The sequence below is a fragment of the Streptomyces sp. NPDC051214 genome (genome assembly GCF_040682375.1).
Classification (GTDB): domain Bacteria; phylum Actinomycetota; class Actinomycetes; order Streptomycetales; family Streptomycetaceae; genus Streptomyces.
In genome coordinates, this window is sequence record NZ_JBFBAT010000017.1 from 1 (window position 1) to 101,633 (window position 101,633).

93 protein-coding genes, 3 tRNA genes and 1 riboswitch are annotated in these 101,633 nt (G+C 69.6%); of the genes, 48 read left to right on the forward strand and 48 right to left on the reverse strand.

Going from position 1 to position 101,633, the window contains the following annotated elements; all coding sequences use genetic code 11:
* Positions 1 to 169: 169 nt before the first annotated feature.
* Genes AB0M70_RS35105 through AB0M70_RS35130 form a run of 6 tightly spaced genes read right to left on the reverse strand, consistent with a single transcriptional unit; the run spans position 170 to position 4,560 of the window.
* Entirely contained in the window at positions 170 to 460 is a 291-nt protein-coding gene (locus tag AB0M70_RS35105; RefSeq protein ID WP_365826660.1) for a hypothetical protein, read from the reverse strand.
* Position 461: 1 nt separating this feature from the next.
* Positions 462 to 1,346 carry a DUF2797 domain-containing protein gene (locus tag AB0M70_RS35110; RefSeq protein ID WP_365826662.1) on the reverse strand — a complete coding sequence of 295 codons (885 nt, stop codon included), beginning with the start codon at positions 1,344 to 1,346 and terminating at the stop codon, positions 462 to 464.
* A gap of 28 nt (positions 1,347 to 1,374) precedes the next feature.
* Positions 1,375 to 1,989, reverse strand: coding sequence for a hypothetical protein (locus AB0M70_RS35115; RefSeq protein WP_365826664.1), 615 nt, complete (start codon positions 1,987 to 1,989; stop codon positions 1,375 to 1,377).
* Complete coding sequence (locus AB0M70_RS35120; RefSeq protein WP_365826666.1) at positions 1,986 to 3,284, reverse strand: hypothetical protein; 1,299 nt, start codon at positions 3,282 to 3,284, stop codon at positions 1,986 to 1,988. Before AB0M70_RS35120 ends, AB0M70_RS35115 begins: the two co-directional genes overlap by 4 nt.
* Complete coding sequence (locus AB0M70_RS35125; RefSeq protein WP_365826668.1) at positions 3,284 to 4,105, reverse strand: ATP-binding cassette domain-containing protein; 822 nt, start codon at positions 4,103 to 4,105, stop codon at positions 3,284 to 3,286. Before AB0M70_RS35125 ends, AB0M70_RS35120 begins: the two co-directional genes overlap by 1 nt.
* A gap of 32 nt (positions 4,106 to 4,137) precedes the next feature.
* Entirely contained in the window at positions 4,138 to 4,560 is a 423-nt protein-coding gene (locus AB0M70_RS35130; RefSeq protein WP_363210220.1) for a hypothetical protein, read from the reverse strand.
* A gap of 140 nt (positions 4,561 to 4,700) precedes the next feature.
* On the opposite strand from AB0M70_RS35130, the gene sigJ reads away from it, so the two are divergent.
* Complete coding sequence (sigJ, locus tag AB0M70_RS35135) at positions 4,701 to 5,648, forward strand: RNA polymerase sigma factor SigJ (protein ID WP_365826671.1); 948 nt, start codon at positions 4,701 to 4,703, stop codon at positions 5,646 to 5,648.
* 110 nt (positions 5,649 to 5,758) lie between these two features.
* Positions 5,759 to 6,973: an FAD-dependent oxidoreductase gene (locus AB0M70_RS35140; protein WP_365826673.1), complete on the forward strand. Its 1,215-nt coding sequence runs from the start codon at positions 5,759 to 5,761 to the stop codon at positions 6,971 to 6,973.
* Positions 6,974 to 7,379: 406 nt separating this feature from the next.
* Here AB0M70_RS35140 and AB0M70_RS35145 read toward each other — a convergent pair whose 3' ends face one another.
* From AB0M70_RS35145 to AB0M70_RS35155, 3 genes are all read right to left on the reverse strand, one after another.
* Positions 7,380 to 10,481, reverse strand: a complete 3,102-nt coding sequence (locus tag AB0M70_RS35145; protein WP_365826675.1) for an NACHT domain-containing protein — start codon at positions 10,479 to 10,481, stop codon at positions 7,380 to 7,382.
* Between the two features lie 330 nt (positions 10,482 to 10,811).
* Positions 10,812 to 11,282 (reverse strand): NUDIX domain-containing protein, encoded by a 471-nt coding sequence (locus tag AB0M70_RS35150; RefSeq protein ID WP_365826677.1) that lies wholly within the window; start codon positions 11,280 to 11,282, stop codon positions 10,812 to 10,814.
* 2 nt (positions 11,283 to 11,284) lie between these two features.
* Complete coding sequence (locus tag AB0M70_RS35155; RefSeq protein ID WP_365826679.1) at positions 11,285 to 12,031, reverse strand: helix-turn-helix transcriptional regulator; 747 nt, start codon at positions 12,029 to 12,031, stop codon at positions 11,285 to 11,287.
* 245 nt (positions 12,032 to 12,276) lie between these two features.
* Between AB0M70_RS35155 and AB0M70_RS35160 the strand changes: the two genes are divergently transcribed.
* Positions 12,277 to 12,459, forward strand: coding sequence for a hypothetical protein (locus AB0M70_RS35160; protein ID WP_365826968.1), 183 nt, complete (start codon positions 12,277 to 12,279; stop codon positions 12,457 to 12,459).
* Positions 12,447 to 12,692, forward strand: a complete 246-nt coding sequence (locus tag AB0M70_RS35165; RefSeq protein WP_365826681.1) for a hypothetical protein — start codon at positions 12,447 to 12,449, stop codon at positions 12,690 to 12,692. Before AB0M70_RS35160 ends, AB0M70_RS35165 begins: the two co-directional genes overlap by 13 nt.
* Before the next feature lie 1,217 nt (positions 12,693 to 13,909).
* On the opposite strand, the gene AB0M70_RS35170 is transcribed toward AB0M70_RS35165, so the two are convergent.
* Positions 13,910 to 14,053, reverse strand: coding sequence for a hypothetical protein (locus tag AB0M70_RS35170; protein ID WP_365826986.1), 144 nt, complete (start codon positions 14,051 to 14,053; stop codon positions 13,910 to 13,912).
* Positions 14,040 to 14,477 (reverse strand): GntR family transcriptional regulator, encoded by a 438-nt coding sequence (locus tag AB0M70_RS35175; protein WP_365826683.1) that lies wholly within the window; start codon positions 14,475 to 14,477, stop codon positions 14,040 to 14,042. The genes AB0M70_RS35170 and AB0M70_RS35175 overlap by 14 nt, the downstream gene beginning before the upstream one ends.
* A 158-nt stretch (positions 14,478 to 14,635) precedes the next feature.
* Here AB0M70_RS35175 and AB0M70_RS35180 point away from each other — a divergent pair, with 158 nt between their 5' ends.
* From AB0M70_RS35180 to AB0M70_RS35205, 6 genes are all read left to right on the forward strand, one after another.
* Positions 14,636 to 15,016 (forward strand): hypothetical protein, encoded by a 381-nt coding sequence (locus tag AB0M70_RS35180; protein WP_365826685.1) that lies wholly within the window; start codon positions 14,636 to 14,638, stop codon positions 15,014 to 15,016.
* A gap of 25 nt (positions 15,017 to 15,041) precedes the next feature.
* Positions 15,042 to 16,517 carry a cell division protein FtsK gene (locus AB0M70_RS35185; protein ID WP_365826687.1) on the forward strand — a complete coding sequence of 492 codons (1,476 nt, stop codon included), beginning with the start codon at positions 15,042 to 15,044 and terminating at the stop codon, positions 16,515 to 16,517.
* Positions 16,518 to 16,557: 40 nt separating this feature from the next.
* Positions 16,558 to 17,271: a DUF2637 domain-containing protein gene (locus AB0M70_RS35190; protein ID WP_365826689.1), complete on the forward strand. Its 714-nt coding sequence runs from the start codon at positions 16,558 to 16,560 to the stop codon at positions 17,269 to 17,271.
* 133 nt (positions 17,272 to 17,404) lie between these two features.
* Entirely contained in the window at positions 17,405 to 18,868 is a 1,464-nt protein-coding gene (locus AB0M70_RS35195; protein ID WP_365826691.1) for a replication initiator, read from the forward strand.
* The gene (locus tag AB0M70_RS35200; protein ID WP_266741402.1) at positions 18,865 to 19,047 is read left to right on the forward strand and encodes a helix-turn-helix domain-containing protein; all 183 of its coding nucleotides are present in this window, start codon (positions 18,865 to 18,867) and stop codon (positions 19,045 to 19,047) included. Before AB0M70_RS35195 ends, AB0M70_RS35200 begins: the two co-directional genes overlap by 4 nt.
* Complete coding sequence (locus AB0M70_RS35205) at positions 19,047 to 20,330, forward strand: tyrosine-type recombinase/integrase (protein ID WP_365826694.1); 1,284 nt, start codon at positions 19,047 to 19,049, stop codon at positions 20,328 to 20,330. Before AB0M70_RS35200 ends, AB0M70_RS35205 begins: the two co-directional genes overlap by 1 nt.
* A 91-nt stretch (positions 20,331 to 20,421) precedes the next feature.
* Here AB0M70_RS35205 and AB0M70_RS35210 read toward each other — a convergent pair.
* Together AB0M70_RS35210 and AB0M70_RS35215 are read right to left on the reverse strand one after the other, a co-directional pair.
* A tRNA-Arg gene (locus tag AB0M70_RS35210) sits at positions 20,422 to 20,494 on the reverse strand.
* A 191-nt stretch (positions 20,495 to 20,685) separates the two neighbouring features.
* Positions 20,686 to 20,776: transfer RNA gene (locus AB0M70_RS35215), tRNA-Ser, on the reverse strand.
* A gap of 185 nt (positions 20,777 to 20,961) precedes the next feature.
* Between AB0M70_RS35215 and AB0M70_RS35220 the strand changes: the two genes are divergently transcribed.
* Both AB0M70_RS35220 and AB0M70_RS35225 read left to right on the forward strand, forming a co-directional pair.
* Positions 20,962 to 21,447 (forward strand): SSI family serine proteinase inhibitor, encoded by a 486-nt coding sequence (locus AB0M70_RS35220; protein WP_365826696.1) that lies wholly within the window; start codon positions 20,962 to 20,964, stop codon positions 21,445 to 21,447.
* Positions 21,448 to 21,713: 266 nt separating this feature from the next.
* The gene (locus AB0M70_RS35225; protein WP_365826698.1) at positions 21,714 to 26,030 is read left to right on the forward strand and encodes a PAS domain-containing protein; all 4,317 of its coding nucleotides are present in this window, start codon (positions 21,714 to 21,716) and stop codon (positions 26,028 to 26,030) included.
* 38 nt (positions 26,031 to 26,068) lie between these two features.
* On the opposite strand, the gene AB0M70_RS35230 is transcribed toward AB0M70_RS35225, so the two are convergent.
* The 9 genes from AB0M70_RS35230 to AB0M70_RS35270 form a co-directional block, all read right to left on the reverse strand.
* Positions 26,069 to 27,718 (reverse strand): long-chain fatty acid--CoA ligase, encoded by a 1,650-nt coding sequence (locus AB0M70_RS35230; protein WP_365826700.1) that lies wholly within the window; start codon positions 27,716 to 27,718, stop codon positions 26,069 to 26,071.
* Between the two features lie 168 nt (positions 27,719 to 27,886).
* Positions 27,887 to 28,450 carry a SigE family RNA polymerase sigma factor gene (locus AB0M70_RS35235; RefSeq protein ID WP_365826702.1) on the reverse strand — a complete coding sequence of 188 codons (564 nt, stop codon included), beginning with the start codon at positions 28,448 to 28,450 and terminating at the stop codon, positions 27,887 to 27,889.
* A 194-nt stretch (positions 28,451 to 28,644) separates the two neighbouring features.
* Complete coding sequence (locus tag AB0M70_RS35240; protein ID WP_365826704.1) at positions 28,645 to 29,361, reverse strand: DUF1906 domain-containing protein; 717 nt, start codon at positions 29,359 to 29,361, stop codon at positions 28,645 to 28,647.
* A 244-nt stretch (positions 29,362 to 29,605) separates the two neighbouring features.
* Positions 29,606 to 30,772 carry a lipid-transfer protein gene (locus AB0M70_RS35245; protein ID WP_365826706.1) on the reverse strand — a complete coding sequence of 389 codons (1,167 nt, stop codon included), beginning with the start codon at positions 30,770 to 30,772 and terminating at the stop codon, positions 29,606 to 29,608.
* The gene (locus tag AB0M70_RS35250; RefSeq protein WP_365826708.1) at positions 30,769 to 31,206 is read right to left on the reverse strand and encodes a MaoC family dehydratase; all 438 of its coding nucleotides are present in this window, start codon (positions 31,204 to 31,206) and stop codon (positions 30,769 to 30,771) included. Before AB0M70_RS35250 ends, AB0M70_RS35245 begins: the two co-directional genes overlap by 4 nt.
* Before the next feature lie 131 nt (positions 31,207 to 31,337).
* Complete coding sequence (locus tag AB0M70_RS35255) at positions 31,338 to 32,417, reverse strand: acyl-CoA dehydrogenase family protein (RefSeq protein WP_365826710.1); 1,080 nt, start codon at positions 32,415 to 32,417, stop codon at positions 31,338 to 31,340.
* A gap of 1 nt (position 32,418) precedes the next feature.
* Positions 32,419 to 33,327 (reverse strand): OB-fold domain-containing protein, encoded by a 909-nt coding sequence (locus AB0M70_RS35260; RefSeq protein WP_365826712.1) that lies wholly within the window; start codon positions 33,325 to 33,327, stop codon positions 32,419 to 32,421.
* Entirely contained in the window at positions 33,324 to 34,526 is a 1,203-nt protein-coding gene (locus AB0M70_RS35265; RefSeq protein ID WP_365826714.1) for an acyl-CoA dehydrogenase family protein, read from the reverse strand. Before AB0M70_RS35265 ends, AB0M70_RS35260 begins: the two co-directional genes overlap by 4 nt.
* Positions 34,527 to 34,805: 279 nt before the next feature.
* A complete protein-coding gene (locus tag AB0M70_RS35270) occupies positions 34,806 to 35,117 on the reverse strand; it encodes a hypothetical protein (RefSeq protein WP_363210232.1) in 312 nt (103 codons plus the stop codon).
* Between the two features lie 372 nt (positions 35,118 to 35,489).
* On the opposite strand from AB0M70_RS35270, the gene AB0M70_RS35275 reads away from it, so the two are divergent.
* Positions 35,490 to 36,362 (forward strand): bifunctional DNA primase/polymerase, encoded by an 873-nt coding sequence (locus AB0M70_RS35275; RefSeq protein WP_365826716.1) that lies wholly within the window; start codon positions 35,490 to 35,492, stop codon positions 36,360 to 36,362.
* 68 nt (positions 36,363 to 36,430) lie between these two features.
* Here the strand turns inward: AB0M70_RS35275 and AB0M70_RS35280 are convergent, their stop codons facing one another.
* The 4 genes from AB0M70_RS35280 to AB0M70_RS35295 all read right to left on the reverse strand — a co-directional run bounded on the left by AB0M70_RS35280 (position 36,431) and on the right by AB0M70_RS35295 (position 39,433).
* Positions 36,431 to 37,171 carry a sensor domain-containing protein gene (locus tag AB0M70_RS35280; RefSeq protein WP_365826718.1) on the reverse strand — a complete coding sequence of 247 codons (741 nt, stop codon included), beginning with the start codon at positions 37,169 to 37,171 and terminating at the stop codon, positions 36,431 to 36,433.
* Between the two features lie 236 nt (positions 37,172 to 37,407).
* Positions 37,408 to 37,641, reverse strand: coding sequence for a hypothetical protein (locus AB0M70_RS35285; protein ID WP_365826720.1), 234 nt, complete (start codon positions 37,639 to 37,641; stop codon positions 37,408 to 37,410).
* Positions 37,642 to 37,848: 207 nt separating this feature from the next.
* Positions 37,849 to 37,933, reverse strand: a tRNA-Ser gene (locus tag AB0M70_RS35290).
* Positions 37,934 to 37,975: 42 nt separating this feature from the next.
* The gene (locus AB0M70_RS35295; RefSeq protein ID WP_365826722.1) at positions 37,976 to 39,433 is read right to left on the reverse strand and encodes a trypsin-like peptidase domain-containing protein; all 1,458 of its coding nucleotides are present in this window, start codon (positions 39,431 to 39,433) and stop codon (positions 37,976 to 37,978) included.
* A gap of 184 nt (positions 39,434 to 39,617) precedes the next feature.
* Here AB0M70_RS35295 and AB0M70_RS35300 point away from each other — a divergent pair, with 184 nt between their 5' ends.
* The 3 genes from AB0M70_RS35300 to AB0M70_RS35310 all read left to right on the forward strand — a co-directional run bounded on the left by AB0M70_RS35300 (position 39,618) and on the right by AB0M70_RS35310 (position 42,235).
* Positions 39,618 to 40,430: a glycerophosphodiester phosphodiesterase gene (locus AB0M70_RS35300; RefSeq protein ID WP_363210254.1), complete on the forward strand. Its 813-nt coding sequence runs from the start codon at positions 39,618 to 39,620 to the stop codon at positions 40,428 to 40,430.
* Positions 40,431 to 40,492: 62 nt separating this feature from the next.
* Complete coding sequence (locus AB0M70_RS35305) at positions 40,493 to 41,113, forward strand: ATP-binding protein (protein WP_363210255.1); 621 nt, start codon at positions 40,493 to 40,495, stop codon at positions 41,111 to 41,113.
* Positions 41,114 to 41,269: 156 nt separating this feature from the next.
* Positions 41,270 to 42,235 (forward strand): DUF5926 family protein, encoded by a 966-nt coding sequence (locus tag AB0M70_RS35310; RefSeq protein ID WP_365826725.1) that lies wholly within the window; start codon positions 41,270 to 41,272, stop codon positions 42,233 to 42,235.
* A gap of 205 nt (positions 42,236 to 42,440) precedes the next feature.
* On the opposite strand, the gene AB0M70_RS35315 is transcribed toward AB0M70_RS35310, so the two are convergent.
* Together AB0M70_RS35315 and AB0M70_RS35320 are read right to left on the reverse strand one after the other, a co-directional pair.
* Positions 42,441 to 43,055: a hypothetical protein gene (locus AB0M70_RS35315; RefSeq protein ID WP_365826727.1), complete on the reverse strand. Its 615-nt coding sequence runs from the start codon at positions 43,053 to 43,055 to the stop codon at positions 42,441 to 42,443.
* A gap of 57 nt (positions 43,056 to 43,112) precedes the next feature.
* Positions 43,113 to 43,790, reverse strand: a complete 678-nt coding sequence (locus AB0M70_RS35320; RefSeq protein WP_365826729.1) for a bifunctional DNA primase/polymerase — start codon at positions 43,788 to 43,790, stop codon at positions 43,113 to 43,115.
* A gap of 538 nt (positions 43,791 to 44,328) precedes the next feature.
* On the opposite strand from AB0M70_RS35320, the gene AB0M70_RS35325 reads away from it, so the two are divergent.
* Both AB0M70_RS35325 and AB0M70_RS35330 read left to right on the forward strand, forming a co-directional pair.
* Positions 44,329 to 45,762, forward strand: coding sequence for a PP2C family protein-serine/threonine phosphatase (locus AB0M70_RS35325; protein ID WP_365826731.1), 1,434 nt, complete (start codon positions 44,329 to 44,331; stop codon positions 45,760 to 45,762).
* A 99-nt stretch (positions 45,763 to 45,861) separates the two neighbouring features.
* Complete coding sequence (locus tag AB0M70_RS35330) at positions 45,862 to 47,358, forward strand: aminopeptidase P family protein (protein ID WP_365826733.1); 1,497 nt, start codon at positions 45,862 to 45,864, stop codon at positions 47,356 to 47,358.
* A gap of 100 nt (positions 47,359 to 47,458) precedes the next feature.
* Here AB0M70_RS35330 and AB0M70_RS35335 read toward each other — a convergent pair whose 3' ends face one another.
* Complete coding sequence (locus tag AB0M70_RS35335) at positions 47,459 to 47,974, reverse strand: carboxymuconolactone decarboxylase family protein (RefSeq protein ID WP_365826735.1); 516 nt, start codon at positions 47,972 to 47,974, stop codon at positions 47,459 to 47,461.
* A gap of 41 nt (positions 47,975 to 48,015) precedes the next feature.
* On the opposite strand from AB0M70_RS35335, the gene AB0M70_RS35340 reads away from it, so the two are divergent.
* Positions 48,016 to 49,452, forward strand: a complete 1,437-nt coding sequence (locus AB0M70_RS35340) for a PLP-dependent aminotransferase family protein (protein ID WP_365826737.1) — start codon at positions 48,016 to 48,018, stop codon at positions 49,450 to 49,452.
* Positions 49,453 to 49,488: 36 nt separating this feature from the next.
* On the opposite strand, the gene AB0M70_RS35345 is transcribed toward AB0M70_RS35340, so the two are convergent.
* Positions 49,489 to 49,935: an ATP-binding protein gene (locus AB0M70_RS35345; RefSeq protein WP_365826739.1), complete on the reverse strand. Its 447-nt coding sequence runs from the start codon at positions 49,933 to 49,935 to the stop codon at positions 49,489 to 49,491.
* A 269-nt stretch (positions 49,936 to 50,204) separates the two neighbouring features.
* Between AB0M70_RS35345 and AB0M70_RS35350 the strand changes: the two genes are divergently transcribed.
* From AB0M70_RS35350 to AB0M70_RS35390, 9 genes are all read left to right on the forward strand, one after another.
* Positions 50,205 to 51,026, forward strand: a complete 822-nt coding sequence (locus tag AB0M70_RS35350) for a hypothetical protein (RefSeq protein ID WP_365826741.1) — start codon at positions 50,205 to 50,207, stop codon at positions 51,024 to 51,026.
* Between the two features lie 193 nt (positions 51,027 to 51,219).
* On the forward strand, positions 51,220 to 51,951 hold the full coding sequence (locus tag AB0M70_RS35355; RefSeq protein ID WP_365826970.1) for a YcnI family protein: 732 nt from the start codon (positions 51,220 to 51,222) through the stop codon (positions 51,949 to 51,951).
* Positions 51,952 to 52,031: 80 nt separating this feature from the next.
* Positions 52,032 to 52,682 carry an SCO family protein gene (locus AB0M70_RS35360; protein WP_365826743.1) on the forward strand — a complete coding sequence of 217 codons (651 nt, stop codon included), beginning with the start codon at positions 52,032 to 52,034 and terminating at the stop codon, positions 52,680 to 52,682.
* Positions 52,679 to 53,167, forward strand: a complete 489-nt coding sequence (locus tag AB0M70_RS35365) for a copper chaperone PCu(A)C (RefSeq protein WP_365826745.1) — start codon at positions 52,679 to 52,681, stop codon at positions 53,165 to 53,167. The genes AB0M70_RS35360 and AB0M70_RS35365 overlap by 4 nt, the downstream gene beginning before the upstream one ends.
* A gap of 14 nt (positions 53,168 to 53,181) precedes the next feature.
* Positions 53,182 to 55,224: a copper resistance protein CopC gene (locus AB0M70_RS35370; RefSeq protein ID WP_365826747.1), complete on the forward strand. Its 2,043-nt coding sequence runs from the start codon at positions 53,182 to 53,184 to the stop codon at positions 55,222 to 55,224.
* A gap of 11 nt (positions 55,225 to 55,235) precedes the next feature.
* Positions 55,236 to 56,468, forward strand: coding sequence for an iron uptake transporter deferrochelatase/peroxidase subunit (gene efeB, locus AB0M70_RS35375; protein ID WP_365826749.1), 1,233 nt, complete (start codon positions 55,236 to 55,238; stop codon positions 56,466 to 56,468).
* Between the two features lie 175 nt (positions 56,469 to 56,643).
* Positions 56,644 to 57,579 carry a prephenate dehydratase gene (pheA, locus tag AB0M70_RS35380; protein WP_365826751.1) on the forward strand — a complete coding sequence of 312 codons (936 nt, stop codon included), beginning with the start codon at positions 56,644 to 56,646 and terminating at the stop codon, positions 57,577 to 57,579.
* Positions 57,580 to 58,172: 593 nt separating this feature from the next.
* Positions 58,173 to 59,462 carry a serine--tRNA ligase gene (serS, locus tag AB0M70_RS35385; RefSeq protein ID WP_365826753.1) on the forward strand — a complete coding sequence of 430 codons (1,290 nt, stop codon included), beginning with the start codon at positions 58,173 to 58,175 and terminating at the stop codon, positions 59,460 to 59,462.
* A complete protein-coding gene (locus AB0M70_RS35390; protein ID WP_365826755.1) occupies positions 59,459 to 60,286 on the forward strand; it encodes an HAD family hydrolase in 828 nt (275 codons plus the stop codon). Before serS ends, AB0M70_RS35390 begins: the two co-directional genes overlap by 4 nt.
* A gap of 314 nt (positions 60,287 to 60,600) precedes the next feature.
* On the opposite strand, the gene AB0M70_RS35395 is transcribed toward AB0M70_RS35390, so the two are convergent.
* From AB0M70_RS35395 to AB0M70_RS35410, 4 genes are read right to left on the reverse strand one after another with little or no spacing between them, the layout of a single operon-like run.
* The gene (locus tag AB0M70_RS35395) at positions 60,601 to 61,320 is read right to left on the reverse strand and encodes an ABC transporter permease (RefSeq protein WP_365826757.1); all 720 of its coding nucleotides are present in this window, start codon (positions 61,318 to 61,320) and stop codon (positions 60,601 to 60,603) included.
* A gap of 11 nt (positions 61,321 to 61,331) precedes the next feature.
* Positions 61,332 to 62,243: an ABC transporter ATP-binding protein gene (locus AB0M70_RS35400; RefSeq protein ID WP_363210273.1), complete on the reverse strand. Its 912-nt coding sequence runs from the start codon at positions 62,241 to 62,243 to the stop codon at positions 61,332 to 61,334.
* Complete coding sequence (locus AB0M70_RS35405) at positions 62,240 to 63,145, reverse strand: ABC transporter permease (protein WP_365826760.1); 906 nt, start codon at positions 63,143 to 63,145, stop codon at positions 62,240 to 62,242. The genes AB0M70_RS35400 and AB0M70_RS35405 overlap by 4 nt, the downstream gene beginning before the upstream one ends.
* Positions 63,135 to 64,127: an ABC transporter ATP-binding protein gene (locus AB0M70_RS35410; RefSeq protein ID WP_365826972.1), complete on the reverse strand. Its 993-nt coding sequence runs from the start codon at positions 64,125 to 64,127 to the stop codon at positions 63,135 to 63,137. Before AB0M70_RS35410 ends, AB0M70_RS35405 begins: the two co-directional genes overlap by 11 nt.
* Before the next feature lie 253 nt (positions 64,128 to 64,380).
* Here AB0M70_RS35410 and AB0M70_RS35415 point away from each other — a divergent pair, with 253 nt between their 5' ends.
* The 7 genes from AB0M70_RS35415 (at position 64,381) to AB0M70_RS35445 (ending at position 71,621) form a co-directional block, all read left to right on the forward strand.
* Positions 64,381 to 65,232, forward strand: coding sequence for a M24 family metallopeptidase (locus tag AB0M70_RS35415; RefSeq protein WP_365826762.1), 852 nt, complete (start codon positions 64,381 to 64,383; stop codon positions 65,230 to 65,232).
* On the forward strand, positions 65,229 to 67,010 hold the full coding sequence (locus AB0M70_RS35420) for an SDR family oxidoreductase (RefSeq protein WP_365826764.1): 1,782 nt from the start codon (positions 65,229 to 65,231) through the stop codon (positions 67,008 to 67,010). The genes AB0M70_RS35415 and AB0M70_RS35420 overlap by 4 nt, the downstream gene beginning before the upstream one ends.
* Positions 67,007 to 67,939, forward strand: coding sequence for a metal-dependent hydrolase (locus AB0M70_RS35425; protein WP_365826766.1), 933 nt, complete (start codon positions 67,007 to 67,009; stop codon positions 67,937 to 67,939). The genes AB0M70_RS35420 and AB0M70_RS35425 overlap by 4 nt, the downstream gene beginning before the upstream one ends.
* 59 nt (positions 67,940 to 67,998) lie before the next feature.
* Complete coding sequence (locus AB0M70_RS35430; RefSeq protein ID WP_365826974.1) at positions 67,999 to 68,949, forward strand: MerR family transcriptional regulator; 951 nt, start codon at positions 67,999 to 68,001, stop codon at positions 68,947 to 68,949.
* A 150-nt stretch (positions 68,950 to 69,099) separates the two neighbouring features.
* Positions 69,100 to 69,678: an RNA 2'-phosphotransferase gene (locus AB0M70_RS35435; protein WP_365826768.1), complete on the forward strand. Its 579-nt coding sequence runs from the start codon at positions 69,100 to 69,102 to the stop codon at positions 69,676 to 69,678.
* Positions 69,679 to 69,748: 70 nt separating this feature from the next.
* Entirely contained in the window at positions 69,749 to 70,672 is a 924-nt protein-coding gene (locus tag AB0M70_RS35440) for an LLM class flavin-dependent oxidoreductase (RefSeq protein ID WP_365826770.1), read from the forward strand.
* Positions 70,673 to 70,733: 61 nt separating this feature from the next.
* A complete protein-coding gene (locus AB0M70_RS35445; protein WP_365826772.1) occupies positions 70,734 to 71,621 on the forward strand; it encodes a Cof-type HAD-IIB family hydrolase in 888 nt (295 codons plus the stop codon).
* 84 nt (positions 71,622 to 71,705) lie between these two features.
* On the opposite strand, the gene AB0M70_RS35450 is transcribed toward AB0M70_RS35445, so the two are convergent.
* The 5 genes from AB0M70_RS35450 to hisC all read right to left on the reverse strand — a co-directional run bounded on the left by AB0M70_RS35450 (position 71,706) and on the right by hisC (position 81,008).
* On the reverse strand, positions 71,706 to 73,442 hold the full coding sequence (locus AB0M70_RS35450; RefSeq protein WP_365826774.1) for a GAF domain-containing protein: 1,737 nt from the start codon (positions 73,440 to 73,442) through the stop codon (positions 71,706 to 71,708).
* A 70-nt stretch (positions 73,443 to 73,512) separates the two neighbouring features.
* The gene (gene cydD, locus AB0M70_RS35455) at positions 73,513 to 77,022 is read right to left on the reverse strand and encodes a thiol reductant ABC exporter subunit CydD (RefSeq protein WP_365826776.1); all 3,510 of its coding nucleotides are present in this window, start codon (positions 77,020 to 77,022) and stop codon (positions 73,513 to 73,515) included.
* Positions 77,023 to 77,107: 85 nt separating this feature from the next.
* Entirely contained in the window at positions 77,108 to 78,112 is a 1,005-nt protein-coding gene (cydB, locus tag AB0M70_RS35460) for a cytochrome d ubiquinol oxidase subunit II (protein WP_365826778.1), read from the reverse strand.
* Positions 78,113 to 78,126: 14 nt separating this feature from the next.
* Entirely contained in the window at positions 78,127 to 79,665 is a 1,539-nt protein-coding gene (locus AB0M70_RS35465; RefSeq protein WP_365826780.1) for a cytochrome ubiquinol oxidase subunit I, read from the reverse strand.
* Between the two features lie 263 nt (positions 79,666 to 79,928).
* On the reverse strand, positions 79,929 to 81,008 hold the full coding sequence (hisC, locus tag AB0M70_RS35470; RefSeq protein WP_365826782.1) for a histidinol-phosphate transaminase: 1,080 nt from the start codon (positions 81,006 to 81,008) through the stop codon (positions 79,929 to 79,931).
* A 376-nt stretch (positions 81,009 to 81,384) separates the two neighbouring features.
* On the opposite strand from hisC, the gene AB0M70_RS35475 reads away from it, so the two are divergent.
* From AB0M70_RS35475 to AB0M70_RS35485, 3 genes are all read left to right on the forward strand, one after another.
* Positions 81,385 to 82,506 (forward strand): LacI family DNA-binding transcriptional regulator, encoded by a 1,122-nt coding sequence (locus AB0M70_RS35475; protein WP_190082941.1) that lies wholly within the window; start codon positions 81,385 to 81,387, stop codon positions 82,504 to 82,506.
* 273 nt (positions 82,507 to 82,779) lie between these two features.
* Positions 82,780 to 83,865 carry a metallophosphoesterase gene (locus tag AB0M70_RS35480; RefSeq protein ID WP_365826784.1) on the forward strand — a complete coding sequence of 362 codons (1,086 nt, stop codon included), beginning with the start codon at positions 82,780 to 82,782 and terminating at the stop codon, positions 83,863 to 83,865.
* Between the two features lie 181 nt (positions 83,866 to 84,046).
* On the forward strand, positions 84,047 to 84,922 hold the full coding sequence (locus AB0M70_RS35485) for a hypothetical protein (protein ID WP_365826786.1): 876 nt from the start codon (positions 84,047 to 84,049) through the stop codon (positions 84,920 to 84,922).
* Between the two features lie 79 nt (positions 84,923 to 85,001).
* On the opposite strand, the gene thiC is transcribed toward AB0M70_RS35485, so the two are convergent.
* Positions 85,002 to 86,783 carry a phosphomethylpyrimidine synthase ThiC gene (gene thiC / locus AB0M70_RS35490; RefSeq protein ID WP_365826788.1) on the reverse strand — a complete coding sequence of 594 codons (1,782 nt, stop codon included), beginning with the start codon at positions 86,781 to 86,783 and terminating at the stop codon, positions 85,002 to 85,004.
* Positions 86,776 to 86,929, reverse strand: a riboswitch (TPP riboswitch). (Overlaps the previous gene by 8 nt.)
* 71 nt (positions 86,930 to 87,000) lie before the next feature.
* Here thiC and AB0M70_RS35495 point away from each other — a divergent pair.
* Positions 87,001 to 88,395, forward strand: coding sequence for a YibE/F family protein (locus tag AB0M70_RS35495; RefSeq protein ID WP_365826790.1), 1,395 nt, complete (start codon positions 87,001 to 87,003; stop codon positions 88,393 to 88,395).
* Positions 88,396 to 88,477: 82 nt separating this feature from the next.
* Here the strand turns inward: AB0M70_RS35495 and AB0M70_RS35500 are convergent, their stop codons facing one another.
* The 4 genes from AB0M70_RS35500 to AB0M70_RS35515 all read right to left on the reverse strand — a co-directional run bounded on the left by AB0M70_RS35500 (position 88,478) and on the right by AB0M70_RS35515 (position 90,764).
* The gene (locus AB0M70_RS35500; RefSeq protein ID WP_365826792.1) at positions 88,478 to 88,915 is read right to left on the reverse strand and encodes an SsgA family sporulation/cell division regulator; all 438 of its coding nucleotides are present in this window, start codon (positions 88,913 to 88,915) and stop codon (positions 88,478 to 88,480) included.
* 103 nt (positions 88,916 to 89,018) lie between these two features.
* Positions 89,019 to 89,753 (reverse strand): IclR family transcriptional regulator C-terminal domain-containing protein, encoded by a 735-nt coding sequence (locus AB0M70_RS35505; protein ID WP_365826976.1) that lies wholly within the window; start codon positions 89,751 to 89,753, stop codon positions 89,019 to 89,021.
* 280 nt (positions 89,754 to 90,033) lie between these two features.
* The gene (locus AB0M70_RS35510; protein WP_365826978.1) at positions 90,034 to 90,255 is read right to left on the reverse strand and encodes a DUF5326 family protein; all 222 of its coding nucleotides are present in this window, start codon (positions 90,253 to 90,255) and stop codon (positions 90,034 to 90,036) included.
* 191 nt (positions 90,256 to 90,446) lie between these two features.
* Positions 90,447 to 90,764: a cupin domain-containing protein gene (locus tag AB0M70_RS35515; protein WP_160506069.1), complete on the reverse strand. Its 318-nt coding sequence runs from the start codon at positions 90,762 to 90,764 to the stop codon at positions 90,447 to 90,449.
* Positions 90,765 to 90,835: 71 nt separating this feature from the next.
* On the opposite strand from AB0M70_RS35515, the gene AB0M70_RS35520 reads away from it, so the two are divergent.
* The 5 genes from AB0M70_RS35520 to AB0M70_RS35540 all read left to right on the forward strand — a co-directional run bounded on the left by AB0M70_RS35520 (position 90,836) and on the right by AB0M70_RS35540 (position 94,588).
* The gene (locus AB0M70_RS35520; protein WP_365826794.1) at positions 90,836 to 91,216 is read left to right on the forward strand and encodes a phage holin family protein; all 381 of its coding nucleotides are present in this window, start codon (positions 90,836 to 90,838) and stop codon (positions 91,214 to 91,216) included.
* Positions 91,217 to 91,225: 9 nt separating this feature from the next.
* A complete protein-coding gene (locus AB0M70_RS35525; protein WP_365826796.1) occupies positions 91,226 to 91,723 on the forward strand; it encodes a low molecular weight protein-tyrosine-phosphatase in 498 nt (165 codons plus the stop codon).
* The gene (locus AB0M70_RS35530; RefSeq protein ID WP_365826798.1) at positions 91,720 to 92,913 is read left to right on the forward strand and encodes a cystathionine gamma-lyase; all 1,194 of its coding nucleotides are present in this window, start codon (positions 91,720 to 91,722) and stop codon (positions 92,911 to 92,913) included. The genes AB0M70_RS35525 and AB0M70_RS35530 overlap by 4 nt, the downstream gene beginning before the upstream one ends.
* Before the next feature lie 227 nt (positions 92,914 to 93,140).
* Positions 93,141 to 94,046 (forward strand): LysR family transcriptional regulator, encoded by a 906-nt coding sequence (locus tag AB0M70_RS35535; RefSeq protein WP_365826800.1) that lies wholly within the window; start codon positions 93,141 to 93,143, stop codon positions 94,044 to 94,046.
* A 59-nt stretch (positions 94,047 to 94,105) separates the two neighbouring features.
* Entirely contained in the window at positions 94,106 to 94,588 is a 483-nt protein-coding gene (locus AB0M70_RS35540) for an NUDIX hydrolase (protein ID WP_365826802.1), read from the forward strand.
* Here AB0M70_RS35540 and AB0M70_RS35545 read toward each other — a convergent pair.
* Complete coding sequence (locus AB0M70_RS35545; RefSeq protein ID WP_365826804.1) at positions 94,585 to 96,147, reverse strand: globin domain-containing protein; 1,563 nt, start codon at positions 96,145 to 96,147, stop codon at positions 94,585 to 94,587. The genes AB0M70_RS35540 and AB0M70_RS35545 overlap by 4 nt on opposite strands.
* 394 nt (positions 96,148 to 96,541) lie before the next feature.
* Positions 96,542 to 97,174 (reverse strand): HAD-IB family phosphatase, encoded by a 633-nt coding sequence (locus tag AB0M70_RS35550; protein WP_365826806.1) that lies wholly within the window; start codon positions 97,172 to 97,174, stop codon positions 96,542 to 96,544.
* Positions 97,175 to 97,250: 76 nt separating this feature from the next.
* On the opposite strand from AB0M70_RS35550, the gene AB0M70_RS35555 reads away from it, so the two are divergent.
* The gene (locus AB0M70_RS35555) at positions 97,251 to 97,802 is read left to right on the forward strand and encodes a DUF2269 domain-containing protein (RefSeq protein ID WP_365826808.1); all 552 of its coding nucleotides are present in this window, start codon (positions 97,251 to 97,253) and stop codon (positions 97,800 to 97,802) included.
* A gap of 5 nt (positions 97,803 to 97,807) precedes the next feature.
* The gene (locus AB0M70_RS35560; RefSeq protein ID WP_365826810.1) at positions 97,808 to 98,677 is read left to right on the forward strand and encodes a GNAT family N-acetyltransferase; all 870 of its coding nucleotides are present in this window, start codon (positions 97,808 to 97,810) and stop codon (positions 98,675 to 98,677) included.
* Between the two features lie 77 nt (positions 98,678 to 98,754).
* Here AB0M70_RS35560 and AB0M70_RS35565 read toward each other — a convergent pair whose 3' ends face one another.
* Together AB0M70_RS35565 and AB0M70_RS35570 are read right to left on the reverse strand one after the other, a co-directional pair.
* Positions 98,755 to 99,180: a heme-binding protein gene (locus AB0M70_RS35565; protein ID WP_365826812.1), complete on the reverse strand. Its 426-nt coding sequence runs from the start codon at positions 99,178 to 99,180 to the stop codon at positions 98,755 to 98,757.
* A gap of 44 nt (positions 99,181 to 99,224) precedes the next feature.
* Complete coding sequence (locus tag AB0M70_RS35570) at positions 99,225 to 100,433, reverse strand: MFS transporter (RefSeq protein ID WP_365826814.1); 1,209 nt, start codon at positions 100,431 to 100,433, stop codon at positions 99,225 to 99,227.
* A gap of 140 nt (positions 100,434 to 100,573) precedes the next feature.
* Between AB0M70_RS35570 and AB0M70_RS35575 the strand changes: the two genes are divergently transcribed.
* On the forward strand, positions 100,574 to 101,032 hold the full coding sequence (locus AB0M70_RS35575; protein WP_365826816.1) for a MarR family transcriptional regulator: 459 nt from the start codon (positions 100,574 to 100,576) through the stop codon (positions 101,030 to 101,032).
* 46 nt (positions 101,033 to 101,078) lie between these two features.
* Complete coding sequence (locus AB0M70_RS35580; RefSeq protein ID WP_365826818.1) at positions 101,079 to 101,531, forward strand: GNAT family N-acetyltransferase; 453 nt, start codon at positions 101,079 to 101,081, stop codon at positions 101,529 to 101,531.
* Positions 101,532 to 101,633: the final 102 nt, after the last annotated feature.

A 101,633-nucleotide genomic window follows, 5' to 3' on the forward strand; every position in this document is an offset into this window, starting at 1 on the left:
CGCATCAACGTGCTGTTCGCGATGCTCCGCGACGGCACCTTCTACGAACCCAGAACCCCACGCCTCGCTTGAAGAAAGACATAGAGGCACCCCCCAGCCGATCCGCGCCCCCAGCTTCAGCCACGCGCGGCAGCCTTGGGCGCCGGGACGCGGCAAGCGTGGCCCCGGCCTACCGCGTGAGGCGGCCGGAAGGGCAGGCAAGCGTGGCGGCGGCCCGCGCCCCCGTCGGCAGCGAGGTCAGCTCGGCGTGGCGGCGCCCCGCGGCCCCCGTCCACGGCGAGGTCAGCTCGGCATGGCGGCGCCCCGCGGCCCCCGTCCACGGCGAGGTCAGGTCGGCATGGCAGCGCCCCGCGGCCCCCGTCCACGGCGAGGTCAGGTCGGCATGGCAGCGCCCCGCGGCCCCCGTCCACGGCGAGGTCAGGTCGCCGGGAGCGTGCCCGTGGCCTCCCCCGGCGGCCAAGTCAGAAAAGCCCGCCCTGCACCGCCGGAATCTCCCGCACCGGCACACTCGTACGCGTACCCGCCGCTCCCCCCGCCCCCTCCAGTCGCCACCCCCGCAGCAGTCGGGTGTCGAGGACGATCAGCCTTCCGCCGTCGTCGAGGTAGACGTCGGGGCCCGCCACCGCGACGACATTGCCGTGTACCACCCCACCGTCCACGAGTTCCGTCACCGCGTGACCCGCTGCGCCCGCGAGGCGGTCCAGTCCGAATGGCTCGCCGTGGTCCACCACGGCGACCCGCAGCCGCTCCAGTGACTCCGGCCAGCCTTCGAGGGCGAGGGCGAAGCCGTGTAGGGCCTCGAGTTCGCGGCGGCGCTCCTCCGTGCCCGGCAAGGTCGCCCTCACGGCGCGCTTCCTGGCGTACGAGATCCGGTCCGGTACCCCCAGTGCCACCCGCAGCAGCTCCTCCGCCCGGCGCGCGGCCATCAGGGGGCCGCGCCCCAGCCAGGCGAACGCCACCGCTCCCTGTTCGAGGAGTCGGGCGGGGCCTCGTTCCTCCCGGGTGATCCCCACCTTCAGCAGCCCCGCACCGAACCACGCCAAGTACACGCGGTACGTACGCGGGTCGTCGGCGATCGTGTCGGCGGCCACCGAGTGCGCCCGGTCGAGGCGCGCGCACTCCGCGCACCGCGCCTGCGTCCCGCGCGCCGGGACGGTGGCGGCCACGGGGCAGGGGTTCCCCCGGGCCCCCACACACCCCCGGTGGCCCAGCGCGCGAAAGCCCACGTTCCGCCCCACGACCAGCGGACTGCCGACGTTCCCCCGCTCCCACACCAGCACAGGCCGTGCACCGTCCGCACCGTCCGCACCGTCCGCCCAGCTCAGCCCCGCACTGCGCCACTCCATGCCCACAGTCTCGCGCAGCCCGGCACCCCTACTGCTCCGCCCGCTCCGTCTGCCGAGGTCGCCCCGTAGCCGCGGCCACCACCCCCGTCAGCCACAACAGCACCGCCACCACAGCAGCCGACGTACTGGACGACGCGTGCAGCGACCAGGCCCACGGCTCCGGAGTGTTGTCGCTGTCCACGCCGAGCAGCAGCGTCGGGCCGAACATGCCGAGCGGCAGCAGCCAGGCCAGCCCGCTGCCGAAGAGGCGGGCGCTGATCATGCCGAGGCCGAGGTAGCCGACGACGTTGCGGGCCGCCGACGCGAACACCTCGGCGGTCGCGCCGGTGAGCAGCGGCAGCGCGGTCAGACCGAGGGCGAGCACGAGCAGCAGCACCAGATATCCGCCCCGCAGGCGGCTCATCGGCTGGGCCGCGGTCTGCTCCAGGTCCGCCATCGGCGAGAACAGCGTGGTGGCGAGGACCACCGCGTGGGCCAGCGGCACGATCTCCGCCACCGGCACGCTAAAGTCGACCAGATAGCGGAACTCGGGCACCGCCACCCGCTGCCCCGCGAACGCGGTCGCCGCCAGGGCGATCAGCAGCGCGACACCGGCGGCCCGGGGCAGGCCACGACACCGTACGAAGGCGGTCGCAGCGCTCACCGCGGCGGCTCCGGGACGGCGCGGCAGGCGCGGATGTCCCCGGCCGCCTCCTCGATCCACGCGTCCTGCTTCGCTGCCGGTGCCTCGGTGACCCGGGCGAGGACGCGGCCGAACTTCTCGCCGTAGTACTCGCTGGGCGCCCCGGCACGGCCGCGGACGACCGCCTCGAAGAGGAACGTGTCGGGGTAGCCGCCGGTCTCCTTCAGCAAGTGGGGCTCGCAGGAGGAGGACTTGGGCTGGGGAAGCGCCGCCGCGAAGAGCGCGTCGGTCAGGTCGGCCTCGGTCTCCGCGGGCGTCATCAGGGACAGTTCGGCGGCGCCCGAGGGCCGCTTCAGGCCGCTCGCGTAGAAGGCGCGGTTGAGCCCCTTCAGGGAGCCGAGCCGCGCGTCGACCGTCTTCACCGCGGCGCGCGCCTTCGGCAGCAGATGCCGGTCCTCCGGCCAGAGGCACACCTTCGTGCCGCCACTGGTGGCGCAGAGCGGCTGCGCCGGCTGGGCCTTGCGCACCGCCCAGTACGAGTCGGGCGTCGGCGTACGGAAGGCCACGAGCGCACCGCCCGCGACGACGGCCGCCACGACGAGCGCCCCGAGGGCGAGGGGCCGCGGGGTGAGCGACGCGCGGCGCCGCAGCGCTGGAAGTGCGGTCAGGAGCAGGCCGAGGGCCAGGCACCAGGCGAAGGCGATCAGCATGCGCGTGGTGTTGGGCTCGAACTCCGAGCTCCAGAACTCGTCTATCGCCGGGAAGAGCTTGTCGAGGGGGGTGTCGGGGACGAACGCGACGAAGACGAAGAGTCCGTACCAGAAAATTCCCGCGAAGGGCGCGACCACGCGGGACGGCAGTGCCGATCCGATCGCGACCCCCACGGCGATCTCCAGGCCCATCATCCCGGCCCCGAGCAGCAGCGGCGTCCAGGCGGGCTCGCTGACGTCACTGACCCCCGCGGTCCGCGAGAACGCGACGGCCACGAGCACGGCGTACGCGAGCAGCGCCCACAGCCACACCGCGAGCCACAGCAGCAGCGCCTGCGCCCAGCCGCCGCGCGCCGCGGTGTCCGCCCAGACCCTGGTCCGGTGCCGAAAGGCGCGGCCCGCTCCCCAGGCGGCCGCCGCGCTCATCACCGAGCCCATCACGATCACCGAGTAGAGCTGGACCTGAAGGCTGGTCTGGGTCCACCAGCCGATCCAGTCGCTCTCGTCGGGGCTGTCGGCGGTGAAGTAGTAGACGCCGATCGCGCCCATGAGCGCGGCGGCCCACTTGGCCTCGCCGCGCCGCATCTCGGTCAGCAGCACACGCATCAGGTCGCCACCGCTTCCGTACCGGCCAGGTGCAGATAACCGGCTTCCACGGCGCCCCCGTCGACTTCGGCTTCGGCTTCCTTGCCGTCCGCGCCGCTCGCGCCCCCACCCGGCAGCGCGCACAGCTCGGCGACCGTCCCCGTGAAGCGGACCGAGCCTTCGAGGAGCACCGCCACCCGGTCGCACACGTGGGCGACGTCCTCGGCGAGGTGGGTGCTCATCACGACGGCCGAGCGCTCCCCCAACTCCTGGATCAGCGAACGGAATCCGACGCGCTGGGCCGGGTCGAGGCCCACGGTCGGTTCGTCGAGGAGCACCAGGGCCGGTTCGTTGACCATGGCCTGGGCGATGCCGACGCGACGCAGCATGCCGCCGGACAGGGCGCCCATCTTCCGGTCCGCGTGCTTCTCCATCTGTACGAGGCGCAGCGCGGCGCGGGCCCGCTCGCGCCGCTCGCCCGCGGGCACCTTGCGCAGCCAGGCCGCGTACTCGGTGAACTCCAGGACGGTGAAACGGGGATAGAACCCGAAGGACTGCGGGAGCACCCCGATCCGCTGCCGGATCCGCTGCACCCGCGCCCGCCCCGGCGCCTCGTCACCGAGGAGGGTGACCGAACCGGACTTGGGTCTGCGGGCCGTGCTCAGCAGCGACAACAGAGTGCTCTTCCCTGCCCCGTTGGGGCCGAGCAGTCCGGTGACGCCGGAGGGAAATTCGAGGGACACGTCGTCGAGGGCGACCGTGGAGCCGTACTGGACGGTCACGGCCGCGACCGCCGCGACCGGCCGGGAGCCGGTCGCGGCGGTGCTCTTGCTGAGGGTCACGTGATTCCTGATCAGTTCTGGGCGTTCACGAATCAGTTCTGGGCGTTCACGTAACCGTAGGCCCGGCTGCCGGGGATCCCGGCCCAGGTGGCCTTGGTGTAGTACTTGCCACTGGTGCTGGTGCCCTTGTACCCACTGCAGCCGTACGCCTGCTTGTAGCTGCGGGAGGTGCCGGCGATCTTCGGGTCGGGGCGGAAGCTCTTGTCCTGGTAGATGTACGCGCTGAACGTCCTGGTGTCGTTCACCGGCACATCGCCACAGGCCTTGGCGTGACCGCTGCTCTTGCCCTTCCAGCGGTCACCGTCCTCCTTGTTCCCCGCGGTGGCTATGGAGAAGGGCATCCGGCTCCCGCTGATCTCCGCCGCCACCGCACCCACGGCCGGCACACCGATGGCGATCGCCGTCAGCGTCCCGACCACCGCGAGCTTGCGCTTCCCCGTGTACAACTTGCGCATCAAAATCCTCCAATAAAGCAGGACTTACTTGGTCGTTGATCACGCTATGTGCGGAATACGTGACTCCGGCGAGGTTCGCTGCGTCTGTGCCGATGATCACATCGTCGGTCAGCACGGGGGCGCGGGCTAGGATCCGAAGCATGGCTCTGACCGTGAACGACGTGGACCGGTTCGAGGCCGCGAGGCCCCGCCTCGAGGCCATCGCCTACCGCCTCCTCGGCTCGGCGAGCGACGCCGAGGACGCCGTGCAGGACACCTTCCTGCGCTGGCAGGCCGCCGACGTCGACCATGTCGAGGTCCCCGAGGCCTGGCTGACGAAGGTCCTCACCAACCTGTGCCTCAACCAGCTCACCTCGGCCCGCGCCCGCCGCGAGACCTACGTGGGCCAGTGGCTGCCCGAGCCCCTGCTCGCCGGTGACCCGATGCTCGGCCCCGCCGACACCGCCGAGCAGCGCGAATCCGTCTCGTACGCGGTGCTCACCCTGATGGAGCGCCTGTCGCCCAACGAGCGCGTGGTGTACGTGCTGCGCGAGGCCTTCGGCTACGCGCACCGGGAGATCGCGGAGATCCTCGACATCACCGAGTCCGCGGGCCAGCAGATCTTCCACCGCGCCAAGAAGCACGTCGCGGCCGGCAAGGCGCGCACCGAGATCGACGAGGCCACCGCGCAGCGCATCGTCGAGGAGTTCCTCGCGGCCGCCACCAGCGGCCAGACCGAGCCGCTCGTACGGCTCCTCACGCAGGACGCCATCTCCGTCGGCGACGGCGGCGGCAAGGTTCCCGCGCGCGCGAAGGCGTTCGAGGGCGCCGTCGCGGTCGCGCGGTTCATGCGGGGCCTGTTCGGCAAGCCCAGCGAGGCCAAGCGCGCCATCGTCGGCGGCTCGCCCGACGTCTGGGTCGCGACGGCGAACGGCGGCCCCGCCCTGGTGGTGGCCGTCGAGGGCCGGGTCATCGGCGTCATGTGCCTGGAGATCACCGCGGACGGCATCGTCGCGTTCCGCAACCAGGTCAACCCCGACAAGCTCGAACGCGCGACGCAGCAGTGGGCGGCGACGGACCACGGGGAACCCCTGCTCAAGGCGTTCTGACCCCCGTCACCGACATGTGACCTGCTTCACACCACACACCTGTCAGGAATCGCAGGGCTGCCCGGTTCAAGTGGCGAACCCGCTGAAGAGCTGATGACAGGAGCAGGAAAATGCAGCAGCACCGCATCGTCGTCATCGGAGCCGGATACACCGGAGCCACCGCCGCCGGACGCCTCGCCAGGCGGCTGCGCCGCGAAGACGTCGCCATCACCCTCGTGAACCCGGAGCCCGACTTCGTCGAGCGCGTCCGGATGCACCAGCTGACGGTCGGCCAGGACCTCAGGCACCGGCCCTTCAGCGAGATGTTCGCGGACACCGGCGTCGAACTGAGGCTCGCGAAGGTCACCGCGGTCGACGTCGACCGCAAGGTCGTCTCCGTCAGCGACGCACAAGGCGCCGCCGAACTTGCCTACGACACCCTCGTGTACGCCGTCGGCAGCGGCTGGAACACCCAGGGCGTCCCCGGCACCGCCGAGCACGCCCACGAGATCGCGAGCCGCGCCGGAGCACTCCGGCTGCGCGAGCGCCTGGCCGGTCTCGGCGCCGGGGAGAGCGTGCTCGTCGTGGGCGGCGGCCTCACCGGTCTGGAGGCGGCGACCGAGATCGCCGAGGCCCGCCCGGACCTCGACGTCGCCGTCGCCGCCCGCGGCGGTCTCGGCGACTGGCTCTCGCCCAAGGGCCGCGAACACGTGCGGAAGGTCTTCGCCGGCCTCGGCATCACCGCGTACGAGCAGACCGCCGTCACCGGCGTAGGGGCCGACCAGGTCACCACGGCCGGCGGAGAGGTCATCCCGGCCGCGGTCACCGTGTGGACCACCGGCTTCGCGGTGCACCCGATCGCGGAGGCCACCACCCTGGAGGTCAACGGCACCGGCCAGATCGTGGTGGACCGCAGCATGCGCTCGGTCTCGCACCCCGACGTGTACGCGATCGGCGACGCGGCCGAGGCGATGGGCCCCGGCGACAAGCCGCTGCGGATGTCGTGCGCCACCGGCACCCCCATGGCCTGGCAGGCCGCCGACGCCATCGCGGCCCGCCTGACCGGCGGAAAGGTCCCGAAGACGCCGATGCGCTACTTCAACCAGTGCATCTCGCTGGGCCGCAAGGAGGGCCTGATCCAGTACGTCACCGCCGACGACCGCTCGGTCAACGCGGCCCTGACGGGACGCTTCGCCGCCCTCTACAAGGAGCTGGTCTGCAAGGGCGCGGCCTGGGGCGTCGCCAACCCCCTGCTCGGCATGCCGGCCCGCCGCCGCCCGGTGACCCAGCACCCGACCGGCCCGGCCACCCCGGCCGAGACCTCGGCCGAAGCCACGGCAGCCTGACCGGACACCGCCCCCGCCACCCGGCGGGGGCGCCCCCCGGACCACGCCCGGACAACGCGAAAGGCCCCCGGCGAACCGGGGGCCTTTCGACTGCGTGCACTCGGCAGGATTCGAACCTGCAACCTTCTGATCCGTAGGATCGGGCAAGCTCGCCGGTGAGGGACCGGCTACCCATGACCTTGGCCGCACAGGTAAGTGATCACACGTGACTGTGTGCCGTCGTTGCCGTCAGGACTGCCGTCAATCTGAGCTAGGACGTCAACCACCTCCTGCGCAATTTGCGACTCTCACTCCTTGTCCAACGCCCGCGCACGGCGCGGGCACACGCTGCCCCGACGGGGGGCCAACAGATAAGGGAACAAAGCTGCAGACGCCCGCTATAGCGGAGGCTTCGGCGCTGTGGGCCTTATGCGCCAACAGCGTCTCGGTTAATCATGAACCTCCATGTAGGCGCCCCTTCTTTTACAAGCTCGGCTTCAACAGCAGGGTGATGCACGCCGACGAACGCATTCTCATATCCCGCCGGTATGCGGATTCGCCACTCACGAGCCGATTCGATGAAGGGCCGCACGTCAAACCCACCAAACACTTTTGCGAAATTGTCATTAAAGGGAATAATTCTAATCTCTCTGAGTGACTTAGATTTCGCGAGAGAACTTGTATCCACTGGAGAATTTGCTCGTATTACCAGCGTCTTCAAACAAGGAGCCTCTGCCAGATAGGCCAGCTCTGTTTGCTCGTGCAGTATGAAGCTCAGCCTTTGCAGGCTCTTCAGATCCTTGACGCCCGCCAAACTCGCCTGAAACCCTGCCGGCGCCAGCACCAGATTGAAGAGTCGGGGGGCCTTTGCAGCCAAGTCAGAAAGGTCAAGGTCCTGTGCCGAGTTACGGATGGTCAACTGCTTGAGCTGCGACAATCTCGGGAAAGGCGCCAGGTCGAATTCTGAACCTCTAGCGCGACTAATGTTCAAGAAATCCAAATACTGCATCCCCGCAAGATTTTCTAGAGAGTCAACTGAATCTCGCACCATGATATTCAAGTATCGAAGCTGCGCACACTCCGCAGCAATAGTCGCGAAGGAAAGATCCGACACACCCCTACGCAGACTTAGCTTTTGCAAGCCTTGCAGGCCAGTCATCCATTCCATACCTTGAACAGGGCAGGCAATATCAAGCGTCCGCAAGCCCGGCAAATGCCGTAGCGAATGGAGTATATGCGGTAGGTAAACCTCTATATAGGTCCAGGCTTCTGGATTCTTCGAAAGCACCCTCTTGGCGTACTCGTCTGCGTCAAAGTACTCCCAAGATTGTCGAATCTCTCGCTGAACTGTCACTCTTTTATCGCGGGCGTAACGGCTAATCAGAGAAAGGGCGCCATCGCCGCCGACAAGCGCCGCCATTCTAATGGTAGCTGCCGCCTCGTTAGCGGGCAGCTTCTTATCTGGAATTAGCGGAATCACCATCTCACCGGCTGACGCCAACTCCTTCGCGTCCGTGAAACGACGCGGCGGGATAAGTCCTGCGGTGATCTGGCGAACTTGGCTGTAAACGCTCGGCGGGTCGCATTCTGTTGCTGTTTCAAGGCATGCTGCGGCAAGTAGGTGCAGCCGCTTCTTGTGCTCTATTTCACGCTCCCCGCGTCTAATGAGTCCTGAGAGCAGTATCGACCGTTCTCTGGGCCTTGCGTGGCCTACAGCCATAACGAAGACTTCATGCCATTGGTCCAAATGAGCGTTGGCAAGTAGGTTGTCAAAGTCGTCGATTTCGACTATTCGCGCAGCAGCCAAATATTCTTGAAATGTGCGATGAATGAAATCAACACGACCTGGAACTGGCCTTCTCAGACAGCCACTTCGAATGAGTAGGTAATCGAATAGTGTGTCAGCATCAGAATCTACTGCTGGCATCGACTGCAAGGAAATGCCGACCTGCTTTATGGCCTGCTCACGTGAAGCATCAGTAAGCCCATTCCTTATCAACCAATGAGCAAAACCTCCTAGTATCGACTTCTTCTGAGAGTCGCCGAGATGAGCGGGCTGAGGATAGTCAATTCTCCTTTCTCGGTCTCGCCGCAATAACAAGAGGTCGAGTGCTGCTCGATATAGCTCCATTCGGTCTCGCGGCAGTTGCGAGTGGCGATCTCGATTGAGAGTACACAAGAGTGCAGCTAGCAGCGGATTAGAGGAGAGTCGCCTTAGTTGACGCTCTTCTTGAATCGATGCGATTAGATCGGCCTCCCCCTGATTCAGCGTCTCCAGTTCAGCCTCGTCACACTCGCCATCCCTGGCAGCATCGTGCCAGTGCTGGACGAAATTCTCGACATCCTTTTGGTTCATCGGAAGCAGATCGAGCACTGCAAAACCGTCTTCACTTAGCCAGTCGACCTCTGCCGCCGCCGGCCGGGACGTTACGACGTATAGGGCATCCGGATAGGTGGCGATCAATTCTCGAAGCCAGTTTCGAGCCACATCACGCTGCTCATCCGGAAGTTCGTCCACACCATCAATCAGGATGAGAGCTCGTCCGGTTCTCAAGATTCGGTGCACCCACTTGTCAGGCATCTCTTCACAAAGGAGAGTTCCAACTGTCGGGAAGAATCGAGAAGGACTAGGAAGATCAGTGTTAGCGTATCGGCGCAACGGCAGCACGAATGGCACGAGGGCGTTCCATTCATTCAAGTCTGCCTGAAAACTTCGGTTCGCTGCGTTAACGGCTAGCCATTGTAGGAGTGTCGTCTTACCAGACCCAGCGTCTCCGCGAAGCAGTATTCTCCGATAAGGGGAAACAGCTATCTCCGTGCGCATTCCGACCCCTCTCTCGGCCTCCGCAGCGCTTCGCATTGCGGGTGTGGGGTCGTCCTCATCTGCTTCTGCTACATGGTCCGCTGTTGACGGCGATACCGACAACACGGGAGTGCCATGTTGGGTTGCGGGCGAAACGCTAAGTGTGATGTAAGCAGCCGACAGGTCGTAAGATAGATTTTTTCGATCAGCCAGGTCGAGCCCGAAAATCTGCAAACGGTTAAGAGAGTCAACGACCAAAGAGGCATAACGGTTCTCGAAGTCCAAATCCTCTACACGGAGATCAGGCCCCATTTTGGCGTATATGCTGCCTATTGTTTCTGTTAGGCAACGCAGTCGATCGAGTTGCTCAATCTCAACCCTGGCTGCAAAGGTGGGCCACGTTGTTATGAACTGAACCACCTGCACAGAGATATCTCGGATCAACAATTCACAGAACGCTTGAGCTGCTTCAGACAGTCCAGCCGATTTATGAGTTGCGGTCCAACCTCGTAATACTCTTCGACTGTAGAGTTCAGGATTCAGGTCACATTGCCAGATGTCCACATTGGTACTGCTGAGAGTATCAGCAGCTAGATGCGCCGCAGCTTGCTTCTCATTTTCTGGAAGATTACGGAATTCCGTGTGCACCAATTCAGAAAGGCGCCGTGCAACATTTTTAGTGAGATTCTCGACGTCTTTGTGCTCGACTGCTGTTGGTTTCTTCAATCGTAAGCGTGGATATGCAGGGCCTGGCGCAAGGCCCGCTCCTGGGCCCGGAATTACACGTCTAGCCGCAGCTCCGATAGATGCACCCAGGACCGCACCAGCGATCTTCCCTGCCAACACCTCAAACATCGCTCACCCCCAGGAAGAGAGAGACACACTTTCCAGACTAGCGTCGTGAGGAAGGCAAGGCAGGCGAAAAGCTGCAACAGATGCCTGGTTCGGTTCAGGGACAGCAGAGATCAGCCCCGGCAGCGTGTTGAGTGGGGTGCTCGAAGCCTTCGGTGGAAGCCACCTTCGATAAATCCGGTTGCTCATGCGGTCCCGTCACCGTCAGCCCAGATACGGGCGCTCGCGGCGCTCCAGGAAGTGCTGAAGCCTGAGCCGCTGGGTGTGGTGCATCGGCAAGTCCTCAAGTTCCCCCGGGGGAACGAACCGGAGTTCCGTCGACTCATTGGAGATCGCGAGCTGGCCGCCGACGGACCGGGCGGTGAAGCAGACGTTGAACTGTCGCCGGACCTCGCCGTCCGTGTACTCGATGATGTGCTTCGGGTCGGTGTACGTACCGACCAGGCCGGTGATCTCTACGTCCAGGCCGGTCTCCTCTTTGACCTCTCGGACCGCCGTGCCGGGGAGGGAATCGGTGAGGTCCATCCCGCCCCCTGGCAGCGCCCAGAGGTCGTTGTCCCGGCGTCGCTGCAGCAGGATGCGTCCCTGCTCGTCGGTGACGACCGCTGAGGCCGCGACCACCATGCTGTTCGGCTTGGGGGCGTTCGGGTCGTCGTAGTACTCGGTTCGCGCCATGGTCACTCCTCCTGCTGTACCGGCTCCGCCGTCGCCCATACCGCGTCGAAGCTCTGGCCGTAGGTGTCGAACATGCCGCCTTCCCCGTTACGGCGGAGATGCCACACCGGGGCACCGTAAGCGTTCACTCCCCAGACGTGAGCGTTGATCAGCATCTGGTCATCCGCGCGGTACAAGGAGTTGTAGAGCGTCGTTCCGTGGGTCCTTATCTCGATGCCGGATACGCCGATCAACGGGCGGTAGTGCATCAAGGCCAGACGGCACCGGGACTCGATGCCGTGACCGAATCGCTCCTCCTGGCCGCGTGCCTGGACGTTCGGGCTTTCCGCGTCGCCTACCGCGATGCGTACGGTGCAGCCCTCAGCGGCTCGTTCGCGCAGCAGGTTGTTGAGCCGCGGGTATGCCTCGTGCAGGAAGACAGCCGCGTACACGAGCACATCGATGCGCTCCCGGGCCTGCGTCATCATGTCCACGAACGTGGATACGGGGACGTCTGCACGTTGCTCGTGTAGAGCCACGAGTTCCGGGCTGATCGCGCGGGCGGGGCGGGCCTGCCGAAGTGCCGGCCAGAGTGCGTGCACGTCTTCTCCTAGGGCTTCAGCCGCCTGTAAGGCGGTGGCGCGGCGCGGCGTACGGCCCAGATTCACCCATCGCTCGACTGACTTGGGGTCGACCTCAACTGCCTTAGCGATTGCGGCGTACGTCCAGCCTCCGGCCGCCATGACGGCACGTAGTCTCTCGTTTTGCATGAGTCTCCCTCTGAGTCTTGGGACGGCACTAGGGACGTTTTACCCGACGCGGGACGTCCCGAAGTGGGGTTTGGGGGTGGTTTCTAGGTCCTACCGGTTCGCCTGATGCTTCTTCGCATGAGCACGGACGGGTGCCGACTGCCTGCTGAGTCACGCGGCGGTCTGCTTCCGAGCCAGTTCGTTCCCGCGGCGAGGAGAAGGCAGTAGTGACCGACAACGCGGCTCTTCCAACTATCGGCGCCCTCATGGTGGATGAGCGCACCGGCAAAGCGGGTGTCGTGATGGGGAATGAAGGCCCCTATGTGCAACTCCGCCCGCCATGCGGGGGCCTGGAGTGGGACGTCCCACCCGATGCGCTCCGCCAACCCAGTCAATCCGAGGGGCTCAGCGCCAAAGTGGCTGTAGCCAACGGGCGGTGGGGGCGGTGAGCCCGCGCGCTGTATTGCGGTACGAGACGTGGACCCTCGAACCTGACCGAGAGCCCGACGCCGAACCGGCGACCTACGCCATGCAGTGCGCGGTCGACGGCGAGACGTCACCGGCTGGCGAGGACTTCGCCGAGCCTCAGGCTTGGGTCCTCGAACACTGCGGCAAGCATCCGTCACACCACACCTACCGCGAGATCATCACGCGCCCCTGGCGGGCCTGGAGGCGAGCCTGATGCGTCGATCGATCGCCTGGTTAGGGCAGTTCACCGGACCACTACTGATCATCATGATCTCCGGATCGTGTGGCCTGGTCGTCGGCTTCACCCTGGCGTCCAGCTCGACTCTCCTCTGACCCCCGTCCTCACCGACCGAAGCCGATCGACGTGGTTCCCCCACGTTCAGCGGTCTCGGTGGGGACGGGTTCCACATCTGTATCCGGGCTTGCCCGGAGCACGCGATCCCTGCCCTTGATGCGAGCGGCGGGGCACGAACAGCAAGAGACCGGACCACCCTCAGCCTGGACAGCATTCCGGGTGGTCCGGTCGCGGAAGTCCTGATCAGGACCCCGGTGCCGATGGTACCGGGGCAATTGGCGTGCTCGAACGCGGGTGCGTCTTCAACCCCCGCTCTCAGTTATCGAGTTGGAGGGAATCAATGTTGCGGTGCAGTCGGCGTGGCCCCCGCCCTGGCCTCAGCCACCGAAAGTCAGCCACGGCGGCGGGGCGGGCAAACGAGCACCCGCCACGTATGTCTCCAGCAACCCCGGGCCGACCTCGACCACGCTATTTCTATGCGTCACGGACTGCACCGCCGTACGACCTTGGCGTTGCCGAGTTGGCATGGCAACTGGGTTCGGCCTGCGGCTCCGTGGACTCCGCGGCCTGGAGCGTCGGACGGTTGAGTGGCGTGGTCGGACTGGGGGCGACGGGCTGGTCCTGGCGCTCGAGGCGGCCTGGTTTCTTGCTGATCTCGCCGTCAGCCCTGGCGAAGCTGCGCGCTGAGCGGCGTGGGGCCGCCGCAGCGGTGGCGGAGACATGGAGCGGCGGCGGCCCCAGGCCGCCAGCGCGCGCGGTCCGCCGTAGGCGGGCCGCCTTGATCCAGTAAAGAAACTTTGGACAGCTCGCTGCCCGGGCCGCTCCTCGCCGCCTACCCATCGACACTTCGGCACTTTTTGAGGCGTTATGTGCTCCGGATCGCAAGAACCTATCCACAGACATTCCGAGTTTTCCTGAACTCGTTGGTCCGGACTGTCACACGACAAGGCATCTCCACACCTGTAGCAAGTGAAGGACCGAGCGTCGGCGTCATGGCTGAAGCGGGCTACCGAGAGGTGCGCGTGACGGGACGCGAGAGCAAGTCGCATCACCGCGGTGCGGGAGGACGTGAGGTCCTCTACCGCCCTGCGGGACGGGGCATCCCACGGGCTAGTGATCCGTGGTGGCGTGAGCAGTCAGATCAGCGCAACGAAGGGCGGGACCTGGTGGACGAGTCGGAGATAGCGGCACTCGATGGTGAAGTGACGCGTCTCGCTGTGGAGATCGCCGAACTGGCGTCGCTCCTGGAGCAAGTGCGAGCGGAGGCTAGGCGCCTTCACTTTCGCTCTTCAGCTGCTGCATCAGCTCCAACAGGCTCTGCATCGTCTCGCGCATCTCGCCGAGCTGGCCGCGCAGATCGGCAACCTCGGCGGAAAGGGACGCGACCCTAGAGCCCAAGCCCGCAGCGTCGCCCTCCGACTCGAACGACTCCGGTCCCTCTGTCCCGCCCTCCGGCCCTAGGCCGGCGGCGGGGCGACGGATGAAACTGCCCCGGCCCTGGACGCTGTAGATCAGCTCTTCGCTCTTCAGCAGTCGGAACGCGTTCTGGATGGTCGCGCTGGCCAGTCCGAACTTCTCTTGGAGCTCGCGGGAGGACGGGACCTTGTCCCCGGGACTCAGCTCGCCGCTCTGGATCTGACGGCGGAGGTACTCGGCCACCTGCACGTAGGGCGGTCGAGAGTCGTCTTCGAGGGGCAGCGTCATGGCCCAAGAATACGGCGGCTACGCCTGCCTCACCTACGGAACACATGGGTAGCAGCAAACATCCAACACATAGGTGTTGCAGTACACCTAGCTGTCGTGGTTACCTCTTGGAGCGGCCGGACCCGGACCGCAGAACCAACCGAAGGGCTCTATCTGTCATGGCTATGACCATCATCCGCGTCGGTCTGCTCGACTCCACGAACTTCATGGTCGGCACTCCTCCGGTGCCGAAGTGGAAGGACCAGGAGAACGGCGTGCGCGCCGTGGACCGGGAGACCGGCCAGCCGATGTTCGTCGTGACGCTCTTCCTGATGGAAGACGACCGAGCGGAGGCAATGAAGATCACCGTTCCGGCGGGCGGCCTGCCGAACGGTCTTCACCCCGGTCGCTTCGTGAAGCCGGTCGAGCTGTTCGCGATCCCGTGGGCTCGGATCTTCAACGACTCCCTTCAGGAGGGCGTCGCCTTCCGCTGCGCGTCCCTGGAGCTGGTCGCTGGCCCGGCGGTCCCGCAAGAAGCCGCTGAGTCTGCGGCGGCATAAGCCCCATACCCCGCGACATCCCAGGGTGGCGGCGCTTGCCTTCTCTCCTTCGCGAGACAGGACGCTGCCGCCCTGGCGGCCAACTCAAAGACACGAGGACGAAGTGATGACCGGAATCAACGAAGCCTTCACCTGGGTCAGTGGCGCTGTCTGGCTGGGCCTCATAGCGATCACCCTCTGGACGGTGGTGTGGGTGTCCCGCTACCTGCGGGCGACGCCCATGAAGCGCCGCAGCATCCGTCTGGCAGTGCGCATCCGGTGGGGCTGGAAACGGTTGGCGCCGATGGTCAACCTGTCCGTCACCGACAAGATGCCAACTGCCGTGTCCTCCCTCGCCAGTGGTGACAAGGTCGTCAAGCCCCGCGTCCTGGTGCCGACTCTCAAGGTCGTCCCGGATGAGTTCGGAGTCATCGTACGGGCGAGTTGCCTGCCGCAAGTTGGCCTGAAGGAATTCCAGAAAGCAGCCCCGTACCTGGCCGACGCGTGGCGCATGACTCGGGTTTCGGTCCTGCCGGACAAGCCGGGTCAGGTTCTCATCCGTGGGGTGCGAGTCGACCCGCTCATCACCTCGACCACGCACACCCCCTCAGGACTCCCGCCGGAGAAGGTCGCCCTGTGGGATCTGGGAGTGGACGAGTTCGGCATGCCCGTCAGTGTGCCGCTGTCGGAAGTTCCCGGCATCACGATGGCGGGCCTGCCCGGCTTCGGAAAGACGTCTGCGGTCAATCGTCTGATCTGTGACTGGGCCCCCTCACCGGCCGTGCAGTTCAACGTGTTCGACGGCAAGGTGTCGCATGCCTACGAGGGGGACTACGCCGACCTTGTAGAGCGGCTGTTCGCCTTCGTCGGTGACGACCTGGAGGCAGCGAACAAAGAGCTGAAGCGCCTGGTCGAGCTTCGTCGTGCCCGCTCGGCCTGCCAGAAGCAGATCCGGGGCGTCAAGAACTTCTGGCATGTCGGGCCCACGGAAGAGTGGCCGCTGATCGTGACCATCATCGATGAAGCCCACACGTACTTCCGCGATCACAAGGGCTCTGACGCGCAGACGAAGCGGCTGGCCGCCCTGGCTGCCGAGAACGCTCGCCTGGTGGAGGACCTCACCAAGAAGGGGCGGGCCCTTGGCTTCCTGACCCTGATCATCACGCAGAAAACCACCGGCGACGCCATCCCCACCTTCATCAGGGACGTGTGCCCGGTCGGCCTGTCCTTCGCCCAGAAGACTGCCGACGCCGCCGTTGCCGCCCTCGGAGACGACATCCGTCAGTGGCCCGAGGCCAACCCGGCCACACTCCAAGACGCTGCCTATGTGGGAGTGGCGGTCATGAACGCCCACGGTCGCCCGGGCTTCGTCCGCATCCGCACTCCGTTCGTGGCCGACGAGCACGCCGCCCGTATAGCTGCCGAGACAGCGCACCTCACCCGTGACCCCGGGCAGCTCCTCGAACGCCTCACCGGTCAAGACCCCGTGGACCTGGCCAAGGATCTGTCCGAAGCAGCCTGACGGCCCTGCTCCCTACACCCTCGAAAGGAGGTGAACCCTCATGTCGGAAGACCGGATCACGCAGCGCACGGTGACCGCGGTCATGGCTGTCATCGCCCTGCTGGCCTTCGTGTTCTCCTTCGGCAACGTCTGGAGCCTCGCCCTGCGCCTCGGCGTCCCCAGCTCGGTCGCTCCGCTCATCGCCCCGATGGTGGACCTGTCCGTGGTCGGCCTCCTCGTGGCCCTGCGGTACCTGTCCCTGCGCGGAGTCCCGGCCAGTGAACTCACGGCGGCGACCCGCCTCATGCACGTCTCTGGCTTCTTCACCCTCGCCCTGAACGTGGCCGAACCCATCATCGCCGGGCACTACGGCCGCGCCTGCGTGGACGCCGTAGCTCCGCTGCTCCTCCTCGGCTGGGGCGCGGTCGGTCCTGCTCTCCTGCGCCACTTCCACGCGGTCAGTACCCCCGCCGATGCGCCGACCGAATCCCCCACGCCGCTGACCGACACGGCTCCGGTCCCGGACCAACCGGCACCGCTCGCGCCCGCCGCAGCTATCCAGCCCGCAGTCCCTGCGGCTGCACCCACGCCGCAGCCCGGCGCTGCCCCGGCCCCCGCCGCTCCGGTGCCCCCGGGCCTCCTGGAAGCCGCACGCGAGATCGCCGCTGACCACACCGCCACCCACGGCCAGCCCATCACTGCATCCCAGCTCAAGACCCGGCTCGGCGTCGGCCTCCCCCTGGCCAAGGCTGCGCACGCCGCCCTGACGGCCTGACCTCCGGCCGGCACTTCGGCCCCACTTCCCGTACCTCCCCTACCGGGCCCAGTTCGCCATGCCTCCGGGCGGCAACAAACCCCCTCTGTTGCTGTCCGGCGGCCCGCCCCGTCAGAAGGGAAACCTGCACGCCATGGCCCGCGAAATCGGCCTGCACCACGTGATCAGCCCCGCCGTCCGCGACCTTCTCGCCCTCGCCAACGGCAACGACTTCGACCGCGTCACAGAACAGGTCCGCAACCTGCGCGGCTGCACTCATCCCGTGAACCTGCACGGCTGGACGGCCACCACCGACCAGACGACCAAGCAAGTGGTCCGCTCCTACCGCTCCGAGGACGAGCCCTCCGGACGCCTACTGACCACCTGCGGCAACCGCCGCGTTTCCCGTTGCCCTGCCTGCTCTCGTGTGTACGCCGCCGACACGTACCACCTCATCAAGGCCGGACTGTCCGGCGGCAAGAGCGTCGCCGAAACCGTCCGCGACCACCCCCGTGCCTTCGTCACCCTCACCGCCCCGTCGTTCGGCCCCGTCCATAACCGCACCACTACCGACGCGGGCAAGCCCCGCCCTTGCGCATGCGGCGCAAGCCACCCGCAGGACGCTCCCGAACTCGGCACACCACTGCGTCCAGCAAGCTACGACTACACCGGCGCCGTGCTGTGGAACGCTCATGCCGGGGCGCTCTGGGCACGCTTCACCACCTACCTTCGGCGTGCCCTCGCCGAGCACCTCGGCATGACACAGAAGGCACTGAACGCTGCCCTGCGCGTCTCCTTCGCCAAGGTTGCCGAGTATCAGCAACGCGGCCTGGTGCACTTCCACGCGGTCGTCCGCTTCGACGGTCCCGACGGTCACACCACCTCGCCTCCGGCCTGGGCCACCTTCGACGCCCTTCACGCGGCTGTCGGCCTGGCGGTCGAGCGGGCCAGTCTTCTCGTCGAGTCGGACGCGGTGGGCGAACGCGTCATCAAGTGGGGTGCCCGCTTCAAGGTGGACCAGATCTCCGCCCTGGGCGACGGAGAACTTACCGATGCCAAGGTCGCCGGATACGTCGCCAAGTACGCCACCAAGAACGCCGAAGGCGCAGGCACCGTTGATCGCCCCCTCGTATGCCGCCCCTGCTCGGGACGCGGCTACGTACGCGGCCCCGACGGTTTCCGCGACCTATGCGAGGACTGCGACGGCACCGGCCAAGCCGAACCCCTCAGCGGCCTGCCCGTACAGCAGCACGCCCGGCAGATGATCCGCACGGCTTGGGCGCTGGGCCATCTCCCCGAGTTCGCCCACCTCAAGCTCTGGAAGTGGGCTCACATGCTCGGCTTCCGAGGCCACTTCTCCAGCAAGTCCCGTGCCTACTCCACCACCCTCGGCGCCCTCCGCGACGTCCGCCGGGCCTGGCGCACCGCCCAGGCCGAAGCTGCACGGGTTCGCGCTGGCCTGCCCGCCGACGACGAGAACACCACCCTCGTCACCACGTCCTCGTGGACCTACCTCAGCAGTGGCTACCGACCCGGCGAAGAGCTCCTGGCCGCCCAGGTCCGCCACGACGTGATCCGCGCCCAACGCATCAAGCACGAAGGACTGGCGCCCGCATGACAACGGCCGTGCTCACCGTGGACCAGGTCGCCGCGCGCCTCGGCATCAGTCGCTGGAAGGTCCACGACCTGATCCGCTCCCGAGAACTCGCCTCTTTCAAGATCGGCCGCTGTCGACGCATCAGCGAGGCCGCGGTGGACGCGTACGTATCCCTTCGCACCGAACAGGAAGCCGCCTGATGGCCAAGCCGAAGAAGAATGCCAACAACGAGGGCACCATCTACCAGCGCAAAGACGGGCGCTGGGAGGGCAGCGCGTACGTGCTCACGACAGACGGCACGTACAAGCGGCGCAGCGTCTACGGCAAGACCTGGGACGAAGCGCACGAGAAGCTGACCAGGCTCAAGGCCGACTCTCTCAACGGCACGCCGGTGGCCACCAGCAAGATGACGGTGGCCGAGTACCTGGGGTACTGGCTGCTGAACGTCGCCCGAGGGAAGGTCCGGCGGACGACCTACGTCAACTACGAATCCCTCGTCCGCAACTACGTCACTCCAGAGTTCGGCAGGAAGAAGCTCGTCCGGCTCACCGCCCGCGACATCCGGGCGTTCCTGGTGAAAACGGCCGCCACGTGCCAGTGCTGCGCGCAGGGCAAGGACAAGAAGCGGCCGGAGCACAAGCGGCGCTGCTGCGCCCTCGGCAAGTGCTGCACAAAACTCCCGTCCGATCGGACCGTGCGCTTCCTGCTGGTGATCCTGCGTGCCGCTCTCCAGCACGCCGTGCGTGAAGACGAGCTGCCGCGCAACGTGGCCCGGAACGTGGAGCTGAGCATGGGAACGAAGCGCGAGATCGAACCGCTCACGGCCAAGGAAGGGCGCCTGCTCCTGGCGGCGGCCCGCGAGAACCGGCTGTGGGCCGCATACGAGCTGGCCGTCCGGATCGGCCTACGTCGTGGGGAGCTGCTCGGGCTGCGCTGGTCGGACGTGGACCTTCACGAAGGTGTCCTTACCGTCCGGCAGGCTCTCCAGCGGGTCGGTGGTGAGCTGCTGATCGTCGCCCCGAAGACCCAGCGCTCGGCTCGTCGCGTGGCCCTGCCGGCCGAGTGCGTGACGGCGCTCCGCGCCCAGCGGGCCCAGCAGATCGCCGACAAGAAGGCCGCAGACAGCAGCTGGAAGGGGACGGGCCATGGCCTCGTCTTCACCACCAAAAACGGCACCCCCATCGAGCCGCGCAACCTCAACCGGTCCTTCGAGGTGCTGTGCGTCCGTGCCGGAGTCCGCAAGGTCCGCTTCCACGACCTGCGGCACACCTGCGCGTCTCTGCTCCACGAACAGGGCGCCGACGCTCGAATGATCATGGAAGTCCTGGGTCACAGCTCGATCCGCGTGACCATGGACATCTACACCTTCGTCCGGCTCGACTCCCAGCGATCCGCTTTCGATCGCGTCGGGGATGCGCTGAGGGGTGACGGCAACGATCCGGACGATGACGACGGTACGGCCGGTGTCCCGGCGGCCGTCTGACTCCCTTCCGGCGGCGGTTGCCGTCAGACACTGCCGTCAGGACATACGCCAGAGGCCCCGTGGATTCCTCCACGGGGCCTCTGGTCTGCTGTGCACTCGGCAGGATTCGAACCTGCAACCTTCTGATCCGTAGTCAGATGCTCTATCCGTTAAGCTACGAGTGCTTGATTTTTCTTTTTTCTGTCTTCGCTCCCCGGCCTTTCGGCCCGTTCGCGGCGACAGGAAGAACATTACATGACCGCCGCCGCCATGTGAAATCCGTTAGCCGCACCGCTTGCGACCTGCGGAAACGTTCCTCACGGGGAGGAAGCGCCGAAGCCCCGGTCCATCGGGACCGGGGCTTCGGATCATGCAGCGGAGGCGGAGGGATTTGAACCCTCGATGGGATTTAAGTCCCAAACCGCATTAGCAGTGCGGCGCCATAGACCGGACTAGGCGACGCCTCCAGCTTGCATCCCGGCGCGAGCGCGGGGGTGCGTTGCAGATGATGACACAGCCGGGCGGCGTGTCACCAATCGCGGCTTCCAAGGTACTAGTCGGGCGGCCCGCAGGGCAAAGCGTCTTTTCCGCGCCACGGCTCCGTGCCCGCAACGTCACGGCGTCAACGGCGTTAGACGCGTAGAGCCCGTACGTGTCCGCGTACCCGGTACCCCGCACCCAGTGGAGCCCCGTCATGCTGCGCCGTCTCGTCCTCACCGCCGCCGCTTCCGTCGCCGCGCTGTCCGTCGCGCCCGCCGTCGCCCAGGCCGACATGCTGCCGCTGCCCCTGCCGACGCCGGTGACGGAGTCGACCCCCAACCGGCTCACGGTGGAGGTCACCGACACCGGGAACGGCCGGGACGGGACGTTCGAGCTGGAGTGCCACCCGGCGGGCGGCACGCACCCGCAGGCACAGGACGCGTGCGCGAAGCTCGACGAGGGCACCTGGGGCAGGGACACGTTCGCGCCCACGCCGGCCGACTCGAACTGCACCATGCAGTACGGCGGCCCCGCCACCGCGCACATCACCGGGACGTGGAACGGGCGGCCCGTCGACGCGACGTACAACCGCAGCAACGGATGCGAGATCTCCCGGTGGAACCGGCTCGTCCCGGTGCTGCCCGAGACCGGCGCCTGACTCCGGCAGAGCCGTTCCGGCTCCTTCCGGCCACTTCCGGCCACTTCTGAATCGGTTCCCGGCCACGGCGGAATCCGCCCGGCCGGGACCTCGTCGTGACCAGGCGGTACGGAAGCCTCACATCTTCTGCGTGCGACCTCCCTCTCATCCGGCGTCGCGCGCACAACCACTCCCCGTAGACTCCCTCCCGTGACACGCCGCGGGCCGCGGGGCAAGATGGCCTGGGCGAGTCGGCAAGCAGCAGTAACCAGGGAGGAAGCGTCGTCGTGAGCAGCAGGCCATCCCGAGGCGCTGCTCGCCTCGCAGCCATACTCGACGCGCTCCCGGACGCGCTGGTCCTCGTGAACGCGAACGGGACCGTCGTGAACGCGAACGCGATCGCGCTGGAGGCGTTCGAGGCACCGGGCACAGCCCTCGTGGGCCGCGGGCTCCTCGATCTGTTGCCGGAGTTCGACTCCCGGCTCATCCCCGGATCGATGCGCAGACCCGAATCCATCGACGAGCGCGGGCGCACGAAGCCCACGCGGATGGTCGCGCGCCGCACGGACGGCAGCGAGTTCCCCGTCGAGGTCACCAGCTCGAACCTCGAGGACATCCGGGACGCGTACGACAATTACGGCTACACCGGCGACGAGTTGCTCATGCTCGTCGTACGGGACCTTTCGGGCGCCGTGGACACCGAGGCCGAACTCGCGCGTTCCCAGCGGCAGACCGAGATGATCCTGCGCGCCGCGGCCGAAGGCGTCGTCGGCACGGACACCGACGGACGGGTCGTCCTGGTCAATCCGGCCGCCGCGCAGATACTGGGCTTCAGGGCCAGCGACCTCGGCGGGCAGCACCTGCACTCTCTGGTGCTCCACTCACGCGCCGACGGCGAGCCCTTCCCGTACGAGGAGTCCCCCCTCGCCGACACGCTCCGCTCCGGGCGCAAGCACCGGGTGCGCGGGCAGGTGTTGTGGTCCAAGAGCGGTGACCGGGTCGCCGTCGACCTGACGACGGCCCCCGTGCGGGACGGCGATCAGCTCGTCGGCGCGGTCATGACCTTCACCGACCGGCGGCCGTACGACGCGCTGGCCGAGGAGCACGAGGCCGCCCTCGCGGCGCACGCGCAGGAGATGCAGGCCGCGACCGAGCGGCGCACCGAGGAGCTGCGCGCGGCGACCGAGCGGCACAAGGCCGAACTCGCCGCCGCCGCCGAGCAGCGCGCCGAGGAGATCGCCGCCGAGCAGGAGCGGTACGCGGCGCTGGCCGAGCGCGAGAAGGACCGGTTCGAGGAGCTCGCCGAGCGCGAGAAGGCGCGGTACGACGCGCTGGCCGCGCGGCACGAGCAGTTGCTCGCCGTGCTCGGTTCGTCGTTGCGTGGCCCGCTCGACGAGCTGCGGCGCGAACTGTCGGCCCTCGCGGCGGACGACGCGGGGCAGTTGTGGCCCGAGGCGAATCAGGTGCTTCATCACCTCTCGGCCGGATATGCGCGCATCACCACCCTTGTCGACAATGTCCTCGGCTTCCAGCTGCTCGACTCGGGCGCGGACGAGCTGTCGCGCGCGAAGGTCATGCTCGACGCCGTCGTCGCGAGCGGCGTGGAGGGCGCGGTCGAGCTGATCGGGCCCGGACGCGCGCAGTTCGCGGTGCACGCGCCGCCGATCGAGGTCGAGGTGGACCCGGGGCGGCTCGCCACGGCGCTCGCCCACCTGGTCGCCGACGTGGCGGGCATCGACGCCACGGGCAACGCGCGGGCCGGCGCGGCCCCTTCGGCCGTGGCCCCCGGTGGGTACGTGGACTCGACGGTCGTCGTGGCCGCGGCCCAGCGCGGCGAGGTCGTCCGCATCGAGGTGCGGGGTCCGTACGCCGGGGGAGACCCGGTGCACGAACCGATCGTCCGGGGCATCGTGCGGGCGCACGGCGGCGTGCTGCAGACGCACGAGGTGCCGGGGATGAGCGGCAACGCGTACGTACTCGAAGTGCCGATCGGTGCGGGGGGCGGGGCGGTTGCGCCTGCGCCCGCGGTTGCGCGTGGCGCGGACGGTTCTGTCGGCTCTTCGGTCGTGGTGCCCGCGCAGGCTTCGCCCGCCACGGGCGGCGGGCGGCGACGGGCGCGGCGGGCTGCCGGGCCGTCGGTCGACTCGTTCCTGGAGAGTTCGGTTTCCGACGGCGGGACCTCGGGGGGTGCCGTCCCCGAGGGGGGCTCGGCTTCTCCCAGTGGGACCGGGCGGCGTCGGGGTCGGCGGGCTGCGGAAGCGGCGGCGGCTGCTGGGGCTGCCGAGGTGCAGGCCACTGCGGAGGGCTCGGCTTCGGCTTCAGCTTCGGCTGATGTGCCGGTGGCGTCGGCGCTGGTCGAGAGTACGCAGGCTGCCGGCGGTACGGGGCGGCGGCGAGGCCGGCCGAGCGCCGCGGAGGGCCTTGGGAGTTCGGTGACTTCCGTGGGCTCCGTCGTGACGGCTGCCGAGCATGCTGCCGGGTCCGCGGCTCTGGGGGAGACGGTGCCGCCGCAGGGCGTGCCGGTTCCCGCGGGAGGGGTGGCCCCTGCTTCCGGGCAGCGGGCTCGACGGAACGACGACCAGCTGGCGTTGCCGCCCGCTCTGCCTTCGGGCGACGCTTCCGGGGCCGGTGTCTCCGGGGCCGGTGCTTCCGGGGCCGGGACGGCTGTGGCGGTCGCCGGTGACTCGGGCGAGGGCTCGCCCCGTCCGACGGGACGGCGCCGCCGTGCGCTGGCCGCCGCCAAGGAGCGGGCCGCCGCCGAGGAGGCTCCCAGCGGGCGCGTGTTCGCGCTGCCGCCGGCCTCCGCGGACCAGGACGACACCGGGCAGCACGAAGCGGCCCTGCACCACCCGGCCGACGACCACACCCCGCCGCAGCCGCACCCCGCGGACGCCCCGACGGGCCGCCGCCGGTCGCGTCCGGCGCAGGGTCAGGGCCAGGGGCTTGAGCAGGGGCTGGGGCAGGGGGCGGTGCCCGGTGCCGCTGCCGCCGCTTCTGCCGCGCCGGGGGCGCCTGTTGCTCCCGCCGCGCCCGCGCCCGCCGGACCTGCGGGGGGCGCGCAGGGTACGCCGCCCGCCGGTGTTCCCTCGCAGCCCACGACGTACGCCGAAGGCACTCCGGCGCGCGGCGTCCACACGCCCGGCAGGGGTGTCGCGCTCCCGCCCGAGCGCGGGACCCAGGGCGGGCGTGCCGCGCAGCCGCTGCCCGCCGAGTCGGCGCCCGGCGACCCCAACTCGACGCAGGGGCGCGCGATCAGCGTGCGCACGCTGGGGCAGGGCGTGCCCTTCGGCCAGCAGATCGCGGAGCAGCAGCAGCGGCGCCTCGGGCTTCAGAGGGGGCAGGCTCCGGGTACTCCGGCAGCTCCGGGTGCTCCGAGTGCTCCGAGTGCTCCGGTGACAGCACCGCAGCCTCCGCAGGCTCCTTCGGCTCAGCAGGTTCCCCCGGCTCAGCAGCCCGCTCCGGCCCCGCAGCCGCCCAGCGCGGGACCGCTCCCGGAGCAGGCGCCCGCCCAGTCGGCGGCACCCGCGGCTCCCGCGGCTCCCGCGGCCCCCGCAGCTCCCGGCCAGGCGCAGTCCCCCGCCCTCGGCGGAACCCAGGGCGGGTCCCTCGGTGGCTCCGTCGGAGGTTCGGGGCGGCGGCGCAGGCTGTCCACTCCCCCCGCTCCCGCGGGCGATGACCGCCCCGAGGCCGCCGCCCGCCCGCACCCCCAGGCGCAGGCCCACCCGCAGTCCCGTATCGCGTCCTCCAGCGAGGGCGCGGGCCGCGCGTACGCGATCGGCGCCCCGGACGAGAACGCCGACGAGGGCCCGGAGCCGTTGGACGGCCCCGGCGGCGCCGTCGAGGTCGCCAACCGGCCCCAGCCGCAGCCCATGGACGACGAACTGCCGCCCGAGCCGCTGGACAACCCGCGCCGTCTGCTCGTCTGGCCCGCGCCCGACGTCACCACCCAGCAGGCGCTGAGCGACCGCGGCTACCGTCCCGTCATCGTGAACTCCCGCGAGGAGGTCGACGCCCAGATCGCCGCGTTCCCCGCGGCCCTGTTCGTGGACCCGCTGACCGGACCGATCACGCGTACGGCCCTGCAGTCCCTGCGCACGGCCGCCGTGGCCGCCGAGGTTCCCGTGCTCGTGACGGCGGGCCTCGGCCAGGCGACGCGCGAGGCGGCGTACGGCGCCGACCCCGCCGTACTCCTGAAGGCCCTCGCGCCCCGCGACAGCGAGCAGCACCCGCCGCGCGTCCTGCTCATCGAGGAGCACGAGGAGATCGCGCTCGCCCTGACAGCGACGCTCGAACGGCGTGGCATGCAGGTCGCGCGGGCCGAGAGCGACGCGGACGCGGTGACGCTCGCGGCGCAGATGCGGCCGAACCTGGTGGTGATGGACCTGATGCAGGTGCGTCGCCGCAGGGCCGGGATCATCGACTGGCTGCGGGCGAACGGCCAGTTGAACCGCACCCCGCTCGTCGTCTACACCGCCGCCGTCGACGAGACGGAGCTGCCGCGGCTCGCGGCGGGGGAGACGGTGCTGTTCCTCGCGGAGCGGTCGACGAGCACCGAGGTGCAGGGCCGCATCGTGGACCTCCTTGCGAAGATCGGCACGAATTAGGCCGGGCCCGTACGAACAGGCCCGGCCCGGTGGGGTCGTCAGAGCTTGGTGACGTCCAGTTCTCCGGCCGCGTACTGCCTGCGCAGCACCTTCTTGTCGAACTTGCCGACGCTCGTCTTGGGCACGGCCGGCACGATCGCCCAGCGCTCGGGCAGCTGCCACTTGGCGATGGTGCCCGCGAGGAAGTCGCGCAGGGCGGCGTACTCGAGGTTCGCGCCCTCCTTCAACACGACCGTGGCGAGCGGGCGTTCGCCCCACTTGTCGTCGGGGACGGCGACGACGGCCGCCTCCGCGACGTCCGGGTGGGCCATGATCGCGTTCTCCAGTTCGACGCTGGAGATCCACTCGCCGCCCGACTTGATGACGTCCTTCGCGCGGTCGGTGAGCGTCAGGAAGCCGTCGGCGCTGATCACGCCGACGTCGCCGGTCTTCAGCCAGCCGTCCGCGCTGAACTTGTCCTCGGGCTTGAGCTCCTCGCCGCCCGCGCCGCCGTAGTACGCGCCCGCGATCCACGGCCCGCGTACCTCGAGCTCACCCGCGGACTCGCCGTCCCACGGCAGGTACTCGCCGCCGGGACCGACCAGGCGGGCCTCGACGCCGGTGGGGAAACGGCCCTGGGTGAGGCGGTAGGCGAACTCGTCGTCGGTGCCGAGGGCCTTGGCCGGCGGGCGGGCGACCGTGCCGAGCGGCGAGGTCTCCGTCATGCCCCAGGCGTGGCAGACCCGCATGCCCAGCTTGTCGAAGGCCTCCATGAGCGAGGGCGGGCAGGCCGAGCCGCCGATGGTGACCTGGCCGAGCGAGCTGACGTCACGCGGCTTCGCGGAGAGTTCGGCGAGCAGGCCCTGCCAGATGGTGGGGACGGCGGCCGCGTGCGTGGGCCGCTCGGTCTCGATCATCTCGGCGAGCGGGGCGGGCTGGAGGAAACGATCCGGCATCAGCATGTTCACGCCGGTCATCAGCGTCGCGTGCGGCAGGCCCCAGGCGTTGACGTGGAACTGCGGGACGACGACCAGGGTGGTGTCCGCATCCGTCAGACCCATGGACTCGCTCATGTTGACCTGCATGGAGTGCAGGTAGATGGAGCGGTGGGAGTAGACGACGCCCTTGGGGTCTCCGGTGGTGCCGGAGGTGTAGCACATGGCGGCGGCCGTACGTTCGTCGAGCTCGGGCCAGTCGTAGGCCGTCGGCTTGGCGGCGATCAGGTCCTCGTACTCGTGCACCTGCGCCTGTATCCCGGCCAGCGGCGAGCGGTCACCGGGGCCCGAGACGACCAGGTGTTCGACGGTCGGCAGCTGCGGGAGGAGGGGCGCGAGCAGCGGGATGAGGGAACCGTTGACGATGATGACGCGGTCGGCCGCGTGATGCACGATCCAGGTCAGCTGGTCGGCGGGCAGCCGGAGATTGAGGGTGTGCAGTACGGCGCCCATACAGGGGACCGCGAAGTAGGCCTCGACGTGCTCGGCGTTGTTCCACATGAAGGTGGCGACGCGCTCGTCGCCGTCGACCCCGAGGTCATCGCGCAGCGCGTGCGCCAGCTGGGCCGCTCGTTCACCGATCTCGCGGAAGCTGCGGCGCTGGGGGCTGGACTCGCCGGTCCACGTGGTGACCTGCGACGACCCGTGCACGGTCGTCCCGTGCCGGAGGATGCGGGTGACGGTCAGTGGTACGTCCTGCATCGTGCTCAGCACGGCGTCCTCCCGATGGGCGCGCGGCATTCATCCGAGGCGGCTCCCGGATGACCTACCTGGCAGTAGGGCTCGCCAGATTCTTGCCGCATACCGCACGGTATGTCACTAGGTCGGGAGAAGAAAGGTCCGACAGCAGGTGGGGCAGCAGGTCGGGCAGAGCTGCGACGATCAACGGACCGGCGTGAGCTCCGGGTCCTCGCGCAGCTTGCCGAGCGCCCGCGACACCGCGCTCTTGACGGTGCCGATGGACACCCCGAGCACCTCGGCGGTCTGGGCCTCGCTGAGATCCTCGTAGTACCGCAGGACGACCATCGCCCGCTGCCGCGCCGGCAACTTCATGATCGCGCGCCACATCGCGTCCCTGAGCACCTGCTGCTCGGCCGGGTCCGCGACCGGCGACACCTCGGGCTCGGGCAGCTCGTCACACGCGAACTCGTCGACCTTGCGCTTGCGCCACTGCGAGGTCCGCGTGTTCAGGAGGGCCCGGCGCACATACCCGTCGAGCGCCCGGTGGTCCTCGATCCGGTCCCACGCGACATAGGTCTTGGTGAGGGCGGTCTGCAGCAGATCCTCGGCATCGCTGGGATTCGCGGTCAGCGAGCGCGCGGTGCGCAGCAACACGGGCTGACGTGCCCGGACGTACGACGCGAACGACGGATACGCCGAAGGACTCGCTGTCCGCGTCGCGGCCTTCGATGCGCTGGTGCACATGGGCACCATGGATACGGTCATGGCTCCACGCTAGAAGCGCCCCCTACTTCAGCGGATCGGCCGCAGGTCCCTAAGCCGTGTCCGCCTCAGGTTGTACGCGGGGTGGTAGCCCCACCTCCTGAAGGTGGAGGAGGCGGAGCACACCCCTGAGGGTTCATCCCTGAGAGGACCGCACTCGGGCCGCACCCGCGGCCCGGCCACGGGCGCCCCGGGGATCAGCCGACGCGGGCCACCGGCGCATGCACAAGGTTCCGGTCGATCTTGAGCGTGCGCCCGCCGTGCCGCTCCTTCACGTTGCCCGCGTACTGGTGAATGCGCCGCTCAGGGTGCCACGCGGTGCGCCGCAGCACCGGCTCGCGGTACAGGTGCGGCCGCTTGTGCCAGCGCGCGAACCACATCACCGACGGCAGATCCCGCACCCCCGCCCGCCGCGCCGTCTCCATGTGCCGTACGCCGGAACTCGCACTGCTGTAGAAGCCCGGAACGTACCCGAACCTGCGCACCTCACGGTTCCAGGCCCGCACGAACGCCAGGGTGCCGTGCGCGCACCACTTCTGCCGGTAGGTGTACGACTCCATGTCCAGGTAGAGCGGGCTGAGCCGCCGCATCCCGAGTGCCTTCGCCTTGCGTACCGCGTCACGTCCCTCCTGTTTCCCCTGCCGCACGGGGTACCGCCCCATGCGGACGTTCTTCTTGTGCTTCGCCGTCACGCAGGGCGACTGCGAGCCGACGTACACCGGCAGCACCTTCCACCCCTGCCCTCGCACCGTGCGCATCCAGGCCCGGCTCAGGTTCGGCTGGCGCTTGCAGGCCCGGCCGCGGCCCGCGTAGTAGATGCCGACGGCCCCGTAGTTGGAGGCCTTCCAGCGGCGCATCGTGTCGGCGGACGGAGCGAGGCAGGTGTCGAAGGCCCGGCCGCGGAAGGTCGACACCCCGGCCGGCCACCCGACCGAGGCGGCCGGGTCAGCCGAGGCTGGTGCAGCCGGGGCTGGTGGGGCCGGGGCTGGTGGGGCGGCTGCGGCAGCCGGAGTGGCTGGGGCAGCCGGAGCCGGGAGGGCGGTGGCGAGGGTTGCGGAGAGGGTCGCGGAGAGGACAAGTCCCATCATCAGCTTTCGGCAGCTCATACGCCGAGTGAAGGGCCCAGAGGCTCCGCCGTGCCCGGGACACGCGCCGCGTTCAGCCGTCCGCCGCCAGAATCAACCCTGATGTCGGGACGCCGGTGCCCGCGGTGACCAGCGTCCGCGCCGCGCCCGGTATCTGGTTCACGGACGTGCCGCGCACCTGCCGGACCGCCTCCGCTATGCCATTCATCCCGTGCAGATACGCCTCCCCCAGCTGCCCTCCGTGCGTGTTCAGCGGCAGACTCTCCTCGGCCACGAAGTCCGCTGCCTCACCCGGCCCGCAGAAACCGAACTCCTCCAGCTGCATCAGTACGAACGGGGTGAAGTGGTCGTAGAGAATGCCCACGTCGATGTCGCCGGGCGCGAGCCCGGAGCTGCGCCACAACTGCTTCGCCACCACACTCATCTCCGGCAGCCCGCTCAGGTCGTCGCGGTAGAAGCTGGTCATCTGCTCCTGCGCCCGGCCCGCCCCCTGGGCCGCCGCCGTGATCACCGCCGGCGGCTTCGGCAGATCGCGGGCCCGCTCCACGCTCGTCACGACGATGGCCTGCCCGCCGTCGGTCTCCTGGCAGCAGTCCAGGAGCCTGAGCGGCTCGACGATCCAGCGCGAGGCGGCGTGCTCGGCGAGCGTGATCGGCTTCCCGTGGAAGTAGGCCGCCGGGTTGGTCGCCGCGTACTTGCGGTCGGTGACCGCCACATGGCCGAAGGCATCGGGGGTGAGGCCGTAGGTGTGCAGATAGCGCTGGGCCGCCATCGCCACCCAGGAGGCGGGGGTCAACAACCCGAACGGCAGGGACCAGCCGAGCGCCGCCCCCTCCGCCGACGGCTCTCGGTGCTGCACGCCCGAACCGAAACGGCGGCCCGAACGCTCGTTGAAAGCGCGGTAGCAGACGACGACTTCGGCCACCCCGGTCGCCACCGCCAGCGCCGCCTGCTGCACCGTGGCACAGGCGGCACCCCCGCCGTAGTGGACGCGCGAGAAGAACGACAGCTCCCCGATGCCGGCCGCCTGCGCGACGGTGATCTCCGGGTTCGTGTCCATGGTGAACGTGACCATGCCGTCGACATCGGCGGGGCTCAGCCCGGCGTCGTCGAGCGCGAGACCCACCGCCTCCACGGCGAGCCTGAGCTCACTGCGCCCCGAGGCCTTGGAGAACTCGGTGGCCCCTATCCCCACCACCGCGGCCTGCCCGCCGAGGAGATCGCGCGAACGTACGCTCATGCCGCACCCCCTGCCGAGGACCCGCCCGGCGCCCCGGCTCGTTCCCCGGCCGGAACGGAGACCGTGACCGTGACCGTGCCGGTGACGTGCTTGCCCATGCCGTTGGCGCCCACCACCCTCACCGTGGCCGTGTCGCCGTCGACCTGCTCCACCGAGCCGGTCAACACCATCGTGTCCCCGGGGTAGTTGGGTGCTCCCAGGCGTATCGCCACCTTGCGGAGGATCGCCCCCGAACCGAAGTGGTCGGTGATGTACCGGCCCACCAGGCCGTTCGTGGTCAGGATGTTCATGAAGATGTCGGGGGAGCCCTTCTCCTGCGCCGCCACGGCGTCGTGGTGAACGTCCTGGTAGTCCCGCGAGGCGATCGCACCGGAGACGATCAGCGTCCGGGTGATGGGGATGGTGAGCTCCGGCAACTCGTCCCCGACCCGCACGGCCTCTCCTTCATTTGCTACGGCTCGTTGTCTTGCTGTGGCCCTCTGTCTTGGCGTGGCTTGCTGTCTCCCGGTCACGTCGTCCCGGCCCCCGTCATGTCGCACCTCTTCCTGCCTACCTGTCGCCCCCGTCACGCCGCCCCCTCGCGCGGGGCCTGCGGACCTTTGCCCGGCGCCTCCTGGGCGATCAAGTCGCCCATCTCCGCCAGCACTTCGCTGCCGCACCCCAGGTACGCGTCCAGCTGCCGCCCCCAGAGAAAGTGCCGGTGCACGGGATGGTCGAGGTCGGCCCCCATGCCGCCGTGCAGATGCTGGCCCGCGTGCACGACACGCTTTCCGCCCTCCGACGCCCACCACGCGGCGGTCAGCGCATGGATGTCGTACGCCAGGCCCGCGTCGCGCCGCCAGGCCGCCTCGTACGCCGTGACCCGTATCGCCTCGGTGTCCATATGGGCGTCGGCTGCCCGGAGTTGTACCCCCTGCTTGGCCGCGAGTGGGCGCCCGAACTGTTCCCGTTCGTTCGTGTGCGCCACCGCGCGGGCCAGCGATCCCGCGCACACCCCGGCCTGCAGTCCCGCGAAGGCGGCCCGCGCGCTCGCCAGGACGTCCTCGTAGGCCCCGGCCCCTCCGATCCGCTCCCCGGGCGTCCCGTCCAGGACCAACCGCCCCGCCGCCCACGGTGCGGTCAGTTCCACGGGCTCGGTCTCCGCGTCGGCCACCCGCACCCACCACAGGCTGTGGCCGCCCCGCGGCTCCGGCTCACGCACCGCCACCAGGACCTCCGTGGCATCCCGCAGCCACGGCACCCAGGGCACCACCCCCGTCAGCGCCCCCTCAGCGACGGCCACCACGCCACCCCGCGCCGGGAATGCCCCCGTCGCCACCGCTGTACCGTTCCGCAGTCCCGGCAGCAGTCGCCCCCGCTGCTCCTCCGTGCCGTGTGCTGCGACCGCGAGCAGCCCATAGACACAGTTCGCCGCGAAGGGAACCTGGGCCGTCGTCCTCCCCTGTTCCTCGAGCAGCAGCACGAGTCCGAGCAGTCCGACGTCCTCCACCGCACCCGGCAGCCCCGCCGCGCACAGCGCTTTCCACAGCTCGGCGTCCGACTCCGGCCCGGCCGCCGTGAGCCGCTCGGGCGTGGACAGGTCGCCGAAGATCTCCGCGGCAAGGTCCCGTGCCGCGGCCTGCTCCTCCGTGGGGGTGAAGTCCATGTCAGACCTCGCCCCCCGCCATGCTCTCGACGGCCCGGAACACCGGGAGCTCCAGTTCGGCGTCGACCTGCTGGAATTCGAGCCGGACCGGCTGCCCGATCCGCACCTTGTCGCTGGGCACGCCCACCACATTGCTGACCATGCGCACGCCCTCCGCCAGGTCGATGAGCCCGACGGCGTACGGCGGGTCGAAGGCGGGGAACGGCGGGTGGTGCATGACGACGTACGAATAAACCGTGCCCTCGCCGCTCGCCTCGACCGTGTCCCAGGTGAGCGACCCACAGGCGTTGCAGCCCGGCAGCCAGGGGAAGCGCAGGGCCTTGCAGCCGCCGCAGCGCTGGATCAGGAGCTGGTGCCGGGCCACACCTTCCCAGAACCCTTCGTTGTCCCGGTTGATCACCGGGCGAGGGCGCTTGCCCCGGTCCTTCTGTCGCGCGGGCGCGTACTTGAGGATGCGGAAGCGGTGCGTTCCCGCCGGCTCGCCGCCCGCTCTGATGTCCATCCGGGTCGTGACGAAATGCCCCGTGCCCAGCTTGGTGGTCTTGCGCTCCGAGACCGACTCGATGACCGCGTCGAAGGTGATCTCGTCCCCCGGCCGCAGCGGCCGCAGATACTCCTGCTCACAGTCCGTCGCGACGACGGAGGTGTACCCCGCGCCGTCCAGGAGCGCGAACAACTCGTCGTACGCGGCCGACCGCCCCTGGTGCCCGGAGAGCCCGCCCATCGTCCAGGCCTGGAGCATCGTCGGCGGCGCGATCGGATCCTCTCCCGCGTAGGCCGGGTTCGTGTCGCCCATGGCCTCGCACCAGTGCCGGATCATCGGTTCGTTGACCGGGTCCTTGCCCTCGCCCGACGTGGCGGCCGCGCGCCCCTCGAAGACCTTCAGCGTCTCGTACGAAAGATCGGTCACCGCCGTCCCCTCCGCATCCCGAGGCGCATCGTCGCCACGATCTCCCGCTGCACCTCGCTCACCCCGCCCCCGAACGTATTGATCTGTGCCGCCCTGTTCATCCGCTCCAACTCCCCCTCAGCCGCCGTCCCGAGCGTCAGGGAGCCGGGTGAACCGGACCGGACGAGACCCGCCTCGCCCGTGACTTCCTGACATATTCGGTACACCTCCACCGCCGACTCGGTTCCCGCGAATTTCACGCCGCTCGCGTCTCCCGGCGCCAGCACACCGGCCCCGACATCCCCCACCAAACGCCAGTTGAGCAGGCGCGTTGCCGCCAACCGGGCCTGCGCTTCGGCCAGCCTGGACCGGACCCACGGAGCGTCGATCCGGCGCTCGCCCGTCACCGGATCGGGTGTGCGGGCGAAGGCGAGGGCCGCGGCGTAGAAATCCTCGGCCTGCATGCCGATCGCCGCGAGCGCCACCCGCTCGTGGTTGAGCTGGTTGGTGATGAGCCCCCAGCCGCCGTTCTCCTCGCCGACGAGGTTGGCGGCGGGCACGCGGATTCCGTCGTAGTACGTGGCCGTCGTCGTCAGCCCGCCCACCGTCTCGATCGGTGTCCACGAGAATCCGGGTGCGTCGGTCGGGACGAGGATGATCGAGATGCCTTGGTGCTTGGGGGCTTCGGGGTCGGTGCGGCAGGCCAGCCAGATCCAGTCGGCGTTCTGGGCGTTGGACGTGAAGATCTTCTGCCCGTCGATGACCCACGTGCCCCCCGGTGTACCGGCGGGCCCGTCGGCCTCCCGCACCGCCCGTGTCCGCAGCGAGGCCAGGTCCGTACCCGCCGACGGCTCGCTGTACCCGATGGCGAAGACGAGATCACCGCTGAGGATGCGCGGCAGGAACGCGGCCTTCTGCTCCTCGGTGCCGTACTTCATGAGGGTCGGCCCGACGGTGTTCAGAGTGACCATCGAAACGGGCGCGCCCGCGCGGTAGGCCTCGTCGAAGAAGACGAACTGTTCGTCGGGCCCTCGCCCCTGCCCGCCGTACTCGACCGGCCAGCCGAGGCCGAGCATGCCGTCGGCCCCGATGCGCCGCAGCAGCCGGCGCTGCCCCTCCAGGTCGCCCCCTTCAGGTGGCCCCCCGGGCATCAGATCGCGGAAGTAGGTGCGCAGTTCGGCGCGCAACCGCTCTTGGCGTTCGGTGGGGGCGAGGTGCACGGCGGCGGCCTCTCCTTCGCGTAGGGGCGTCGCACCGACAGTGGTTTCTGACTGTCCGTCAGAAACTGTTGCGGTGTCAAGAGATCACCCCGGATACGAGAGGCCTATGACGCCGGAGCCCGTACGCGGGAGCCCATGACGCGGGAGCCCGTGACACGGGAGGTCAAGGACCCAGCACCCCCGGACACGCCTGCGCGGCGGTGCAGATGCACCGCCGCGCAGAACGCCACACACCCCATCCAGCAGCCCCCGGGGAGCTACCCCGGGGCCGCCGTCACCTCACCAGAGGTGGGTGAAGTTGACAGCGATGTTCTCGTTCGACTGGTCGATCGCCGTGAAGGCCGAGCCGTTCACCTGGGCGGTGTTGTTCTGGTTCGAGGCGCCCGAGCCGACGGCCTGCTGCTGCGACGTGGACGAGTTGCCGCTGTTGTTGCCGCCGACGCCGCTGCCGTTGACAGTCGCCACGCCCGCATTCGATCCGTCGTTCGCGAAGGAGCCGTTGTCGGCCGTCGCGACACCCGTGAAGAGTGCGGCAGCCAGGGGCAGGGCCGCGGCTGCAGCGATGACGCGGGCGGTACGGATGCTTGCCATGTCAGTTTCCTCCGTTACGGGGGTACGCACCGGCGATGTGCCGTGGCGTACCTGAAGTGCGTCTTTTTCCAGGGCAGTTGGCCAACCACCTTGGGGGTTCTGCACGACGTCGCGAGTCCAGAGTTGCCCACCGAATCCCCGGCGAACCACCCCGGAAGCCTCAATTCCCCCGCAAGCGTGAGTACAAGTCGATAAACATGCTTCGGCCTCCCAAAGGCCCTGTTCAGCCCCTAAAAGCGGGCTCAAACCCAGGCACCGCACGGGCTGAAGCGTTCCGCCACAGTCCGAAGATCGGCGGGCGCATCCGCGTTTCCTCCGCGCGCCGCGCCCGCCCCCCTTCCTTTCTTCGAACGCTTGTACGAAAATGAAGCCATGGCCACCATCGACCGCCATGCCACAGCACTCGTACTCGCCCACGCACTGTCCGCCGCCGAGCGCGGCCTCGCCGTCATCCCGCTCTCCCGCACGAAGCTGCCGGCGCTCCGCTCCCCCCATCACGAGCAACCCGGGACGCCCGCCTGCCACGGCGAGTGCGGCCGCCCCGGACACGGCGTGTACGACGCGTCGACCGACCCCTTGCGCATCCGCGAACTCTTCGCCGCCGCACCCTGGGCCACCGGCTACGGCATCGCGTGCGGTCTGCCCCCACACCATCTGATCGGCATCGACCTGGACACCAAGTCCGGTACGGACGCCCCGGCCGCCCTGCGAGAACTGGCGCTGCGTCACCTCTTCACGATCCCGGCCACGGTGGTCGTGGCGACCCCCAGCGGAGGCCGTCACATCTGGCTCGCGGGCCCGCCCGACGCCGTGGTCCCCAACTCCGCGGGGCGCCTGGCCCCCGGCATCGACATCAGGGGCGCGGGAGGCTATCTCGTCGGCCCCGGCTCGCGCACCGAACACGGCGTCTACAGCACCGTGGCCGGCACAGCCCACCTCCCTCCGGCGAGCTGCCCTCCCGCGCTGCTGCGCCTGCTCACGCCCCCGACCCGCGCCCACCACCCCACGCTCCCGCAGATGCCGGCCCCGGCCCCGGCCCAACGAGGTCAGGGCCTGGTGCAGTTCGTCCTCGCCGCGCACGAGGGCCAGCGCAACACCCGCCTGTTCTGGGCCGCCTGCCGCGCCTACGAGAACGGCATCGGCGAATCCCTGGCCGACGAGTTGGTCGCCGCCGCGCTCCAGGTGGGCCTCACGGAACGCGAGGCCCGCTCGACGATCGCATCGGCTGAACGGCTGACGGGGTAAGGGGCGCCCGCAATGGCGGACGCCCCTTACCGCGTTCCCGTTCCCCGGCACGCCCACGTCTACCGCTGCTAAAACTGCCCGAGCATCGACCGCACCGCGGCGCGGTCGATGTTCGTCAGGGCACGGACCAGCTTCGGGGTGAGGAAGACGATGACGAGGCCGACCAAGGACGCCCCGGCGATCTGTACCGGCGACTCGAGGTAGAACTCGTGGCGCTCGCCGCCGGAGGTGTAGTCGAACACCCGGTAGCCGGGCCAGCCGACGTACCGCGGGAACACCCAGGAGTACGCCGGCAGGAGCGCCACCACCCAGCCGGTGACCAGGAACGTCACGCTGAGCACGAAGGACACCACCCGCGAAGGGAACATCACGACCTGGAAGAGCAGCGCCCGCCAGCCCGCCCCGTCCGCGAGCCGCGCCCGCATCCCGGCCCACGCACCCGCGCCCCGCGGCGTCTCCACGGCAGCGGGACCGACGACTTCGAGCCCCAGCATCCCCCGGGCCCGCCCCCGTTCGGCCGCCCCGAGCCCCCGCGCCCCGGCCAGCGCGGCCGCGAGGACCGGAAGTCCGAGCACGGTGACGAAGAGGCCCACGCCGAGCGAGAACATCGTCACGGCGAAGGTGAAGCCCACGATGGCGATGGGCAGCGACGCCACCGTGTAGCCGATCTCCCGGTACGTCGAGGCGGCGAAAGGCGCCCGCCAGAAGCCCGGGGCCTTCGGAGCACGCTCAGCGAAGGGACCACCAGTAGCAGAAGGAGCGACGGGAGCGGTGGGAGCAGCAGGGAACGGCAGTGTGCTGGTGCTCATGACGGGCCTCGAATCTTCGCGGTGGGGACGTGCCGGGGACGTGCCGTGCTGACGTCCTCCACGTTCGCGAATCCGAGCGTCCCGGAACATACGGTGACCCGGCCTCTCCGGGGTGTTGCTGGCACCACCCCGGACGAAGCCGCGGCGTCAGGGGCACAAGGAGGGGGCACAAGGCGGGGGCACAAGGAGGGGGTGCCTCTCAGTGAGAGACACCCCCCGACCTGACGGAGAAACCGTCAGTCGTCGAACCCGTCGAAGACGCCGTTGAGGGCGGTCCCGTCGCGGTGCCCGCCCTCCGTCTGACCGGCGGTGGTGATGCCGTAGGGGCCGCCCATGTTGGTGAACGACTGCCCTGCGTAGCGGCCCTCGTCGAGGGTGCCGGTCGGTCCGTCAGAGGCGACGGCGGTGCCGGCGGCCAGGAACCCGGCGACGGTGGCCACGGCGAGAGCGGATGCGATGCGCTGCAACACGGTTATCTCCTTTTGGGGTGATCCAGTGATCCTCTGCAGCAAAACGACACCTCAATCGACCCGCGCCTTCTCCCAGGCTCGCCGCGCAGCGGCCACGTGGAGTACCACATTCATCCAAGCTGACCTATTCACCACGAGCGACCGCCCACCCCCCGAAAAGGCGAGAACCCCCGACCGATTCCGCTGGTCAGGGGCTCTCAAGAAGTGCGGTGGGTGTGGGATTTGAACCCACGGTGACTCGCGCCACGACGGTTTTCAAGACCGTTCCCTTAGGCCGCTCGGGCAACCCACCCCGCACCGCCGTTCAGGGCGGTGCGGGGACAAGAGTAGCGGGTCAGCTCTCGCCCTTGCGCTCGCCCAGGACCACGTCGACCTTGTGCTCCTTGCCGTCGCGCTTGTACGTGATCTCGACGGTGTCGCCCGGCTTGTGGGTCCAGATCTGGCCGATCAGGGTCGGGCCGCTGTCGATCACCGAGCCGTCCAGCTTCGTGATGACGTCACCGGGCTTCAGACCCGCCTTGTCCGCGGGGCCGTTCGGGGTGACCGCCTGCGTACCGCTCGCACCCTCCCGGGAGATCGTGGCGCCGCCCGTGTTCTCCTGCAGGGCGACCGAGGCACCGATCACGGGGTAGACGGCCTGGCCGGTCTTGATCAGCTGCTGCGCGACGTACTTGGCCTGGTTGACCGGGATCGCGAAGCCCAGGCCGATGGAGCCGGACTGGCCGCCTCCGCCGAGGCCGCCGCCGCTCTCCGCGGGCTTGATCGCGGAATTGATGCCGATGACCGCGCCGCCCGCGTCGAGCAGCGGACCGCCGGAGTTGCCCGGGTTGATGGAGGCGTCGGTCTGCAGGGCGCTCATGTACGAGCTCTTGCTGCTCGCGCCGTCGCTGGAGGTCACCGGGCGGTCCTTGGCGCTGACGATGCCGGTCGTGACCGTGTTCGACAGGCCGAAGGGGGCGCCGATGGCGATGGTCGAGTCGCCGACCGCGACCTTGTCGGAGTTGCCGAGGGGGAGCGGCTTCAGGTTCGACGGCGGGCTCTTGAGCTTGAGGACCGCCACGTCATAGCCCTCGGCGCGGCCGACCACCTCGGCGTCGTACTTCTTGCCGTCCGAGAACGTGGCCGCGAGCTTCCCGCCGTCGGCCGCGGAGGCCACGACGTGGTTGTTCGTCAGGATGTGGCCCTGCTTGTCGTAGACGAAGCCGGTGCCCGTGCCGCCCTCGCCGTTGCCGCCCTGGGCCTCGATGGTGACGACGCTGGGCAGCGCCTTGCCCGCGATGTCGGCGACCGTGCCGGGGTCACGCTTGAGGTCGGCCGGCGTGTTCGACGCGGACACCGTGGTCGAGCCCGTGCTGCTGTCGTTCCGGTCGGCCGCCCAGAAGCCGATGCCGCCGCCGACACCGCCCGCGACGAGGGCGGCCACGAGCACCGCGGCGATCAGGCCACCGCGTCGGCCCGCGGGCTTGGACCCCTCCGGGTGCTGCGCCGCGTACGACGCGCCCCATCCGGAGCCGGAGCCTCCATCTTGGGCGTACGAGGGAACGGCGGGCGGCGGTGGAGGCGGCCAGGCTCCGGCACCGGAGGCGTGCGAGGGCGCGCCCGGGGTGGTACCGGCGTGCGTGTGGGCGTGGTGCGCCGACGGTTCCTGGCCGGGGGCGGCGGGCGGCGTCACGGGGTCGGGTGCTCCGGAGGCGTGCGTCACGGGGTCGGCGGAAGCAGCGGGAGACTCCACCGGCGCAGGGGGCGCTGACGGGGCCGGGGGTACCTCGTTGCCCTCGTTCTCGGTGCTCACAGCTCTTCTCCTCGGTCCACGCTGTCGTTCTCGGTCACGGCCTGGCTGTGCCCAACTGTGCATCTGTCTGCAGTCAGCTTTTCCCATGGGCTGTCAGGGCACCATAAGCCGATCCTGTGGATCCGGCTCTGTGTGCGACACCTGGGGCAAGCCTTCGAGTACCCCGTGATGGCACCATGACGCGGTGACCCTCGCACGACAGCAACAGATCCAGGTCGTCGCCCACCGCGGAGCCTCCGAAGACGCCCCCGAGCACACGCTGGCCGCCTACAAGAAGGCGGTCGACGACGGGGCCGACGCTCTCGAATGCGACGTACGCCTCACTGCGGACGGGCACCTCGTCTGCGTCCACGACCGCCGGGTGAACCGGACGTCGAACGGCCGGGGGGCCGTGTCGGCCCTGGAGCTCGCCGATCTCGCCACCCTCGACTTCGGCTCCTGGAAGAACAACCACGGTGAGGCCGACGAACTCCCCGACTGGGAGGACACCTCCGTCCTCACCCTGGAGCGGCTCCTCGAGCTCGTGGCCGAAAGCAACGCCTCGGGGCGCGATGTCCAGCTGGCCATCGAGACCAAGCACCCCACCCGCTGGGCGGGTCAGGTCGAGGAAAGGCTGCTTCTTCTACTGAAGCGCTTCGGTCTGGACTCCCCACCCGCCGACGGCCCCTCTCCCGTACGCGTCATGAGCTTCTCCGCCCGCTCCCTGCAGCGCGTGCGGGCCGCGTCCCCCACCCTGCCGACGGTCTACCTGATGCAGTTCGTCTCGCCGCGCCACCGCGACGGCCGCCTTCCGGCGGGCGTCCGGATCGCCGGTCCCGGCATGCGGATCGTCCGCAATCACCCGGCCTACGTCGCCAAGCTCAAGCGCGCGGGACACCAGGTGCACGTGTGGACCGTGAACGAACCCGAGGACGTGGAGCTCTGCGCCGAACTCGGCGTCGACGCCATCATCACCAATCGCCCCAAACAGGTGCTGTCCCAGTTGGGCCGCCGCTAACCCCGCTCCCGTCGGTCACGGGGTGTGCACCGGCGCGTTCGGTCCGTATTCGATCGTTGCGAGTGCGTCACCGCACAAGGATTGGCCGGTTTCCGGTCCAGTCCATTGGGGCATTCACACCGTGGCGTGGGGCGAAGGAGGTCTCGGGGGTGGCGTTGGTGGTGGCACGGGAGGTGCCCGCGTCGTCGAGCATGGCCGTACCCCATGGCCCGGCGGGCGTGGGGGAAGCAAGGCACCGGATGCGCGATCAACTGCGCGGGAACGGGGTGCCGGAATCGGTCGTCGACGATGCCGTACTGATCCTTTCGGAATTGCTCAGCAACGCCTGCCGGCACGGCAGGCCGCTGGGCGAGGGAATGGTGGGCGACGGTGATGTCCGGGCCGCCTGGCGTGTGGACACGACAGGCAGGCTGACGGTCGAGGTGACGGACGGCGGTGGCCCGACCCGCCCCGTTCCGGCCACACCCTCGGTCACCGCGCACGGCGGGCGCGGGCTCAACATCATCACGGCCCTCGCCGAGACATGGGGCGTGCGGGACGACATCCACGGTGAGGTCACGGTGTGGGTCGTCGTACAAGCCGGGCACTGCCACGAGGACTTCGCTACGCGCGTCGCGGCACCCGCGGGCTCGGCGATACCCGACCTCGCGTTCGCGGACCCCTTCGACGACCGCGAGCGGTGACTTCGAGCGCCGGCTTCAACTGAAGGCTCCCGATGACGGCTCCGTCCGACCGAGGCCGAAACCTGATGCCTCGACGGTGAGCGGCTAGGCTCGCGCCCGTACGCCCAAGACGTACGAAGAGCCACGCTGGAAAGCCGCATCCGGGAGACACCCAAGATGGCCAAGAAGCGCCCTCAGACCAAGGGCAAGCAGCCGCAGCTGACGGACGGGCAGGTCCCTGTCGTCGGCGCCCGCGAACCCTGCCCCTGCGGTTCGGGCCGCCGTTACAAGGCCTGTCACGGCCGGGCCGCCGCACACGCGGCGACCGAGCTGGTGCACCGCCCCTTCGAAGGTCTGCCCGGCGAGGGCGACTGGGTGGCTCTGCGCGAGCTCGTCCCGGCGGCGACCGTCGAACTGCCCCTCAAGGACGGGCTGCCGGACGGCGTGCCCTCCGTCTCCCTGGCGACCGTCCTGCCGATGGCCTGGCCCGCGCTGCGCCGCGACGACGGCTCGGTCCTGCTCGGCCTGCAGAACGACACCGCGTCCGGCGACATCAGCCGCGACCTCGCCGACACGCTCCAGCGCGCCCTGACCGCCGAGCCCGGCTCTCCGGTCCAGGCCCGCCGCGCCCCGGCCGACGGGCCGCGCCTGCAGGATCTCCTCGACCCCGAGGGCACATTCGAGCCGATCGTGCACACGGGCTTCGAGTTCTGGGTCCCGGACTCGGAGAACGCCTCCACGGAGGTGTCCGCGTCCCTGGAGCGGGCGAACGCCGCCGCCATCCCGACCGTGCGGCTCACCGGCGTGGACTGCGCGTACTGGTGCGAGACCCCGGACAAGAACCACCTGCGCTGGGTCATGCCGCACCCCGAGGAGCAGCTCCTCGACGCGCTCGCCCGGCTGCACGCGGCCGGCACGTCGAGCCTGGGCGAGGGCACCCGTCTGGTCGGGTCCTTCCGGGCGCACGGTCTGACGGTCCCGGTGTGGGACCTGCCGACCGGAATGGGCGCCGAGGACATCGAGAAGCCCGCCGCGGAGTTCGCCGAGCGGCTCGCGACGGCGCTGGACAGCGAGGCCCCGCTCACGCCGGAGGAGCGCCGGGCGCGCGGCGGTCTCACCAACCGCCAGGTGACGTTGAGCTGACCCACCAGTCAGTCGGAAGGGGAGGGGTGACTCCTGTCACAACTCCCTGTCGTCGCAGGTGAATCCCTGTCCGGATATCCGAGATCGAATTTGCCCAGAGCAGATCTCTTGTTACCGTTCAGGTAGCCCGGTTGCTGGTGCATCCCCCGTCGCCAGCAACCGGGCGCTTCCATGTCCGGCCCACCGCACGGCCCGACCTGCTGACTCAACTGGCCTTCGGCCGCGCGGAGTTGCTTCCCGAGCGCAGGAGCAACGGCCCGCCACTCCCGTCAGCGAACTCCACCACCGCCGAATACGCCGCGGAATTCCCCGCCGTACGCTCCCGGGGCGTCTCGCACGCCCCCGGCTCGTCCGCCGCGCCGACCGCGCAGTGCATCTGCACGGTGCGTCCGCCCGGCGCCATAACGCTCAGTACGGCGCTCAGCTCATCGCCGGTCGTGTTGCGGTAGTACGTGCGCCCCCAGGTGTCGCGCCCCTGAGTCAGGACGCACGTCTGGGCCTCGATGCCCTTGGGGGAGGTGACTTCGGGGCCGCACTGTGTGGCGCTGTCGAGGCCGAGCCCCGAGAGCATCGACGCGTCGTCCGAGGACTGGTCACCCGAAACCGCGCTCTCCGTAGTAGAGCGTTGCGAAGTCGGCTTCTCCGTAGAGGGCTGTTTCGCGTCGGGATCCGGCGCCGCCCCCGGTGCCGCGTCCGCCTGCCGCTCCGTCGGCCTGGCTTCGGCGTCACCGTCACCCGCGGGCCCCGCGGACGCGCCGGCGAGCGGCAGGAACACCGTAATGGCCACGACGCCCGTGAGCGCGATCAGGCGGGGGTTCATGAGGCCCGACAGTAACGACGTTTGACGGGCGTCCGGCTCCCCGCGCGCCCATTTCCCCTACAACTCGGGCGCGCTCACACCCGTACGAGTGAGCGCGTCGACCACCGCGTCCACCACGGCCTCGACGTCGGGCACCCACGGCGCCGCCGAGCCGGGCAGCGGAGCCCGCTCCCAGCGCACCGGCCCCTGGCCCGTCTCGGAGGGCGGCAGCGCGAGATACCCGCCTTCTCCGTGGAAGCGCAACGAGCCCGGTACGTGGTCCTTCGCGTACAGGAGATCGCCCAACTGCTCCATGGAGTACGGCGCGACGAGGATGAAGAGGCGGGCGGGGGTCGCGACGACCGGGCCGAGCCTGATGCCCATCTCGTCGAGCGCGGCCAGGGCCCGCGCTCCCGCGTCGGCGGGCAGGCTGACGGCGCACGGGGCGCCCGCGCCGGTGGCGAGCACGATGGGCGCGTCCGGGCGGTTCGTCCACCACCAGCGCACCATGCGCTCGTCGGTCGTCGCGGCCAGCAGGCCGGGGTCGAGGGGGTGAGCTCCTGGCACTGTGCAGTCGGGGTCGGGGCAGGCGCAGCGGGTGCCGTCTCGCCGGTCGAGTCCGACACCGGGGACCACGGGCCACTTCCACGCCGTGGCTGAGGTCAGGGCCGCACCGATCAGACCGGGACTCCGGTCAGACTTCCTGCCGGTGAGCCTGGCAAGGAGCCTGCTTCGCCTTCCGAGGATCTCGCGCATGAGCGCTCGTTCCTTTCCGTTTACACGCCGAGGAACACGGCGGGCCACATCACACCATGTGTGGATCACTTCGCTGTGCGTAGAACTGGCGCATCACACCCCAGCCTGCGGCATGGGGAACCCGTTAGGGCCGAGCGTTAGCGTGGCGTGGGGTGGCGGTGCCTGGCGTTTGCTGTCCCGCGTACTTCTTCGCCGCCTCCCCCACGGGAGGATGGGGCGCGGTCGTCGTGAGTTAAGACGCCCGGGTCCGTCGCCAGGTTCCGGGCTGATCTCAACTGCCCCTGGTCATCACCGAGTACGTACCCATCACGGCCGCTGTGACGCGCCTCCCATGCCTGAGGGCTTGGGAGTACCCCTTGTTGAACAATCCCAGTCGATCGCAATAGGCCGTCGCCTCAGGCACTTTTGAGCCAAGTTCTCAAGATCGCGAAACGGCACAGAATTCCCATGGACACCAGGAATCCCAGCTGGACAATGCTGGACATCCCCTAACCAGTGCGTGTAGATGTGGAGAACATTGCTAGCGGCGCAGAATGACATGGGGGTTTGCGATGCTATTGAGCAATACGCACCGGCCGGAAAGCCGTCAGCCATGAACGCTCCGCACCTCCCGAAAGTGGCCGGAATCGATTCAACTGTTCCGCCACCAGCCCACACTGTCGCGCCCGCCCCACAGGCCCGGAGCGCACCGACCCTCATGATCCAGGACCGGCTCGCGGGCTGGATCTCCGATCTGACCACCCTCCAGGAGCTCACCGAGCGCCTGGCGCGCACGGGCACGCTGGACGAAGCCCTGCACGAGACGCTGCGCGCCGGAGCCGCCCTCGTCGGCGCGCGCCGCGGCCTGCTCGTCCTGGAGCCGGCCGACGGACTCGGCCCCGACACCACCGTCGGCCTCGGCCTCACCCGCGCCGACCTCGGGCACATCGAGACGGTCCCCCGCGCCGCCACCGCCTTCGGGCGCCTCCTCGACGCGCCGCCCACGCCCCCGGGCGCCGAGACCGAGATCGTCGACGCCGATCTGCTCGCCGACAGCACCCTCGACCCCCGCCACCGCGAAGTGGCCGCCCGGCTCGGCTACGCCGCGAGCTACGCGCTGCCCCTGTCCCCCGAGACGGCGGGCCGCATCGGCGCCGCCGTCTGGCTGTACGACGAGCCCGCCGAGCCGGGCGAGCGCCAACGCCACCTCGTCGGGCTGTACGCACGCCAGGCCGCCGAACACCTGGCCCGGCTGATCGAACTGGACCGCGCCCGCACCACGGAGGCCACCTTGCGCGAGGAACTGCTGCCCTCGCGCCTGCCGCGGGTCGCCGGGGTGAAGCTCGCCGCCCGGCACCGCACCTCCGCGCTCGGCGGCGGCGACTGGTTCGACGCGCTGCCGCTGCCCGACGCCGCGCTCGGCCTCGCGGTCGGGTCCGTCACCGGGTCCGGGCCGAGCGCCGTCGCCGCGATGGGGCGCCTGCGGGCCTCCTTGCGGGCGTACGCCGTGATGGAGGGCGAGGACCCCGTCGCCGTACTGTCCGATCTGGAGCTGCTGCTGCGGCTCACCGAGCCCGCGCGGTCCGCGACGGCCCTCTTCGCCTACTGCGAACCGGCGCTGCGCAAGATCGTCCTGGCGGGGGCAGGCCACAGCCCGCCCCTGGTGATCGGCGAGCGGCGCACGGAGTTCGTGGAGACCTCGCTCTCGGCGCCCCTGGGGATGCTCGCCTGCTGGGAGGCGCCGAGCGTGGAGTTCCAGACGACACCGGGAGAAACGGTGCTGCTCTACACGGACGGCCTCCTGCACCGCACCGGCGACCCGATGGACCGAGCCTTCGCGCGGCTGCACGCGGCGGCGGCGAGCGTGCCCAAGCAGGTGCGCGACGACCCCGACGCGCTCGTCGACCACATCCTGCGGACGGTGCTGCCCGACGGGCTCGACACGGTCGAGAGCGACGAGGACGTGGTTCTCCTCGCGGCCCGTTTCGAGTGACCCCCGCTCTACGCCATGTAATGGGCCTTCCGGCCCTGGGACCCCTTCCGTACGCCCGTACGATGGAGGGGGCCCAGTGTCGTACATAGGAGGCAGATCGTGTCGGAGGAGCTCATTCGGGAGAACCCGGAGACCCCGGAAGACCTGGAGATCGAGTCCGAGGAAGAGCCGATCAAGCAGCGCAAGAACGGCCTGTACCCGGGCGTCTCCGACGAGCTCGCCGAGAACATGAAGTCCGGATGGGCCGACACGGAGCTGCACGACCTGCAGCCGATCGCCCAGGCCGAGCACACCGCCGCCCGCCGTGCCGCGCTCTCCGCGCGCTTCCCGGGCGAGCGCCTCGTGATCCCCGCGGGCAATCTCAAGACCCGCTCGAACGACACGGAGTACGCCTTCCGCGCCTCCGTCGAGTACGCCTACCTGACCGGCAACCAGACGGAGGACGGCGTCCTCGTCCTGGAGCCGACGGACTTCGCGGACGGCACGAGCGGCCACGAGGCCACCATCTACCTGCTGCCGCGCTCCAACCGTGAGAACGGCGAGTTCTGGCTCGACGGCCAGGGCGAGCTGTGGGTCGGCCGCAGGCACTCCCTCACCGAGGCCGAGACGCTGTACGGCATCCCGGCGTCCGACGTGCGTGAGCTCCCCGGGCAGCTGCGCGAGGCGACCGGCTCCGTCCGCGTCGTCCGTGGTCACGACGCGGGCATCGAGGCCGCGCTGACCGACAAGGTCACCGCCGAGCGCGACGAGGAGCTGCGCGTCTTCCTCTCCGAGGCCCGTCTGGTCAAGGACGAGTTCGAGGTCGGCGAGCTGCAGAAGGCGTGCGACTCGACGGCCCGCGGCTTCGAGGACGTCGTGCGTGTCCTGGACAAGGCCGAGGCGACCAGCGAGCGCTACATCGAGGGCACGTTCTTCCTGCGCGCCCGCGTCGACGGCAACGACATCGGCTACGGCTCGATCTGCGCGGCAGGACCGCACGCCACGACGCTGCACTGGGTGCGCAACGACGGCGCCGTGCGCTCCGGCGAGCTGCTGCTGCTCGACGCCGGCGTGGAGACGCACACGTACTACACCGCCGACGTGACGCGGACGCTGCCGATCAACGGCCGCTTCAACGAACTGCAGCGGAAGATCTACGACGCCGTGTACGAGGCCCAGGAGGCCGGTATCGCGGCGGTGCAGCCGGGCGGCAAGTTCCGCGACTTCCACGACGCCGCGCAGCGTGTGCTCGCCGAGAAGCTCGTGGAGTGGGGCCTGGTCGAGGGACCGGTCGAGCGCGTCCTGGAGCTGGGTCTCCAGCGCCGCTGGACCCTGCACGGCACCGGTCACATGCTCGGCATGGACGTCCACGACTGCGCGGCCGCGCGCCGTGAGACCTACGCCGACGGTGTCCTGGAGCCCGGCCATTGCCTGACCGTCGAGCCCGGCCTGTACTTCCAGGCGGACGACCTGACGGTGCCCGAGGAGTACCGCGGCATCGGCGTGCGGATCGAGGACGACATCCTCGTGACGGCCGACGGCAACAAGAACCTGTCGGCCGCGCTGCCGCGCCGTGCCGATGACGTCGAGGCGTGGATGGCCGAGCTCAAGGGCTGACAGCCTTCTTCGTCTGCTTTCTTCGTCTGACTTCTTCGCATGCTCAGGGACCGGGCCTCTTCTTTAAGAAGGGGCCCGGTTTCGTGTCCCGGGGCAGGGCCTAGCGCTCATCCTCGCCCGCCACCTTGGCGGTGCTCAGGGCGATGCGGTTCCAGGTGTTGATGGTGAAGATCAGGGCCAGGACGTGGCCGAGCTCCGTCTCGTCGAAGTGCGCCGCCGCGCGGGCGTAGACGTCGTCCGGGACGCCGCCCTGGTGGACGAGCGTGACGGCCTCGGTCAGGTCGAGGGCCGCCTGCTCCTTCTCCGTGAAGAAGTTCCTCGCCTCGCGCCAGACGCCCACCATGTGCAGCCGTGCCTCGTCCTCGCCGGCCTTGCGCGCGTCGGAGGTGTGCATGTGGAGGCAGTACGCGCAGCCGTTGAGCAGCGAGGCGCGGATCTGGATCAGCTCCACCAGGGCCGGGTCGAGGCCGTCGCGGGCGGCCGCGTCGAGTCCGATCACGGCCTTGAAGGCCTTGGGGGCGGCCTTGGCGAAGTTGAGGCGGGGAGTGGGTGCGAGGGTCTGCGCGGTGGTCCCGGTGGCGGTCTGCGGTGCGGTCTGCGTGTTCGTCATGACCATGAATCTACGGGCGGGATAGACCTTGGATAGGGTGCATTCTCGTGGCGGAATCATGGGTCAATCTGGCGGAGCGCATCGGGAGTGACCTGCACCTGGAGCTCTCCGGGGCGGGTGGCCGCCGGGCCGTCCTCATCCGCGCGCTGCGGGACGCCGTGCGCGAGGGGCGGCTCGCTCCGGGGACGCGGCTTCCGCCCTACCGCTCCCTCGCCGCCGATCTGGGCATCGCCCGCAACACCGTCGCCGACGCCTACGCCGAGCTGGTCGCCGAGGGCTGGCTGACCGCACGGCAGGGATCCGGCACCCGGGTGGCGGAGCGGGCGGCGCCGCCCACCCGCGCCCGCGTTCCCAAGCGGGCGCCCACCCGGCCCGCGACGCCCGCCCCACCGGCGTACGACCTGCGGCAGGGCCGGCCCGACGCCGCCTCCTTCCCGCGCACCGCCTGGCTGGCCGCGGCCCGGCGCGCCCTCAACTCCGCGCCGAACGAAGCCTTCGGGCCCGGAGACCCGCAGGGGCGCGTCGAGCTGCGCCGGGCGCTCGCCGGGTATCTGGGGCGCGCCCGCGGGGTGCGTACCGACCCGGAGCGCATCGTGGTGTGCTCCGGGTTCGCGCACGGCCTGCGGCTGCTGTTCGGGAGCGGGGGAGGCGGGATGCTGCGGGGGCGGCTGGCCGTGGAGTCGTACGGCCTCGGCTTCCACCGGTCGATCCTCGCCACCGCGGGCGTACGGACGGTCCCGCTGGGTCTGGACGAAAAGGGCGCCCGGATCGAGGAGTTGACCGAGGGTCAGCGAGTCCGGGGCGTACTGCTCACGCCCGCACACCAGTTCCCGACCGGCGGCCCCCTGCATCCGACCCGCCGCGCGGCGGTGATCGACTGGGCGCGCACGCGCGACGGCCTCGTCCTGGAGGACGACTACGACGGCGAGTTCCGTTACGACCGGGAGCCGGTGGGTGCCGTGCAGGGCCTGGACCCTGAACGCGTCGTCTACATGGGCTCGGTCAGCAAGAGCCTCTCTCCGGGGGTGCGCATCGGGTGGCTCGTCCTGCCCGAACACCTCATCGACGGAGTGCTCGAGGCGAAGGGCGAACGAGAGGCGTGGGCGAGTGTGATCGACCAGCTCACGCTGGCCGAACTGATCGAGTCGGGTCACTACGACCGGCACATCCGCCGGATGCGTCAGCGCTACCGCGGGCGCCGCGACCAGCTCGTCGCCGCCCTGGCCACGCACGCGCCGCACATCAGCCCGACCGGAGTCGCCGCGGGCCTGCACGCCGTCCTGCGGCTGCCGCCCGGCACCGAACAGTCCACGGCGAAGGCGGCCTCCTGGCAGGGCCTGGCCCTGGAGGGCCTCGCCGAGTTCCGCCACCCGGAGGCCACGATGCCCGCGCCCGACGGTCTGGTCGTCGGCTATTCCACTCCGCCGGACCATGCCTACAAAGCGGCCCTGGAGGCCCTGTGCAGGGCGCTGCCGCCCGGCTGAGCCGCCGGGTGGCCCCCGGGTCGGCCGGGGCGCTCCTCAGGCCGTGACGAGCGGCGTGTCCTCGCGCCACTTGAGGATCTTGTCGAAGCTGATCACCGTGCCGCCCCTGCCACCCGGCTTGTTGCCGAAGTGCACGTGGTCGGCGAGCTCCTGGATGAGGTACAGACCGCGCCCGTGCTCGGCGGTGTCCGATGCGGGCTGCGCGGCGGGGACGAATCCCGGGCCCGAGTCGGCGACTTCGATGTGGCACTTCTCGCCGTCCAGGTAGGCCGTCACCCGATAGGCACCGGCCGCCCCCTCGGGGGGCACCGCATCACCGCCGTGCTCCACGGCATTGGCACAGGCCTCGCTGAGAGCGACCGACAGGTCGTACGAGACGTCAGGATCCACCCCCGCGGTCTCCATCGTGCCCATCAGCAACCGGCGGGCCAGCGGGACGCTCGCAGCTTCGCGCCGCAAATGGAGAGACCACCACATGCTCATGCTCCAGCCTCCTGGCCGCGGCTCGACATACCGATACGTATTGCCGCAAGCGCCCGTGTATAAGCGCGCAGTTGACGTGATGCCGCCCATACGGCCGACGCGCGGATGGCCGGGGACGGTGTAGACACGCCTCTCACGAGCCTCTTTCGAGCCCCTCCAAAGGCACCCATTCGGTGCCGATGGGCACCGATCGCCACTCATCGGCATCCATGGGAGCTTGCGGACCTGCCGTGTGCGGCGGTCGGGCCCAGTGCGATGATGTTCCGGCCATGACTGCCCCCCACCAGCGCGAAGCGCGCGCCGGAGTCGACCTCCGGCTGCTGAGAGCCGCGGTGTTCGCCGTGCTCTGCATCGTGCTGTCCGCCGGGGGCCATGTGCTCGCTTCCTGCGCCGCCGTCCCGTTGTGGACGCTGGGCGTCGGGTTCGTCGCCGTTTTCGCCGTGGCGGCACCGCTCGCCGGGCGTGAGCGGTCGCTGCCGGGCATCGCCGCCCTGCTCGCTGCCGGGCAGGTGGGCCTGCATGCGCTCTTCGGTGTCGGCCAGCACGGCGGCACGGCGGTGGCCTCCGCCGAGCCCTCCATGGTGGAGCGGGCCGCGCGACTGGTGTGCGGGGCCGGAGCAGCCACCCTCAGCCCCGCCCAGGCCCACCGGATCCTGACGACGGCCGGCATGGAACCGGGCGCCAGGGCCGCGGGCCACCCGCCGCACCACAGCGCTCCGGGCACCACGGCGGACTCCGCGATGGGCTCGATGTCGCTGCTGCCGTCGCTTCCGATGCTCCTGGGACACGTACTCGCCGCCGTCGCAGCCGGGTGGCTGCTGCGCCGCGGCGACGTCGCGTTGCTCCGCCTCGTACGGCTCTCGGCACACGGGGCGTATGGAGTCGCCGAGGGGGCGCTCGTCCGTTCCCTGCGCGCGGCGCTCGGTCTCGTACGCGCCCTCCGTGCCGGGCTCCCCGGCGCTTCCGGCGGCGATCTCCGCGCGCCCCGTACGGCCTTCCTGGGACCGTCGAAGCCGCACACCACCGCGCTCCAGCACACGGTGATCAGGCGAGGGCCGCCGGCCACCGCCGCACTCGCACTCGCTGCCTGACGCGACGCACTCCTACCGCAGCACTACGGAGAGGTGCCTCACGGCCGGCGGCGTCCACGCGCGCGTGCCCGCTCGGTTCGCCGCCGCGCGCACTCTCCCCCTGATCACCACTGCCGACCTGATCGGCGGTGCTGGTCGTCACCGCTGAAAGTGGAGTGTTTCTCCCATGTCTGTTCTCTCTGCGCTGTCCACCGTGAAGGCCTCCCGCGTCTCCGTCGTCGGTGGCGTCGCCGCCTCCGCCGTCCTGCTCCTCTCCGTCCCCGCCTTCGCGCACGTCAGCGTCTCGGCCGAGGGCGAGGCCGCCAAGGGCGGCTACGCCACGGTCAACTTCAAGGTGCCGAACGAGATGGACGACGCCTCGACCACCAAGCTCGAGGTGTCCTTCCCCGAGGACCACCCGCTCGCCTCGGTCATGACGCAGCCCGTCCCCGGCTGGACCGCGAAGGTCACCAAGACCAAGCTCGACAAGCCGCTCGAGATGCACGGCGAGAAGATCGACGAGGCCGTCTCCAAGGTCACCTGGACCGCCGACGGCAAGGGCGTCCAGCCCGGCTCCTTCCAGAAGTTCCCGCTGTCCCTCGGCGCGCTCCCCGAGGACGCCGACGAGCTCGTCTTCAAGGCCGTCCAGACGTACGACAACAAGGAAGTCGTCCGCTGGATCGAGCCGCAGCAGAAGGGCCAGGAGGAGCCGGAGCACCCGGCGCCCGCCCTCGCGCTGACCGCCGCGTCCGAGGACGGCCACGGCGCCGCGGCCTCGCACGACGACGACCCCAAGGAAGACGCGAAGTCCGGCGACGAGAGCGAGAGCGCCTCGGCCGACAGCAGTGACTCCACCGCCCGCGTCCTCGGCATCGTCGGCATCGTCGTCGGCGCCGCCGGCGTGGCGTTCGGCGTGCTCGCCGGACGTCGGCGCGCCAACAGCTGAGCCACCCTTCGGGCCGCACCGGGGGCGTTTCGCCTGCCCCCGGTGCGCCCGGACCCCCCTCACATCTGGGACATTTTCGTATGCGCAAGAAGAAGCTGCTCGCCGCCGCCATGCTGGCCGCGGCCACGCTCACCCTGTCCGCCTGTGGTGGCGGTGACGACGGCAAGAAGCCCGTCGCGGACGTCTCCGTCGAGTCCAACGGCGACAAGGCCGCGACCATCCTCGACAAGCCCTTCGAGAAGCCGGACCTCGTCCTCACGGACACGCACGGCAAGAAGTACGACCTGCGCGAGCGGACCAAGGGCAAGCCGACGCTCGTCTACTTCGGCTACACCAACTGCCCGGACGTCTGCCCCCTGACGATGAGCAACATCGCCGTCGCCAAGAAGGCACTGCCCAAGGCCGAACAGGACAAGCTCCAGGTCGTCTTCGTCACCACCGACCCCGAGCGCGACACCCCCGCGGCCCTCGGCAAGTGGCTCAAGGCCCAGGACACCGACTTCATCGGCCTGACCGGTGACTTCGACACCATCCAGGGCAGCGCCCGCACCCTCGGCATCAGCATCGAGCCCTCCAAGAAGGAGAAGGGCAAGGTCGTCTCGATGCACGGCACGCAGGTCATCGCGTTCTCGCCGAAGACCGACGCCGGGTACGTGCTGTACGGCGAGGACACCACCGTGGACGACTACACGAAGGACCTCCCCAAGATCGTCAAGGGAGCGACCCCGTGAACCGCCGCATCCTCACCGGCGGCGCCCTGGCCCTGACCGCGGGGCTCGCCCTCGCGGGCTGCTCGGAGACGTCCGCGGGCAAGGCCGACAAGGCCGCCGCCAAGCCCGAGCTCAAGGTCGCCGGTGCCTTCATGCCCGCGCCCGCCATGGACACCATGGCCTCCGGGTTCTTCACCGTCACGAACAAGGGCGGCGCCGACAAGCTCACCTCGGTCACCAGCGGGATCGCGAAGAAGGTCACGCTGCACAGCACCGAGGGCAACGCGATGAAGGAGCAGAAGTCGTTCGACGTACCCGCGAACGGTGAACTCGACTTCGCGCGGGGCGGCAACCACCTCATGTTCGAGGAGCTCGAGCAGAAGCCGAAGGAGGGCGACAAGGTCGCCGTGACGCTGCACTTCGAGAAGTCGGACCCCATCGAGGTTGAGGTTCCGGTGAAGGCCGCCACGTACAACCCCAAGCCCGGCAAGCACGCGTCGCACTGAGGGACTGATCGCTGATGCAGACCATCGCTCCCCGCCGTGGAGCTCGCTCCGGGGCCGCCGCCCGCCTCGGGATAACCCCGGGCGTCGGACGGCTCCTGCTCGTCGTCGCCGTCTTCCTCGGCGCCCTGCTGGCCACGGCGGCACCCGCCTCCGCCCATGCCGCGCTGACGGGCAGCGACCCCAAGCAGGGGGCGGTGGTCGACCAGGCGCCCGCCAGTGTGTCGCTGACCTTCTCGGAGAAGGTCGCCATGTCCGACGGCTCCGTACGGGTGCTCGACCCGGCCGGCAAGCGCGTCGACACCGGCAAGACCAGTGACCTCGGCTCGAACACGTACGGCGTGAGGCTGCACAAGGGCCTGCCCGACGGCACCTTCACCGTGGCCTATCAAGTCGTCTCCGCCGACAGCCACCCCATCTCCGGGGCCTACACCTTCTCCGTGGGCGCGCCCTCCGACACGAAGGTCGCGCTGCCGGACCAGGAGGTGGGCGGCGGGTTCGTGGGCGGGCTCTACGACTTCACGCGCTACCTCTCCTACGCCGGGTTCATCCTCGTCGTCGGCGGGGCCGCCTTCGTCCTCGGCTGCTGGCCGCGGGGCGCCGGCGCGCGCCCCGTGCAGCGCCTCGTGGTGTCCGGCTGGGTCACGCTCACCGCGTCCACGCTCGTCATGCTGCTGCTCCGCGCGCCCTACACCGGGTCCGGGAAGATCGCCGACGCCTTCGACATGGCCAAGCTCGGCGAGGTGCTCCAGACGAAGACGGGCGCCGCGCTGGTCTCACGGCTGCTGCTGCTCGCCGCCGCCGCGCTCTTCATCGCGGTGCTCTTCGGCGCGTACGAGAAGCGGACCGACCCCAAGGAGCGCAAAGACCTCACCTTCGGGCTCGCGATCGGCGGCGGTGTCGTCGCCGTCGGGCTCGGCGCGACCTGGGCCATGGCCGAGCACGCCTCGACCGGCATCCAGGCCGGTATCGCGATGCCCGTGGACGTCGTGCACCTGCTCGCCGTCGCCGCCTGGCTGGGCGGGCTCGCGGCGCTCGTCGTCGCCCTCTACTTCGCGCCGTCGGTCGAGGCCGGGGCGGTGCGGCGCTTCTCGCGCGTGGCGTTCTGCAGCGTCGTCGCCCTGGCCGCGACCGGGCTCTACCAGTCCTGGCGGCAGGTCGGCTCGTGGTCGGCGCTCACCGGTACGTGGTACGGGCAGCTGCTCCTCATCAAGGTCGGCCTGGTGGCCGTCCTCGTCGGCATCGCCTGGATCTCCCGGCGCTGGACGGCGCGGATCGTGGGCCAGGCGGGCGACATGGCGCCGGAGGCCGCCGCGGCGGCCGTCGTCGAGAAACACGCGGAGAAGAGCGCCGCGAAGCGCACGACGGCCAAGCGGGTGGAGAAGAAGCCGGTGACGGTGCCCGCTGGGAGCACCGGCGCGGACTCCAAGGACAGCAAGGCCGGCAAGGACCCCAAGGGGCTCAAGGACTCCAAGGGGCCCAAGGATTCCAAGCGCACCGCCCAGCTCGCCCGCCAGCAGGCCGCCATGACCACCGCCCGCGAGAAGCGGATCCGCGACGCCGACCCGAACCGGTCGGGACTGCGACGCTCCGTGCTCGCCGAGGCGGGCGTCGCCGTCGTCCTGCTCGCCGTCACCACGGTCCTCACCTCGACCGAGCCGGGGCGCACGGAGGAGGAAGCGGCGGCTTCGAAGACGGCCGCGGCCGCCCAGCGGACCGGTCCGCTCACCCTCAAGATCCCCTTCGACACGGGCTCCAAGGACGGCAAGGGCACCTTGCAGCTCGACCTGGACCCCGGCCGGACCGGCAGCAACGAGATGCACATCTTCGTGAAGCGGCCGAACGGCAGCGCCTTCGACATCCCCGAGGTGAAGGTGTCGTTCACCCTCAAGTCGAAGGATGTCGGACCGCTGCCCGTCGTCCCGGACCACATCGCCACCGGACACTGGAGCTCCAGCGGGGTCCAGATCCCGATGGCCGGCGACTGGAAGGTCGCGGTGACGGTGCGCACCTCCGACATCGACCAAGTGACCGTGAACAAGAACGCGCAGATCGGCTGAACGGAACCACCATGGCGGACAACGGGATTTCGAGGCGGCGGCTGCTCGGCACCGCCGGCGCCACCGGTCTCGCGCTGGGCGCGGCGGGCGGCGCGGCCGGGTATGCCGCGGCGCCCTCGGACACCCCCGAGAAGGCGGCGGCGTTGGCGTCGCTTGGCGCGGACACGGTCATGTTTCACGGGAAACATCAGCCCGGCATCACCACGCCCGTCCAGTCCCGCGGTCATCTGGTCGCCTTTGATCTGACGGCGGGCGCGGGCCGCAAGGAAGCGGCCGCGCTGCTGCGCCGCTGGTCAGCGACGGCCGAGCGGCTGATGGCGGGCAAGGCCCCGGCGGGCGAGGACACGGATGTCGCCCGGGACGCCGGCCCGTCGTCGCTGACCGCCACCTTCGGCTTCGGGCACAGCTTCTTCGGGCGGACCGGCCTGGAGAAGCAGCGCCCCTCGGCCCTCGACCCGCTGCCGGACTTCTCCTCCGACCACCTCGACAAGGCGCGCAGCGACGGCGACCTGTGGGTGCAGATCGGCGCGAACGACCCGCTCGTCGCCTTTCACGCGCTGCGCGCACTCCAGAAGGAGGCGGGTGACGCGGCGCGGGTGCGCTGGCAGATGAACGGCTTCAACCGCTCGCCCGGCGCGACCGCGCAGCCGATGACCACCCGCAACCTGATGGGCCAGATCGACGGCACGAACAACCCGAAGCCGTCGGAGGACGACTTCGACCGGCGGATCTACGTGCCCGCCACGGGGGACCCGTCCTGGATGGCCGGCGGCTCGTATGTCGTCGTACGCCGTATCCGGATGCTCCTGGACGACTGGGAGAAGCTCGGCGTCAAGGCGCAGGAGGCGGTCATCGGGCGCCACAAGTCGGACGGCTCACCGTTGACCGGCGGTACGGAGACCACCGAGCCGAAGCTGGAGAAGGCGGGCGCGGACGGCAAGTACGTGATCGCCCTCAACGCCCATGCCCGCATCACCCGGCCCGACCAGAACGGCGGCTCCGCGATGCTGCGGCGCCCGTTCTCGTACCACGACGGCTTCGACAAGGGCGGGGAGCCGGACGCGGGCCTGCTCTTCGTGTGCTGGCAGGCCGACCCGCTCCGCGGCTTCGTGCCGGTGCAGCGCAAGCTCGACCGCGGGGACGCGCTGTCGGAGTTCATCCGGCACGAGGCGAGCGGCCTCTTCGCGGTGCCGGGCGGGGCGGCGAAGGGCGAGTACGTGGGGCAGCGGCTGCTGGAGGGGTAGGGCCGCCGGAGGGGTGGGGCCGCCGGAGGGGTGGGGCTGGGGCAGGGCCGCCGGAACCCCGCCGTAGAGGCCGGTCCGCTCCCTTCGTACGGGGGTTCGGGCGTGGGTACGTGGGGCGGGCGCCGCTTGGTGAGACGCGTGAGCCGTGCCACGGGCAGGCCATTAGGGTGACGGTATGTCGGCGATGCGCTACACCTATCTCGGCCCCGAGGGCACCTTCACCGAGGCCGCCCTCCGTACGCTCCCGGAAGCGGCCACCAGGGAACTCGTCCCGATGGTGTCCGTGCCGGCCGCGCTGGACGCGGTCAGGAGCGGAGACGCGGCGGCCGCGCTGGTGCCGATCGAGAACTCCGTCGAGGGCGGTGTCACGACCACCGTCGACGAGCTCGCCAAGGGCGCGCCCCTGATGATCTACCGCGAGGTCGTCCTGCCGATCGCCTTCGCGCTGCTCGTCCGGCCGGGCACGCAGCTCAAGGACATCAAGACGGTGACCGGCCACCCGGTGGCCCAGCCGCAGGTCCGCAACTGGCTGGCCGCGAACCTGCCGGACGCCCTGTGGGAGTCGGCGGCCTCGAACGCGGACGGTGCGCGCCTCGTCCAGGAGGGCCGCTTCGACGCGGCGTTCGCGGGCGAGTTCGCGGCGGCGACGTACGGCCTGGAACCGCTGGTCAGCGAGATCCACGACGCGGCGACCGCCGAGACCCGCTTCGTCCTGGTGGGCCGTCCGGCCCGCCCCGCGGCGCCGACCGGCGCGGACAAGACCTCGGTGGTCATCTGGCTCGGCGACGACCACCCCGGCGCCCTGCTCGAACTGCTCCAGGAATTCGCCGTACGCGGCGTCAACCTGATGCGGATCGAATCGCGGCCCACCGGTCAGCGCATCGGCAACTACTGCTTCTCCGTGGACGCCGAGGGCCACATCACGGACCGCCGTGTGGGCGAGGCGCTGATGGGCCTCAAGCGGATCTGCCCGCAGGTGCGCTTCCTCGGGTCGTACCCGCGTGCGGGAGTGTCGCCCGCCGATCTGCGGCCGCCGCGGGCGGGGACCACCGACGGCGAGTTCCTCGCGGCGTCGGACTGGCTGACCCAGTGCCAGGACGGCCGGTTCTGAGCCGACCGTCGGTCGGGCGCTCGGGTCGGGCGGGCGGTCTTACCTGCTGATTTACGTTGTCCACAAAGTTATCCACAGGGGCCGTTCTCGACCTGGGGACAAGTCGACAACGAAGCGTGACATGGTCGACAAATCGGCCTACAACCCACAAGTCCGTCCACAGTCGCGCACGTCACCCCTCGTCCACCCTTTTCCATTGATCAACTCTTTGGAGCGAACCATTTCCACTCGAAAGTGGGTGTGAGGGTGGTTTGGGTCGGGAATCCTTCGTCGCGCATGCGGCTTTCGGAACGATCTCTTCCGGCATCCACAGATCTTTCGCACAGCCTGTGGATAACTTTTCGGCAGGGGATATTCCTGTGGACAACGAGGCCCCAAGTCCCGCCTCCCGCAAGGAGATCGGGTCAAGGGGGCGAGTCCCCTCTGCCCCATTTCGGGGAATGGCACCCTTTTCATTGACCCTGTCCTCGGTACTCGCGGGGCAGGTCGCGGGTCGGACGCGACGGGAATTCCCATTCCGGCAAAACGGTCATAACGCATCGCAGGGGAATATCGAGTCGAGAGCCGGAACCGCTCGACGGTAGCCTGGTGGGGTGATTGACCTTCGCCTGCTCCGTGAGGACCCCGACCGTGTTCGCGCCTCCCAGCGCGCCCGTGGAGAGGACGTCGCGCTTGTCGACGCCCTGCTCTCCGCCGACGAGCGGCGCAGGTCGTCCGGGCTCCGCTTCGACGAGCTCCGTTCCGAGCAGAAGGCGCTCGGCAAGCTCATCCCCAAGGCCTCGGGTGACGAGAAGGCCGAGCTCCTGAAGAAGGCCGGCGAGCTCTCCGCCGCCGTCAAGGCGGCCAACGCCGCGCAGGACGAGGCCGACGAGGAGACCAAGCGCCTCCTCGGTCAGCTGGGCAACCTGGTCCACCCGGACGTCCCGGTCGGCGGCGAGGAGGACTTCGTCGTCCTCGACACGATCGGCACCCCGCGCGACTTCGCGGCCGAGGGCTTCACGCCCAAGGACCACCTGGAGCTCGGCGAGGCGCTCGGCGCCATCGACGTCGAGCGCGGCGCGAAGGTCTCCGGCTCGCGCTTCTACTACCTGACCGGTGTCGGCGCCCTGCTCGAACTGGCCCTGGTGAACGCGGCGATCGCGCAGGCGACGGAAGCCGGGTTCATCCCGATGCTGACGCCCGCCCTGGTCCGCCCGCGCGCCATGGAGGGCACGGGCTTCCTCGGCCAGGCCGCCGAGAACGTCTACCACCTGGAGAAGGACGACTACTACCTGGTCGGCACCTCCGAGGTCGCGCTCGCCGGTTACCACATGGACGAGATCATCGACGCCGACAAGCTGCCCCTGCGGTACGCGGGCTTCTCGCCCTGCTTCCGCCGCGAGGCCGGCACGTACGGCAAGGACACCCGCGGCATCTTCCGCGTGCACCAGTTCGACAAGGTCGAGATGTTCTCGTACGTCGACCCGGCGGACGCGGAGAACGAGCACCAGCGCCTCCTGGAGTGGGAGAAGCAGTGGCTGACGGGCCTCGGTCTGCCCTTCCAGGTGATCGACGTGGCCACGGGTGACCTGGGCGCCTCGGCCTCGCGCAAGTTCGACTGCGAGGCGTGGATCCCGACGCAGGGCAAGTACCGCGAGCTGACCTCCGCGTCGAACTGCGACGGTTTCCAGGCCCGCCGCCTGTCGATCCGTATGCGCGACAACAGCGACGGCAAGAAGGTCATGCAGCCGCTCGCGACGCTGAACGGCACGCTGTGCGCCGTCCCGCGCACGATCGTCGCCCTTCTGGAGAACCACCAGCAGGCCGACGGCTCCGTGTGGGTGCCCGAGGTACTGCGTCCGTACCTGGGGGGACGAGAGATCTTGGAGCCCATCAACAAGTGAGCCACCCTGCTCCCGCCACGCCGTCCTTCCCGTACAAGCTCGTCGCGACCGACCTCGACGGAACGCTGCTGCGCTCCGACGACACGGTCTCGGCGCGTACGCGCGACGCGCTCACCGCGGCCACCGCGGCGGGCGCCGCGCACATCATCGTCACCGGCCGTGCCGTGCCCTGGACCCGGCACATCCTCGACGACCTGGGCTATGACGGCCTGGCCGTGTGCGGGCAGGGCGCGCAGGTCTATCACGCGGGCGAGCACCGGCTACTCACGTCGGTCACACTCGACCGGCAGCTCGCCGGTATCGCCCTCGCCAAGATAGAGGCGGAGATCGGCCCGCTGGCGCTTGCCGCGAGCCGTGACGGCCTCGACGGCGAAGTGATCGTCGGCCCTGGGTACGTGGTGCAGGACGGTCCGCTGCCCGCCGTCCCCTTCACGGATGTCGCCGAGCTGTGGGCCGCACCGCTGAACAAGGTGTACGTCCAGCACCCGGGCCTGAGCGACGACGAGCTGGCCTCGGTGGCGCGCCAGGTGGCGGGGGGCCTGGTCGGCGTGACGATGGCCGGCGAAGGCATCGTCGAGCTGCTTCCCCTCGGCCTCTCCAAGGCGACGGGCCTCTCCCTCGCGGCACGGCGCCTCGGCGCGAAGGCCGCGGACACGATCGCTTTCGGGGACATGCCCAACGACATACCGATGTTCGGCTGGGCGGCCCATGGCGTGGCGATGGCCAACGCCCATGAGGAGCTCAAGACGGTGGCCGACGAGGTGACGGCGTCGAACGAGGACGACGGCATCGCGGTGGTGCTGGAGAAGCTTCTCGGCCAGTAGTTCCGGGCAGTACGCAGCAGACAGTACGCAGTGAGCCGGGCACCGCATGGCGGTGCCCGGCTCATTGCGTGGTCGGGTGGGCGGCCCGCGCAGCGACGTGCGCGCTCGAAGCGGCCGCCCCGGACAGCTCCCCCGTGGGCGGGGCTCTACGGAGCGAGTGACTACTCCGAAGCCTGCCGCGGGCTGCCCTGCCGGGAACTCGACGGACTGATGAAGGACACGTCGGCTCCTCTCCCGGTGTGTGGGCGCCAGGGTCGTGGCGCGGTGACACAACTACTGTGCCCGCGCCCCGATGCGTCCCGCCACCGGATTTATCACTCCTCCCCGGCCAGCGTCAGCGACCGCAGCTTCTGTCCGGCGTACCAGGTGGCGAGGACCGTGACGCCGACAAGGAGCGCCGTGGCGGCCGGCAGTCCGACGTCCGAGGTGACCAGGTCGCCGCCCGCCGTCTTCTGGGCGACGGCGAGCGACCACTGCTGGACGCTGAGCGTGCGTGCGCCAGGGACCAGCGACCCGAAGAGGGTCTCCCACACGAGGGCGTAGACGAGCCCGAAGACGACCGCGTGCCGGGTGATGGTGCCCAGGAGCAGGAAGATCGCCGCGTACGCGATGGAGGCGACCAGGGCGGCGATCGTGTACGCCACGGCGATCTGCTGGCCGTTGCCGTTCAGGATCATGCCCGCGATGAACGTCGGGACCGCGGAGAACGCCATGGTGACGGCGATGGCGATGGTGAGCTTGGTGGTGATGATCGTGGGCCGCTTGACCGGCTTGGAGAGGAGATAGACGACGGAGCCGTCGTCGATCTCCGGGCCGATGGCTCCGGTGCCCGCGATGACGCCGATGATCGGCACCATCGTGGCGAGCGCGAAGCCGCCGAGGAGGTCGGAGGCGACCTGGTCGTCGGCGCCGTTGAATCCGCGGACGGCTGCGGCGATGACGATCAGCAGGACGGGCAGGGCCAGGAGGATCAGTGCCCGGCGGCGGCCGAGCAGGGCCCGGTAGGTGAGCCGGGCGACAGTGGGGTCGTACACGATGGCTCCCTTCAGGCCGCGACGAGATAGGAGAAGACCGACTCGAGGGACTCGTCCGAGGGCGAGACCGTGAGAAGCCGGATGTCGTGATCGCGGGCGATGCGTGGCAACAGGGCGGTGAAACGCCCGAAGTCGATGGCCTGGATGCGCAGGGCGCCTTCCTTGAGGTCGACTTCGATTCCCGCCGTCGACGGGTCCGCGATCAGGGCGGCGGCCAGGGCGCGGTCGTCGCTCGAACGCACGAGGTAGCGGTGGGGGCGGTCGGTCATCAGGCGCCGGATCTTGCGGAAGTCGCCGCTCGCCGCGTGCCGGCCGGCCACGATCACCTCGATGTGCGAGGCCAGTTGCTCGACCTCCTCGAGGATGTGCGAGGAGAACAGGACCGTGCGGCCCTCGTCCCCCATGCGCCGCAGCAGGTCCATCAGCTGCATGCGCTGGCGGGGGTCCATGCCGTTGAACGGTTCGTCGAGCAGGAGCACGGAGGGTTCGTGGACGAGGGCGGACGCCATCTTCACGCGCTGGCGCATGCCCTTGCTGTACGTCGAGATCTTGCGGTCCTGCGCGTACTCCATCTCGACCGTGGCGAGGGCCTTGTGCGCGGCCCGCTTGTCCAGACCGTGCAACTCGGCGTTGGCGACGACGAATTCGCGCCCGGTGAGGAAGTCGTACATCCCCTCGCGCTCGGGGACGATGCCGATGTCCTTGTAGATCTGTTCGTTGCGCCAGATCGGCTTGGCGTCGAGGGTGACGCTGCCGGTGGAGGGGGCGAGGAATCCTCCCATCATGTTGATGAGGGTGGACTTCCCCGCGCCGTTCGGACCGAGGAGGCCGGTGACCCCCGGGCCGACGTTCATCGTGATGTCGTTGACCGCCACCACGTTGCCGAACCAGCGGCTGGTGTGGTCGATGTTGATCGTGCTCACAGCCCGACCTTTCGGTAGCGGCGCAGCAGTGCGCCGTAGCAGCCCGCGATGAGGGCGAGGACGACGATCACGTAGACCGCGCCCGTGCCGGACGAGGGGCCTTCCCCTCCGGGGAAGGCGGAGGTCGCGCCGAGGAAGGCGGACTGTACGCCGTCGATCAGGGTGATCGGCGAGAAGAGGCCGAGCCAGGCGAGGGCGTCGGTGCTGCCCTGTTCGTGGGCGATGGCCTGGACCGTGGACACCGCTCCGTAGCTGATGGTCAGTACGGCGATGACGGCGGCGATCCCGAAGCCGCGGCGGGGTGTGACGGCCGAGACGACGAGGGCGATGCCGGAGAAGAGGAGCGAGAGGAGTGCCACGGAGACGAGGCCCTGGCCGAAGCCCTTGGTCTGGTCGGCGAAGTCGAGCTTGGCCAGCAGCGCCCCCACGTAGAGGACGAGCAGCGGTGCAGCCGTGAGGATGAAGAGGGCCGAGGCCATCGCCGCGAACTTGGCGCGTACGTAGTCGCTGTGCTCGATGGGGCGGGAGAAGTAGAGGGGGACGGTCTTGAAGCGCAGGTCGCGGGAGACCGTCTGGGGGGCCTGGGCGGCGAGGTAGAGACTGATGACGGCCTGCAGCAGGATCGCGTATCGGGTGTACTCGACGGGGAGTTCGTTCGCCTTGGTGGTCACGGCGACCGCCACCATGATCGCGGCGGGGACGCACATCACCGCGAAGAGGATCATGGGGAGAACCTTGGACTTGGCCGAGCGGCCGAGTCCGTACGCCCCGCGCAGGCTCTGTGAGAAGAGCGAGCGGCGGGCGTAGGCGCGGCCCAGGCGCGGGCCGTCGTAGTTGCGATAGCCGATGTTGTGGATCTGGGTCTGTTCACCGGCGTGTGCCGGGGGCTGCTCAACCGCCATGGCGGACCGCCTCCTTCCGCGCATCCGTCTGCTCGGGTTGCTCGGGTTGCTCGTTTTGTTCGGACTGGAAGACCTCGGCGATGTGGTGCCTGCGCTGTTCCATCCGGACCAGACCGAGGCCCAGGTCCGCCACGAGGTCGCGGACCAGGTCGTACGTCTCGTCGCCGGTCGCTTCGAGCAGCACGGTGTGCCCGGCGCCGGGCAGGCCGCTTCCCTCGTGGGTGGCCACGCCCCGGCCCTGCAGCGCGTCGCGGAACACCTTGGTGCCGTCGGGGTGTTCGTCGGTGTCCGTCACCTCGACCGCCAGCGTCGTGGTGGTCTGGGTGAAGTCGGTGGTGGAGCTGGACCGCAGGAGCTTGCCGCCGTCGATGACGACGACGTGGTCGCAGGTGCGTTCCAGCTCGCCGAGCAGGTGCGAGGTGACCAGGACGGAGATGCCGAAGTCCGTGTGGACGCGGCGGATGAGGTCGAGCATCTCGTCGCGGCCCACGGGGTCGAGGCCGTTGGTCGGTTCGTCGAGGAAGACCAGGTCGGGGTCGTGGACGAGGGCCTGCGCGAGCTTCACGCGCTGTTTCATGCCCGTCGAATAACCCCCGATGGGGCGGTAGCGCTCCTCGTACAGCCCGACGTGCCGCAGCGTGTCCGCGGTGCGCTCGCGGGCCGCCGTGGGAGGCAGCCCGGACATGCGCGCCATGTGGACGACGAACTCGGTGGCCGAGACGTCCGGCGGCAGGCAGTCGTGCTCGGGCATATAGCCGACACGCTCACGGATCTGGCCGCCACTGGTGGCGACGTCGAGGCCGAGCACGGCGGCGGTGCCCTCCGTGGCGGGGGACAGACCCAGGAGGATCTTGATCAGAGTGGACTTGCCGGCTCCGTTGGCTCCGACGAGTCCGGTCACACCGGGCCCGATATCCATGGAGAGCCGGTCAAGCGCGGTCACCCTCGGGAACCGCTTGCTCAGGCTTTCGGTCGCGATCACAGTCACGATTCGAAGGTAGTGGCGCAGGCCACATCAGGCGTCAGACCAGGGTCTTGTCCTCGCCTCACTCTCCGGTATTACGGGCCCGTAAGGGTCCTCCTGAGGTCGACCCCTCGGGGACAACCCGCAGCCGGCCCTGGAGTCGGGGCCGGCTCGTGCACAGCTATTGACGTAGCCGCCGAGCATTGTCACATTCATCAGTGTCAAGTTACGGACGCGTACTGCGATGGACCGGACACGGACGGACGGTGGCATGACCTCAGCAGTGGCAGGTGAACTCTCCGCGGAGCTGCGGGGGTTCAGGGAAGTTCAGACCCTCGCGTATGAATGCGCGGAGGCGGTCGCGGCGCAGCTCCGGCCAGGGGTGACCGAGCGCGAGGCGGCTCGGATGCAGCGTGACTGGCTGCGTGAGCGGGGTGTGCGGGACTGGTTCCACCTGCCCTTCGCCTGGTTCGGGGACCGCACGGCGTTCGTGAACTTCCGCATACCGCTGCAGTTCTTCCCCACCAACCGCCGGCTCGAGCCGGGGATGCCCTTAATCCTCGACATGGCTCCGGTCTACAAGGGCTACACGGCGGACATCGGCTACTCGGGCTGCCTCGGTCTCAACCCCGTGCACGACAAGCTGCTCGCCGACCTGGAGGCACACCGCGAGCTGCTCCTGCGCGAGGTGCGTGAGCGCCGCCCACTGCGCGAGATCTATGAGGACGTGGACCGGCTCATGGTGCGCCAGGGCTATGCCAACCGTCATCGCGCGTATCCCTTCGGCGTCATCGCGCACAAGGTCGACCGGGTCAAGGAGCGCCGGCTGTCGCCGAACGTCTTCGGCTTCGGCACGCAGTCCCTGAAGGGCCTCGCGAGCGATGCGATCCACGGCCACCGCGACGGCTGGTCGCCGCTCTGGTCGCCGTACAAATTCTCCGACCACCCGCCCCAGAAGGGGCTCTGGGCGGTCGAACCGCACCTCGGATTCAGGGGTACGGGCGCGAAGTTCGAGGAGATCCTGGTCGTCACCGACTCCAGGGATCCCGAGCAGAGCGCGTTCTGGCTGGACGACGATCTGCCGCATGTGCGGCGCTGGGCTGAAGAGAGGGCCGCCGCATGACCACGGGAGGAATCACCAAGGGGATCAAGGGCGCCCGCGAGCGCTGGGTGCACACGGGCGGGGTGGAACTGTGCGTCGCCGAGCTCGGCGACGCGACTCAGCCCACGGTGCTGCTCGTGCACGGCTACCCGGACTCCAAGGAGGTCTGGTCGGAGGTGGCCGAGCGCCTCGCCGACCGCTTCCATGTCGTGCTGTACGACGTGCGTGGCCACGGCAGGTCGACGGCTCCGCAGCCGTTGCGCGGCGGCTTCACGCTGGAGAAGCTGACCGACGACTTCATGGCCGTCGCCGACGCGGTGAGCCCGGACAAACCGGTGCATCTGGTCGGTCACGACTGGGGTTCGGTGCAGGCCTGGGAGTTCGTCACGGTCAAGCGCACCGAGGGGCGCATCGCGTCCTTCACCTCGATGTCGGGGCCCTCACTCGACCACTTCGGGCACTGGATCAAGAAGCGGATGACCCGGCCCACGCCCCGCAAGGTCGGCCAGCTCCTCGGCCAGGGCGCCAAGTCCTGGTACGTGTACATGCTGCACACCCCGGTGCTCCCCGAGCTCGCGTGGCGCGGACCGCTCGGCAAGCAGTGGCCGAAGATCCTCCAGCGCATGGAGAAGGTGCCCGCGGGCGACTACCCGACGTCGTCGCTGCCGTCGGACGCCGCGCACGGAGCGTGGCTCTACCGCGACAACGTCCGCGCCCGGATGCGCAGGCCCCGCGCCGATGCGTACGCGCACGCCCCCGTCCAGCTCATCACGCCCTCCGGCGACATCTTCCTGTCGGAGCGGCTCTACGACGAGCTGGAGCTGTGGGCCCCGGAGCTGGTGCGCCGCAGCATCCCGGCCAAGCACTGGGTGCCCCGCACGCGCCCCGACCAACTGGCCGCGTGGATCACCGACTTCGTGACGTCGAACGAGGACGGCGTGCCCGCGAACGACAGCGTGGCCACGGGCAAGCACGCCGATCGTTTCGGCGGCCAGCTGGTCCTGGTCACCGGGGCGGGCAGCGGCATCGGGCGTGCCACCGCGTTCGCGTTCGCCGAGGCGGGCGCACGCGTCGTGGCCGTCGACCGGGACGCGGAGAGCGCCGCCCGCACGGCGGAGATGTCGCGCCTGATCGGCGCCCCCCAGGCCTGGGGTGAGACGGTCGACGTCACCGACGAGCAGGCCATGGAGAAGCTCGCCGAGAAGGTCGCCAGGGAGTACGGCATCGTCGACGTCCTGGTGAACAACGCGGGCATCGGGCTCTCCGGCTCGTTCCTCGACACGAGCGCCGAGGACTGGAAGAAGGTCCTCGACGTCAATCTGTGGGGCGTGATCCACGGCTGCCGGCTCTTCGGCAAGCAGATGGCCGAGCGCGGCCAGGGCGGCCACATCGTCAACACGGCGTCCGCGGCGGCGTATCAGCCGTCCAAGGCCCTGCCCGCCTACAGCACCTCCAAGGCCGCCGTCCTGATGCTCAGCGAGTGCCTGCGCGCGGAGCTCGCGGGCCAGGGCATCGGGGTCTCCGCGATATGCCCGGGCTTCGTGAACACGAACATCACGGCGACCACGCACTTCGCCGGCGTCGACGCCGAGGAGGAGAAGCGCCGCCAGAAGAAGACCTCGCGCCTGTACGGCCTGCGGAACTACCCGCCGGAGAAGGTCGCGGACGCGATCCTGCGCGCGGTCGTCAAGAACCAGGCCGTGGTCCCGGTCACCCCGGAGGCCCGTGGCGCCCACCTCATGTCCCGCTTCACGCCCAAGGCCCTGCGCGCGATAGCCCGATTGGAGCCGCCGCTGTGAGCACGGAGAAAAGCACCGGCACGAACACCGAGGAGCACTACACGATCGTTCCGCGCCGGGTCTCGTTCGACTGGGAGCGGACCCCGCTGCACTGGATACCGGACGAGCCCACCGCCACCCACGTGATCAACGTGCTGCATCTGCTTCTCCCCGCGGGGGAGCGGTGGTTCGTGAAGGTCTTCAAGGAAGGCCTGCCCCTGGTCACCGATCCGGTGCTGCTGAAGGACGTCAAGGGCTTCATGGGTCAGGAGGCCACGCACAGCGTGCAGCACGCGCATGTGCTCGACCACCTTGCGGCGCAGCGCCTCGACACCGCCGCGTTCACCAAGTACGTCGACTTCCTCTTCGAGAAACTGCTCGGCGAGACGCCGCCGTTGGGTGCTCCGATACCGACGCAGGAGTGGCTGCGGTTCCGCCTCGCGGTGGTCGCGGCGATCGAGCAGTTCACGGCGGTCCTGGGGAACTGGGTGCTGCACGCCGAGGGTCTGGACCGTGCGGACGCCGACGCGGTCATGCTCGACCTGCTGCGCTGGCACGGCGCGGAGGAGGTCGAGCACCGCTCGGTCGCCTTCGACATGTACCAGCACTGCGCCGGCGCGGGCCTGCCCCGCTATGCCCGTCGCATCGCGGGCATGACGGTCACGGCGCCCGTGATGCTGTACCTGTGGGTCTGGGGCACCGCCTATCTGATGCGCCGGGACCCCCAGCTCGCGGGGCTCCTTCGCTACTCCCTGGCGGAGCACAACAGGGCTGTCAGGAAGGGGCTGCTGCCCAGTTGGCGGGAGCTCGGCGCGGCCATACCCCGCTACCTGCGGCGGTCGTACCATCCCTCGCAGGAAGGCTCGTTGCGCAAGGCCGTCGACTATCTGACGGAGTCACCCGCGGCGCGGGCCGCGGCCGCTGCGGTCGGCCGAGCGGCCATCGCCTAGCACGAGGGTTTACGGAGGCGGGGAGCGTGGACGAGCAGTCGGACACCGGGCAGGGACTCGTGGATCACGGCACCGCGCACAGGCCGGCGGAGTACCGCATCGAGGACCTGGCGCACCACAGCGGCGCCACGGTCCGCACCATCCGCGCCTACCAGGACCGCGGCCTGCTCCCCCGGCCCGAGCGGCGCGGCCGGGCCAACGTGTACGGCGACACGCATCTGGCCCGGTTGAGACAGATCGCCGACCTGCTCGACAGGGGCTACACCCTGGCCTCCATCAAAGAGCTGCTCGAAGCCTGGGACGCGGGACGGGGGCTCGGTGGCGTCCTGGGCCTCGTGGCCGAGGTCGGCGGCCCGTGGACGGACGAGAAGGCCGACCGGATGACCCGGGCGGAGCTGGACGCCGCGTTCGGCGGGGAGCCGGACGAGGCCGCGGTGGCCGACGCGATCGCCCTCGGCGTGCTTGAGCCCGTACCGGGACGGGACGACGAATTCCTGGTGCCAAGCCCTCAAGAGCTGGCGGTGGCGGTGGAGTTGCACGCGGCCGGGGTTCCGCTGTCCGCGATCTCGGGCCATTTGCGGGAGTTGAGGGGGCAGGTCGAGCACATAGCCGCCCGTTTCCTGGAGTTCACCACCGAGCACGTATTCGCGCGCTATCTCGGTCAGCATCCGCCGAGCGAGGCGGACGCGGCGGAGGCAGCCGCTCTCGTCCGGCGCCTGAGGCCGCTGGCCCAGCAATCGGTCGACGCCGAACTGGCGCGTGCCATGCGCCTGTTCGCCACACGCCATCTGCAGCACCACCTCGCCGCGGGGCACCCGACCGAACGTACGAATGAGCCGCTCCCGGTGGCCTTGCCCGCGGCAACAATGCAGGCCGTGGAGGCGTTGGTTGGGCGGGAGAACGCCGCGGCCTTCGTCACAGCGGCAGCTGAACGTGAGGTGCAGGCCAGGACATTGGACGCGCTTGCGGCAAGTCAGAGCAATGAGCGCATTGTTGATCAAAGCGCCTAAACAGCAAGCGTGTTGTCCACAGAATCGCCAATTCCCCTGTGGATAACTGGACTTGGTTGTGGATCAAACCTGTGGACGAAAAGTGGCGGATGAAAAGTCGGTGGACGAAAATCAAGAGCGGGGAAAACGGTTCGGAGCGAGGCTGAACGGGTGAATGGAGAAGCCCCCTCCGCCGACGCGGCGGACGAGCGTCGCACCGTGAAGGTGTCGAAATACCTTTCCAAGCACCTGCGCCATCAGCCGGAGCGAATCGGCCTCACGCTCGACGAGAACGGCTGGGTGGAGATCGACGCCCTTGTCGCGGCGGCCGCGGCCCACGGTTTCCGCTTCACCCGCGCCGAGCTCGATCACGCGGTGGCCACGAACGACAAACAGCGCTTCGCCGTCGAGGGCGGCCGGATCCGCGCCAGCCAGGGCCACTCCGTCGACGTCGACCTGGATCTGCCTCCGGCCACCCCACCCGCGTACCTCTTCCACGGCACGGTGGCCCGCAACATCGACGCGATCCGCGCCGAGGGTCTGCGGCCCATGAACCGGCACGCCGTGCACCTGTCTCCCGACCGCGAGACCGCCACCCGCGTCGGAGCCCGCCGCGGACGGCCCGTCGTTCTCTCCGTCGACACGGGCGCGATGCACCGCGACGGGCACGTCTTCCAGGTCAGCGCCAACGGCGTCTGGCTCACCGCCGCCGTGCCCCCCGAATATCTCCGCTTCCCGGCCGGACACTGACCCGCCCAGACACTCGCCCGACCGGGGCGAGCTGCGAGGACGCGGTTTCCGGGGGCATACGCTCTGATACATGAGTTTGCGTCTGAGCACCGTGATCCTGCCCGTCCGCCGCTGGCACGAGGGGGGCAAGGAGCGCTGGCAGCGTGCGGAGGAGCTGGGGTTCCACACCGCGTACACCTATGACCACCTCTCCTGGCGGACCTTCCGCGACGGACCCTGGTTCGGCGCGGTGCCGACCCTGACCGCCGCCGCGGCCGCCACCGACAGGCTGCGCCTGGGCACCCTGGTCACGTCGCCGAACTTCCGACACCCGGTGACCCTCGCCAAGGACCTGATCACGCTGGACGACGTGTCCGACGGCCGGATCACCCTCGGCATCGGCGCGGGCGGCAACGGTTTCGACGCCACCGCGCTGCTCAAGGCGGGCGAGGAGCCCTGGACCCCGCGCGAACGAGCCGATCACTTCGGCGAGTTCCTGCCGCTGCTCGACCGCCTTCTCACCGAGGACGTCGTCTCGTACGAGGGCGAGTACTACTCCGCGTCCGAGGTCCGCAACATCCCGGGCTGCGTCCAGCGCCCCCGGCTGCCCTTCGCGGTCGCCGCCACCGGACCGCGCGGCCTGAAGCTCGCCGCGCGCCACGGGCAGGCGTGGGTGACCACCGGCGACCCCAAACTCTTCGAGAACGGCACCCCGGAGCAATCACTTCAAGCCATCCGCGGACAGGCCGACAAGCTCGCCGCGGCCTGCGACACGATCGGCCGGGACGTCGCCGAGCTCGACAAGATCCTCCTCACCGGGTTCACCCCGGACCGCCCCCTCGACTCCTTCGACGCCTTCGTCGACTTCGCCGGCAACCACGCTGAGCTGGGCTTCAACGAGATCGTGCTGCACTGGCCGCTGCCGGGAACGGATTTCGCGGCCGACGAGAAGACTTTCGAGCGGATCGCCACGGAGGCGCTCGTGCAGCTGGGAGGCAGCACAGCAGGGGCATAAAGGCACTCAGATGTGCGCCCCAGCGCACGCCCGTGCACGCAGGTGCGGGACAATCGATGGCGTGACCTCAGCTACCCCACGGCCCAAGACCCCGGCCGCATCCGCCCCCCATCGGCCCAAGGCCCGGCTGATCGCCACGGACCTGGACGGCACCCTCCTTCGTGACGACAAGTCCGTGTCCGACCGCACCGTCGCCGCACTCGCCGCCGCCGAGCGGGCCGGGATCGAGGTCTTCTTCGTGACCGGCCGCCCGGCACGCTGGATGGACGTCGTCAGCGCTCACGTGCACGGCCACGGCCTCGCCATCTGCGGCAACGGCGCAGCCGTGGTCGACCTGCACGACGGGTCGGGCGGCCATCGCTTCGTGAAGGTGCGGGAGCTGCGGCGCGAGGACGCGCTCGACGTCGTCCGCCTGCTGCGCGCGGCGGCCCCCGGCACGTCCTTCGCGGTCGAGCGGACCGGCGGACTGCACCACGAACCGACGTACCCGCCCCTGCACCTGGAGCCCGGCGAGAGCGTCGCCCCCGCGGAGAAGCTGCTCGCCGAGGACTCCGAGAACGCGACCCAGCCCATCCTGAAGGTGCTCGCCTTCCACCCCGAGATCGCGCCCGACGACTTCCTGGCCGTGGCCCGCGAGGCCGTGCGCGGCCAGGTCGAGATCACCCGTTCGAGCCCGAGCGCCCTGCTCGAGATCAGCGGTCCGGGAGTGTCCAAGGCCAGCACGCTGGAGCTGTGCTGCGCCGAGCGTGGCATCACGCCCGCGGAGGTCGTCGCCTTCGGGGACATGCCGAACGACATCGAGATGCTCTCCTGGGCGGGCACGTCGTTCGCGATGGGCAACGCGCACCCGGACGTGCTCGCCGCCGCATCGGGCCGCACGGTCGCCAACAACGAGGACGGCGTGGCGGTCGTCATCGAACAGATCCTGAGCGAACAGCAGGACCTGTAGCGAGACCGAGACGCACGAATGGGCCGGTCCCTGGGGCTCCATCAGACCAGGGACCCCCACGGGCCCCCACCCCTCCTGGCAGGGCTAGTAAGGCGCCTGCCACACCACAGCCGTGCCCCCGCCGTCCTCGCCGATGCCGGGCCCGTACCAACTGTCCCCGCCGAGCGACTCCGCGCGCCTCTTGAGGTTCTTCAGGCCGCTGCGCCGGCCGCCCTCCGCGATGCCGACCCCGTCGTCCGAGACCGTCAGGCGTACGCCCTGCTGTCCGTCGGGCAGGATCACCGTCGCGTCGACGACGACGTCGATGCGATCGGCCCGCGCGTGCCGGAACGCGTTGGACAGCGCCTCGCGCAGGGCCGCGATGAGGTTCTTCCCGGTGAGCTCGCCGACCACGGTGTCGACGGGGCCCACGAAGTGGTGCGTGGGCTTGAAGCCGAGCGGCACCGCGGCCATGTTGATCTCGCGCAGGACCCGCGTACGCAGCCCCGAAGGAGCCTCGGCCGGGCCCTGCTGCAAGGCGAAGATCGCCGTCCGGATCTCCTGGATCGTCACGTCAAGCTCGTCGACGGCCTTGCCCACACCCGTCTGCACCTCGGGCACGACGGACCTGCGCTGGGCGCTCTCCAGCATCATCCCGGTGGCGAACAGGCGCTGGATCACGAGGTCGTGCAGGTCCCGTGCGATCCGGTCGCGGTCCTCGTACACCGCGAGCCGTTCGCGGTCGCGCTGTGCCTCGGCCATCATCAGCGCGAGCGCGGCCTGCGAGGCGAACTGGGTGGCGAGGGTCCGCTCGGTCTCGCTGAACGGCCGGGCGCCACGCGCGCGTGGCGTGACGAGCGTCCCCATGACGCGGCCGTCGCTCTGGAGAGGCAGCATCATGACGGGTCCGTAGCCGCGGGCCAGGTCGGTCATGACGCGCGGGTCCGTGGCCGCGTCGTCGAGGAACACGGAGTCCCCTGCGAGCAGGTCGGTGATGATGCGGCTCTCCGGGGGGACGACCACGCCGAGCAGTCCGGAGGGTTCGTCCGAGGAGACGGCGACGATCTCCATGCCGCCCTCGTCGTCGGGCAGGAGCACGATCCCGGCGGCCGAGTCGGCGAGATGGCGGGCCTGTTCGGCCACGACGGCGAGCGCCTCCTCCGCGTCGCTGCCCGAGAGCAGGGCCGTGGTGACCGCCACGGAGCCGTCGATCCAGCGTTCGCGCTGCATGGCCGCTTCGTAGAGGCGTGCGTTGCCGATGGCGATGCCCGCCTCCGTCGCGAGGACGCGGACCATGTGCACGTCGTACTCGTTGAAGTCGGCGCCGCCCCGCTTCTCGGTCAGGTAGAGGTTGCCGAAGATCTCGCCCTGTACGCGGATGGGGACGCCGAGGAAGGTCCGCATGGGCGGGTGGTGTGCCGGGAAGCCGCACGAGCGCGGGTCGGCGGAGAGATCTGCGAGACGCAGGGTCTCCGGCTGGTGGATGAGGGCGCCGAGCAGCCCCTTGTGCCCGTCGGGCAGCCGTCCGATCCGCTCGGCGGCCTCCTCGCCGATTCCGACGGGGACGAAGTCGGAGAGCCCTTTGCCGTCTTCGGAGACGACGCCGATCGCCGCGTAGTGGGCGTCCGCGAGCTCGGCCGCCGTCTCGCAGATGCGGACGAGGGTGGTGTGCAGTTCGAGCCCGGCGCCGACGGAGCGCATCGCCTCCAAAAGCTGCGGCACGCGCGCGGTGAGCTCGGGGGAGAGCCCCTGCAGGCTGCGGGTCGCCTTCTTCGCGGCCTCTATGGCGTCCGATGAGCCGTCGGGTTGCGGAGAGTCGGCGGAGGCCGAGGGGGCTGACATGCCTTTGAGAGTAGTTAGTCCTATTTGGCGAGGAAAGTCGGGGCCTGGGCTCGGGGCCTGCCCCGAGCCCCTATCCGGCGGCCGTCATCAGCAGGTCGGCCGCCCGCTCCCGTTCCAGCATGCGCCGCAGCGGCCCGTCCACAAGGACGAGGTCCGCGTACGCACCACGCTGCACCACCTGACCCGCGTCCAGGACGATCACCTCGTCCACCGCGTCGAGCCCGGCGAGCCGGTGCGTGATGAGCAGCGTCGTACGGCCCTCGGTGGCGGCGAGGAGATCGTCGGTGAGGGCGTCGGCGGTCGGCAGATCGAGGTGTTCGGCCGGCTCGTCGAGGACGAGCACGGGGAAGTCCGCGAGCAGCGCGCGGGCCAGGGCGATGCGCTGGCGCTGGCCTCCGGAGAGACGCGCCCCGTGCTCGCCGACCAGGGTGTCGAGGCCCTCCGGGAGCGAGTCGGTCCACTCCCGCAGCCGGGCCCGCGCGAGGGCGCCGCGCAGCTCGTCGTCGGAGGCGCCCTTCCGCGCGATGAGCAGGTTCTCGCGTACGGAGCTGTCGAAGATGTGCGCGTCCTGCGCGCACAGCCCGACCAGTTCACGCACGGTGTCGCCGTCAAGGGTGGCCGCGTCCGTGCCGCCCAGGCTGTACGTCCCCTCGCTCGCCCCGAGGAAGCGCAGCAGCACCTGGGCGAGCGTCGTCTTGCCGGAACCCGAAGGACCGACCACCGCGATACGGCGCCCGCGCTCCAGGGTCAGGCCGACGCCCGCGAGCGCGTCCCGGTCCTGGCCCTCGTACCGGGCGTGCAGACCCTCCACGAGGAGCGGGAAGGGCGTCTGCGGGCGCTGTGCGGGCTCGGCGGGCTCGGGTACGGGTTCGGGGGCGTCGAGGACCTCGTAGACGCGCTCGGCGCTCTTCCTGACGCGCTGGCGGTACTGCACGGCGAGCGGCAGACCCAGGACGGCCTCGAAGGCGGCGAGCGGGGTGAGGACGACCACGGCGAGCGCGACGCCGCTGAGCCGCCCGTCGTACAGCGCCTGCACTCCGACGGCAGCGGCGGCGGTCACGGTGAGTCCGGTGGCGAGCGCGCCGAGGCCGTCGCCGAGCGCGGTGGCCGTGGCGGTCCGTGACGCGATCCGGGTCAGCTCGGCGTCGGCCTCCTTCGCCTTGGCCGTACGCCGGCCCAGGGCTCCCGCGACCGTCAACTCGGCGGTGCCGGTGAGCAGATCGGCCACGCGGGTGGCCAGCGCCCCGCGCGCGGGGGCGAGCTTGCGCTCCGCCCGGCGGGCGACGGCTCCGGAGAGCAGCGGTACGCCCACCCCGGCGAGGAGCAGACCGACGGCGAGGACCGCGCCGGCCTCGGGCAGCAGCCAGGCGGTGAAGCCGACCGCTCCGGCGCCGACCAGCGCGGCGGCCGACGCGGGCAGGAGCCAGCGCAGCCAGTAGTCCTGCAGGGCGTCCACGTCGGCGACCAGACGGGAGAGCAGGTCACCGCGGCGCGCCTTCCGCAGCCCGGCCGGGGCCAGGCGCTCGAGGCGCCGGTAGACGGCCACGCGGGTGTCGGCCAGCATGCGCAGGACGGCGTCGTGCGAGACGAGGCGCTCCGCGTAACGGAAGACGGCACGGCCCAGGCCGAAGGCGCGGGTAGCCGTCACGGCGATCATCAGGTACATCACCGGCGGCTGCTCCGAAGCCCGGCTGATCAGGTACCCGGAGGTGGCCATCAGCCCCACGGAGCTGCCGATCGCCAGGGCGCCGAGGAGCAGGGCGAGCGCGAGCTTGCCCTTGCGTGCCTGCGCGGCCCCTCGCACCCGGGCAAGGACGTCGCCCTTGGGCCGGGGGCTCTCGTACGCGTCCACCGGGGCGACCTGCGTCTCCGGGTGCCCCAAGGCCCGGTCGCCCGCCCCCGCGTCCACCGCTGCCCGCGAAAGCGACGCCCCGTCCAGCTCACGCTGCCGGGCGGCGCCCAGCCGTACGACCCGGTCCGCCACCGCCAGCAACGCAGGCCGGTGCACGACAAGCAGCACGGTCCGCCCCACGGCCAGCCGCCGCACCGCCTCGACGACCCCGGCCTCGGTCTCCCCGTCCAGGGCAGCCGTCGGCTCATCCAGCAGGACCACGGGACGGTCGGCCAGGAACGCCCGCGCCAAGGCGAGCCGCTGCCGCTGCCCGGCGGACAGACCCGCGCCGTCCTCCCCGAGCGGTGTCTCCACGCCACGCGGCAGCGCGGACACGAACTCCCAGGCCCCCGCCGACTCCAACGCGTCCCGCACGGAGGCATCGTCCGCGTCCGGCCGCGCGAGGCGTACGTTCTCCGCGATGGACCCGGCGTACAGGTGCGGACGCTGGGGCACCCAGGCGATCCGCTCCCGCCACCGCTCCGGCGCGACCTCGGCGAGGTCGACGCCCCCGACGCGCACCCGCCCCTCGGCGGGCTCGACGAACCCGAGGATCACGTCGAGCAGCGTCGACTTGCCCACCCCGCTGGGCCCGACCAGAGCCACGGTCTCACCGGGCTCCACGGCGAACGACACCCCGGAGACCGCGTCCGAGGACCGCCCCGGATACCGGACCGTCACGCCCTCCACGCTCAGCGTCCCCGACGGCGCGGCGGCTTCACCCGCGACCCGTACGGGAGCCTCCAGAACCTCGAAGATCTCCTCGGCGGCGGACAGCCCCTCCGCCGCCGCGTGGTACTGCGCACCGACCTGGCGCAGGGGCAGATAGGCCTCGGGCGCCAGGATCAGGATGACCAGACCCACGTACAGATCCATGTCGCCGTGGACGAGCCGCATCCCGATGGTCACCGCGACCAGCGCCACCGACAGGGTCGCGAGGAGTTCGAGCGCGAAGGACGACAGGAAGGCGATGCGCAGCGTACGCATCGTCGCCTGCCGGTACTCACCCGTGATCTGCCGGATCGACTCGGCCTGCGCCTTCGCGCGCCCGAACACCTTCAGGGTCGGCAGGCCCGCCACCACGTCCAGGAAGTGTCCCGACAGACGCGAGAGGAGCCGCCACTGACGGTCCATCCGGTTCTGCGTGGCCATGCCGATCAGGATCATGAAGACCGGGATCAGCGGCAGGGTCACGACGATGATGGCCGCCGACACCCAGTCCTCGGTGACGATCCGCGCGAGCACCGCCACCGGAATCACCACCGCGAGCCCCAACTGCGGCAAATAGCGCGAGAAGTAGTCGTCGAGCGCGTCCACGCCCCGCGTGGCCAGCGCCACCAGCGACCCCGTCCGCTGGCTGCTCAGCCAGCCGGGACCCAACTGCCCCGCCCGGTCCAGGAGCCGCCCCCGCAGTTCCGACTTCACCGCGGCGCTCGCCCGGTGAGCGGCGAGCTCGGTCAGCCAGGCGACGAACGCCCGTCCCACCGCGACGGCCACGAGCAGGACGACCGGCGTCCGCAGGTCACCGAGGGCGAGCCCCTTCTGGAAGGCCCCGACCACGATCTCGGCGATCAGCATCGCCTGGGCGACGACCAGGCCCGCCCCGGCGACGCCGAGGACCACCACCGCGGCCAGGAAGAACCGAGTGGCGCGGGCGTACCGGAGCAGACGCGGGTCGATTGGTTTCACGTGAAACACACCCTCCGAGGGACCGGAAGAAGACTGCCGAAGAACTCAGGGACCAAGCTGAACTCAGGGATCGGAGAACAAGCACTCAGTGCGCGGCATCCGCGATGTGCTGCGTACCGATCCGCTTGCGGAACACCCAGTAGGTCCACGACTGGTAGAGCAGCACGATCGGCGTCGCGATGCCCGCGCACCAGGTCATGATCTTCAGGGTGTAGGGGCTCGACGAGGCGTTGGTGACCGTGAGGTTCCACTCCTCGTTCAGCGACGACGGCATGACGTTCGGGAAGAGCGTCAGGAAGAGCATCGCGACGGCGGCCGCGATCGTGATGCCCGACAGCGCGAACGACCAGCCCTCGCGTCCCATCTTGATCGCCCCGATGGCGCCGACCATCGCGACCACGGCCACGACCATCGCGACCAGGCTCTTGCCGTCGCCGTTGTCCGCCTGCGTCCAGAGCAGGAATCCGAGCGCCAGGACAGCGGTCACCAGGCCGAGCCCGAGCGCCAGCTTCCGCGCCCGCATCCGGATGTCCCCCACCGTCTTGAGCGAGGCGAAGACCGCGCCGTGGAAGGTGAACAGCGTCAGGGTGACCAGGCCGCCCAGGATGCCGTACGGGTTCAGCAGGTCCCAGAAGTTGCCCACGTACTCCTTGTGGGCGTCGATCTTCACGCCGCGCGTGATGTTGGCGAAGGCCACACCCCACATCACCGCAGGGATCAGCGAGGTCCAGAAGATGGCCTGCTCCCAGTTGCGCTGCCACTTCTCCTCGGGCCGCTTGGCCCGGTACTCGAAGGCGACACCCCGCACGATCAGGCAGAGCAGGATGAGCAGGAGCGGCAGATAGAAGCCCGAGAAGAGCGTCGCGTACCACTCGGGGAAGGCGGCGAAGGTCGCGCCGCCCGCCGTGAGCAGCCACACCTCGTTGCCGTCCCAGACGGGGCCGATGGTGTTGATGAGGACCCGCTTCTCGGTCCGGTCACGGGCGAGAAGCTTGGTGAGGATGCCGATCCCGAAGTCGAAGCCCTCCAGGAAGAAGTAGCCGATCCACAGGACTGCGATCAGCACGAACCAGACGTCGTGAAGTTCCATGTCGATCAACTCCCTCAGTACGAGAAGGCCATGGGCCGGTCGGCGTCGGCATCGTCATCGGAACCCGATCCCGGGCCGGGGCCGCCGATCTTGGTGGGCGGGTTGAGGTCGGCCTCGGTGAGCTCGGGCGGACCCGCCTTGATGTACTTGAGCAGCAGCTTCACCTCGATCACCGCGAGGATCGCGTAGATCCCGGTGAAGACGACGAGCGAAGTGATCACCTCACCCTGCGAGACCCCCGGCGAGACCGCGTCCTGGGTCTTCAGGACGCCGTAGACCACCCAGGGCTGCCGCCCGGTCTCGGTGAAGATCCAGCCCCAGGCCGTGCCGATGAGGGGGAAGATCAGCGTCCACTGGGAGAGCCGCCACCACCAGGTGCCGAGCTTGGGCGCCAGCTCCCTGTTCTTGGTGAGCATCAGCTTCGGCACGTCGTCCGCGCCCGTACGGTGCTCCGGAGCGAGCCAGAACTTCTTCCGCGTGAGCCACAGACCGGCGGTGCACAGGGCCATCGAGACCCCGCCGAAGCCGATCATCCAGCGGTAGGACCAGTAGGCGGTGGGGATGTTGGGCCGGTAGTCGCCGGGACCGTACTTCTCCTGCGCCTCCCGGTTGAGGTCGTTGATGCCGGGGATCTCGGCGCTGAAGTTGTTCTTGGCGAGGAAGGACAGCACTCCGGGGACCTCGATGGCGACCTTGTTGTGGCCCTCGGAGACATCGCCGTACGCGAAGAGCGAGAAGGGCGCCGGCTTCTCCGACTCCCACAGCGCCTCGGCGGCCGACATCTTCATCGGCTGCTGCTCGTACATGACCTTGCCGAGGGTGTCGGCGCTGACCACGGTGAGCAGGGTGCCGACGAACGCGGTGACCAGACCGAGCCGCATCGACATCCGCATGGTGCGGATGTGCTGCTTCTTACGGAGGTGGAAGATCGCGATGCCGGTCATGAAGGCGCCGCCGACGAGGATGGCCGCCGAGATGACGTGGAAGAAGTTGACCAGCGCCGTCTCCTGGAAGAGCACCTTCGCGAAGTCGGTGAGCTCCGCGCGCTTGGTGCCGTCCCGCTCCACGACCTTGTAGCCGACCGGGTGCTGCATGAAGGCGTTGGCGGCGATGATGAAGTACGCCGACAGGATCGTTCCGATGGAGACGATCCAGATCGTGGCGCAGTGCAGCTTCTTCGGGAGCTTGTCCCAGCCGAAGATCCACAGGCCGATGAAGGTCGACTCGAAGAAGAACGCGATCAGGGCCTCGAAGGCGAGCGGCGCCCCGAAGACGTCACCGACGAAGCGCGAGTAGTCGGACCAGTTCATGCCGAACTGGAACTCCTGGACGATGCCGGTGACGACGCCCATCGCGATGTTGATCAGGAACAGCTTTCCCCAGAACTTCGTCGCCCTGAGGTAGTGCTCCTTGCCCGTGCGCACCCAGGCCGTCTCCAGGATCGCCGTGAGGGCGGCCAGAGAGATCGTCAGCGGGACGAACAGGAAGTGGTAGACGGTGGTGATGCCGAACTGCCATCGCGCCAGGGTCTCCGGCGCCAGAGCCAGGTCCACGTCGACTTCTCCTTACGGCCGTGCTCACCTCGGCGGTTTGCCCCTTAAATCCCTCTGATCTTCGGAGGAACCGGGACACGCTTGTGAACGCGTTCACATTCACAAGCAATTATGACCTACTGCTAATCGGAACGGAAAGGGGGGTCCCCCTTACTCGAGGATCCCTGCTCGAAGGTCCTGCTCGAGGTTCCCTGCTCGGGGGAACGCGAGGAGGCCCCGGGGAGCACACGCCCCGGGGCCTCCTCGATCACGACGTCCAGAGGCTAGAGCTCCTTGCGGAACGCCTCCGCGGCCTGCAGGAAGATGTCGTTGGCCTCGGTCTCCCCGATCGTGGCCCGCATCCCCTCGCCCGCGAACGGCCGCACGACCACGCCGGCCTTCTCACACGCCGCCGCGAAGTCGCTCGTACGCTCCCCGAGCCGCAGCCAGACGAAGTTCGCCTGCGTCTCGGGCACCGTCCAGCCCTGCCCCCGCAGCGTCTCGACCACCCGCGTGCGCTCCGCGACCAGCGACCCGACACGGCCCATCAGCTCGTCCTCGGCCCGCAGCGAGGCCACCGCCGCGTCCTGCGCGAGCTGGCTCACCCCGAAGGGCACCGCCGTCTTGCGCAGGGCGGCCGCCACCGGCTCATGGGCGATCGCGAAGCCGACCCGCAGCCCCGCGAGGCCGTACGCCTTGGAGAACGTGCGCAGCACGGCGACATTGGGACGCTCGCGGTAGATCTCGACGCCGTCCGGCACCTCGGGGTCGCGGATGAACTCGCGGTAGGCCTCGTCGAGGACGACGAGGACATCGCTCGGCACCCGGTCGAGGAATCGTTCCAGCTCGGCCCTGCGGACCACGGTGCCGGTCGGGTTGTTCGGGTTGCAGACGAAGATCAGCCGCGTCCGGTCGGTGATGGCCTCGGCCATCGCGTCCAGGTCGTGGACGTCCCCCGGCGTCAACGGCACCTTGACCGACGTGGCCCCGCTCACCTGCGTGATGATCGGGTACGCCTCGAAGGACCGCCAGGCGTAGATGACCTCGTCCCCCGGGCCGGACGTGGCCTGGATCAGCTGCTGCGCCACGCCGACGGAACCGGTGCCCGTCGCCACGTGGGACACCGGCACCCCGAAGCGCTCGGCGAGCTCGCTCATCAGGCTCGTGCACGCCATGTCGGGGTAGCGGTTGAACGCTCCCGCGGCGGCCAGCGCGCTCTCCATGACGCCCGGCAGGGGCGGGTAAGGGTTCTCGTTCGAGGACAGCTTGTAGGCCGCCGGACCGTCGGCCGCGGCGGGCTTCCCCGGCTTGTAGGTGGGGATACCCTCCAGCTCGGCACGCAGCCTCGGGCTCGTCTCGCTCACCGCAGTCCTCCTCTTGAACACCTGAACACCCTGACTTCAATACTCCTCACCTTATGAGGATTCAGCTCTGCTGCGAATGGGTCAGCGGTATCCGCTCCGGCGGCGCACAACGAGGGGGGAGCGCTCCCTGCCCCAGCGCGCGCCCGTGGCTCACTCCGTGGCGCGCATCACCCGTGAAGGTGAGTTGAGACCTCTTCGAGACATCGCTCATTTGGCAGGCCCGTACGCGGGGACAAGGGACCGTCCACCCAAAGGGGCGCCAACTCCCTTGCAATCCAAGGCAGTTGACCTGTTTCGACCTTGCAGAAACGTGCCTGTCAACGAGTGAATATGCGTCCGCACTACCCACCCTCATGAGCCCTACTATCGGCTCGCCATGACAGCAGCAGGGAACCACCAGGTGAGCCGAGCGGAGACCGCCCGCCGGGGCAACCGGCAGAGCCGAGCGGGCATCAGAGACGTCGCCGCAGCAGCCGGTGTCTCCATCACGACTGTCTCCGACGCGCTCAACGGCAAGGGCCGGCTCCCGGACGCCACCCGACGCCATGTCCGCGAGGTCGCCGAACGGCTGGGCTATCGCCCTTCCGCGGCGGCCCGAACGCTCCGTACCGGCAAGTCGGGCCTCATCGGCCTGACCGTGACGACCTACGGGGATGAACCTTTCACCTTCACCGAATTCGCGTACTTCGCGGAGATGGCCAGAGCCGCGACCTCGGCCGCGCTGGCCCGCGGCTACGCCCTTGTCATCCTTCCCGCCACCTCCCGGCGCAGCCCGGTCGACGTGTGGTCGAACGTCGCGCTCGACGGCACCGTCGTCGTCGATCCGTCCGACCACGACCCCGTCGTCAGTGAACTGGTGCGCCAGGGCCTACCCGTCGTGTCCGACGGACGTCCTGCCGGGTCCCTCCCGGTCACCGCCTGGGTCGACAACGACCACGAAGCGGCGGTCCTCGAGATTCTCGACCACCTCGCGGCGGCCGGAGCCCGCCGCATCGGGCTGCTCACGGGGACCACCACGGACACGTACACCCATCTGTCCACCACCGCCTATCTGCGCTGGTGCGAGCGCGTCGGTCAGGACCCGGTCTACGAGTCCTACCCGGCCCACGACCCGTGTGCCGGCGCGGTCGCGGCCGACCGGCTGCTCGCCCGGCCCGACCGCCCCGACGCCGTGTACGGCCTCTTCGACCCGAACGGCACCGATCTCCTCGCGGCCGCCCGCAGGTACGGACTGCGGGTCCCGGACGACCTGCTGCTCGTGTGCTGCAGCGAGTCCACGGTCTACGCCACCACCGAACCGCCCATCACCACGCTCTCGCTCAAACCCCGGCGCATCGGCACGGCCGTCGTCCAGCTCCTCATCGACGCCATCGAAGGCCTGGATTCGGGCCGGCCCGTCGAGCAGGTGATACCGACGGAGCTGATCGTGCGCACCTCGTCCGAGCGCCGTCCACCGCGCACGACGGTCAGCCCACCCCGCTCACCGGGACCCGGTTGAGCGGGCCGCACCGCGGGGAGAACCCCGTCAACCGGCCAATCATCCGGCCGTCAACCAGCACTGCCTGGCGCATCCCCGCCGTGGCCTGGGGGGAAACCCCTACCCAATTCGGGAGAAAACCTCGGTGAACTGGGGTTCAGCACTGATTCACCACCCCTGGTGCACCACACAGCGCGAGCCGCATTCCTATGATGGGCGGACGACACCGCGGGCCGCTGCGACCAGGCAGTCCGATCTCGGTGCAGATGCGGCGCAATGGTGGTGGAGGGGTCGATGACTCAGGGGGCCGGTCAGGGACCCGATGTGCGGACGGCGACGTTGCGCGACTTCCGCGTTCCGGCGTACGTCCACGAGACCGGGCCGGTCCAGGGGGACCCGGCGAGCGTGGCGGTTCCGGGCGCCCCCGGGGAGGCCCCCGGTTCGCTGGATGACGGCTACACCCCCACCCAGCGCGACCTGCCCGTCATCAACCGCACAGACACCGTGCAAGTGGAGGTGCAGGCCATGCCCGAGCCTCCGCAGGCGCCGGCGTCCGACGAACACGGCCCGCTGTTCGTGGTGGGTGACGTGCACGGCTATCTGGACGAGCTGCTCGCGGCGCTCCAGGAGCAGGGCCTCATCGACGCCGAAGGCGACTGGTCCGCGGGCAACGCGCGCCTGTGGTTCCTCGGCGACTTCACCGACCGCGGTCCGGACGGCATCGGCGTCATCGACCTCGTGATGCGGCTGTCCGCGCAGGCGGCGGCCGCGGGCGGCTACTGCAAGGCGCTCATGGGCAACCACGAGCTGCTCCTGCTCGGCGCGAAGCGGTTCGGCGACACCCCGGTCAACTCGGGCGCGGGCACGGCCACCTTCCAGGCCGCCTGGCTCCTGAACGGCGGCCAGAAGACCGACATGGAGCGCCTCGAGGACCACCATCTGCAGTGGATGGCCCGCCTCGACGCGATCGAGTCGGAGGACGGGCATCTCCTGATGCACTCCGACACGACCGCCTATCTGGATTACGGCGACTCGATCGAAGCCGTGAACGACACGGTCCGCGAGACCCTCACGCGCAACGACGCCGACGAGTGCTGGGACCTCTTTAGGAAGTTCACCAAGCGCTTCGCCTTCCGCGACGAGTCGGGCCCCTCGGCCGTACGCGAACTCCTCGACATGTACGGCGGTCACCGCATCGTGCATGGCCACAGCCCCATCCCGTATCTGCTCGGCGATGTCGGCTCCGAGGATGACTCGGACGGCGGCGGTCCGGTCATCGAGGGACCACACATCTACGCAGGCGGCCTGGCCATCGCCATGGACGGCGGCGTGACCATGGCCGGAAAACTGCTGGTCTGCCAACTGCCCCTGGATAACTGAGCGTTCGTCGGGCAGGCGCACCACTACAGGATCACGCTGGCCAGGGGGTCTATTTCTGGAAACCCCCTGTCACCGCGTGCCTTCACGGCTCTACCATCGGCTTATCCGTAGCAGGCTCCCCTCCGTTTCTGCCCGACGGCTCGCACCCATGCGAGCCCCAAGCCCTACGGAGCATCGGGGGATGCACATGAACAGCGCTCCACACCTGCTCAATGAGGACCGCCCCGAATACGAGCGGATCCTCGATGAGGCGCTGCGCACGGCACCAAGTCGTCCTGATCTCGCCGCAGTGGGCGAGCGGCTCAATCCCGAGCAGCTGCGCACCATGGCCCTGAACGCCACTGCGCTGATCACTGCCGCCGCCACGACCGAGTACACGCACTATGTGAAGGTCCGCGAGGAACTGCGCGAAAGCGGATCTGCCGCACCATCCATCCGGGAGCGGAGCACCGAGGGTCCGGCGGAAGCCGGCTCCGGAGGCCTCGGTCTCGCGACCACGATGGGGGAGGTCACCACCCAGGCTTCGGGGGCGGGGGCCATCGCCGTCGTCGCGGTGCTCGCACCGGTACTCGCCGGGGCGGCCGCCGCGATCTTCCTGCTCGTCGGCTACATCCTGAAGATGCTCAACCCTGAGCCCGCCTTCGCGGAAACCCTGCTCACCGCGGGGTGGCTGTTCGGCGCGCTCACCGCAGGGGGCATCCTGATCGCCGCGATCGGCCTGCTCCTGACCGCCCTGCGCAACGGCGCCACGTCGCTCCAGGCCGGTGCGCACGGAGAGTGGAACGAGGAGGTGGTTCGTGCCAGGGAAGCCTGGGGCGAAGCACTGATGGAGCGCGGCGTCCTGCCGTTCCTGCGGGAGGCGCTCGCGGACCCGGGGGCGGCGCACGCGGCGCGTACACCGTCGTCGGACCCGGGCAGCCGCATGCCTCAACTCGGCTACAACAGGCCGGGGTTCAGCAGCCCGGAGGGCGGCCCGGCGGCGGGACCGCGCCCGAGCTTCTCCAGCCCGGACTTCTCGAGCCCGGACTTCGGCGGCCCCGACCACAAGCCGGAGTAGGACGCGACAAGCCGGAGTAGGACGCGACGCTGCTTCGGGCGGGCGCGATGCCCGCCCGAAGCGCGACGCGCACCCTGCCTCAGTCGGCGATGGGCAGGTAGACGCGGTTTCCTGCTGCCGCGAACTCCTTGGACTTCTGGTCCATGCCCGCCGCGATCTCGTCCTGCGTGCCGCCGTGCTCACGCCGGATGTCATGCGAGATCTTCATGCTGCAGAACTTCGGCCCGCACATCGAGCAGAAGTGGGCCGTCTTCGCGGGCTCCGCCGGCAGTGTCTCGTCGTGGAACTCCCTTGCCGTGACCGGGTCGAGGGCCAGGTTGAACTGGTCCTCCCAGCGGAACTCGAAGCGGGCGTCCGAGAGCGCGTCGTCCCAGTCCTGCGCGCCAGGGTGCCCCTTGGCGAGGTCTGCCGCGTGGGCCGCGATCTTGTACGTGATGACGCCGGTCTTCACGTCGTCCCGGTTGGGCAGGCCCAGGTGCTCCTTGGGCGTGACGTAGCAGAGCATCGCCGTGCCCCACCAGCCGATCATCGCGGCGCCGATGCCGGAGGTGATGTGGTCGTACGCGGGCGCGATGTCGGTGGTCAGCGGGCCGAGCGTGTAGAACGGCGCCTCCTCGCAGATCTCCTGCTGAAGGTCGATGTTCTCCTTGATCTTGTGCATCGGGACGTGTCCCGGGCCCTCGATCATGGTCTGTACGTGATGACGCTTGGCGATCGTGTTGAGTTCCCCGAGGGTGCGCAACTCGGCGAACTGCGCCTCGTCGTTGGCGTCCGCGATCGAACCGGGCCGCAGCCCGTCGCCGAGGGAGTACGTCACGTCGTACGAGGCGAGGATCTCGCAGAGCTCCTCGAAGTTCTCGTAGAGGAAGCTCTCCTTGTGGTGCGCGAGGCACCAGGCCGCCATGATCGAGCCGCCGCGCGAGACGATGCCGGTCTTGCGGTTGGCGGTCAGCGGGACGTACGGGAGGCGCACGCCCGCGTGCACCGTCATGTAGTCCACGCCCTGCTCGGCCTGCTCGATGACCGTGTCCTTGTAGATCTCCCAGGTCAGCGCCTCGGCCTGGCCGTCGACCTTCTCCAGGGCCTGGTAGAGCGGCACGGTGCCGATGGGCACGGGGGAGTTGCGCAGGACCCATTCGCGGGTGGTGTGGATGTTGCGCCCGGTGGAAAGGTCCATGACCGTGTCGGCGCCCCACTTGGTCGCCCACGTCATCTTGTCCACCTCCTCCTCGATGGAGGAGGTGACCGCGGAGTTGCCGATGTTGGCGTTCACCTTCACCAGGAACTTCTTGCCGATGATCATCGGCTCGATCTCCGGGTGGTTGACGTTGGCGGGGATCACCGCGCGGCCCGCGGCGACCTCCGCGCGCACGACCTCGGGATCGAGGTTCTCGCGGATCCCGATGAACTCCATCTCGGGCGTGATCTCGCCACGGCGGGCGTACGCGAGCTGCGTCACCGCCTGCCCCGCGCGCCCCCTGCGCGGCTGGCGCGGGCGGCCCGGGAAGACCGCGTCGAGGTTCTTCAGGCCGCCGCGGGGCGAGGTGTGCTTGATGCCGTCGTCCTCGGGACGGGGCGGGCGGCCGGTGTACTCCTCGGTGTCGCCGCGGGCGATGATCCAGTTCTCCCGGAGGGGCGCGAGGCCCCTGCGGACGTCGGTGTCGACGGATTCGTCGGTGTACGGCCCCGAAGTGTCGTACAGGGTCACGGCCTTGCCGTTGGTGAGGTGCACCTGGCGGACCGGCACCCGCAGATCGGGGCGCGAGCCCTCGACATACGCCTTGTGCCAGCCGATGGACTTCCCGGCCTCGTCGCCCTGGTTCTGCGTCGAGGCAGGCGTGCGTGCGTCCGATGTGGTCATGAGACCTACTCCCTACGCCGGCATTACCCGGTAACAGGTTCGGCGGTCGACGCAGCGAATCCCGTACTTCGTGCACTTCCTGTGCCGATTCGTACGGGGGTCAGCGCCCTCTCAGCCCGGTGCTCCGAGCTCCCGCGATTGCAAAGGTGGCTCCACGCTAGCGTCATGTCGGGCGCGCTGAACAGAGGGCCCCGTCCGTTCTTGCGATGATCGGGCAGTGACCACCACACAGCCGCCGTCCCAGCCGCCCGTCCCGAACCGTCCCCCGGACCCGCACGGGCACTCCCACAGCCATGGTCCGGCCGCGCCGGTTTCGAAGCATCTGCGCAAGGTCATCGCCGCCGTGCTGATTCCTTTCGCCACGGCAGTGCTCGTGGGCCTCGTGGTGCTGTGGCCCGGTGGCGCGCCGGGCCATGAGCGCACCGGAGTCGGCTTCGACCGGCAGACGCAGTCGGCCGACGTGACGAAGGTGCAGGAGCTGCCCTGCAAGGACGTGAACGCCTCGCAGACCCCTCCCAACGGCGACACCTCCACCGCCGAGGGGCAGTCCGCGGAGTCCCGCGCGAAGGGCGTCTGCAAGAAGGCGACGATCGAGGTGACCAGCGGCAAGGACAAGGGCCGCACCTTCACCGAGATCGTCCAGCCGGACTCACCACGGCAGTTGCGCGAGGGCCAGCAGGTGGTGGTCGCCTACGAGCCCACGGCCCCCGAGGCGTTGCAGTACTCGGTCACCGACGTGAACCGGAAGTTCCCCATGGCGCTGCTCGCCGGGATCTTCGCGCTCGTCGTCGTGGCGGTGGGACGGCTGCGCGGTGTCATGGCCCTGGTCGCGCTGGCGTTGAGCTTCCTGGTCCTGACGTTCTTCATCCTGCCCGCGATCCTGCAGGGCTCGAACCCGCTGGTCGTGGCGGTGATCGGGGCCAGCGCCATCATGCTGATCGCGCTCTATCTGTGCCATGGCCTGACGGCCCGTACGTCGGTCGCCGTCCTCGGCACGCTGATCTCTCTGCTCCTGATCGGGCTGCTCGGCTCGCTCTTCATCGGCTGGGCCTCACTGACCGGCAACACGGACGACAACACCGGCCTGATCCACGGTCTGTACCCGTCCATCGACATGAGCGGCCTGCTGCTCGCCGGCGTCATCATCGGCTCCCTCGGCGTACTCGACGACGTGACGGTGACGCAGACGTCCGCGGTCTGGGAACTGCATCAGGCCAATCCCACGATGGGCTGGCGCGGTCTGTACGGCGCCGCCATCCGCATCGGCCGCGACCACATCGCCTCGGTCGTCAACACCCTGGTCCTGGCCTACGCGGGCGCCGCGCTGCCCCTGCTGCTGCTCTTCTCCATCGCGCAGAGCAGCGTGGGCACGGTGGCCAACAGCGAGCTGGTGGCCGAGGAGATCGTGCGCACCCTGGTCGGCTCGATCGGCCTGGTCGCCTCGGTGCCGGTGACGACGGCGCTCGCGGCCCTGGTGGTCTCCGCCGACCGCACGGCATCCTCGAATCGGCCGGCGGCGAGCCGGCCGGTGCCCACGGCCGGACCCGTGAGCGGCGCCACCCCCGCCCCCAAGCAGAGCCGCGGCGGAAAGGGCCGCCGCCGCAAGGCCTGAGGCACGACGCCTGGGCCGCACCAATCGATGCCACGAAATGCACCAATCTGCCGTACGGCTGCGTCTCTTGGCTCACGGAGGGTCAGCCCGCGCTCTGCTCCTCGGCGAGGATCCGGTCCAGCGCCTCGTCCAGGTGCGTCTCGAAGTCGGCGAGCGCCCGCTCCTGCCCCAGCGGAACCAGCTTGTCCGTACGGTCGAGGAAGGCGAGCAGGGGCGGAATCCCCACCCGGAACAGCGCCTGGTCCGCGCCGACCTGGAGCCGGATGAGCGCCTCGTCGAGCAGCTCGGGATCGGTGGGGGCGATGTGCACGTCCCCGTCTCCGCACGCCCCGCCCACGCCGTCGACCAGCAGCTCGCGGCCGAAGGCCCAGGTGACGGGCGCGTCGCCGGGGAGGTGGAAGGTCAACCGGACGGCGTAAGGATCGCCGGTCTCATAACCCAGCTCCACCGGGATGCGAAACGACAGCTCCTCGGAAACGAGGAAGCTCATCATGACCTCTGCCTGGACCGACTCGCGCATCGCCCGCCTACCCCGTCGCTAAAGCTCGACTGGCCAGGAACCAACTCCCTGACACTCATGGCATCTTGCTTAACGTACACATCAGATCACAAGGAGTGAGTTTTCAGATGCTGATAGAGAAAGCAAGTGTCCTTAACAGCCTTCCGATCTCGCCCTGCAAACGCTCGGCCGCAGGTAGCAGGCGGTCCGACTGATAGGCCGGAACTGAAATCGCCATCGTCGCGGCCGTGTTACCCGCAGTGATCGGAATCGCGGCGCAGACCGTCCCCAGCGCGTACTCCTGACGCTCCACCACGGGCCGCATCCGGTCCATCGCGTCCAGGCGGCGGATGAAAGTGCGGTTGTCGCGGACCGAGTATCGAGTGATCGACTGCACCGGATAGCGGGAGAGGTGGTCCCGGCGCTGTTCGTCGTCGAGTTGGGCGAGCAGACATTGCCCGATCGCATGGGCGTGTCCGGTCTCGCGGAAGTCGGCCCACTCCTCCACCGCCGGATTCCCCGGCGTGTCCGCGACGGCCACGACCTCGATCTCGCCCTCGCGGTAGACGGCGAAGTACACCGGCACGCCGATGGCGTCCCGCCAGTGCTCCAGGGCCTCACCGATCATGCCGCGACGATTCTGCTGTGCTCCGCTCGCACTCAGCCGCTCGGCCGCCTCGCCGAGCACGAACACGCCCTTCTCGCGGCTCAGATAGCCCTCGTGCGTCAGCGTCCGCAGCAGGTGATAGGCCGTGGGGAGCGCGAGCCCGGCCTCTCGTGCCAACTGCTTGGCGGGCGCCCCCTCCTGGTGCGCGGACGCGGCCTCCAGGAGGCGCATCGCCCGCTGTACGGAGCCAATGAGGGTCGGCGCGGCCGTAGTTGAGGCCGGGCCGGTCGGCGACGCCGCGTACGAGGGGTCGTCGGACGGGATGTCGGCGGGTGTGGCGTCAACCGTGGCCAAGGTTCACTCCCGAAAACGGCTGGGGGTTCCGCCCGTGCCCGGGGCTACACGGGTGGGAGCGCAGTGCGCCCGCACGCGGGGCTCACCCCGCGTCGGTTTTCGGACTCTAACCGCTGGCCGCCGGACCAAGGCGCCGCACCAGGAAACTTCCCCCACCCGAGCGAACTGTTGCGGGAAGTCACCAATCGCCGCGCGAAGACGTCGAGCCGGATATGAACTTCCGTACGACGTAGATGAGTCCACCCACCAAGGCGACGAAAAGCAGCGCCTTGAAGAGCAGGCCGACCACGAAACCCACGACGCTCGCTATCAGACCGCCGAACACGACCAGGGCGATGACAGGCACCGCGATCCACTTCACCCACCACGGCAATCCCGAGAAGATCTCCTGCGCAGCCATCGTCCTTACCTCTCTCCGCATACGTCCTGCTTCTTGCATTCGATGCTAGGGCGGCGGGGGGCCCGACGGGGGCCTCGCATCCCTTGTCCTCCCCTGATCCGCCCCCTAGGGAACCCCGAGGTCGCAGCCCCGAGAAGTCAGCCCTGCGGCGTACAGGACCCGCCCTCCACCGGGCAGCCGGCAGGGGAGGATCAGCCCTCCGGCGGCGAGAAGACGACGAGCACCCGCAGGTCCTCGCTGATGTGATGGAACTTGTGGGCCACCCCGGCGGGCACATAGACCACGCTGCCGCGCGCGACCTGGGTGGTCTCCATGCCGACCGTGATCGACGCCCGGCCGCTGACGATCATGTACACCTCGTCCTGCTGATGAGGCTGCTGCGGGTCGGACTCCCCGGCGTCGAGCGCGTACAGCCCGACCGACATGTTCCGCTCGCGCAGAAACTGCAGGTACGCGCCGTCGTTGGCGGCGCGCTCCGTCTCCAGTTCATCCAGCCGGAATGCCTTCATCGTCCTCGTACACCCCTTGCCCCAGCCCGCGAACCGGCCGTTCTGGCCGTCCGTCTGCAACGATCACACACATGAAGAATTTCGTAGTCAAGACGATCGCCAACGCGGCGGCCCTGGCCGTCGCCGTGTGGCTCCTCGACAAGATCACGCTGACCGGTGACAGCACGGGCAAGAAGACGCTCACGCTGATCGTCGTCGCCCTGCTCTTCGGCCTGGTGAACTTCCTGGTCAAGCCGGTCGTGAAGGTGCTCACCTTCCCCTTGTTCATCCTGACCCTCGGCCTGATCACCCTCGTGGTCAACGCGCTGATGCTGCTGCTCACCTCATGGCTGGCCGACAAGCTCGACGTGAGCTTCCACGTCGACGGGTTCTGGACCGCCGTCCTGGGCGGCCTGATCATCTCGATCGTGTCCTGGGCGATGAACGTCGTCCTGCCCGACGACAAGGACTGAGACCGCCCCATGGCCTTCTCCGTGTGCTTCGTGTGCACCGGCAACATCTGCCGGTCCCCCATGGCCGAGTCCGTCTTCCGTGCCCGGGTCGACGAGGCAGGGCTCGGTGGCCTCGTCGTGGTGGACAGCGCGGGCACCGACGGCTGGCACGAGGGGGATGGCGCCGATCCGCGCACCGTCTCCGTCCTGGAGGCGGCCGGCTATGAGAGCGATCACGTGGCGCGCCGCTTCCAGGTCTCCTGGTTCCCCCGGCTCGACCTCGTGATCGCCCTGGACGCCGGACACCACCGGGCCCTGCGCCGCCTCGCGCCCACACCGGCCGACGCGGACAAGGTGCGGCTGCTGCGCTCGTACGACCCCGTCGCCGCCGGGCTCGGCGAGCTGGACGTGCCTGACCCGTACTACGGGGACATCGACGGATTCGACACGTGCCTGAGAATGGTGGAGGCGGCGAGCGACGGTCTGCTCGACGCCGTACGTGAAGCAAGGGAAGGGCGGGCGGCATGACGGACTCCGCAGCGATATCCGCAGGTGACGGCGCGGGAACAGGCACCGGGACGGGCGACGGCACCAGAGCGGTGCGGGCCGGCCTCCCCGAGCCGGTGAAGTACGAGCCGACCCTCCCCGGGCCGGTGTTCGCCGCGCACTTCCACCTGCCGGGCGAGCCCACAGGGCCCTACACCTACGGCCGGGACGACAACCCGACCTGGACCCTTCTCGAGCAGGCCATCGGCGAGCTCGAGGCGCCGGACCAGGCCGACGGCGAGGCCGCGGGACCGGGCGTCGAGACCCTGGTCTTCGCCTCCGGGATGGCCGCCATCTCGGCGGTGCTCTTCTCGCAGCTGCGCGCCGGTGACGCGGTGGTCCTGCCGGACGACGGCTATCAGGCGCTGCCCCTCGTCAGGGAGCAGCTGACCGCGTACGGCATCGAGGTGCGCACCGCCCCCACCGGTGGTGACGCCCAGCTCGACGTCCTGGACGGCGCGAAGCTGCTGTGGATCGAGACGCCGTCGAACCCGGGCCTCGACGTGTGCGACGTACGACGCCTCGCCGACGCGGCACACGCGCGTGGAGCCCTCGTGGCGGTCGACAACACTCTGGCCACGCCGCTCGGCCAGCGCCCCCTCGAACTCGGCGCGGACTTCTCCGTGGCCAGCGGCACCAAGATGCTCACCGGCCACGGCGACATCCTCCTGGGGTACGTCGCCTGCCGCGACGCCGAGCTGACCGCCTCCGTGCGGCGCTGGCGCAAGATCGTCGGGGCCATCCCGGGGCCCATGGAGGCCTGGCTGGCACATCGGTCGCTCGCCACGCTCCAGCTGCGCGCCGATCGACAGAACGCCAACGCCCTGGCGCTTGCCGAGGCGCTGCGCGCCCGTGCCGAGGTGACCGGGCTCCGCTATCCGGGGCTGCCCGACGATCCCTCGTACAAGGTCGCCTCGCAGCAGATGCGGCGCTTCGGATGCGTGGTCTCCTTCACGCTGCCGTCGCGCGAGCGTGCCGACCGTTTCCTGGACGCGCTGCGTCTGGTCGACGACGCGACGAGCTTCGGCGGCGTGCGTTCCACCGCGGAGCGGCGCGGCCGCTGGGGCGGGGACGCCGTCGCGGAGGGCTTCATCCGCCTCTCCGCCGGTTCCGAGGACGCCGTCGACCTGGTCGCGGACGTGCTGCGCGCGCTGGACGAGTCGGCGGGCTGAGCGCCCTGCGTGCCCGCGGAGCGCTCGCGCGCTGGTACCGGGCTACGCAGAACGAACGGTCCGAGCCTCCCCCCTCGTGGCTCGGACCGTCCCGGTTCCGCGCGCGCAGAACCGCGCCAACAAGGCTAGTTGACTGTGTGTCAGTGTCCAATCACAGTAGCGGCAGAGACCTATCGACATATTTATAGTTGGCCGCGGCCCGAGGGCCGGGAGGGGAGGGCGCCGCCGTGGATCTGGCCCTGCTGCGCACGTTCGTGACCGTGCACCGGGCAGGTTCCTTCACGCGTGCCGCCGCCCTGCTCGGCCTGTCCCAGCCCGCCGTCACCTCGCAGATACGGACCCTTGAGCGGCAGTTGGGCCGTCCCCTGTTCCTGCGCCAGGCGCGCGGAGTGACCCCCACGACCATCGGGGACGAGCTCGCCCACAAGGCCGCGCCGCATCTCGATGCCCTGGTGGAGATCGCGGAGACAGGGCTCGAAGAGGACTCTTCGGTACGTACGCTCCACCTCGCGGGGCCCTTGGAGTTCACCGCGACCCGCGCGTTACCCGCTCTCGCCGCGCTGACCGGGCAGGACGGGCATGGCTTCGCGCTGCGGGCCTCGTTCGGGAACGCCGAGGAGGTCCTGGAAGGGCTCTCCGCCGGGCACCACGACCTGGCGATCACCACGGTCCGGCCGCGCGGCACCCTGCTCACCGCGACCCCGCTGTGCGACGAGGAGCACGTCCTGGTCGCGAGCCCGCGCCTGGCGTCCCGTGTCGGCCCCGGCAAGCTGCGCCGCAAGGGCGCGGCGGTGCTGGAGAACCTGCCCGTGGTGGAGGTGCACGAGTCGCTGCCGCTGGTCGCCCGCTACTGGGCCGCCGTCTTCGACACCCGTCCGGCCGCATCGGGCGCCGTCATTGTGCCGGACCTGAGGGCGGTGCTCGCCTGCGTCTCCACCGGGGCGGGGCTCGCCGTGCTACCGCGTTATCTCTGTGCGCCCGCCTTGGAGAGTGGCGAGGTCGTGGCCCTGCTGGACCCGGCGGTGCCGCCCCTGCGCACGTATTTCCTCGTCGTACGCACCGGTACGCTCGCGATGACGCACATCGCGCGGGCGCACGAGTGGCTGTTGCGCGCTGCGGTCGACTGGGCTTGAGCAGGACTCCGGCTGGTTCACGATGTTTCACGTGGAACAGTCCGGGCCACATTCCTCCCATGACCGTCCGACCCGTGGTCAAGCGCACCGCCCGTGCCGTCCTGCTGGACGGCAACGACCTGATCCTGATCAAGCGGACCAAACCCGGCATGGATCCCTACTGGCTCACCCCTGGTGGCGGCGTGGAGCCGGAGGACGCGACCGTCGTCGACGCGCTCCATCGTGAGGTGCACGAGGAGCTCGGCGCCAAGATCTCCGACGTGGTGCCCTGCTTCGTCGACACCGTCGAGCACATCGGCGAGGACGGCGGCGCGACCGGCGTCAAAGTCCAGCACTTCTTCGTCTGCCGCCTGGAGTCCATGGACGCCTCGCTGCGACACGGCCCGGAGATCGAGGAACCGTGCGGCGAGTACGAGATCGTCCACGTGCCCTTCACCCGGGTCGGGATCGCCTCGGTCCATCTCGTACCGCTGTCGCTGCGGCACTACCTGGACGGCAACATCGAGGGCGTACGCGCGATGCACGCCCCTGATCTGGGCTAATCGCCCGCGGCGACCAGTTCCTCGACGGAGTCGTGGCGGATGCGGCCGGCCGGGATGCCGACGTCCCGCAGCGCGTCCACTCCGCTGCGGATCATGCCGGGCGGACCCGAGAGGTAGGCGTCGTACTCGTTCCAGGGGCCGTACTCACGCACGGCGTCCGGGAAGTGGGCGTGGCCGTCCACGACCGGGCGGACCGAGAGCCAGGGATGGGTCTGCTGGAGTCGCAGCATCGTGTCGATGTCATACAGGTCGTGGTCGCTGCGGGCGCCGTAGAAGACCTCCACCGGCCGCCGTTCGCCGTGCTCGGCGACATCCTCGACGAGCGCCTTGATGGGGGCGATGCCGGTGCCTCCGCCCAGACAGAGCAAGCCGCTGTCGGTGGTGTGGTCGACGGTCATCGAGCCGGCGGGCGCGCCGAGCCGCAGGACATCGCCGGGACGTGCGTGATGCACCAGGGCGTTGGAGACCCAGCCCGCGGGGACGGCCTTCACATGGAACGAGAGCAGCCCGTCGGAGCGCGGAGCCGACGCGAAGGAGTAGTGCCTCCAGATCCGCGGCCACCAAGGCGTCTCCAGGCTTGTGTACTGGCCTGCGAGGAAGGGGTAGGGCTGATCGGGCCGGACGGTGACGACAGCGATGTCAGGCGTTCTCAGGTCGTGTGAGACCACCTCCGCCAACCACCAGGCGGGAGCGCGCAGTTCATCCGCGGCAGCCGCGTCGATCATGATCTGGGAGATCGTCGTGTACGTGCGGACCCAGGCAGCCTCGGTCTCCTCGTCCCAGACCGCGCTCGCGTACCTGCTGAGCGAGCCGATCAGGCACTCGCCGACGGCCGGGTAGTGCTCGGGCCGCGTGCCGTACTTGCGGTGTCCGCGCCCGAGGTTCTTCAGATACGCGGTGAGTACGTCGTGGTGGTCGATGTGCTCGGCCGCGGTCAGCAGCGCCTTGAGCAGCCGGTCGCGCTGGGTGTCCATCGCGGCGGGGAACAGGGGGCGCAGGTCGGGGTGGCGGGTGAAGAGCAGGGCGTAGAAGTACGAGGTCACCTTGTCGGCGACGGGCCCTATCTCGTCCATCGTGCGCTGGACGCGGATCGCGTCGGGGGACCCCGAGGGGGAGGAGGGCTTCCGGGGCTCCGGTATGCGCTCGGAGCGCAACTCGGGCTGAGGCGCCGGGGCCTGAGGTGTGCCGTGCGCCGCGGCCGGTGCGGGGGCCGCTGCTGCCGCGCCTTGGGCAGCCGGTGCGGGGGCCGGTGCTGCCGCGCCCTGGGCGGCCGGTATTCGTTCCTCGGCCGCGCGCTCGGGTACGTCCGCGTGTTCGGGTGCGTCGGCGCGCTCAGGTGCGGGCCGGGCTTCCGGGCCGGGCGTCCCGGGCCTGCCCACCGGACGGATCGCGGACACCCGGCGCCCCTCGGTCGCCTCGGGCTCACCGCCCTCGGGCGTTGTCGGCTGCTCGCCGCTCTCCGAGGGCGTCGGCGCCTTCCGTGGGGTGAACCAACCGCCTCCACCGCCGCTGTCGCCGGAAGTACCGTTGCCCGCCGACGTGGTGGTCGGAGCGTCCATGCTGTGCCTCGCCTCGAACATCTCTCAGTCGGTCCGTGCACTTCCCTGTAGGAAGCCGCTTGCTTTCCCCGCTCCGCCTCGACAGCCGATGTGGCCACATTGAACCCCGGATTACCGGACCCTACGGACAAGTAGGCGGTAAATGTGACATTGCCCGCAGCCACCTCACCGCAGCGTCCCATCCCGCACCGTGACGCCGGTCGCGTAACGGAAAGTTCAGGTCTTCGATCTCTTCGTCCCGTTAGGCTGCGTTGACCTCCGCCCGCGCCCCCCAGGGGTGCGCTGCGATGCACCCGGCCCGAACCGGACTCGACCATACCGGCAGCCGTCCGGCGCACAAGTCCCGCCGCCCTTAACCGGGAATTCAGGGATCGACGCCTTCCAATTGCCCCCATTACCCGGCGCCACGCACCAATTCATACGCCTTACGCAGATCACGCCCGACATAAGAGTGGGTGGCGAGCCCGACGAGCCGATGATCCGCATTGACAGCGACCGAAACAGGCACCGCTCCGAACAGCTCCACGTCCGGGAGCGAGTCACCATAAGCGATGCAATCGGACTGCCCCACCCCGAACTCTTCACGCAGCCGGTTCGCGATCTTCACCTTGGCCGCGGCATTGAGAAGGCCCGTCGGATTCACCGGCTCGGTGAAAGGCACGGAGGGGAACCGCGACCCGTACGCGGCGTGCGCACCCCAGCCGAGCAGCCGCTCCACGAAGAACGACGGCGAAAGCGAGATCACCGCGCAGTAGTCACCGCCCTCGCGGATCTCGGCCCAGGTCTCCCGGATCCCCTCCAGCCACGGAGCCCCCTCGAAGGCGGCGGTGACCTGGGCGTCCGTGAGGTCCACCCACAGAGCGTGTACCCGAGCCGCGTACTGGAGCGAGTCGATCCGTTGCGCCACGAAGTCACGTTCCAGCTCCGCGATCTCCGCGTCGAGGCCGAGCTGACGTGAGATCTCCACGGGAGCCGCCGTGCCGTGCAGCAGCGTTCCGTCCAGGTCGAAGAGGTGAAGGCGTGCCATGTACGCCGAGGCTAGTACCCGCGGTTACTCCCGCTGTCAGACGCCTTCGGCCGCCGCTCGCGGCACCGTGTTTCACGTGAAACTAAGCCGCCCCGCTCGCCGGGCCACCCTCGTCGTCCATGTCATCGCCGCCGCAGGCTGGCTCGGGCTCACGCTCGGCCTGCTCGCGCTTGCTTCCGCGGCCATCACCACGGAGTCCGCCTCGGTCACCGAGGCCGCCGCCCGCTCCATGAAGCTCTTCGCGGACTGGCTGGTGCTGCCGCTCGCGCTGCTCACACTGCTGAGCGGGCTGCTGCTGTCCCTCGGCACCCCTTGGGGACTTGCCAGGCACCGCTGGGTCTACACGAAGTTCTGGCTGACCCTGGCGACCACCGCCGCGTCGGCGTTCGCGCTGCGTCCGGGCATCAATGACACGGTCGCCGCCGTTTCCGCGGGTGAGTCGGTGACGGATCCGACCGGTCTGATCGCCGGACCCATCGTCTCCTTGAGCGCCTATCTCTTCATGATGGTCATCTCGGTGCTCAAGCCCTGGGGTCTGACCCGCCGTGGCCAGAAGCGACGTGGCCAAATCCACCGTGCTTCTCCCCACAAACCGGTGGACGCCAAGGTCATGCGTCGGACAGCCTGAGCCGAGTGTCGACACCTACCCTTTCCGCTCTGCCCATCCGCCGGCTGACCCTCCGCGATCTCACCGCCTGCGCCGACCTGTCGCAGGATCGCGGCTGGCCACGCGAGGACCACAAATGGGGGCTCCTGCTCTCGGCCGGTACGGGCTACGGCATCGACGACCCCGACGGTGACGGCCTCGCCGCTGCCTGTGTGGTCACCGAGTACGGACCACAGGAGCGCCCCGGCCTGGGAGCGATCGGCATGGTCCTCGTCGCCGAGCGCCACGCCCGCAAGGGCCTCGGCCGCCGTCTGATGCGATACGTCATCGAGGGCGCGGGGACCACCCCGCTCACCCTCCACGCGACGCCGAACGGCCAACCTCTCTATGGGCAGCTCGGATTCAAGACCACCGGTCGTGTCGAGATGGTCCGCGGCCGCTTCACTCCCGGTGGTCCGCCGCCAGGGGTCGCCACCCGCCCGGCGACCGCGGAGGACCTGCCCGCGATCGTCCGGCTCGACACCGAGGTCTTCGGGCTCGACCGCACGCACGTACTCACCCGGCTGCGCGCCTTCGTCGACCAGCTCAGGGTCGCGGAGGCGGACGGCACGATCACGGGCTACGCCGGTGCCTGGCCGAACATGGAGACCCACGTCATCGGCCCCCTGATCGCTCCGGACACGGAGACCGCGAAGGCCTTGATCGCCTCGCTCGCCGAGGGCTCGGACCGGCCGCTGCGCACCGACATCGACGTACGCCATGAAGAGCTGCTCGCCTGGGTGAAGGAACGCGGCCTGGAGCCGATCGCCTTCAACGCCGTGATGACGTACGGCATCCCCGAGCTGCCCGGCGACTGGACCCGTCGCTTCGCGCCGCTGACGGTCGCCGCCGGCTGACCGCACCCAGAGGCCCGCCCCCGAGCGCCGGATGCTTCCGGAGCTCGGGGGCGGGCCTTCGTACTCCCGCTGTCGTACTACGCGAGGGCCTCCACGGCCGTCGTGGCGAACCCGTGGTCCTGCTCGGGAGCTCCGCCGCCGACACCGAGGGAGCCGATCAGCCGGCCGTCACGGTGGACCGGGACGCCCCCGGCGATGAAGAGCAGCGGCCGGTCGAGGGCGGTGGGCAGGGTGTGGAAGGGCCCGTCCGGCTTGACCAGGTCGACGAGGTCGGCGGTCGGTGCGTTGAGCTGAAGCGCCGTGTACGCCTTGCGGGTGCTGGTCTCGCCGGAGATCAGTACGGCCTTGTCGTCGCGCCGGAATGCGAGCAGATGCCCGCCCGCGTCGAGAACGGTGACGCTGACCGTGACACCGGCCTCCTCTGCCGCCCGGTAGGCCGCGGTGACAAGTGCTTCGGCGTCCTGCGTGGTGAGCGGGGCGACGGCGGCGGTGGTGGTGCTCATGAGGTTCTCCTTGTGCGGTGGTGCTGGTGAGGGGGGAATGGGGGTCAGTGGTGGACGGGCGTCGCCTGCTCGACGGGGGTGGCACCCGCGACGACCAGACTGGGAGCGGCCGAGCGGCGCTCGAGCATGGCCGAGACGACGGCCAGGAGGAGCGCGGAGCCCGCCAGTACCGCGCCCACCCAGTTGGGGGCGGTGTAGCCGAGGCCGGCGGAGATCACGAGGCCGCCGAGCCAGGCGGAGAGCGCGTTGCCGAGGTTGAAGGCGCCGATGTTCATGGCCGAGGCGAGCGTGGGAGCGCCGGAGGCCTGGTCGAGCACCCGCTTCTGCAGCGGCGGCACAGTGGCGAAGCCCAGGGCGCCGATGAGGGTGATGGTCACGGCGGCCGCGATCTTGTTGTGCGCGGTGAAGGTGAAGAGGGCGAGCACGACCGCCAGCGAGCTGAGCGAGATGTAGAGCAGCGGCATCAGGGCGCGGTCCGCGAACTTTCCGCCGATCAGGTTGCCCGCGACCATGCCGAGTCCGAAGAGGACGAGGAGCCAGGTCACGGAGGAGTCCGCGTAGCCCGCGACGTCCGTCATCATCGGCGCGAGGTAGGTGACGGCCGCGAAGACTCCGCCGAAGCCGAGGATCGTCATCGCCATGGCGAGCAGCACCTGGACATTGCGGAAGGCGGCCAGCTCGTGGCGCAGCCGTACGCCCTCGGGCTTGGGCAGGTCCGGCACGAGCTTGGCGATGCCTGCCAGGCCGATGACGCCGAGCCCCGCGACGACGGCGAAGGTGGTGCGCCAGCCGAGGGTCTGTCCGACGAGCGTGCCGAGCGGCACACCGACCACGTTGGCCACCGTCAGGCCCGTGAACATCATGGCGATGGCCCCGGCCTTCTTCTGCGGTGCGACCAGTTCCGCCGCGACGACCGAACCGATGCCGAAGAAGGCTCCGTGGGCGAGCGAGGCGACCACGCGGCCGGCGAGCATGACGCCGAAGACCGGGGCCACGGCGGAGAGCAGGTTGCCCGCGATGAACAGGCCCATGAGCAGCATCAGCATGCGCTTGCGCGAGATGCGGGTGCCGAGGACGGTCATCAGGGGAGCACCGAGCACGACGCCGAGTGCGTAGCCGGTCACGAGGAGACCGGCCGTGGGGATGGAGACGCCGAAGTCACCCGCGACCTCAGGGAGCAGTCCCATGATGACGAACTCTGTGGTCCCGATTCCGAAGGCCCCGATCGCGAGGGCCAGTAGCGCGAGAGGCATGGTTCTACCTTCCAAGACGGTTGCAGGGGCGCTTAGCTTGCGTCCACAATAGTTGCACACGCGGGTTACTTGCAACCGCTGGATATTGCGTCGGTGGACTATCCTGGCCTCAGCAGCTCCGGGACGGAGGAACAAGAGCCATGACAGCGACAGACCCCGCACTGACCGCCCTTGCGCAGGGCTGGTGCGCGCTCTCCCTGCTCCACGGGAAGATCGAGACCCACATCGAGCGCGCCCTGCAGGCCAAGCACGACCTGAGCGTGCGCGAGTACTCCCTGCTGGACGTCCTCAGCCGCCAGCACGACGGGGAGGGCGGCCATCTGCAGATGAAGCAGGTCGCTGACGCCGTCGTGCTCAGCCAGAGCGCCACCACGCGTTTGGTCACGCGGCTCGAGGACCGCGGGCTGCTGTCCCGCTACCTCTGCCCGACCGACCGCCGCGGGATCTACACGGACGTCAGCGAGGCGGGCGCCTCACTGCTCGCCGAGGCCCGTCCCACCAATGACGCCGCGCTGCGCGAGGCACTCGACGAGGCGGCACTGAACCCGGAGCTGGCGCCGCTGGTCAGGGCCGTGGAAGCGGTACGGGTCCCCGCGTAGGGCAGTCGCCTCCCGAAGGTCCGGGTGGATGCATAGGCTGCGCCTCATGGGAGATCTTGAGATACGCCCGGCGGTCGCCGACGACATCCCCGCCATCGTGGAGATGCTCGCCGACGATCCCCTGGGCAGCACGCGCGAGTCGCCGGACGAACTCACCCCGTACCTCGCCGCGTTTGAACGCATCGCCACGGACCCGAACCAGCACCAGGTCGTCGCCGTACGCGAGGGGCGCGTCGTCGGCACGCTGCAGCTCACGATCGTTCCGGGCCTGTCCCGGAAGGGAGCGCTGCGGTCGATCATCGAGGGCGTACGCGTCCATGCGGACGAGCGCGGGAGCGGACTCGGCACCCGCTTCATCGAGTGGGCCGTCGATGAATCCCGGCGACAGGGCTGCCAGTTGGTGCAGCTGACCTCCGATGCCAGCCGCACCGATGCCCGCCGTTTCTATGAGCGGCTCGGGTTCACGGCATCGCATGTGGGCTTCAAGCTGCAGCTCTGAAGCTGCTGTTCACAAAGTCGCAGCAGTGGGGGGGGGGGGGTTGGGGGGGATAGAGGACGCCCACCCCGAAGAGGTGACGAGCGAGACGACGATAGGGGCGAC

Bases quoted from the DNA above. Each gene is read 5' to 3' on its own strand.
- AB0M70_RS35550 (WP_365826806.1), bottom strand. From the start codon at position 97,174: ATGGCACGCCTTCACCTCTTCGACCTGGACGGAACGCTGCTGCACGGC.
- AB0M70_RS35175 (WP_365826683.1), bottom strand. From the start codon at position 14,477: ATGACGCTGCCCCTCGAAGACGACTCTCGACCGCCCTACGTGCAGGTG.
- AB0M70_RS35180 (WP_365826685.1), top strand. From the start codon at position 14,636: ATGGCTATGACCATCATCCGCGTCGGTCTGCTCGACTCCACGAACTTC.
- AB0M70_RS35540 (WP_365826802.1), top strand. From the start codon at position 94,106: ATGACCGTCCGACCCGTGGTCAAGCGCACCGCCCGTGCCGTCCTGCTG.
- AB0M70_RS35450 (WP_365826774.1), bottom strand. From the start codon at position 73,442: ATGTCAGCCCCCTCGGCCTCCGCCGACTCTCCGCAACCCGACGGCTCA.
- AB0M70_RS35235 (WP_365826702.1), bottom strand. From the start codon at position 28,450: ATGACCGTATCCATGGTGCCCATGTGCACCAGCGCATCGAAGGCCGCG.
- AB0M70_RS35275 (WP_365826716.1), top strand. From the start codon at position 35,490: ATGGCCACCATCGACCGCCATGCCACAGCACTCGTACTCGCCCACGCA.
- AB0M70_RS35130 (WP_363210220.1), bottom strand. From the start codon at position 4,560: ATGCGCAAGTTGTACACGGGGAAGCGCAAGCTCGCGGTGGTCGGGACG.
- AB0M70_RS35155 (WP_365826679.1), bottom strand. From the start codon at position 12,031: ATGCAAAACGAGAGACTACGTGCCGTCATGGCGGCCGGAGGCTGGACG.
- AB0M70_RS35255 (WP_365826710.1), bottom strand. From the start codon at position 32,417: ATGGACTTCACCCCCACGGAGGAGCAGGCCGCGGCACGGGACCTTGCC.
- AB0M70_RS35190 (WP_365826689.1), top strand. From the start codon at position 16,558: ATGTCGGAAGACCGGATCACGCAGCGCACGGTGACCGCGGTCATGGCT.
- AB0M70_RS35325 (WP_365826731.1), top strand. From the start codon at position 44,329: ATGGGGGTTTGCGATGCTATTGAGCAATACGCACCGGCCGGAAAGCCG.
- AB0M70_RS35570 (WP_365826814.1), bottom strand. From the start codon at position 100,433: ATGCCTCTCGCGCTACTGGCCCTCGCGATCGGGGCCTTCGGAATCGGG.
- AB0M70_RS35245 (WP_365826706.1), bottom strand. From the start codon at position 30,772: ATGAGCGTACGTTCGCGCGATCTCCTCGGCGGGCAGGCCGCGGTGGTG.
- AB0M70_RS35485 (WP_365826786.1), top strand. From the start codon at position 84,047: ATGCACATGAACAGCGCTCCACACCTGCTCAATGAGGACCGCCCCGAA.
- AB0M70_RS35345 (WP_365826739.1), bottom strand. From the start codon at position 49,935: ATGAGCATGTGGTGGTCTCTCCATTTGCGGCGCGAAGCTGCGAGCGTC.
- AB0M70_RS35440 (WP_365826770.1), top strand. From the start codon at position 69,749: ATGAGTTTGCGTCTGAGCACCGTGATCCTGCCCGTCCGCCGCTGGCAC.
- AB0M70_RS35360 (WP_365826743.1), top strand. From the start codon at position 52,032: ATGCGCAAGAAGAAGCTGCTCGCCGCCGCCATGCTGGCCGCGGCCACG.
- AB0M70_RS35405 (WP_365826760.1), bottom strand. From the start codon at position 63,145: ATGGCGGTTGAGCAGCCCCCGGCACACGCCGGTGAACAGACCCAGATC.
- AB0M70_RS35500 (WP_365826792.1), bottom strand. From the start codon at position 88,915: ATGCGCGAGTCGGTCCAGGCAGAGGTCATGATGAGCTTCCTCGTTTCC.
- AB0M70_RS35110 (WP_365826662.1), bottom strand. From the start codon at position 1,346: ATGGAGTGGCGCAGTGCGGGGCTGAGCTGGGCGGACGGTGCGGACGGT.
- AB0M70_RS35200 (WP_266741402.1), top strand. From the start codon at position 18,865: ATGACAACGGCCGTGCTCACCGTGGACCAGGTCGCCGCGCGCCTCGGC.
- AB0M70_RS35575 (WP_365826816.1), top strand. From the start codon at position 100,574: ATGACAGCGACAGACCCCGCACTGACCGCCCTTGCGCAGGGCTGGTGC.
- efeB (WP_365826749.1), top strand. From the start codon at position 55,236: ATGGCGGACAACGGGATTTCGAGGCGGCGGCTGCTCGGCACCGCCGGC.
- AB0M70_RS35565 (WP_365826812.1), bottom strand. From the start codon at position 99,180: ATGAGCACCACCACCGCCGCCGTCGCCCCGCTCACCACGCAGGACGCC.
- AB0M70_RS35580 (WP_365826818.1), top strand. From the start codon at position 101,079: ATGGGAGATCTTGAGATACGCCCGGCGGTCGCCGACGACATCCCCGCC.
- AB0M70_RS35370 (WP_365826747.1), top strand. From the start codon at position 53,182: ATGCAGACCATCGCTCCCCGCCGTGGAGCTCGCTCCGGGGCCGCCGCC.
- AB0M70_RS35335 (WP_365826735.1), bottom strand. From the start codon at position 47,974: ATGGTCATGACGAACACGCAGACCGCACCGCAGACCGCCACCGGGACC.
- AB0M70_RS35515 (WP_160506069.1), bottom strand. From the start codon at position 90,764: ATGAAGGCATTCCGGCTGGATGAACTGGAGACGGAGCGCGCCGCCAAC.
- AB0M70_RS35415 (WP_365826762.1), top strand. From the start codon at position 64,381: ATGACCTCAGCAGTGGCAGGTGAACTCTCCGCGGAGCTGCGGGGGTTC.
- thiC (WP_365826788.1), bottom strand. From the start codon at position 86,783: ATGACCACATCGGACGCACGCACGCCTGCCTCGACGCAGAACCAGGGC.
- AB0M70_RS35205 (WP_365826694.1), top strand. From the start codon at position 19,047: ATGGCCAAGCCGAAGAAGAATGCCAACAACGAGGGCACCATCTACCAG.
- AB0M70_RS35350 (WP_365826741.1), top strand. From the start codon at position 50,205: ATGACTGCCCCCCACCAGCGCGAAGCGCGCGCCGGAGTCGACCTCCGG.
- AB0M70_RS35270 (WP_363210232.1), bottom strand. From the start codon at position 35,117: ATGGCAAGCATCCGTACCGCCCGCGTCATCGCTGCAGCCGCGGCCCTG.
- AB0M70_RS35480 (WP_365826784.1), top strand. From the start codon at position 82,780: ATGACTCAGGGGGCCGGTCAGGGACCCGATGTGCGGACGGCGACGTTG.
- AB0M70_RS35510 (WP_365826978.1), bottom strand. From the start codon at position 90,255: ATGGCTGCGCAGGAGATCTTCTCGGGATTGCCGTGGTGGGTGAAGTGG.
- pheA (WP_365826751.1), top strand. From the start codon at position 56,644: ATGTCGGCGATGCGCTACACCTATCTCGGCCCCGAGGGCACCTTCACC.
- AB0M70_RS35545 (WP_365826804.1), bottom strand. From the start codon at position 96,147: ATGGACGCTCCGACCACCACGTCGGCGGGCAACGGTACTTCCGGCGAC.
- AB0M70_RS35280 (WP_365826718.1), bottom strand. From the start codon at position 37,171: ATGAGCACCAGCACACTGCCGTTCCCTGCTGCTCCCACCGCTCCCGTC.
- AB0M70_RS35140 (WP_365826673.1), top strand. From the start codon at position 5,759: ATGCAGCAGCACCGCATCGTCGTCATCGGAGCCGGATACACCGGAGCC.
- AB0M70_RS35525 (WP_365826796.1), top strand. From the start codon at position 91,226: ATGGCCTTCTCCGTGTGCTTCGTGTGCACCGGCAACATCTGCCGGTCC.
- sigJ (WP_365826671.1), top strand. From the start codon at position 4,701: ATGGCTCTGACCGTGAACGACGTGGACCGGTTCGAGGCCGCGAGGCCC.
- AB0M70_RS35310 (WP_365826725.1), top strand. From the start codon at position 41,270: ATGGCCAAGAAGCGCCCTCAGACCAAGGGCAAGCAGCCGCAGCTGACG.
- AB0M70_RS35320 (WP_365826729.1), bottom strand. From the start codon at position 43,790: ATGCGCGAGATCCTCGGAAGGCGAAGCAGGCTCCTTGCCAGGCTCACC.
- AB0M70_RS35475 (WP_190082941.1), top strand. From the start codon at position 81,385: ATGACAGCAGCAGGGAACCACCAGGTGAGCCGAGCGGAGACCGCCCGC.
- cydB (WP_365826778.1), bottom strand. From the start codon at position 78,112: ATGGAACTTCACGACGTCTGGTTCGTGCTGATCGCAGTCCTGTGGATC.
- AB0M70_RS35530 (WP_365826798.1), top strand. From the start codon at position 91,720: ATGACGGACTCCGCAGCGATATCCGCAGGTGACGGCGCGGGAACAGGC.
- AB0M70_RS35520 (WP_365826794.1), top strand. From the start codon at position 90,836: ATGAAGAATTTCGTAGTCAAGACGATCGCCAACGCGGCGGCCCTGGCC.
- AB0M70_RS35120 (WP_365826666.1), bottom strand. From the start codon at position 3,284: ATGCGTGTGCTGCTGACCGAGATGCGGCGCGGCGAGGCCAAGTGGGCC.
- AB0M70_RS35315 (WP_365826727.1), bottom strand. From the start codon at position 43,055: ATGAACCCCCGCCTGATCGCGCTCACGGGCGTCGTGGCCATTACGGTG.
- AB0M70_RS35160 (WP_365826968.1), top strand. From the start codon at position 12,277: ATGGTGGATGAGCGCACCGGCAAAGCGGGTGTCGTGATGGGGAATGAA.
- AB0M70_RS35420 (WP_365826764.1), top strand. From the start codon at position 65,229: ATGACCACGGGAGGAATCACCAAGGGGATCAAGGGCGCCCGCGAGCGC.
- AB0M70_RS35150 (WP_365826677.1), bottom strand. From the start codon at position 11,282: ATGGCGCGAACCGAGTACTACGACGACCCGAACGCCCCCAAGCCGAAC.
- AB0M70_RS35195 (WP_365826691.1), top strand. From the start codon at position 17,405: ATGGCCCGCGAAATCGGCCTGCACCACGTGATCAGCCCCGCCGTCCGC.